Below are 113,069 nucleotides of genomic sequence, written 5' to 3'. Positions count from 1 at the left end.
GGCACACTTCCTCATGCCTGAGGATTTACAGCCGGTCTGCAGCCCTGCGCTGCTTCACGGCGGTGAGCCGCTTGATGCCGAAGCCCTGGCCAGGATGCCACTGCTGCAGCAGAGCACCCGGCCCTATGCCTGGCGGCAGTGGTTCGATTCGCTGGGGATGAAAGTCGCCCGCGACATGACCGGGCCGCGATTGGAGTTGTTCTCGATGCTGGCCCAGGCGGCGGAGCATGGGATGGGAGTGGCGCTGATTCCGCCGTTTCTGATCCAGCGGGAGTTGGCTGAAGGGCGGTTGGTGATGGCGCACCCGCATGCGTATCGCAGTGGGACGCAGGGGTATTACCTGATGATTCCGGAGCGGAAGGTGGAGGCGGCGGGGTTGGTGGCGTTTCGGGAGTGGTTGGTGGGTGAGGCGCGGGTTTGGGCCGGCGGCGCAAGGGGCTGATTTCGGAGCTAGCTGGGAATTGGGTTTCGCCCCGCTGGGCGAGTCACTTTTTCCAAACGCGGAAAAAGTAACCAAAAACGCTTGCCCCTGCATACGGCCCCGGCTACGCCGGGGTTCCCTCGCTTCATCGCTGCTCCGGGGGCCGGCGTACAAGGGCCATCCATGGCCCTTTACGCCTCTCGCGGCATCCATGCCGCTCGCTCCCCTACACAGCGACTCCACTCGGCCTCCTGAAAGGGGCGTTTGGTGTCGCCTGTTAGTTCGTGCAAAGAAAGAGCAAAAGAACAAAAGAGCAAATATGGCCTTTCACACGACTCGGACTCCCTTCCCCTTCAGGAGGCCGATCGCAGGCGTTGCGCAGGGGGTTGCGAGGCAAGACGCCGAGCGAGGAGTGATGGATGGCCCTTCGCGAGGGGCGCCTAGCTCGACCTCCGGAGCGACGCCGGCATGGGTCTTTGCGAAGCAAAACCAGGATGTAGGGGGGCGATTTCTTTTGCTTACTTTTCTTTGCGCCGGGCGGCGATCCGCAAACAAAGAAAAGTAAGACGCCGTGCGAGGCGCAATCTGTAGCCCGCACCGAAGAAAGCGCGACGTGTATGCAGGCAACCAAATGCCTAGTTCAGTCGCGGCAACGCCGTCCCTATGACTACTTCTTCTTGCGGGGTTTCAAATACTTGGTCAGCCCCTGAAACCACATCACCAACACTGGGTTGCCTTGGATCTGGATGTCTTTGTTCTGGATGCCCTGCATGAAGGCCAGCTGCTTGTTCTTGGCATTCATGGTGGCGAAGCCATAGGCACTGTCCTTGAAGCCGATGGCAAAAGCCGGCTCCGCGGCGGGAGCGCCCTTGCTGGTGATGCGCTGATCCTTGACGACATAATGCCGCGCTACCTTGCCGTCCAGTGTATGCAATTGGAAGGTCAGGTCCTTGTCGCCCAGCTGCTGCTGGAAATCGGGATTGGTACGGCTGGCCTTGGCCATCAGGCGGCCCAGCATCCAGAGAAGAAAACGAAATTTCATGAATTTGCCGACCGTTAGCGAAAGGTGTCGCATTGTAGCGACTGATCGGAGCAGCGGAAGTGCGGGAACAGCTGGGTCCGGAGCGGACCGGCGGGTCAGGCTGACCCGGAGCCGCTCGGGCCCCGGGCAGCGCGTATCAGTTGATCGCGTCTTTCAGCATCTTTCCCGGCTTGAACGCCACGGTATTGCTGGCCCTGATGGTGACGGGCTCGCCCGTTTGCGGGTTCTTGCCCGTACGGGCGCCTCGGTGGCGTTGCACAAAAGTACCGAAACCAACCAAGGTCACGCTGTCCTTGCGGTTGAGCGCGTTGGTGATTTCATCAAGTACGGCGTTGAGTACACGATTGGCCTGATCCTTGGTGAGATCGGCTTTATCTGCGATAGCGGCAGCGAGTTCCGGTTTACGCATGGGTAGCCTCTGACTTTTTTGTTTTTGTATTCGCTGTTTCCAAACAGCGTTCCGAGCACTGCAACAGCTCTACGCTGCGGCAGTGCCACTGGGAGCATGGCACGCTGCTAGCACTCGCGCCAGCCCCCGCCAGCGCTTTACCGAGTCATTCAGAAGACTTTAACGACAGAAGCTGAGGCACTTCCGCCAAGACCGGCGGCAGCTGCTTATTCAAGTCCAGACGCTCCCGCACGGCCGCCCCGGTCAGCGCGTAACCCAACAGATTGCCATCGATGCCGCGGAATAGAGCCTTGAGGTCGCTGCCCTCGCCTTCCACACTCCAATGCCCGTCGCTGCCAGCCGCCGGCGGTGATACCACCAGAGGACAAACCGGAGTTTTCACCGTAATCGGCATCGGTCCGTAAGCCACCGAGGTCGGCTTGCCGGAAAGCGTTTGTGCAAGCGCGCGCACGCCGCTCATCAAGGGCATCACGTACAGCAGATTGAGCCCGCCGACCTCAGCGCAATCCCCCAGCGCGTAGACGTGGTTGGTAGAGGTCTGCAGCATCCGGTCAACGGTAATACCGCGATTGACCTTGAGCCCTGCAGCAGCCGCGAGTTCGGTGCGTGGGCGCAGGCCAACGGCGCTCACCACCAGATCGCAGCTCAACCGCTGGCCGTCCGACAGCTGCGCTTCGAGGGCATCGCCACTCCGGTCCAGACGTTCCAGCACCGGGCCAAGGTGAAAGCGCGCGCCCAGCGACTCCAGCCCTCGCTGCACGGCCGCCGCAACGTCCACCGGAAGCAACGACGGCATGATCTGTTCGCAGGGTGCGACCAATTCCACCTCGTACCCACCGTGCAGCAGGTCATTGGCAAATTCACAGCCGATCAGCCCGGCGCCGACGATCAGTACACGTTGCTTGCCTCTGGCAGCCTCACGGAAGCGGCCGTAGTCGAGCAGATCGTTGATCGGGAAGATGGCGTCCTGTGCATCGCCTGCGATTGGCACCTGAATCGTCTGCGCGCCCCAGGCGAGTACCAAATCGCAATAGGGCACCGGCTCGTTGCCAATCCACACGCGGCGATTGTCCGGGTCGAGGCGTGTTACCCGCGTATGGGTGCGGATCTCGGCGTTGAGCTGGATGGCCATCTGCCCGGCGCTCAACATGCCGAGGGCATCGGCGTCCTTGTTCATGGCGAAACCGGTGGACAGCATTGGCTTGGAATAGGACCGACCGTCATCGGCGGTGATCAGCAGCAGCGGCGTCTCGCTGTCGTGCTTGCGGAACTCCCGCGCCAGGTTGTAGCCCGCCAGGCCGGTGCCGATGATGACCAGCGGCGCGTCCGGCATGCCTTTAGTGTTCGATTCGTTCATATCAGCCAATCGCGATCATTTCGAAATCCATCTTGCCCACGCCGCAATCGGGGCACAGCCAGTCTTCAGGCACATCTTCCCAGGCGGTCCCGGGTGCAATGCCTTCGTCCGGCCAGCCTTCGGCTTCGTCATAGATGAATCCGCATACCACGCATTGCCACTTTCTCATCGTTCACCTCGATCATTTTCGGTTGCGCTGCACGCTATACCAGAACGCTGCGATCCACCAAACCCTGGAGTCCCGTCGATAGACCATCGGCCGGCTAAGGATCTCAGCACGAAACAAAACGGGCGGCCTAAGCCGCCCGTTCGGGTCCCTGTACGCCTTTAACTGGCGCTAGCGATTCCCGACAGCGGATCGGTGATACCCATCACATAGAAGCCGATGAGACCGATGGTGCCGGCCAGGATGAGGTAATACAGGGTCGGCAGCATGGTCTTGCGCAGGGTCACGCCTTCGCGCCCCAGCAGGCCCACGGTTGCCGAAGCCGCTACCACGTTGTGGATGGCAATCATGTTGCCCGCCGCGGCGCCCACCGACTGCAGTGCCACCATCAGCGCACCGGAGAGGCCCAACAGGCCCGCGGTGTTGAACTGGAACTGCGACAGCATCAGGTTGGACACGGTATTGGAGCCGGCGATGAAGGCGCCCAGGGCGCCAACCGCTGGGGCGAAGAACGGATACACATCGCCCACACTGCTGGCCACCAGCTGCGCCATGGCCACTGGCATGGAAACCAGGTCCGAGCCGTTGACGCCGGAGTTGATCAGGATCCGCACCATGGGGATGGTGAAGATCAGCACGAAGCCAGCACCGAGCAGCGTCTTGCTCGATTCGGAAATCGCCGCGCCTAGTTCGCCGGCCTTCATCCGGTGCAGGAAGAAAGTGACCAGCACCACCATGCAGAGAATGCCGCCCGGCAGGAACAGCGGCTCCAAGGTGCCGGACACGCCGGTTTCACCGAGGATGTCCCTCCAGCCGAAGCTGACCGACATCAGCGCCGCCTTGACGTCTGGGAAGACTCGCGAGATCACCAGGAAGGCGGCGAGCAGCAGGTACGGGGCCCAGGCCATCGGCACGGAGATGGGCGTCTTGCCAGCCACATCCTCGATCTTCATCTCGATCTTGCCCATCCAGTCGGCAGGCCACTCGCTGGCCGGGGCGAAGTCCCAGGTTTCCTTCGGCAGCAGGAAGCCAGCCTTGGCAGCCGGCACAACGATGGCCAGACCCACCAGGGCGCCGATCATCGAGGGGAATTCCGGGCCGAGGAAGACGCCGGCGGCGGCATAGGGAATAACAAACGCCAAGCCCGTGAAGATCGCGAAAGGCGCCATCGCCAGCCCTTCGGACCAGGATTTTTTGCGCCCGAAATAGCGGGTCAGGATGCACAACATGATCAGCGGCATGAGGATGCCGCACAGCGCATGGATGATCGCGACGCGCGAGAATATCAGGTGGAAGAAGACCTCCCAGTTACTGCCCACCGCCGCCAGCTGCGCGCCGATACCAGTCTGATCGAGGCCGCCACCGACCCCGACAATGATCGGTGTACCGACAGCACCGAAGGAAACCGGCGTGGACTGCACCATCATGCCCATCACCACCGCGGCCAGTGCCGGGAAGCCCAGCGCAACCATCAGCGGCGCAGCCACCGCAGCTGGCGTACCGAAGCCCGAGGCGCCCTCGATGAAGCAACCGAACAGCCAGGCCACGATCAGCGCCTGTACGCGCCGGTCAGGGCTGATGTTGGAAAAGCCCCGGCGAATCGCGGCGATGCCACCGGAATGCTTGAGGGTGTTGAGGAGAAGGATGGCGCCGAAGATGATCCAGAGGATCGCGGCAGTGAGAATCAGGCCTTGCAGCGTGGAAGCCAAGACCCGGTTGAAGGTCATGTCCCAGGCCAGCAGGCCGATCAGCGCGGTAAGCACGAATACCAGCGGCATCGCGTACTTGGCCGGCCAGCGAAAGCCGATCAACAGTACGCCCGCCAACACCAGTGGCACGAAGGCCAGTATGGACAGCAGTGTCTGACTCATTGTTGGGTTCCTTGTTTTTTGTTGTGAACCACTTCTTTCTCCGGGAAACCCCGGCGCCCCGCATGGATGTCATAGCCTCATGTCATCCAAAGGTGCTGGCCGACCGGTAAGTCGACCCGCCCCCCATGCTCGAAAGCCCCGGATGCCTTTCAGCGTCCGGGGCTTACAAATTACGCCAATGGCCGGCTTAAGCCAGCCATCAGCAATCTCCTGAATATCCTCAAACTCAGCTCTGCTGCTTGAAGCGCTGGCGCCAGGCATGCAACAGCGGTTCGGTATAGCCGCTGGGCTGCTCGCGACCCTTGAAGACTAGGTCACAGGCCGCCTGGAATGCAGCGGATTGTGCATAGTCGGCAGCCATCGGACGGTAGAGCGGATCGCCTGCGTTCTGCTGATCGACCACCTTGGCCATGCGCTCCAGGGTTTCGCGAACCTGGGCCTCGCCGACCACTCCGTGGTGCAGCCAGTTGGCCAGGTGCTGGCTAGAGATACGCAGGGTGGCGCGGTCTTCCATCAGGCCGACATCGTGGATGTCCGGCACCTTGGAGCAACCGACGCCCTGCTCGACCCAGCGCACCACGTAGCCGAGGATGCCCTGGCAGTTATTGTCCAGTTCCTGCTGGATCGCCTCAGTGCTCCAGTTACGGTCCGTTGCCACCGGAATGGTCAGCAGATCATTGGTCAGCTGCTCGCGTTCGCTGGCCAGGTCGATCTTCTCCAGCTCGGCCTGTACCGCCTGCACGTCTACCTGGTGGTAGTGCAGTGCGTGCAGGGTGGCGCCGGTCGGCGACGGAACCCAGGCGGTGTTAGCGCCGGCCTTGGGATGGGCGATCTTCTGCTCCAGCATGGCGGCCATCAGGTCCGGCATGGCCCACATGCCCTTGCCGATCTGCGCCTTGCCACGCAGGCCGCAGTTCAGGCCGACCAGCACGTTGTTGCGCTCGTAGGCCTGGATCCAGGCGGTGCCCTTCATGTCGCCTTTGCGCAGTACGGCGCCGGCTTCCATGATGCTGTGCATCTCGTCGCCGGTGCGGTCGAGGAAGCCGGTGTTGATGAACGCCACGCGGTTCTGCGCAGCGCCGATGCAGGCCTTGAGGTTGACGCTGGTGCGGCGCTCCTCGTCCATGATGCCTACCTTGAGTGCATGGCGCGGCAGGCCGATCAGGTCTTCGACACGACCGAACAGCTCGTCGGCGAAGGCCACTTCGGCCGGGCCGTGCATTTTCGGTTTGACGATGTAGACGCTGCCGGTGCGCGAGTTACCCTTGCGCTGCAGGTCATGTTTGGCGATCAGACTGGTGACTACGCCGTCGAGGATGCCTTCCGGGATCTCGTGGCCTTCGCCGTCGATAATCGCCGGGTTGGTCATCAGGTGGCCGACGTTACGGATGAACAGCAGCGAGCGACCGTGCAGCTTCAGACTGGAACCATCGACGGCGGTGTATTCGCGATCAGCATTGAGCTGACGGGTCATCGCCCGGCCGCCCTTCTGGAAGGTATCGGTCAGATCACCCTTCATCAGGCCCAGCCAGTTGCGATAGACCAGCACCTTGTCGTCGGCATCGACGGCGGCGGTGGAGTCTTCGCAATCCATGATGGTGGTCACGGCGGCTTCGATCAGCAGGTCCTTGACGCCTGCAGGGTCGGTCTGGCCGATAGGGCTGTTCGGATCGATCTGGATCTCGATGTGCAGGCCGTTGTTCTTCAGCAGTACGGCGGTGGGCTCGACGGCCTCGCCCTGATAGCCGAGAAACTTCTCCGGCTGCTCGAGGCCGGTGACGCTGCCGTTTTCCAGGGTGACCTTGAGCTGGCCATCCTGCACACGGTAGTTGGTCGCATCGGCGTGGCTGCCTTCGGCCAGCGGTGCGGCCTGGTCGAGCACGTTGCGGGCGAAGGCGATGACCTTGGCGCCGCGAACTTCGTTGTAGCCCGGGCCTTTCTGCGCGCCGTTCTCTTCGCTGATGGCGTCGGTGCCGTAGAGCGCGTCATACAGCGAGCCCCAGCGGGCGTTAGCGGCGTTCAGCGCGTAGCGGGCGTTGCCGATGGGCACCACCAGCTGCGGGCCGGCCTGGGTGGCGATCTCGCTGTCGACGTTGCTGGTGCTGATCTTCACCTCGCCCGGCTCGGGCTGCAGGTAGCCAATGGATTCGAGGAAGGCGCGGTAAGCCGGCATGTCGTTGATCGGGCCGGGATTGGCCTTGTGCCAGTTGTCCAGCTCAACCTGCAGACGATCGCGCTCGGCGAGCAGCGCGCGGTTCTTCGGCGCCAGGTCATGGACCAGCTTATCGAAGCCGCTCCAGAAGGCGGAGGCTTCTACGCCAGTGCCGGCCAGCACTTCGTCTTCGATGAAACGCTGCAGGTTGGCCGCAACTTGCAGGCGGCCCAGGGTTACACGCTCGGTCATTAGATGTTCTCCTTTTCCCTGAATCAGTTGTTGACGGCGGCGACGCCCGCTTTAGCGACCTGCGCATCCTGCGTGGCGGTGACGCCGGAGACGCCGACCGAACCGATCACCTGACCATCGACGATCACCGGCACGCCGCCTTCCAGCGAGCAAACTACCGGGGCGGACAGGAAGGCGTTGCGGCCGCCGTTGACCATGTCCTCATAGCCCTTAGTTTCGCGACGACCGACCGCGGCGCTGCGCGCCTTCTCGGTGGCGATGTAGGCGGCGATCGGCGCACAACCATCGAGACGCTCCAGGGCCAGCGGGTGGCCGCCGTCATCGGCAACCACAATGGTCACGGCCCAGCCATTGTTCTGCGCTTCGCTACGCGCGGCGGCGAGGATGGCGGTTACTTCGGTCTGGGTCAGTACGGCTTTGGTTTTCATCTCGATTCTCCTGTCTTCGTAATTCGTTTATTCACTGCGCTATCCGGAAACCGGTCGGCGTAGGGTGGGCCTGCTTTAGCTCATCGCCTCTTCGACAATCTCGATCCAATGCCGCACCGGTGTGCGACCGGCACCGTCGAGGTGGGTCTGACAGCCGATATTGGCGGTGACGATCACTTCCGGTTTGCCACTTTCCAACGCGGTCAGCTTGTTGTCGCGCAACTGCTTGGATAGCTCAGGCTGGGTGATCGAGTAGCTGCCGGCCGAACCGCAGCACAGATGCGCATCTGGCACCGCGGTGAGCTGGAAGCCCAGCCGGGTGAGCACGTCTTCGACCGCGCCATTCAGCTTTTGTGCATGTTGCAAGGTGCAGGGGCAATGGAACGCCATGCGCTTGTCGGCCTTGACGTTCAGCCGCTCGAGTTCGGCGCTGCGCATGACCTCCACCAAGTCCTTAGCCAACGCACTGACTCGGGCAGCCTTGACCGCGTAAGCCGGGTCATCCCGCAGCAGATGGCCGTAATCCTTGATGAAGGCACCGCAGCCACTAGCCGTCTGCACGATGGCTTCGGCGCCGCCTTCGATGGCGGGCCACCAGGCGTCGATGTTGCGTCGGGCACGGTCTAGCCCGGCCTGCTGGGCGTTCAGGTGGTAATCCACGGCACCGCAGCAACCGGCTTCGCGTGCCGTGCTGACGCTGATACCGAGACGATCCAATACCCGCGCGGTAGCGGCATTGGTGTTCGGCGACAGGCTCGGCTGTACGCAGCCTTCGAGCATCAGCACGCGCCGTGCATGCATGACCTGCGGGCGCGGCTTGGCCGGAGTGACCTGGCGCGGCATGTGCGAGCGCAGCGTGGCTGGCATCAGCGGACGCAGCGCATTGCCGGCGCCAAGCAGCGCCTTGAAAAGCCCCGGACGCGGAATCACGTTGCGCAGACCGGTGCGTAGCAAGCGTTCACCCGTTGAGCGCTGCACCTGCTGCTCCATGAAGTCGCGGCCGATATCCAGCAGGTTGTGGTATTGCACGCCGGACGGGCAGGTGGTCTCGCAGTTGCGGCAGGTCAGGCAACGGTCCAGGTGGGTCTGGGTGCTTTCGGTGACTTCGCCGCCTTCGAACATCTGCTTCATCAGGTAGATGCGCCCGCGCGGGCCATCGAGCTCATCACCCAGCAGCTGGTAGGTTGGGCAAGTAGCGTTGCAGAAACCACAGTGCACGCAAGAACGCAGAATGCTCTCGGCTTCCTCGGCACGCGGCAGCTTCTTCGCGGCTTCGCTGAGATTGGTTTGCATATCAGACCTCGGAATACAGTCGGCCGGGGTTGAAGATCCCCTGCGGGTCAAGCGCCGTCTTGAGCTGGCGGTGGTAACGCAGCAACGGTTCGCCCAATGGTTGGAACGGGCTGGCGGTGGCACCGGCAGTGAAGCAGATGGCGTGACCGCCAACTTCGCCCGCGATTGCGCGGATAGTCTGCGCATCGGCATCGGATTTCAGCCAACGCTGAGCGCCCGCCCAGTCGATCAGCTGCTCGCCAGGGAGCGCCAATACAGGCGTATTGGTTGGCAGCGACAGGCGCCACAGCGACCGCGCATCGGCGAAAAAGCTCAGCCGTTGTTCGCGCAGATCGTTCCAGTAGCTGGCGTCCAGAGGCTCGCCACCGATACGATCGCAGGCGGCATTGACCGATCCTTCACCGCCTTCAAGGCGTAGATGCAGCGCTTGGCCGTCATAGCTCGCGGCGGTAATGGGCACCGGTTGCTGGCCCCATTCGGCAAGCTTGAGGAGCGCGTGGTCGGCCGACATCTCGACCCGCAGGTTGCGGCACAGGCGTGGCTTGGGCAGCACTTTCAGCGACACCTCGGTAAGCACGCCAAGGCAGCCAAAGCTGCCGGCCATCAGGCGCGACAGGTCATAGCCGGCGACGTTCTTCATCACCTCGCCGCCAAAGCGCAAATGCTTGCCGTGGCCGGTAATCACCCGCGAACCCAGCACGAAATCGCGCACCGAGCCGGACCAGGGCCGACGCGGACCTGACAGACCGGCAGCGATCATGCCGCCGACCGTGGCGCCGTCGGTGAAATGCGGCGGCTCGCAAGGCAGCATCTGCCCAGCTTCGTCCAGGGCCGCTTCCAGCTCCGCCAGCGGCGTGCCGGCACGAGCCGTGATCACCAGCTCGGTCGGGTCATAGCTGACAATGCCGCGGTGCGTGCGGGTATCAAGCAACTCGCCCTCGACGGGGCGACCGAGAAACGCTTTGCTACCGCCACCCTGAATACGCAGCGGAGTATTACTGGCCAACGCCTGGTTGACCTGATCGAGCAGCTGCTGGCTGTCGTCGAAGGAAACGGTCATCAGAAGCGCTCCAATTCGGGGAAGGGCAACTGCCCGCCGTGCACATGCATGCCGCCGAATTCGGCGCAGCGGTGCAGGGTCGGAATGTTCTTGCCGGGGTTGAGTAGGCCACTGGGATCGAATGCAGCTTTTACCGCGTGGAACAGGGTCAGCTCGTCGGCGTTGAACTGGGCGCACATCTGATTGATCTTCTCGCGGCCGACACCGTGCTCACCGGTGATCGAGCCGCCGACCTTGACGCAGAGTTCAAGGATTTTGCCGCCCAATGCTTCGGCGCGTTCCAGCTCGCCTTCGGTATTGGCATCGAAGAGGATCAGCGGGTGCATATTGCCGTCACCAGCGTGAAACACGTTGGCTACGCGCAGACCGTATTCGTCCGACAGATCGGAAATACCCTTAAGCACGCCCGGCAGCTCGCGACGTGGAATGGTGCCATCCATGCAGTAATAGTCCGGCGAGATACGCCCGACCGCCGGGAAGGCATTCTTGCGCCCGGCCCAGAACTTGACTCGCTCAGCTTCGTCCTTGGCCAGCCGCACTTCGGTGGCGCCGGCCAGTTTGAGGACTTCGCTGACGCGCGCGCAGTCGTCAACGACGTCAGCCTCTACACCGTCCAGTTCGCAGAGCAGGATCGCCTCGGCATCCACCGGGTAACCAGCGCGGATGAAGTCTTCGGCCGCGCGGATCGAGAGGTTGTCCATCATCTCCAAGCCGCCGGGGATGATGCCGGCAGCGATGATGTCGCCTACCGCACGCCCGGCCTTCTCCACCGAGTCGAACGCAGCCAGCAGGACCTTGGCCACTTGCGGCTTGGGCAGCAGCTTGACGGTCACCTCGGTAACGATCCCGAGCATGCCCTCGGAGCCGGTGAACAGCGCCAGCAGGTCGAAGCCGGGCGAATCCAGCGCATCGGAGCCGAGCACCATGCGCTCGCCCTCGACGGTGAGAATTTCCACCTTGAGCAGGTTGTGCACGGTCAAACCGTATTTCAGGCAGTGCACGCCACCCGCGTTCTCGGCAACGTTGCCGCCGATGGAGCAGGCGATCTGCGAGGACGGATCGGGCGCGTAATAAAGGTCGAAGGGCGCCGCAGCCTGGGAAATCGCCAGATTGCGCACACCGGGCTGGACGCGGGCGAAGCGACCGGCCGGGTCGACTTCAAGAATCTTGTTGAAACGCGCCATCACCAGCAGGATGCCCTGCTCCAACGGCAGCGCGCCGCCGGAAAGACCAGTACCGGCACCGCGGGCGACGACCGGTACGCCTCGCTTGTGGGCGATCTTCAGTAATGTCTCGACCTGCTCGATGCGCTCGGGCAACACCACCAGCATCGGCGTCGTGCGGTAGGCGGACAAGCCATCGCACTCGTAGGGCTTCAGGTCTTCGCCGCGATGGAGAATGTCCATGTCGGGCAGCTGCGCCTGCAACTCGGCGAGCAATGCCGCCTTGTCGACTTTGGGCAGTTCACCATCGACGCGTTCGTCGTAGAGAATATTCATGCAGTCGGTGCTCTTCATTGTTCACCGCCAGCACGGCCAGCTGCGGTGGTTTGCCGCATCATCGGCCCGCCCCGCTCCTTCGTCCATCGACAAAACCACTGGTCCTACCAGTTTCTTTCGATAGGCTCTCGATCTTTCTAGCCAAAACACCCGGATATCGGCGGCTTGCGCTTTTTTCCCGAGATCGGGGTTAGACTTTGGCCAAACTGGTCCTACCAGATGAGGAACTCCATGCTGATCGAAAATACTCAGGAACGTCGTCAACTGGCTGACGTGGTCGCCGAGCGGATCGAACGCTTGATCGTCGATGGCGTGCTCAAGGTCGGCCAGGCGCTGCCTTCCGAGCGCCGCCTGTGCGAAAAGCTCGGCATCTCGCGCTCGGCTCTGCGCGAAGGGCTACGCGTGCTGCGTGGCCGCGGCATCATCGAGACAGCACAGGGCCGTGGTTCGCACGTCGCCAAACTGTCCGGCGAACAGGATGCCAGCCCGCTGATGCACCTGTTCAACTCACAACCGCGAACGTTGTTCGACCTGCTCGAAGTACGCGCGCTGCTGGAAGGCGAGTCGGCACGGCTGGCGGCGCTGCGCGGCACCGACGCCGATTTCATCCTGCTACGCCGCCGTTACGAGGAAATGCTCGCCGCACACACCGAAGAGGCCGCCGATCCCCGCGAGCATGCGCGCCTCGATCACGCCTTCCATCTGGCGGTCAGCGAGGCCTCGCACAATCCGGTGCTGGTGCATACGCTGCAGTCGTTGACCGACCTGATGCTGTCCACCGTCTTCGCCTCGGTGAACAACCTCTACCATCGCCCCATGCAGAAGCGGCAGATCGACCGGCAGCATTCGCGGCTGTTTCATGCCATCACCGAACGTCTGCCGGACCAGGCCCAACGCGCCGCCCGCGACCACATCCACAGCATTCGCGACAACCTCAAGGAAATCGAGCAGGAAGAGCAGCGGCTGGTGCGGGCGACGATGCGGCTGGAGGGGTGGACCTAAAAAGCTTCAAGCCGCAAGAGAGTCCCTACCTTGCTTTGGCTTGCAGCTTGAGGCTCGTGGCTTGAAGCTGCTCTTCACCCCCCATGCTAGACTCCCCGCCTTTCTTGAACCGCACCCCACTAATGCCTGTGTCCGAATTTCACGACTGGCTGACCGCCGACCGACTCCCCGCACCGCTCGATCCGCTGCATCATGACTGGCTCTATGTCGACAAGGGTTCGCTGACCCGTCGCCTGACGTTGCTGGCCGAAGGCGCTTTCAGCGTGACGCCGCTGCGCGAGGGCTGGCAGGGCCTGCGCGATGACGAATGCGCGGCGCTGGGCGTGGCGCCGGGTAGTTCGGGTTGGGTGCGCGAGGTGTACCTGCGCGGGCACGGCGAGGCCTGGGTGTTTGCCCGCAGCGTGGCGGCGCGCAGTGCGCTGGAAGATTCCGGCTTCGATCTGCAGCGCCTAGGCAGCCGCTCATTGGGCGAACTGCTGTTCAGCGATCAGGCCTTCGCCCGAGGTCCGCTGGAAACCGTGCGCTATCCCGAGGCTTGGCTGCCCGAAGACTGTCGCCAACCACAACTCTGGGCCCGGCGGTCGAGTTTCAGCCGGGGCCAGCTGAGCGTGCTCGTCGCCGAAGTGTTTCTGCCTGCCCTGTGGCTGGTGGCGCAGCAAGATCGTTGAACAGCGGCAGCCAAAACCGCCATTTCGTTAGGAGACCGCCGATGTATCAAAAGCTTCTGCAATCGAGCAATCGCCTGCATCCGCGCGCCTGGGACTTCATCCAGCTGATGCGTCTGGAAAGGCCCATCGGCACCTACTTGTTGCTGTGGCCGACACTCTGGGCGCTGTGGATCGCCGGTGAAGGCTCGCCCGGCGTGAAGAACGTGGTGATCTTCGTGCTCGGCGTGATTCTCATGCGCGCCGCCGGCTGCGTGATCAACGACTTCGCCGATCGCAACTTCGACGGCCACGTCAGCCGCACCAAGGGCCGACCGTTGGCCACCGGCAAGGTCACACCGAAGGAAGCCTGGATCCTTTTCGCCATCCTCGTCGCCCTGAGCTTCGGCCTGGTGCTGCTGACCAACGCCGCCACCATCTGGCTGTCATTCGGCGCCCTCGGCGTCGCCGCGCTTTACCCCTTTATGAAGCGCTACACCTACTACCCGCAGGTGGTGCTGGGCGCTGCGTTTTCGTGGGGCATGCTGATGGCCTTCACCGCCGAGCGCGGCGAGCTGCCACCCGAAGCCTGGCTGCTGTTCATCGCCAACGTGGTCTGGACCGTGGGCTACGACACCTATTACGCCATGGCCGACCGCGAGGACGACCTGAAGATCGGCATTAAGTCCACCGCCATCCTCTTCGGCGAGGCTGACCGAATCATCATCGCCACCCTTCAGGGCCTCGCCCTGTTCTGCCTAGTCCTAGCCGGCGTGCGCTTCGAACTCGGCCAGTGGTTCCATCTCGGCCTGGTGATAGCCGCCTGCTGCTTCGTCTGGGAATTCTGGAAAACCCGCTCTCGAAAACCTCAGGTCTGCTTCAAGGCCTTTCTGCACAATCACTGGGCCGGGCTGGCCATCCTCGCGGGAATCATCCTCGACTACGCGACGCGCACATAAGAAAGCCCGTCGCGGCGCTGCCGGGACGGGCTTTTCACATCGCAGCACTCAGCCGTTCAGCACGCGCGCACCGGCCTCGGCGACCTGACCGTCCTGGCTTGGATGCATACCCGATACGCCAATGGCACCAACCACCCGACCGTCTTCGATCAACGGGATGCCGCCATCCATGAGGATGGCGTTATGCATCGACAGTAGACGCAACGTCGCCCCACCGCTGGCGAGCGTTTCCTCGAAACCCTTGGTGGCACGCTTGAAGGCCGCCGCGGTGGCCGCCTTGCGTTGGGCCACCTCGACGCTGCCATGCGTGGCGTGATCCATTCGCTGCAGCAGAACCAGATGACCACCGGCGTCGGTCACGGCGATAACCATTGCCCAGCCGTTGGCCTGCGCATGTGCACGTGCGGCTTCGACGACTCGGCTCGCCGTCTCCAGACTGATGGGCGGCCCGTAGGCCAGCGGGGGTATAGCAACCTGAGTATTCATTACGTGCTCCTCAAGGCATCGCCTGGCCGCCGTTCACGTCCAGCGTCTGGCCCGTGATATAGCCGCTGCAGGCGTGCGAGGCGAGGAACAGGTAAGCCGGGGCCATTTCCTCGGACGTACCGAATCGTCCGAGCGGGATGGTGGTATTCACCTGCGCGCGTGCGGAGTCATCTTTGTCGGCATGGAAAGCGGTGTCCACTGTACCCGGCGCAACCACGTTGAAACGGATGTTGTCACCGGCGAACTCGCGCACCCAGTTGCGCTGCACGTTATGCAGCCAAGCCTTGGAGGCGGCGTAGAGGCTCGCGCCGGGGCCGCCGCCGTTGTAGGCCGCAATGGAGCCGGTGGTGATCACCGATGTGCTCTGCCCGCCGGACTTGGCCGATTTACGCAGGTGCGGGATGGCTTCACGGGTTACCAGCAGCGCCGAGCGCAGGTTCACGTCAACCATGGCATCGAAGAAGGCATCGTCGATCTTCTCCAGCCCACGGCGCTCCAACAGCGCACCGGCATTGTTGATCAGCACATCCATGCCACCGAAACGCTCGACGAAGGCCGCAACGGTATCGATGCAGTCCTGACTGCGACTCAGGTCACCGACGAAGAATGCCGCCTCCCCGCCATGGGCGCAGAGTTCGGTCAGCAGCGCATCGAGATTTTCCGGCCGATTGCGTGCAGTGATACCGACCTTGGCACCGAGCGCAGCAAATGCCTTGGCGGTGGCCAGACCAATACCCATGGTGGCGCCGGTGATGAGGACGCGCTTGCCCTTGAGGTCGTTGAAATACATGGTTGCTCCTTAGTCAGTGAAAGCGGGACGGGGTGTGCGGTGCTCACGCCAAAGGCGCAAAAGCGGCGGCAGTAGCCAGACCGCGAGCGTGATCAGGGCCAAGGCAAGGGATACGGGACGCTCGAAAAAGGCCAGGAAGCTGCCGTTCGAACGCATCATCGAGGTGACGAAGGTTTCCTCCAGCAGCGGCCCGAGGACGATGCCAAGAATCATCGGCGCCAGCGGGAAGCCGTTTTCCTCAAGCAGAAAGCCGAGCACACCGAAGACCAAGATGGTCACCACCGCGAACAGGCTGTTTTCCACCGCGTAGGCGCCGACCATGGCGAACAACAGGATCGACGGCATCAGGATGCCCTGCGGAATCCGTAGCACCTGTTTGAACAGCCGCACCGACAGGAAGCCGAACGGAATCAGCATGAGGTTGGCCAGAAGAAAGGCGAGGAACACCGCGTTGATCATGCTGGCGTTGTCGGTAAAGATCGTCGGCCCCGGATTGAGTCCTTTCATCAGCAGCACACCGATGACGATGGCGGTCAGCGAGTCGCCCGGAATACCGAACACCGTGGCCGGGATGAAGCTGCCGCCGACCGCCGCGTTGTTCGCCGCGGTGGCCGGAGCGATCTGCGCTACCGCGTCTTCGTCGGGATGGTCAGCGGCACCGCGCTGACGGCGCCCCATCGCATAAGCGATATAGGCGGCGATGTCCGCCCCGGCGCCAGGTAAGGCGCCGATCAGCGTGCCCGTCACCGAGCCACGGAGAATCCCGAGCTTGTGCCGCAGCGCATCGCGCAGGGCTTGAAGGTAAAGCGGTTGCTGCGGCACGTGCGGCAATTCCCGCTCACTGGCGCTGCGGGTGCAAAAGCGCAGAATCTCGGCCACCGCGAACAACCCAATGATCACCGGGATGAAGCCGAAGCCACCGAGCAGCGCGTCGCTACCGAAGGTGAAACGGGTTTCGCCGGACACCGGGTCGATGCCGACACTGGCCACCAGCAGGCCGAGCAGCAAGGAAACCGCACTGCGGCTCACCTGCGTACCGCCGACCATGATCGCTGCGGTAAGCCCGAGCGTCGCCAGCCAGAAGTATTCGAACGAACTGAAGTTGAGCGCGAAGCGCGCCAGCAGCGGTGCGCCGAACATCAGCGCGAGCACGCCGATGCTACCGCCGATGGCCGAGGTACAGGCACTGATGCCGAGGATGTACTCGCCCCGCCCGGCCTGGGTGAAGCGGTAGGCCTGATCGGTGTAGGCCGCCGAGGCCGGCGTGCCGGGCATGCGCAGCAGTACAGCAGGCAGATCGCCAGCGAAGATCGCCATCGCAGCCATCGTCACGATTGCAGCGATGGCAGGTACTGGGTCCATGAAAAAGGTGATCGGCACCATCAGCGCCACCGCTAGCGTGGCGGTGAGGCCGGGAATGGCGCCAACCATTAGCCCGTAGAGCGCGCTCACCGCCATGATGCCGAGCACCTTGAAGGTGAATACCTGGCCGAGCGCGTCGAGGATGGCTTCCATTTACAGCCCTCCAAGGTGGGCCAGCAGGCCCTGGGGCAAAGGCACGCCCATTACCTGCTGGAAAAAGACGTAGAGAAAGCCGACCACGCCAACCGCGCAGACCATCGCGCGCAGCGGCCGCCCGGTGAAACGGGCACCGAGCCCGGCAATGAGCAGCCAGCCTGTGGGCATGAAGCCGAGCGGCTCGACCAATAACAGGAACGCGATCAGTCCACCAATCACCAGCCCGAGGCTGAGCCAGTGACCCGGCACGCGGCACCAGTCACACAGCCCCAGCCACATCGGTGCGCGGCCGGCACGCGCGGCCGCAACGCCCTTGCTACTAAGCACGAGGCCCACCATCATCAGCATCGCCCCAATGATCGACGGGTAGAAACCGGCGCCATACTGGAAGTACGGCGACGCTTCCATACCGCTGGCTACGACGAGCACGCCGAGACCAAGCGCCAGGCTGAGTATTCCCCAGGTCAGGTCGGACAGTTTCATGGCTATGACTCCGTGCCGGCTGCGATCACATGTCCATCTTGGCGAACAGCGCCTTGACGTCACCGGTGTGTTGCTCGAGGTAACGGGCAAAGGCCTCCGAATCGCGCCACTGCGGGTTGAAGCCGCGCGACTTCATCTCGGCCTGCCACTCAGGGTTGGCATAGATCTCCTTCATTGCGGCTTCGAGCTTGGCGCGGATGTCCGCAGGCAACCCCGTGGGTGCGACCAGACCGCGGAACGAGCCGAGCTCCAGTTCAAGCCCGGTAGCCTCTTTCAGCGAGGGCACTTCCGGAAAATTTTCCTGCCGCTCGGGACCGAACACCGCCAGGCTGCGCACCGTTCCGGTCCTGAGCATGGCGTCGGCCTCGGGCAGCGAGCTCGGTACGAAGTCAACGCCACCGGCGGCCAGATCCTGCATGGCGGCAGCCGCGCCCTGACCTGGGATCATGCGCACCTTGCTCATCTCGACACCCCAGCGGTCGAGCAGGGTTGCGACCGCGACCGGCCAGGAGCCGCCGCAGCCGCCGGCGCAAGCAATGGTGTATTTCGCCGGCTCAGCCTTGATCGCGTCCAATGCCTGGTTGACGGTCTTGAACGGCGAGTCGGTGCGAACCTGGAAGCCTGCCGGATCGAAGTTGTACTGAGCGATGGGCGTGAAGTCGTTCAGCTCGAAATCGGCCTGCCCCATCTCCTTGTAGTGCGCATAGTTGAACAGCACACCGAGGGTGTAGCCGTCCGGCTTGGCACTGACGATGCGATTGATGCCGACTACACCGCCGCCCTGGCCGAGGTTGAGCACGTTGAACTGCTCGCCGAACTCATCCTTGAGGTACTTGGCGAGAATACGTGCGGTGCCATCGGAACCACCGCCGGCGCCCGCCGGGACGACGATCGTGACCGGTCGGGTCGGCCACTCGGCGGCCATTGCTGGCAAAGCACTCAGCCCAAATAGCAGGGCCAGTGCGTGGCAGCCTTTGCGGACCCAGCGAGGGGATGAAGTCATGGACATATCAGCTCTCCTTTTATTGTTTTTGAGTACAGCTGCAGGCCCGTAAACGGGCGTTGGGATTACCTCATTCGGTTTTCAATCGCTCCCAGGCGGCAACGAAAGCAGCGGCGCTACGCGCCACATCCGAGGCGTTCTGGCCCGGCCTGTAGAGGGCGGATCCCAGGCCGAAACCAGCCGCGCCTGCATCGACGAAAGCGGCCATGTTTTCAGGCGTGATGCCACCGACCGGAAGTAGCGGGCAGTCCGGGGGGAATACAGCTCGCCAGGCTTTCACCACGGCAGGACCGCACTGTTCGGCGGGGAACAACTTGAGCACCTGGGCGCCCGCTTCCAGCGCGGCGAAGCCTTCGCTCGGCGTTGCCACTCCCGGTGCGCTGATCAGTCCGGCAGCACGCGTGGCGCGGATGACCTCCAAATTCGTGTTCGGGGATACGACCAGGCGTCCGCCGGCCGCAGCGACCGCTTTAACCTGGGCCACATCGAGCACAGTGCCGGCACCGACCAGGCAGTCGGCGCCCAAATCCGCGGCGAGCACTTCGATACTCACCAGTGCCTGCGGTGAATTCAGCGGGATCTCGATCAGGCGGAAGCCGCTCTCGTAGAGCGCCCGGCCCACTGGAAGAATCGACTCCGGCGTGATGCCGCGCAGGATCGCCACCAGTGGTAGCTGGGCCATGAATGGGTCAAGCACGTTGCACCTCCTCTTTGGCGATCAGCCCGGCTGCCTGTGCGACCTGCCAGAGGCCGGCGACGCCGGGGTTGTCCAGGCTCCGCACGCGGTCGAGGCCAAACAGTGCCAGCGCTTCGCGATAACGGGCGCACAGCGCCGGTTCGCCGAGCAGCACCGGGATCGGTACAGGTGACGATACGAAGCCACACAGCGCGCTACGCAGCTCTTCGCCGATCAGCAAGCCGGAGAAATAATCGAGGCTATGGACCGCCGGCAGCTCACCGCAAAGCACCAGGCTGCGGACGCTGAACAGTCGATCGGCGATGCCACCCGGACCGCTGTCGCGCGCCGCCTGAATCCCGCGCCGGTAGGCCTCAGTACTGGCGACCGGGCCCTCTTCCAGCGCCGGTCGGCCGAGAATCGAATGATCCCGCAGCACTGCGAATAGCTCGCCAGTCATATAGGTGGAGAATGTTCTCAGCGCGCCGTCGCGCACCTGGACCCACTTGCTGTGGGTGCCCGGCAGCAGCAACAGAGCCTGCTTCTCCAGGGCGGGTTCGAGGGCCAGCGCTCCCACTACCTGGGTTTCCTCGCCGCGTAATACGTTGGGGTGCTCACCGATCTGCCGTACACCCGGAATCAGGTGCAGCGCGCCAGCACCGGTTTCGATACTGACCAAACCGCCAGCGAGGGCCGACGCGTCGGCCGGACAGTCGACATAGGGCACTTCGCGCCAACCCTGACGGCTCCCGATCATGCCGGACGCGATGGCCGGCAAGCCGGGCCAGCGTGCAAGCCAGTCTTCCAGCAGAAGTCGATAGGCGCGGGCAAAATCGCGGTCGGGTGTGTGCTGAATTCCCCAAGGCTGCGACCGGCTATCCAGCAGCAAGCCGCCAGGGCCGAGTAAGTAAGCGCGCAGGGATGAGGTTCCCCAGTCGATACCGATCAGGCAGGGCTCGTTCATCGCCCCCTCCATCCCAGCTCAGCGGATACGTCTGCCGCGCACCGTATGACCACAGGTCGCAGTTCTTCCAGACGACTTTCCGGCATGTAGGGGATCGCGCTGGCGACGCTCAGCGCTGCAATGATCTCCCCGCCCGTGTCGCGAACCGGGGCCGCTACGCAGCGCACGCCGAGTTCGTTTTCCTCAAGATCGAAGCTGAAACCACCCGCCGCGTATTCCGCCATCTGTGCGTGATAGTCCTGCCAGGGCGTGAACTCCTCACGCAACCCGCTCTGCCCCGCTCGCCGCTGAAGTCCTTCTTCGTAGAGCGTCTGCCAGTCGACTGCGGGCAGGTCGAGCATCAGCGATTTGCCAATTCCGGTCAGAGCAAGGGGCATGCGCAAACCGATACGCGAGCGCATCTCCAAACCACGGGTGCTCGATAACTTATCTATATAGAGAACGTCGCCGCTTTCGCGAACGCCGAGGTGAATGGTGTCCTGCGTCAGGTCGGCCAGGCGCTGCAGATGAGGGCGCGCCAGTTTGATCAACGGCATTTCCGCGCGAGCCTTGTAACCCAGCTCGATCAGCCGCGGGCCGAGACGATAACCCTGCGCCTCGCTGCGCAGATAATCGGCCTGCACCAGCGCCGCGACCAAGCGGTGTGTCGTGCTGCGTGTACAGCCGATGGCGCCGCCGATCGCTGCAAGCGAATCCGCACCCTGCGACACCGCATCAATCACCGCCAATCCCCGAAACAGCGCCTGCGCGCCGAGGGGAGCTTCTTTGTTGTTGTCTTGAGTCATGAGCGTCTCCTACGAAGCGCACCTTAGTACCAAAAACAGGCAATCTCAATATGCGAGTTACACTCCCAAAATATGGGATCTGATGTAGCGGATAAATTTGTCATATCGCTGCAACATTTCCGTTATCTAATGCCGAGCGACAAGAAACGGACCGAGAGCGGACATGAACGGTAAATGCATACTGATCGTTGATGACGAAGCGCCGATTCGCGAGATGATCGTGGTGGCGCTGGAAATGGCCGGCTACGAATGCCTCGAGGCGGAAAACACGCAGCAGGCCCATGCGCTGATCATCGATCGCCAGCCTGACCTGATCCTGCTCGACTGGATGCTGCCGGGCACGTCGGGTATCGAGCTGGCGCGGCGTCTCAAGCGGGACGAGATGACCGCCAACACGCCCATCATCATGCTCACCGCCAAGGACGCCGAGGACAATAAGATCCAGGGTCTGGAAGTGGGCGCCGACGACTACATCACCAAGCCCTTCTCACCGCGCGAATTGGTGGCACGCCTGAAAGCCGTGCTGCGCCGCGCCGCGCCGAGCGACAACGAAACGCCGATCGAGATCGGCGGCCTGCTGCTCGATCCCATCAGCCACCGAGTCACCATCGACGGCACCCCGGCCGACATGGGCCCGACCGAGTACCGTCTGCTGCAGTTCTTCATGACCCACCAGGAGCGCGCCTACACGCGCGGGCAGTTGCTCGATCAGGTCTGGGGCGGCAATGTGTATGTCGAGGAGCGCACCGTGGACGTGCATATCCGACGCCTGCGCAAGGCGCTGGGCGAAACCTACGAAAACCTCGTGCAGACGGTGCGCGGTACGGGTTATCGCTTCTCCACCAAGAGCTGAACGAAACCGCATTCCGAGCGGGTGTGAAGGCTGCGCCAGTGCGCACTACCTTCACTCGACCCGAGCCGCCGAGCGTTCGGCGTGGCAAGATTTCCGACCGACCCCAGGCGGCTTCAAGGAGCATTAGCGTGAACCAAGATTGGCAAGGTGCACTGGTGCGCCAGCTGCTTGTGCTGTTGGTCGTATGCCTGCTGATCGGCCTGATCACCGGCGAGTATGCCTGGGCGCTGGTCATAGGCCTGGCCGGGTATCTCGGTTGGACGCTGCACCAGATGCGCCGCCTGCAGCAATGGCTCAAACGCAGCCAGCCTGACGATCCACCACCGGACGGCCACGGCCCGTGGGGGGATATCTTCGACAATCTCTATCAGATGCAGCGCAGGGACCAGCGGCTGCGCAGCCAGCTGCAATCGGTGATTGATCGCGTGCAGGGCTCCACCACGGCGCTCAAGGACGCCGTGATCATGCTCGACAGCGAAGGCAATCTGGAATGGTGGAACCCCGCCGCCGAGCGCCTGCTGGGTTTGAAGCGGCCGCAGGATGCCGGCCACCCGGTCAGCAACCTGGTGCGCCACCCGAGCTTCAAGGAATATTTCGACAGCGGCCGTCACGATGAGCCGCTGGAGCTGGCCTCCCCCGTCAATGACCGCCTCTGGCTGCAGATCACCATCACCCGCTACGGCAACAGCGAGCACTTGATGGTGGTGCGCGACATCACCCGCCTTCACCTGCTGGAACAGATGCGCAAGGACTTCGTCGCCAACGTTTCACATGAACTGCGCACGCCGTTGACGGTGATTGCCGGTTATCTGGAAACCATGCTCGAGCATACCGACGAGATGCCTTCGCGCTGGCCGCGGGCGCTGAACCAGATGAATCAGCAGGCTGGTCGCATGCAGCACCTGCTCAACGACCTGCTGCTGCTTGCCAAGCTGGAAGCCACCAACCCGCCGAACAACAGCCAGCCGGTCAATATCACCGCCCTGCTGCAGTCGATCAAAAGCGATGCACAAGCTCTATCAGCCGATCAGAACCATAACATCCACCTCGAAGCCGATCCCATCCTGCTGCTCAAGGGCAGCGAGTCCGAACTGCGCAGTGCGTTTTCCAATTTGATATTCAATGCGGTGAAGTACACCCCAAGCGAGGGTGAAGTCCGCATCCGCTGGTGGTGCAACGAGTACGGCGCGCATCTCGCCGTTCAGGATTCGGGAATCGGCATCGAAGCCAAGCACCTGCCGCGCCTGACCGAACGGTTCTACCGGGTCGACTCGAGCCGCGCCAGCAACACCGGCGGTACCGGATTGGGCCTGGCCATCGTCAAGCATGTGCTGCTGCGCCACCAAGGTCGTCTGGATGTAGACAGCACGCCAGGCAAAGGCAGTATTTTTACCTGTCACTTCCCGCTATCCCAGGTGACGGTTCGCTGAATACCAACCATCACCTGTCGAGGAAGGGTTCGGATGCGCTCCTTGAAATAACTGGTAACCGGCCCCATTCTTGTGCCGTCACCGACTACCCGAACCCCTCATGGACCCTTCCCCCAGCTACGTTGCACCTTCCTATTTCGCCGATTTCGGCCTGATCCTCTTTGCCCTGTTCCTGGTCTTGCTCAACGGCTTCTTCGTGGCCGCCGAGTTCGCCATGGTCAAGCTGCGCGCCACCAAGGTCGAAGCCATCGCCAAGCAGCATGGTTGGCGCGGCCATATCCTGCGCAAGGTCCACAACCAGCTGGATGCCTATCTGTCGGCCTGCCAGCTGGGTATCACCCTGGCCTCGCTCGGCCTCGGCTGGGTCGGCGAACCGGCGTTCGCTCATTTGCTCGAGCCGTTGCTGGCGTTAGTCGGCATCGACAACGAAGCGGTGATCCACGGGATTGCCTTCTTCACCGCGTTCTTCATCATTTCCTACCTGCACATCGTCGTCGGCGAGCTGGCACCCAAGTCATGGGCGATCCGCAAGCCCGAACTGTTGTCGCTGTGGACGGCCGCGCCGCTGTACTTGTTCTACTGGGCGATGTACCCGGCGATCTACCTGCTCAACGCCAGCGCCAACGCGATCCTGCGTGTCGCCGGGCAAGGTGAGCCGGGCGACCACCATGAACATCACTACAGCCGCGACGAGCTGAAACTGATCCTGCACTCCAACCGCGCGCTCGACCCGGCCAACCAGGACATCAAGGTGCTGGCTTCCGCCGTGGAGATGAGCGAGCTGGAAGTCGCCGACTGGTCCAACTCGCGCGAAGATCTGCTGCAACTGGAGCACGACGCATCGCTGCCGGACATCCTCGAGCTGATTCGTCGCCACAAGTACAGCCGTTACCCGGTCTTCGATACCGAGCAGGGCGATTACATCGGTCTGCTGCACATCAAGGATCTGCTCCTGGCGCTGGCCAGCGACGCCGAGCTGGCACAACACTTCGATCTCGCCGCGCTGCTGCGCCCGCTGGAACGGGTGCCCCGGCACCTGCCGCTGAATGCGCTGCTGGATCAGTTCCGCCAGGGCGGCGCGCATTTTGTGCTGGTGGAAGAGGGCGACCACAAGGTGGTGGGTTTCCTGACCATGGAGGACGTGCTCGAGGTTCTGGTGGGCGACATCCAGGACGAACATCGCAAGACCGAGCGCGGCATCCTCGCTTATCAGCCCGGCAAACTGTTGGTGCGTGGCGACACGCCGCTGTTCAAGGTCGAAAGGCTGCTGAACGTCGACCTCGACCACATCGAGGCGGATACCCTTGCCGGCCTGATCTACGAAACCCTGAAACGCGTTCCGGAAGAGAACGAAGTGCTGCTCATCGAAGACCTGCAAATCGTCATCAAAAAGATGCGCGGTCCGAAGATCGTGTTGGCTAAGGTGTTGAAGCAGGAATAAGCGGCTGCAAGCTGCAAGCGAATTAGGGTGGGGGCAGCGCCGAAACGCCGGCCGGCGTTTCGGCCGTTACTTGAAGCGTGTGGCTCGAAGCTTCCAGCTGCTTCTACTCCCCTCCCACCGCAAAATTCGGCAGGCTGTTGACCGGCTGGGAGAAGTCGAAGGGAATCGATTCGACCGCCAGCCCAACGTTGCGCTGAACCACGAAATGCAGGTGCGGGCCGGTGCTGTTACCGGTATTGCCGGAGCGGGCGATGAGCATTCCGGTATCGATCCGCTGGCCTTCCCGGACGCTCACCGAACCCTTCATCAGATGCAGGTAGACGCCCATGGTGCCATCGTCATGCATGATCCGCACGAAGTTGCCCGCGGGATTGTTACCGCGCCCGCTCTGGCCATTCTCGATCTTCACCACCATGCCGCCACGCGCCGCGATAATCGGCGTGCCTTCGGGCATGGCGATGTCCGCGGCGTAGCGGCCTTTGGGCGTGAAATGGCTGTATTTGCCATTGGCGCCCTGGGTCAGGCGAAACGGACCGCCGCGCCAGGGCAGCGGATAACGATAGGGTTTGGGTAGCAGGCGCGGATCGCCTAGCGCATGGCGCAGTTTGGGGGTGTATTTCAGGGGCTTTGAAGGGTCGAGCGGCGCCAGGGTCGCCAGACGGATCTGGCTGCGTGGCGGCAGCACCCAGCGAATCGGTTCATCCGGCACGCCGACGGCGTTCTGCACACCGGTCAGCTGGAGCTCGATATCCACTGGCGCGAAGAGGTCATTGCGCACTAGCAAGGTCTCCCCGGCGGCATGCTTGCGCGTCTCCAGCTTCACCTGGTTATCGAGCGTCTCGACCATGCGGTCGTTGAAGGTGAACACGCGCGCGCCAGGAGCGGCCTGGTCGCTGTAGGTGACCACGCCGTTGGCGTCTGTGTATTTGTAGATGGTCAGGGCCGATGCGGGCGATGCCAGCCAGCACGACACGAGACAGAAAAGGATGCGCCCCAACATAACGGCAGACTTCATAGGGTTATGTATTCAGAGCGCTGCAGACTAGCAGCGCAACGGGGCATGCGCGAGCCACCGACCGTCGGGCTGTGAAATCGTTCCAATGAACGCGAATGTTTCCAGACGAGCGGTTTCCAAAGGGCCGCCGCTGTGCCGGTTCAGGCGCCCGGTACGAAATGCCGCTGCGCGGTACCGCGGGCAATCAATCGCGACAGGTAATCGAGCTTCTGTGGGTCGCGATCGACAAAACGAAAGGTCAGTTGCAACCACTCGGTGTCGGGTTTCGGCTCCAGCGCCGCAACGGCGTGCAAATATCCATTCAGGCGCGCCACCTCGCCGCCCTCACCCTGCTCCAGGTCGAGCACAGCGCTTTCCAGCACCTGCGGCAGATTCTCGCTGCGCTTGATGACCAGCAAACCTTCCTTGAGGCTCAACGCCTTGATCACGCAGGCGAGCGTCCCGGATGCCAGGCGCAACTGGCCCTGACCGCGCCCACCGATCGACGCCGAGGGTTTGGGCGCGCTCGGCTGGATCAACGGCGAGGCGAATGCCGGCGAGCTGGCTGGCGCGGCCGCAGGCTTGACCACCTCGGCCTTGCCGCCGGTAAGCGCGGCCAGCGAGTCGTTGGCCATTCCGGTGTTCGTTGGCCGTACCGGCGCGCTGGCAGCCAACGCATCGAGTTTGCCGGCGCGGCCCAGCGCCTTGCGGACTTTGGTGGTCAGCTGTTCATTGGAAAAAGGCTTGCCGATGAAATCGGATACGCCGGACTGGATCGCCTGTACGACGTTCTCCTTGTCGCCACGGCTGGTGACCATGATGAACGGCGTGGTTTTGAGATTATCTTGAGCACGACACCAAGTGAGCAGTTCGAGCCCGGACATCTCGGGCATTTCCCAGTCGCAGAGAATCAGATCGAAGCGGTCGCGATCGAGCATCTGCTGGGCCTTGCGACCATTCACCGCTTCCTCGATGCGGATACCCGGAAACTGGCTGCGCAAGCCTTTCTTCACCAAATCCCTGATGAAGGGCGCGTCGTCCACTACCAGCACACTGACCTTGCTCATCAATCGCTCCTGCTTGAATGGTGGCCAGCATAGCGGCAGCCGGCTTTTGAAAAAAGCACAGCCGACCAGCGTCGAGCTTCGGCCGTGCTCGGCCGGGTTCGAATCAGCTCTGAAACGAGGCGAAGTGTCGCGGAACAGATGGACTCAAGGCATAACGCCAGCGTTGCGCCTGTTTATTTTTAATTCACCGAACCTTAACGCAAGCGTCAACCTCGCGCCTTGCGACGAAGGAGGCGGCTGCACCCAGCCGGTTCTTTCGCCGCGGCCAGTTGCGTCTGGTCGTTCCCCTGCTACGTTTAGCTCTAAACAATAAAAAACAAGAAGAGTCATATGCCGGACCGAGTGACCCTACCCCCTCGACCTCGCCGTTGCCTGCCAGGCACGGCGGCAGGTCACTACTTCCGGCGTTATTCCCGCCGCAACCCCATTCATTTTGTCATCGACACGCCCCATGGATCGCGCCCGTCACTGCGGCGCTCATCGGCGTCCGATCGTCGTGTTGATCGGCAGTCCCGACTGCCACCATCTGACTTACCGAACCGTCCAGTCGTGGCAGCCCAAACGGGCCGTCTGTAAGCGGTCAACCCTGCAAGGAGATAGGCGATGAAGCTTCTGGCAATTGCAACGGCAGCACTGAGCGCAGCGGCGGTGATTCCCGCATCGGCTGCGGAGATATCCGATGGCAAAGTGAAAATCGGCATCCTCAACGACCAATCCGGCGTCTACGCCGACTTCGGCGGCAAATGGTCCTACGAGGCGGCGAAGATGGCGGCCGAGGATTTCGGCGGAACGGTGCAAGGCGCCCCCATCGAAATCGTCACCGCCGATCATCAGAACAAACCCGACATCGCCTCGAACATTTCCCGCCAGTGGTACGACCGCGAACAGGTCGACTCCATCATGGAGCTGACCACCTCCTCCGTCGCACTCGCGGTGCAGGGCATTTCCAAGGAAAAGAAGAAGATCAACTTGGTGACAGGCGCCGCCACCGCCGAACTGACCGGCAAGCAATGCTCACCCTATGGTTTCCACTGGGCCTACGATACCCACGCATTGGCGGTCGGCACCGGTGGCGCGCTGGTATCCCAGGGCGGCGATAGCTGGTACTTCCTCACCGCTGACTACGCCTTCGGCTACTCGCTGGAAGAGCAAACCAGCGCATTCGTCAAAGCCAAAGGCGGCGAGATCAAGGGCGCGGTGCGGCACCCGCTGGCGACCAACGATTACTCGTCGTTCCTGCTGCAGGCGCAATCGTCCGGCGCCGAAGTCATCGGCCTGGCCAATGCCGGGATGGATACCGCCAACGCGATCAAGCAGGCGGCGGAGTTCGGCATCGTTGCCAGCGGCCAACGGCTGGCGGCGCTGCTCTTCACGCTTTCCGAAGTGCACGGGCTCGGCCTCGAAGCGGCACAAGGCCTGACCCTTACCGAAAGCTTCTACTGGGATCGTGACGACCAGTCCCGCGAATTTGGTAAGCGTTTTTTCGAACGCACCGGCCGCATGCCGAACATGGTCCACGCTGGCACCTACTCGGGCGTGCTGCAGTACCTCAAGGCAATCGACAAGGTCGGCACTGATGAAACCGAAGCGGTCGCCAAAGCCATGCACGAGATGCCGGTTAACGACCTCTTCGCCCGCGATGCCAAGGTCGGTGCCAACGGACGCCTGATCAGCGACGTCTATCTGATGGAAGTGAAGAAGCCGGACGAAAGCAAGGAGCCCTGGGATTACTACAAGGTCCTCGCCACGGTGCCGGGCGACGAGGCGTACATCAAACCAGCCGAGAGCGGCTGCGATCTGGTCAAGCAATAAGCATGGCGGCCAGCATGGGCAACGCAGCCGGGGAAGCCGTGGCTTCCCCGGACACTGACGGCCAACCGCGCGTCGTGCTGTCGGCGCGTGGATTGCGCCGCGATTTCGGTGGGTTCGTGGCAGTGAACAACGTCGATCTGGACGTCCATCACGCCCGGGTCCATGCGCTGATCGGCCCCAACGGCGCGGGCAAGACGACGGTATTCAATCTGTTGACCAAGTTCCTGCAGCCATCGAGCGGCAGCATTAGGCTGCTCGACCAGGACATTACTCGCACCGATCCGGCCAAGGTTGCACGTATGGGGCTGGTGCGGTCCTTTCAGATTTCCGCCGTTTTTCCACATCTGAGCGTGCTGGAGAACGTTCGCGTGGCGCTGCAACGGCCCGGCGGATTGGCCACTCAATTCTGGCTGCCGCTGCGTTCGCTGAACCGGCTGAATGAGCGCGCCATGGCGCTGATCGAGTCGGTCGGGCTACAAGATGCCTGCAACAGACCCGCCGCGGACCTTTCCTACGGGCGCAAGCGCGTGCTGGAAATCGCCACCACCCTCGCTCTGGAGCCGAAGGTGCTGCTGCTCGACGAACCCATGGCCGGCATGGGCCACGAGGACGTGCACACCGTGTCCGACCTGATCCGTGAGGTCGCCCGCAACCGCGCCGTACTGATGGTCGAACACAACTTGAAAGTCGTCGCCGATCTCTGCGATCAGGTCACCGTCCTGCAGCGCGGGGAAATTCTCACCTCGGGTGATTACCGCAGCGTGAGCCAGGACCCGCGCGTCCGCGAAGCCTATATGGGGACGGAAGATGAGTGAAGCGACCCCACTGCTGAGCGTTCGCGAACTGAATGCCTGGTATGGCGAAAGCCATGCCCTGCACGGCATCGACCTGGACGTGCGCCAGGGCGAGACCGTGACGCTGCTCGGCCGCAACGGCGTCGGCAAGACCACGGCGCTGCGCTCGATCATGGGCATCATCCGCAAGCGCAGCGGGACCATTACCTTCGATGGGCGCGACATGATGCGCGTGCCGCTGCACCGAACCGCGCATACCGGGATGGGCTTCGTGCCGGAAGAACGCGGCATCTTCGCCACGCTCACGGTCGAGGAAAATCTCACGCTTCCGCCGATCATCGCCCAGGGCGGCATGAGCGTCGGCGAAATCTACGAGCTGTTCCCCAATCTCAAGGAGCGTCGCCACAGCGCCGGGACCAAGCTTTCCGGCGGTGAACAGCAGATGCTGGCGATCGCGCGAATCCTGCGTACCGGAACCAAGTTGCTGCTGCTCGACGAACCCACCGAAGGCCTGGCGCCGGTGATCGTACAGCGCATCGGCGACGTCCTGCTGACCCTCAAGCAGCGCGGCATGACCATTCTGCTGGTCGAGCAGAACTTCCGTTTCGCCAGCAAAGTCGCCGACCGCTTCTATCTGGTCGATCACGGAAAGATCGTCGATGACTTCCATGTCAGCGAGCTACCGGATCGCATGACGATACTCAACGAAACCCTGGGGGTCTGATGACGGAGATCTTCGGTGTACCCATTCAGGCCTTTCTCGGGCAATTGCTGATCGGGCTGATCAACGGCTCCTTCTACGCCATGCTCAGCCTCGGCCTGGCGATCATTTTCGGCCTGATCAAGGTGATCAACTTCGCCCACGGCGCGCAGTACATGATGGGCGCGTTCGCCGGTTATCTGCTGCTGGCGGTACTGGGCATCGGATACTGGCCGGCGCTGATCCTGGCGCCGCTGATCGTCGGCCTGGTCGGCGCGGCGGTCGAACGGCTGGCGCTATCGCGTCTGTATAACCTCGATCATCTCTACGGCCTGCTGTTTACCTTTGGCCTGGCCCTCGCGCTGGAAGGTGCGTTCCGCTACTACTACGGCTCATCCGGCCAGCCCTACGCGGTGCCGAGCCTGCTGTCGGGCGGCTACAACCTCGGCTTCATGTTTCTGCCCAAGTACCGCGCCTGGGTCGTGCTAGCGTCGTTGCTTATCTGCCTGGGTACCTGGCTGCTGATCGAAAAGACCAAACTCGGCGCCTATCTGCGTGCGGCGACCGAGAACCCGACACTGGTGCGCACCTTCGGCATCAACGTGCCGCTGCTGCTGACCTTCACCTACGGACTGGGCGCCGGACTAGCGGGGCTGGCCGGGATTCTCGCGGCCCCGATCTACCAGGTCAGTCCGCTGATGGGCTCGAACCTCATCATCGTGGTGTTCGCCGTGGTGGTGGTGGGCGGCATGGGCTCGATCCTCGGCGCGATCATCACCGGCTATATGCTCGGCATCCTCGAGGGGCTGACGAAGGTGTTCTATCCCGAGGCGTCCAATATCGTGATCTTCGTGGTCATGGCGATCGTGTTGCTCGTGCGCCCTGCGGGCCTGATGGGAAGGGATGGCTGATATGCAAGCGACCGCAACGTCCGCAGCAAAGCGAAAGCATTGGAATGCCGAGAGGATTCTGATTCTTCTCGGCATCGTCGCGCTGGTACTGGCGCCCCTGTATTTCTACCCCGTATTCCTGATGAAGGTGATGTGCTTCGCGCTGTTCGCCTGCGCGTTCAACCTGCTGCTCGGCTACACCGGCATTCTCTCGTTCGGCCACGCCGCATTCTTCGGCGGCGCCGCCTATTTCACCGCCCACGCGGTCAAGGAATGGGGCCTGACGCCGGAACTGGGCATTCTGGTCGGCGTGGTCGGCGCCGCGTTTCTGGGCTTGGTGATCGGCTTTCTGGCGATCCGCAGGCAAGGCATCTACTCGACGATGATCACGCTGGCGCTGTCGCAGATGTTTTTCTTCTTTTGCCTGCAGGCGCCCTTCACCCACGGCGAAGATGGCATCCAGGGCGTTCCGCGCGGCCACCTGTTCGGGCTGATCGACCTGAAAGAACCGCTGAGCATGTACTTCTTCGTGCTGACGGTGTTTCTGCTCGGGTTGTTGGCGATCTGGCGCATCATCAACTCGCCCTACGGCATGATCCTCAAATCGATTCGTGAGAACGAAAACCGCGCCATTTCCCTCGGCTATTCGGTGTCCCGCTACAAGCTGGGCGCCTTCGTCATGTCGGCGGCGCTGGCGGGGCTGGCCGGCGGGTTGAAGGCGCTGGTGTTCCAGTTCGCCACCCTCACCGACGTCAGCTGGCAGATGTCTGGTGAAGTGGTGCTAATGACGCTGCTTGGCGGCATTGGCACGCTGGTCGGTCCGGTGTTCGGCGCTGCGCTGGTGACTACGCTGGGCAACTACTTCGCCACCTCCGAGCTGCCGGTCACGCTGGTGACCGGGATCATCTTCATGGTCTGCGTGCTGATCTTCCGCCGCGGCATCATCGGCGAGCTGTATGCCTCTCGATTGGGACGCAAGATCGAAGGCTCGCGCGACGAGTGAATCAGTGGCCTTCCAGATGCGCGTGCAGCGCGACGAACTGCTGGGTCAGCTTGTGCCGCGGATCGAAATGAATCAGCGGCACGCAGACCTGATGCGACTCACGCATCCGCACCGAACTCATCAGATGCACCGGTAGCACGGGCAAGCCGTCGGCCAACAGCTCGTCGATCATCTGCTGCGGCAGCGCCGCCCTCGGCTGAAACTGATTGACTACGATGCCCTCGACTTCCAGCCCTTCGTTATGGTCTTCCTGTAAATCCTCGATTTCGTCGAGCAGGCTGTACAGCGCCTGGCGAGAAAAGCTGTCGCAGTCGAACGGAATCAAGCAACGGTCCGCCGCAATCAATGCCGATACCGTGAAAAAATTGAGGGCCGGCGGCGTGTCGATATAGATCCGCTCGTATTCTTCGGAGAGGCTTTCGAGCAGCTTTCGCAGCTTGTTGATCTTGTGCTTGGCTTCGAGCTTCGGTTGCAGATCCGCCAGTTCGGCCGTGGCGCCGACCAGATGCAGATTATCGAAGCGGGTCTCGCTGATCGGCGGTCGCGCCTTCTTTCCCGCCGCGCCGCCGGCCAATATCTGTTTGAAGTAGTCGGCGATGCCGGTGGGCAGATCGTCCCCTGCCAATCCGCTAAGGTAATGACTGGAGTTGGCCTGGGCATCGAGGTCCACCAGCAAGGTGCGATAGCCCTCGGCCGCGCTCACCGCCGCGAGATTGCAGGCAATGCTGGACTTACCGACACCGCCTTTCTGATTGAACACTACCCTGCGCATGCCCGACCTCCCGAAACACAATCGGTCGAGTCTATAGCGCAAATGTGACAGTCAGGTTATCGCCCAGGAAGAACCCGACCAAAGTCCGATATCAAACCGCCACGGGCGCCTTGATGTGCGGATGCGCTTCATAGCCGACCAGCTCGAAATCCTCGAAACGGAAGGCGAACAGGTCTTTGACCTCGGGATTGAGCTTCATCGTCGGCAGCGGCAGCGGCTCACGCGTCAGCTGCAGATCGGCCTGCTCCAGATGATTGGCGTACAGATGGCAATCGCCGCCGCTCCAGATGAACTCGCCCGGCTGCAGATTGCAGACCTGCGCCACCATCAGCGTCAGCAGTGCGTAACTGGCGATGTTAAAGGGCACGCCGAGGAAGATGTCTGCCGAGCGCTGGTACAGCTGGCAGCTGAGCTTGCCGTCGGCGACATAGAACTGGAACAGCGCATGACACGGCGGCAGTGCCATTTGGTCGACCAGCGCCGGGTTCCAGGCCGATACGATCAGCCGGCGGGAGTCTGGATTGCTCTTGATCATGTCAATCAGCTTGGCGATCTGGTCGACCGACTCCCCATTGGGCGCCGGCCAGTTGCGCCACTGGTAACCGTAGACCGGACCGAGTTCGCCATTCTCGTCGGCCCATTCGTCCCAGATGCGCACGCCGTTTTCCTGCAGATAGCGCACGTTGGTATCACCCTGCAGGAACCACAGCAGCTCATGAATGATGGATTTGAGGTGGCATTTCTTGGTGGTCACCAGCGGGAAACCGTCGGCCAGGTCAAAGCGCATCTGATGGCCGAACACGCTGTAAGTGCCGGTGCCGGTGCGATCGCTCTTGAAAGTGCCGTTCTCGCGCACATGGCGCATCAGGTCGAGATACTGTTTCATCGATGGGCTCGAAGCGGGCGCCGAGGCGCGGTGAAAGGAAACCTGTGAATAGTAAGAGCCGGCGCCCGGCTTGTCTTGCGCTTGGCGACAAGCCGGGCGTATGGCGTCAGGCCGACGCCTTGGCCGGCTCGTGGCGGTAGCCCCAGGCGATCATGCCGAGGCCGATCAGCACCATCGGCACGCACAATACCTGCCCCATGGTCAGCCAGCCGAAGGCCAGGTAGCCGAGTTGGGCATCGGGCACCCGCACGAATTCGACGATGAAGCGGAAGATGCCGTAGCACACCGCGAACAGCCCGGACACCGCCATGGTTGGCCTCGGCTTGCTCGAATAAATCCAGAGAATGACGAACAGCGCCACGCCTTCCAGTACGAATTGGTAGAGCTGCGAGGGGTGCCGCGCGAGTTGCTGCGGATCGGTGGGGAACACCATCGCCCAGGGCACATCCGTCGCCTTGCCCCACAACTCGGCATTGATGAAGTTGCCGATGCGTCCGGCGCCCAGGCCGATGGGTACGAACGGCGCGATGAAATCCATCAGTTCGAAGAAGCTCTTGCCGTTACGCCGCGCGAAGATCCAAGTGCACAGCAACACGCCGATCAGGCCGCCATGGAACGACATGCCGCCCTTCCAGACCTGCAGGATCAAACTCGGGTCGTTGAGGTAGGCAGCCAGATCGTAGAACAGCACGTAGCCCAGCCGCCCGCCGACGATCACGCCCATGGCGACCCAGAAGACAAGATCGGAAAGCTTGTCCTTGTTCCAGCTGGGTTCGAAGCGGTGCAACCGGCGCGACGCGAGCAGCCAGGCGCCGCCAATGCCGATCAGGTACATCAGGCCGTACCAGTGAATCTGCAGCGGTCCGAGCGAGACAGCTACTGGGTCTATCTGCGGATAAGGCAACATCCGGGTTTCCTCAGATCAAGAAGTTGATACCAACGCAAAGCAGCAACAGCGCAAACAGGCGCCTGAGCATCGGCGCCGACAGCCGATGCGCCAGCTGCGCACCGATGCGGGCGAAGAACATGCTGGTTATCGCGATACCCACCATTGCCGGCAGATAGACGAAACCGAAGCTCCATTCCGGTAGATGCGCATCCTGCCAGCCGACCACTACAAAACTCAACGCGCCGACGAGGGCGATGGGTAAACCGCAGGCCGCGGACGTCGCGACGGCTTGCTGCATCGGCACGCTGCGCCAGCTGAGGAAGGGCACTGTCAGTGAGCCCCCGCCAATCCCGAAGATCGCCGAAGCCCAGCCAACCACCACCCCCGCCAGCGTCAGCCCAGGCTTGCCGGGCACGCCACCGCTGGCCTTGGGCTGCAACGAGAAGGCCATCTGGATCGCCATGGCTATGGCGAACACGCCGATGATTTTTTGCAATATCGGCCCTTGAATCGAGGCGGCAGTAACGCTGCCCAACGCAGCGCCGAGCAGGATGCCGAAGGTCATCCACAGCACCACCGGCCATTGCACCGCGCCCTTGCGGTGGTGGGCCAGGATCGAGTTCAGCGAAGTGAAGATGATCGTCGCCAGCGATGTGCCGACAGCGAGATGAGTGAGCACCAGCGGATCGAAACCTTGCAGGGTGAAGCTAAATACCAGCACCGGGACGATGATCATCCCGCCACCAACACCGAACAGCCCGGCCAGCACTCCAGCGAATCCGCCCAGCAGCAGATAAAGCACGAACTCCATCGGACCGTCCCAAAAAACAAAGCGGCATGGTAGCTGAAAAGCTGGAACAGGTTGCCGATCCGGGCTGCTTGGCTTCAAGCTTATGGCTTCAAGCTTTCAGCTGAGCAAGCCTATGTGCCTGATCGTATTCGCCTGGCGCCCGACCCATGCGCTACCGCTGATCGTCGCGGCTAACCGTGACGAGTTTCATGCGCGCCCCAGCCAGCCTCTGGGCTATTGGGACGACGCGCCGCACATCGTCGCGGGGCGAGATCTGCAGGCCGGCGGTACCTGGATGGGCGTAGGGCCTGCTGGTCGTTTCGCCGCGCTGACGAATATTCGGGCGCCTGGCTCACCTCTCGGAACACGTTCACGGGGCGAGTTGCCGGAGCGCTTTCTACTCGGCCAGCTGTCGCCTGAGGCGTATCTAATCGAGCTGGCCGGCAACCTGCAGCACTATTCCGGATTCAATCTGTTGGTAGGCGACGCGCATGAACTCTGGTATCTCAATTCGCACACCGGAATACCGGAACAGCTGTCCGCCGGCATCTACGGATTATCCAACGCGGCGCTGAACACACCCTGGCCGAAACTGATGCGGGCCCGCTCGGCACTACATGAATGCCTGGGGGCACCGAAAGCGGATGATCTGCTCCGGCTGTTGAGCGACGCGCAGCTTGCCGCAGACGCCGACCTGCCCAACACCGGCGTGCCGTACGAATGGGAAAAGAGGCTGTCCAGCGTGTTCATCGCCAGCGCCGATTACGGAACCCGCGCAAGCACCGCACTGCTTCGCCGCGCCGATGGCTCGGCGGAGATCATCGAGCGCCGCTTCGGCCCAGCCGGTGCGCTAGGCGAGAGCCACATCAGTCTCCCGTCATTGCTGGGCTAGGGTCTGAAGTTCGTTCAAGAGCTGGCGAATGAATTTCGTACAAGGGCCAGGCGCCGAGACGAGTCATAGCAGGACTAAGGCGAGGCTCGGTTACGCAATCCGGCGGTAAAAGCGCCGGCAGATTGAACAGCCAAGCCCCTGATTCAGGACCTAGATCGCCGCCGACGGGTTGACCATGCGATCCAGGCCAAGGTTACGCAGGGTCAGCTGCACCGTGGCGTGAATCACCTGCGGGCTGTCCATCACCATCACCTTGGCCAGCAGCTCGCGAGCCATGGATGAACTGATCTGGCGCAGCAGCCACTTCACTTTCGGCAGGTTGGTGGCGTTCATCGATAGGCTGTCGAAACCCATCGCCAGCAGCAGGATGGCAGCACCGGGGTCACCGGCCATCTCGCCACAGATGCTCACCGGCTTGCCCTCGTCGTGAGCCTCGCGAACGATGCGCTGCAACGCCTCGAGTACCGCCGGATGCAGATAATCGTAGAGATCGGCGACGCGCGGATTGTTGCGGTCGACCGCCAGCAGATACTGCGTCAGGTCATTCGAACCCACCGAAAGGAAGTCCACCTGGCGCGCCAGCTCGCGCGTCAGATAGACCGCCGCCGGCACTTCGATCATCACGCCTATTGGCGGCATCTCGACGTCCGTGCCTTCATCCCGCACCTCGCCCCAGGCACGGTGGATCAGGTGCAGGGCTTCTTCCAGCTCGTGAGTGCCGGAAATCATCGGCAGCAGAATGCGCAGGTTGTTCAACCCGGCGCTGGCCTTGAGCATCGCGCGGGTCTGCAGCAAGAAGATCTCGGGGTGATCCAACGTGACGCGGATGCCGCGCCAGCCGAGGAAAGGATTCTCTTCTTTGATCGGGAAATACGGCAGGCTTTTGTCGCCCCCGATATCCAGGGTGCGCATGGTGACCGGCAGCGGATGGAAGGCCTCCAGCTGCTCGCGATAGATCGCCATCTGCTCCTTTTCGCTGGGGAAGCGCTCCTTGATCATGAAGGGCACTTCGGTGCGATACAGACCGACGCCTTCGGCGCCGCGTTCCTGCGCACGCACCACGTCGGCCAGCAGACCGGTATTGACCCACAGCGGAATGCGCACGCCATCGGTGGTTTCGCAGGGCAACTCGCGCAGAATGTCCAGGCCTTCGGAGAGCTGACGCTCCTGCTCGGCGAGGACGAGGTATTGCTCGCGCAGCACCTTGGCCGGGTTGGTGATGATTTCGCCGCGCGTACCGTCGATGATCAGCTCGATGCCATCGACCTTCGAATACGGCAGGTCCACCGCCCCCATCACCGTGGGAATGCCCATGGCACGCGCCAGGATGGCGACATGGGAGTTGCTCGAACCCAGCACCGACACCATGCCCGCCAGCTTGCCTTCCGGCACTTCGCCGAGCATGGCCGGGGACAGCTCCTCGCTGACCAGAATCGTTTTGTCCGGGTAGGTCAGGGTCTGCTGGCGTGCCTGCTGCAGATAGCTGAGCAGACGCCGGCCGATATCCTTGACGTCCGAGGCACGCTCGCGCAGATAGGCATCGTCCATCATCTCGAAACGTGTGACGTGATCACCGACCACCTGGCGCAAGGCCCCCTGAGCCCATTGGCCGGTGCGGATGACCTTGGTTACCTCGCCGCCGAGAGCGGAGTCGTCGAGCATCATCAGGTAAACGTCGAACAGCGCGCGCTCTTCTTTGCGCATCTGCGTGGCGAGTTTCTCCGACAGCGCACGCATATCGGCGCGCACCGCCTCGAGCGCGGTTTCGAACAGTTCGAGCTCGGCCGGAATGTTATTGATCGTCTTGTCCGGCACCACGTCCAGATCGGCCGGTGGCAGCACCACCACCGCTGTTCCCACGGCAGCGCCCGGCGCACCTGGAATGCCGATGAAGCGGGTTTCCTGAATGCCCTTGCCCTGCCGACCGAGGCCACGAATCGAGCCGGTCGCCTCGGCATGGGCGATGACGCCCGCAAGCTGCGCGCTCATGGTCACGAGGAAGGCTTCTTCGCCCTCGTCGAACAGGCGCCGTTCCTTCTGCTGAATGACCAGCACGCCCATCACCCGCCGATGGTGGATGATCGGCGCACCGAGGAACGAGGCGTAGCGCTCCTCTCCGGTTTCGGCGAAATAGCGGTAGCGGGGATGCTCGGAGGCGTGCTCGAGATTGAGCGGTTCCTCACGGGTACCGACCAGACCGACCAGGCCCTCGTTCGGGGCCATGCTGACCTTGCCGATGGCTTTCTTGTTCAGGCCCTCGGTGGCCATCAGGACGAAACGGCCAGACTCGGGGTCAAGCAGATAGACCGAGCAGACTTGGCTGCCCATAGCCTCACGAACTCTCAGCACGATAATGCCCAATGCCGCCTTGAGGTCCTTGGCGGCATTCACTTCCTGGACAATCTTGCGCAGCGTGCCGAGCATGCTCAGAGGCTTTCTCCCGTCAGTCCCGCGCCATCAGGCGCGGGGCGAGTTCTTTTAAGGCGCGACGATAAACCTCGCGCTTGAAGGTAACCACCTGGCCCAGCGGATACCAGTAGCTGACCCAGCGCCAACCGTCGAATTCGGGCTTGCCGGTTAGATCCATGCGCACCCGGTCCTCGGCGCCGGTCAAACGCAGCAGAAACCACTTCTGCTTTTGTCCTATGCACAGCGGCTGGCTATGAGTACGCACCAGGCGTTGCGGCAGACGATAACGCAGCCAGCCCCGCGTGCAGGCGAGGATCTTCACGTCCTGCTGTTCCAGCCCGACTTCTTCGTTGAGTTCGCGGTAAAGCGCCTCTTCCGGCGTCTCACGCGGATTGATACCGCCCTGCGGAAATTGCCAGGCGTCCTGATTAATCCGCCGGGCCCACAACACCTGCCCGTCATCATTGGTCAGGATGATGCCGACATTGGGGCGAAAACCATCGGAGTCGATCACGGCATACAACCTCGCAAACGCATGTGGCGGCATTGTTCCACAAAAAGACGATAAGCAGAAAGCGCGCTGAGCATGCCGATCATCAACCGTCTCCGGGGTCCGTTCGACGCCTTGCAGGTGCCATGCGCCGGGCAATCCCGCTATGCTTCGCGTCCCTTCATCGCTCCGAGGAACGCAGCGTGCGCCTGGCTCTATTCGATCTCGACAACACCCTGCTGGCCGGTGACAGCGACCATGCCTGGGGCGAATTCCTCTGCCAGCGCAACCTGGTCGACGCTACCGATTACCGGGCGCGCAACGATGCCTTCTATCAGGATTATCTGGCCGGCGAGCTGGACGTACTGGCGTATCAGAACTTCTGCCAGGAGCTGCTGGGGCGCAGCGAGATGGCGCAGCTGGAGCAGTGGCACGGCGAGTTCATGCGCGACCATATCGAACCCATCGTGCTGGCCAAGGGCGAGGCGCTGGTGCGCCAACATCACGAGGCTGGCGATCGGGTGGTGATCATCACCGCCACCAACCGCTTCATCACCGGGCCGATCGCCAAGCGCCTGGGCGTCGATACGCTACTGGCCACCGAATGCGAGATGGCCGACGGTCGCTATACCGGTCGCCTCACCGATGTGCCCTGTTTTCAGGAAGGCAAGGTCACGCGGATCGAGCGCTGGCTGGAGGAAAACGACCAGAGCCTGGATGACGCTTACTTCTATAGCGACTCGCGCAACGACCTGCCGCTGCTCGAGCGGGTCAGCCATCCGGTTGCGGTCGATCCCGACCCGACCCTGCGTGAGATCGCGCAGCAGCGCGGCTGGGGCATTATCAGCCTGCGCTAGGCACCCTTGCCCACCATCAGGTAGAAGATCACGACGAACGAGATGAACGCCGGCCAGCCGAGGGCGAACCACCAGCGCATGTAACGGAACGCCTCGGCTGGCAACGGCGTGCCGTCGCGCAGTGCCTGCTCAGCCAGCTTGTGCACGCGGATCTGCAGCCACACCACCGGCAGCCAGCAGGCACCGGCCAGTAAATAGAGCGCAATGCTCCACATCAGCCAGGGCTGGCTCAGGTCGAAGCCTGCCAGATGCACCAATGCCAATCCGCTGACCGGCTGGATGACCGCCGTAGTCGCGGTGAATGCCCAGTCGGCGAACACCAGATGGCGAAAGGTCACCGCGATCACCTCGACCTTCCCACTACGCCAGGCGCGCCAACTGTAGTAAGCCGACCCCAGCCCGGTGCCGAACAGCACCGTCGAGGACAAGATGTGCAGCGTCTTCAGCAACAGATACAGGCTCATCGTCGTTTCTCCGATACTGGCTCGGTCCACAGCAGCCACAAGGTAGCGACCAGCAGCACCATATTCTTGGCCACCGCGCCGAACGGATCGAACCAGTAATGTGGCAGCCATAGGCTGATGATCAGCATGTAACCAAGCATCAATGCCAGCTGCGCACGCAGGGCGTGACGGCGCCAGCACCGCAGCAACAGACCAACCCCGAGCGCGGCGTCTGCCAGCGCACCAGCGATCACCGCGGCGGCGGCCTGCCAGCCCTGCACGCCGATCTCGGCCATGATGCGCAGTCCCCAGTCGTAGCCCGGGCCGAGGCAGACCAGCGCGGTGCCCAGCCAGATCAGCACTAGCGTCGCGAGCAGCAACGGACGCAACGCCATGGCCACGCTCTGTTCGCGTCGAGGCCAGTCGATCAGCCGGCTCGCCAACGGCGCCGCTGCGCAGCCACAGATAGTTTTCATCGCATCCAACGGAGCGAGGTTGTCGCGTTGAGCCAGTATCAACGTCTGGGAATTGAGCGCGCGCCAACCCAGCCGATTACCGAGCCGTGCACCCAAGCCGACAAGCACTGCCGGGGCCTGGACGTAGCGCGCCGGATGCCAGCCCTGGGCGGCACGCAGCCGATCGATCAACTGCGGCAGGGTCATCGTTTCAGGGCCCACCAGCGACACGATGCAAGGCTGCTCCGGCCACTGGCGCAGCAATCCAAGTACCGCCGCGACAAGATCATCTATATGTAGCGGCTGCGCCCGCGCCTGGGTATCGAGCAACGGAATCAGCGGCCAGGGCGAAAGACGACTCAGCCAGCTGCTGCTCGCCCCGCCCTCGCCAAGCACCAGCGATGGACGCAGCACCACGGCGGGCACTCGCAATGAAAGAAGGTAGTCGTCGGCAGCGGCCTTGCTGGCCAGAAAAGGCACATCCCACTGCTCTCCCGCACCCAGCGCGGACAGCTGAAGAATGCGCGCGCCGTTACGTACCGCAAGATCGAACAGCGCACGTACGCCACGATCCTGCACTTCGCTAAGGTGATGCGCGTCAGCGCTGAGTACGCCGCTGGCGTTGATGAGCAGGTCAATACCGCCCGGCCAGTCGAAATGGTCAGGCTGGCTGGACAGATTGGCGAGCTCCAGCGGCAGCCAGCGCACCCCGGGGAGTTCGGTGCCCTGCCCCAAACGCGAAGTCGCGAACAGCTGATGGCCTTCGGCATGCAACGCCCGCAGCAGATGCCGACCAATGAAGCCCCCGGCACCCACCAGCAGGATGCGCATCAGACCGGCTTGGCCCCCATCAGGCCCATGATGGCGATCAGAATTAGCAGGATCAGGCCGGCATAGACCAGCGCAAAACGCGGAAGCGACGAAGGCGCCGGAGTGTCACCCAGCCCCTGCCAGGCCCGCAGACGACCGCTGAGCAACAACCCGAGCGGCACCAGCAGCAAAAACAGCACCGAGCTGGCGAGCAACCACAGCTGACCGAGCGGAAAGCCGGCCAAATGCGCCAGCCACCAGCCGGTCACAGGCAACGACAACGCCATTACTGCAAGCAGCGGCAGCGACATCAGGCGCGTTCTTCGCAGCTTCTGCTGCAGCACGGCCGAGTCGGCACGCCGCCAGGCCTTCCACAGCATTGCGATGTGGGCAATCAGACCGAGCGTCAGGATGATCGCCAGCGCGGCGTGCACGATATTCAGCAGTTGATAATGTTCCATGGATCCTCACGGTACGGCTGGTCAGCCGAGAAATAGCTGATAGGCCGGGTTGTCCGTCTCGTCCCAGTAGCGATAGCCGATCTTGTCCAGCGCGGCCGGCAGCAGGTGGCGCTCGTCGGCCGGCACTTGCATACCCGCCACCACGCGACCATCCGCCGCGCCGTGGTTGCGGTAATGGAACATCGAAATATTCCAGCGCCCACCCAGGTTATTGAGGAAGTTGAACAGCGCACCCGGCCGCTCCGGAAATTCGAAGCGAAACACCACCTCGTCGCTGACGCCGGACGCATGCCCACCCACCATGTGACGCGTGTGCAGCTTGGCCAGTTCATTGTCGGTGAGATCGAGCACCGGAAAGCCCTTGGCCCGCAGCCCTTCAACCAGCGCCGCGCGCGGATCGTGTTCCGGATGCGTCTGCACGCCAACGAAAATGTGCGCCTCGCGATCCTGGTGATAGCGGTAATTGAATTCGGTGATCTGACGCTTGCCGAGGGCCTCGCAGAACGCCTTGAAGCTGCCCGGCTGCTCGGGGATGGTCACGGCGATGATCGCCTCGCGCTTCTCGCCCAGCTCGGCGCGTTCGGCGACGTGCCGCAAGCGGTCGAAGTTGACATTGGCACCCGAATCGACACCTACCAGCACCTGCTTGGTCACGCCATCGCGCTCGACGTACTTTTTGATCCCAGCCACCGCGAGAGCGCCCGCCGGCTCGGTGATCGAGCGGGTGTCATCGTAGATGTCCTTGATCGCCGCGCAAATCTCATCGGTGCTGACGGTAATCACCTCGTCGACATAATCTTTGCAAACCTCGAAGCAGTGCTCGCCGATCTGGGCCACCGCGACACCATCGGCGAACAGCCCCACCTGCGACAGCACCACGCGCTCGCCCGCCGCCATCGCCTGTTGCAAGCAATTGGAATCGTCCGGTTCGACACCGATGACCTTGGTTTCCGGTCGCAGGTATTTGATGTAAGCCGCCACGCCGGCGATCAGACCGCCGCCACCCACCGGCACGAACACCGCATCGAGCGGGCCCTGATGCTGGCGGAGAATTTCCATCGCCACGGTGCCCTGTCCGGCGATCACGTGCGGATCGTCATAGGGATGGATATAGACGTAGCCCTTCTCTTCAACCAGCTTCAGCGAGTAGGCCAGCGCCTCGGGAAACGCATCGCCATGCAGCACCACTTTGCCGCCACGGGCGCGCACGCCCTGTACCTTGAGCTCCGGCGTAGTGCGCGGCATGACGATGGTCGCCTTGATCCCCAGTTCACGCGCGGCCAGCGCTAGCCCCTGGGCATGGTTGCCGGCCGAGGCGGTGACCACGCCACGCGCCAACTCCTCGGGCGAGAGCTGCGCCAGCTTGTTATAGGCGCCGCGAATCTTGAAGGAAAACACCGGCTGCAGATCCTCGCGCTTGAGCAGAATCTGATTACCGAGCCGCTCGGAAAGCTGACGAGCGGGCTGCAACGGAGTTTCGACGGCGACGTCATAGACGCGCGAGGTGAGGATCTTTTTGACGTACTGTTCGAGCATGATGAGCATCTTGGCGGGCATTGCGGGGCCAACGAGTCTACCCCGCACAAAACCCGCCGACCACCGACAATCGGCACGCAAAACGCCATTACAACCCCACCGAACAAGACCCGCCGTCACGGCCTCGCTATACTTTTGCGCCTCGCCCCTCCCGACCGGACGCATACGTCATGAACCAGGATCAACTCAAGCAGGCCGTCGCCCAGGCCGCCGTCGACCTCATCGTTCCGCAGCTCAACGACCGCAGCATCATTGGTGTCGGCACCGGCTCGACCGCCAACTTCTTCATCGACCTGCTGGCCAAACACAAGGGTTTCTTCGATGGTGCCGTGGCCAGCTCGCAGGCAACTGCCGAACGCCTGAAAGGCCACGGCATCCCGGTCTACGACCTCAACTCGGTCGCCGAGCTGGAGTTCTATGTCGACGGCGCCGACGAGGCCAACGACCACCTGGAATTGATCAAGGGCGGCGGTGCGGCCCTGACTCGCGAGAAAATCGTCGCGGCGGTGGCGCGGACCTTCATCTGCATCGCCGATGGCAGCAAGCGGGTCGAGCGCCTCGGCGAGTTCCCGCTGCCGGTGGAAGTCATCCCCATGGCGCGCAGCCATGTGGCACGCGAACTCGTAAAGCTGGGCGGTGACCCGGTCTATCGTGATGGCGTCGTGACCGACAACGGCAACGTCATCCTCGACGTGCACAACCTGATGATCGGCTTCGCGCCGGATGTCGAAGCGCAGATCAACAACATCGTCGGCGTGGTAACCAACGGCCTGTTCGCCGCGCGCCCGGCGGACGTTCTGTTGCTGGGAACCAAGGATGGGGTGAAGACGCTGAAGCGCTGAAGCCCAAGGCCGGATGATGGTTCCTCACGCTCCTGCGTGGGAACCGCGAACCGAGGACGCTCTGCGTCCCTGCGACGCGGAGCGTCGCGAACTGCGCTCCCACGCAGCGCATGGGAGCGATCGAGCGTTAGCTTCAGGCTCCGGCGCCCTTACCGCCCCTTGCGCTTGAACACATAAAACCGATTCGGCTCGCCCACCACGTAGATGGTGCCTTGCGCATCCATGGCCACGCCTTCGGCCTGACCGATGCCATCAACCAGGCCGTTGAGCCCGCTGAACAGGCTGATGAAGCTGCGTGGTCGACCCAGCAGATCCAGCTCGACCAGCAAGCGCGATTCATCGGAAAGCATCAGGGTATGGCCTGTGCGCGGGTCAATGGCCACCGACGAAATGTCGCGTACCAGCAAATCCTGCCCCGGTAGGGCTTCGAGCGCACCGGCAGCGCCGTCTTCGCCGGGAAATGGCAGCTCGAACAAGCCTTGCGGGTCACGCTCCTTGGCTAAGAGCATTCGCCGGGTATGCGGATTCCAGGCCAGCCCCTCGAAGCCCTTGTTGCCCGCGTCATCGAAGCCCAGGTCATAGACGGCAAGATTCTCGAGGTCCAGGCTCTCCACACCTGGGGCAAGCTGAAACACCGCTACCAGCCGGCGGCGCTCGTCGACGATGCCCAGGCGCCCGTCGTCCAACGCTTCGACCGCTTCGGGATCGGAGAAGCCAGTCAGCGGCACGCGCCGGAGCACCACCCCGCCCGCAGTGAATTCGACCAGCTGCGGGTTCTGCCCAGTGACGGTAAACAGGGTGCCGGTTGCGGGATTCCAGGTCAGGCCCGAGGTTTCGTCCTCTTCCAGGCCGGTCAGGGTGGTTTCCAGCACCAGCTCGTAATCAGGCAGCCAGATGCTCGCCGCGCGTTGCTCGGCATCCGTAGTTTGTTCCTGCCAGTAGAGTTTCAGCTGATCGTCCCAATGCAGCAGCAAACCAGCGACGGCTATCGTGGCAACGGTGAAACCCAGCAGAACATAAAGGAACAGGCGCAGACGGGAACGGCGTGAGGATTTGGCTGGCATGAACGGACCGACACAAGAACGAGGCGCCGGATTACAGCACGAGCCAGGAAGATGGCGATATGGAAAATGTGGCCGGACGTTGTGCACGCATCCGGCCGGACTGGATCAGAGCACGTGGCTCTCGAAGCGAGACAACCCGACGAGCTCGAGCACCAGTTGATCGCCCTGGTTCAGCGGGCCGACGCCCGCCGGTGTGCCGGTCAGCACCACGTCGCCCGGTTGCAGGCTGAAATGCCCGGCGATGTGTTGCAGCAGCGGCAGGACGGCATTGAGCATCTGGCTGCTGCTACCGTTCTGGCGCACTTCGCCGTTGATGCTCAGGCGAATACCAATGTCGGTCAGATCCTGCACCGCATCGCCCGGCACGAACGGCGCTAATACGCAGGCACCGTCGAAGCTCTTGGCGATCTCCCACGGGTGGCCCTTTTCCTTGAGCTTCGCCTGCACGTCGCGCAGGGTCAGGTCCAGCGCCGGAGCGAAGCCGGAGATAGCATCGCGGACCTCTTCCTCGTTCGGCTTGCGCGACAGCGGCTTGCCGATCAGCACGGCGATTTCCGCTTCGTAATGCACCGCGCCGCGGTCGCTCGGGATGCTGAAACCGCTGTCCAGCGGCACCGTGCAACTGCCGGCCTTGATGAACAGCAGTGGCTCGGTGGGCACCGGATTGTTCAGTTCCTTGGCATGCTCGGCGTAATTGCGGCCGATGCAGACCACCTTGCCCAGGGGGTAATGGATCGGCGTGCCATCGGTGTACTGGTGTTTGTAGGTCATGGGAGATCCTTTTTGATCCGTAGGGCGGGTGCTACCCGCCGATGCCCTTGGCGGGTTACACCCGCCCTACTTCATACCGCGAATATCTTGCCGGGGTTCATGATGCCGTTCGGATCGAACGCCGCCTTGATCGCCTTCATATAAGCGATTTCTGCCGGCGAACGGCTGTATTCCAGGTAGTCGCGCTTGGTCATGCCGACGCCATGTTCGGCGGAAATCGAACCGTTGTACTTCTCGACCGTCTCGAATACCCACTTGTTGACCGAAGCGCACTTGTCGAAAAACTCGTCCTTGGACAGCGCTTCGGGCTTGAGGATGTTCAGGTGCAGGTTGCCGTCGCCGATGTGACCGTACCAGAGCACTTCGAAATCCGGGTAGTTGCCGGTAACGATGGCATCGATGTCGGCAAGGAAGGCCGGCACTTTCGAGACGGTGACCGAGATGTCGTTCTTGTACGGCGTCCAGTGGCTGATGGTCTCGGAGATGTATTCGCGCAGCTTCCAAAGGTTCTGCAGCTGCTGCTCGCTCTGGCTCATCACGCCGTCGAGCACCCAGCCCTCATTGACGCAATGCTCGAAAGTCGCCAGCGCCTGCTCGGCGCGCGCTTCGGTGGTGGCCTCGAACTCCAGCAGCGCATAGAAGGGCGCGCGGGTCTCGAAGGGAGCCGGGATATCGCCGCGGCCGAGAATCTTGTCCAGGCACTTGTCGGAGAAGAACTCGAAGGCCGTCAGGTCCAGCTTGTCCTGGAAGGCATGCAGCACCGGCATGATCGAATCGAAGTCCGGCGTGCCCAGCACCATGGCGGTGAGGTTGGTCGGCTGGCGCTCCAGGCGCATGGTCGCCTCGACCACGAAGCCCAGCGTACCCTCGGCGCCGATGAACAGCTGACGCAGGTCATAGCCGGTGGCGTTCTTGATCAGGTCCTTGTTCAGTTCCAGCAGGTCGCCCTTGCCGGTAACGACCTTGAGCCCGGCCACCCAGTTGCGGGTCATACCGTAGCGGATCACCTTGATGCCGCCGGCGTTGGTGCCGATGTTGCCGCCGATCTGGCTGGAGCCGGCCGAAGCGAAATCCACCGGGTAGTACAGGCCCTTGTCCTCGGCAAACTGCTGCAGCTGCGCGGTGATCACGCCCGGCTGGCAGACCACGGTGCGGTCCATTTCGTCGAACGACAGGATCTGGTTCATGTAATCGAAGGAGACCACCACCTCGCCGTTGGCCGCCACGGCCGCTGCGGATAGCCCGGTTCGCCCCCCCGACGGCACCAGCGCGACCTTGCGCTCATTGGCCCAGCGTACGATGGCTTGCACCTGCTCGACGGTCTTCGGAAAAACGATGGCCGAGGGCGCCGGGGCGAAGTGCTTGGTCCAATCCTTGCCATAGGTACTAAGCGAATCGGCATCGATCAGTACCTTGCCGGGCTCGACCAGGGTCTTCAGCTCATCGATCAGGACAGCATCGGTCATCATGTGAACTCTCATTCGATTCATGGTCACCCTGAGTACGCTTCAGCTCAGGATATGGGTGTTTCGAGGGGGCCGTATGCTAGCATACGAGCCCCTTTAAGACGTGCCTCGGCAGACTTCCGACACCGCCAATACCGGGTCGGCCAGCCCTCGCTGGACACTTCAGTTATCCCTCGGCCTTAAGGTTTTAACGCAGATGAGCCAGACCTCTCTCGACAAGAGCAAGATCAAGTTCCTTCTCCTCGAAGGCGTGCACCAGAACGCTGTCGACACTCTCAAGGCCGCAGGCTACTCCAATATCGAGTACCTCAAGACCGCGCTGTCCGAGAGCGAGCTGAAGGAAAAGATCGCGGACGCCCACTTCATCGGTATCCGCTCGCGCACCCAGCTCACCGAAGAGGTCTTCGACTGCGCCAAGAAGCTGATCGCCGTTGGCTGCTTCTGCATCGGCACCAACCAGGTCGATCTCAATGCCGCCCGCGAGCGCGGTATCGCGGTGTTCAACGCACCTTATTCCAACACCCGCTCGGTGGCCGAACTGGTACTGGCCCAGGCCATCCTGCTGCTGCGCGGCATTCCCGAGAAGAACGCCTCCTGCCATCGTGGTGGTTGGATCAAGTCGGCGGCCAACTCCTTCGAAATCCGCGGCAAGAAGCTGGGCATCATCGGCTACGGCTCGATCGGCACGCAGCTGTCGGTACTCGCCGAAAGCCTGGGCATGCAGGTGTACTTCTATGACGTCGTGACCAAGCTGCCGCTGGGCAATGCGACCCAGATCGGCTCGCTGTACGAGCTATTGGGCATGTGCGACATCGTCTCGCTGCACGTGCCGGAACTGCCCTCCACCCAGTGGATGATCGGCGAGAAGGAAATCCGCGCCATGAAGAAGGGCGGCATCCTGATCAATGCCGCGCGCGGTACCGTGGTCGAACTGGATCACCTGGCCGCTGCGATCAAGGACGAGCATCTGATCGGCGCTGCGATCGACGTGTTCCCGGTCGAACCCAAGTCCAATGACGAAGTGTTCGAAAGCCCGCTACGTGGCTTGGATCGCGTCATCCTCACGCCGCACATCGGTGGTTCCACTGCCGAAGCCCAGGCGAATATCGGCCTGGAAGTGTCGGAGAAGCTGGTCAAGTACAGCGACAACGGTACATCCGTGTCTTCGGTCAACTTCCCTGAGGTGGCGCTGCCGTCGCACCCGGGCAAGCATCGCCTGCTGCACATCCACCGGAACATTCCGGGCGTGATGAGCGAGATCAACAAGGTCTTCGCCGACAACGGCATCAATATCTGCGGTCAGTTCCTGCAGACCAACGAGAAGGTCGGCTACGTGGTGATCGACGTGGACAAGGAATATTCCGACCTGGCCCTGGAAAAACTCCAGCACGTCAACGGCACCATCCGCAGCCGCGTACTGTTCTAAGCGAACAGCGAGTGAATAATCAGGGAGGCTGCGGCCTCCCTTTTTTGTGTGCAGCGTTCAGCTCGTCGGTGTGGAGCCGGTGTCGGCTCCGCGGCGCTCGGGATCCGATTGGGGCCGCTGTTCGATCGGCTCGACCGGCTGTATTTGCGGCGGCGCTTCGAGCGTCGGCGGTCGCGGCAGGGATTCACTTTCATCTTGCCGCTCGATGACATCCTGCCGAGGTTCGCGATTATCCAACGGGTGTTCGCGGCTTTTCTCCGGCAGCGTCGGACCGGTGCCGGTCGCCACAGCTGTGGACGCCAACCCCAGGGTTGCTAGAAACAATGGAATACGCAGGTCCATGGCTCGCTCCTGAAAATGGCAGCTCGGCGCCTCGCGCGACAGCGGTTCAACGAAACATAGGCGTCAGCGCTGCTCAAACAAAAAAGCCCCAGCCGGAGGCCGGGGCTTTCATCTGGTTGCGGCCAAATCAGTTACCCGCACCGCCGGTACCACCTGTGCCTGTGCCTGTGCCGGTTCCAGTTCCAGCACCGCCACCGGTGCCTGTGGTATCACCGACGCCGGTACCAGTGCCAGCGCCGGCTCCTCCGTCAGTGCCCATTCCGGTGCCGGTACCCGTACCGGTGGTCATTCCAGGACGGGTGTCATCAGTCATTGTTCCATCCATCGATTCATTCATGCTTTCGCCGCGGGTGGTGCCGTCATGATCAGCATTACCTGCTGCGAAAACAGCCGTGGACATCAAACCGGCCAGGGTCAAGGCCGCTAATTTTTTCGTTTGCATGTGCACTCTCCTTTTTTGAGGCGTTACCTCTATTCGGGCACCCGCTAGGCACAGGGGTTGCGCCGGGCGCATTACAAATTCTTTCCTGCGGCGCAAAGGTGCGAGCTAGCGCTCTCGCTGCTGGCAACCGTTCGTCAGTCACTCAATGGCGTCACCGTTGATCGACGCTGCGATAACACCATCATCAGCAAACGCAGCTCCGCGTCAGCTCAGCAATTGCGCCAAGGAGATGCCGATTCCGGCCATGCTCTCGCCCGCCACCAGTCCGGCTGCCGCGACGATGACAAACCGTTCGGCGAGACGCCCCCAGCGTGCCGCGAACAGCCAGGCCAGCAGCGCGCCAAGCGTCATCATCAGCGAAATAGAAGCCGGGATGATGAATGCCAGACCCAGCGCCGCGGAACTCGGCAGCCAGCGCAGACGCCAGGCCGGCAGCGATCCTTCCAGCGTGCCCAGCAGCACGCCGGCAAGCGCACCGCATAAAATCGCCCAGCGAATGTCGCTGCCGATTGAGCTCAATCCCGCCGTCAGCGCCTCGGCTACCGCCTTCCAGGTGGCGACGGCCGGTGCGGGCCATTCAGCCGTGATCAGCATCGTCTGCGGATCGGGGATCAGCACCTGATAGACCAACACCCCCACCAGGCTGCCCATCAGGATTCCCAGGCACTGCGCGATCGCCTGCCGCGACGGCGCCGCACCGATGGCATGGCCCACCTTGAAGTCGTTGAGCAGGTCAGTGCATTGCCCCGCCGCGCCGCCGGCGGTGTTGGCGCTCATCAGATTGATCGCCACCTGGCCGGGCGCAATCACAGCGAAGCTCAGCTGCGACAGCTGCCCGATGGCGCCGATCGGCGGGATGCCGGTGGCGCCGACTACCCGCGCCGCCACCATTGCCAGCAACAACGCCAGGGGAATCGACAATGCAGCCATGAGCACATGGATACCGAACAGAGATATCTGCAGCGCGACGACCAACCCCGCCGCCACTACCAGCCCGATCAGCGGCAGCGCAGCCGGCCGACGTAGCCGCAGACGGCGCTCCGAATCCCGGCGCGCGCGCAGCAGACGCAGCCCGAGCGAGGTCAGCGTGGCGCAGACCATCAGGCTGACCCCCGGCCACAACAGCCACTCGATCAGCAACGCGAATTGCGGCCCGCTGGCATCCGCAGGCATCGCCACCAAGCCTTCCGCGACCAACCACGGCGCGAGCATTCCCCAAGCAATCACCGCGCCGAGCAGCAACGACAGGCCGACGCGCAACCCTATGATTCCGCCGAACCCCACCAGCAACAGCGATGGTTCCAGACTGAAGGTCAGGCGCTCCAGCTGTCCACTCGGCGCCCAGCGCGGCAAGGTCCACAACAGGCTGTCCAGCAGCTTGACCGCGGCCGCCAGCGCTGCCGCCGAACCCAGCACCAGCAGACGCCGAGCCGCTTCGGCTCCATGGCTGTAGATCTGCTGCATGGTCGCCAGCGTCGCCATGCCTTCGGGAAAGCGCAGCTGTGCCTCGACTATCAGAGACGGTCGCAGATACCAGGCGACCCAGATACCGAGAAAGCTGACCGAGAACACCCAGGCCATCAGCGGCAGAGTTTCGAATTGCTGGCCGGTCATCAGGGTATAAGCCGGGATCGGCGCCACCAGGCCACTGGAGATGATCGAGGCCGCGGACGACGCGGTGGTCTGGTTGATATTGCTCTCGTGCAATGTCCAGGCGGGCCGACCCAGCATCCTCGACAGGCTCTGCCAGAAGGCGAAGCCAACCAGCAACGCGATGATCGACATGTTGAACGACCAGCCGATCTTCAATCCCGAATATATATTCGAAGGCGTCAGCACGGCGCCTAGCAGCAAGCCGGTGAGCAATGCGCGGAATGTGAGTTCACGTGTGGGTCCGCTCATGCCGACTCCATCCTATGGGTGATTGACTCACCTTAGTCAATTCAACCCATTGGCCGTTTCCTTAACCGTCCGTCGGGTTGTCGTCATCCGGACGCAGATGCCAGCCTAATCCCCACCTGAACGCTGAACTTCGGCATTTTCGGCCGGTCGTTTAGTAACTTTTCATCGGCAGCATAACGGCCCATACCAAGGATCGAACATGGACGACGCGGACCTCACCCACCTGGAAGCCCATCAGCCTACCGTCACCCTGCTTACCGGCAATGAGCTTTTGGGATTGTTTTTCAAGCATTTTCTCGGTGAGCAGGCCCAGCTGGACGTATCGCTTAACCGGCTCGAAGAGGTTTCCAGAGGCGCCAGCGATCTCTATCTGGTCGACGCGGGCAACAGCCAGACCGAACAACTTTCGACACTCATCGATCAGCTCGACGAGCAAACCCCCGTTGCGCTGGTGAACATCGCTGCGGAACAGGCCGAACAGCTCGTCGACAAGCACCCCGGCATTCGTGGCGTGTTCTACAGCCACGCCACGCGAGAGCACCTGCTCGATGGCATCCAGGTATTGCTCGATGGCGGCGACTGGCTACCGCGGGTCCTGACCGAGCGCCTGCTCAGCCAGTGGCGACGCATGCGCCAGATGGCCGGTAGCAAACCGTCATTGACCTTGCGCGAGCGCGAGATTCTCAGCCTGGCGGGCAAAGGGCTGTCCAATGCCGAGATAGCCGAACAGCTGTGCCTGAGCCCACATACCATCAAGAGCCATATTCACAACCTGTTGCGCAAGATTGGCGCCTCCAACCGTGCCGAGGCGGCATTCCTATTACGTGGCCGGCTGGACTGGTCCGAGTCATGTCACGCCTGACACTCGGCCTGCTGCTGTGCTGCCTGCTCGGCCCGTTGCAGGCAGAGGAGCAGCAAGCGGCCCAAGCTAGGAGCGAGGCGGAACTGAGCGGGTTGATCATCGACAACACCATCTCCCGCTTCGGCCATGACTTTCACCGGTATCTGAGTTTCCAGCTGCAGGACGCCGAAGAGCTGGAAAACGACCTGGTCGTTCGGGAGCGCCCCTCGGCGCGCTGGGGCAGCCTGGTCTGGGTGGAATATGGGCCGCGTACCGTCTATCGCCGGTTTCTACAACCGAACATGACCGAAATCGAGGCGATTGCAGAGGACGCTGCGCGGGTAATCCTCGAGGACATCAGCCGCAGCAAGCTGCAAAACCTGCTTCAGGACACCTTCGACATGGATCGGGACGAACTATGAAAGGGATTAATCCGCACCGCACGTCGCCGCTGACCCTTTTTGCACCGTTCGATGGATGTTCAGCCCCGCTCCGCCAATCAAGAATCCGAGCACTATTTCGAGGTGCCTGCATGGAACGTCTAGCGCTTGTTCGTCGCGGCTTGTTCGCCGCCCTCCTGCTGACTGCCAACATCCCCCTTCACGCCGCCGATCTGATGGACAACGCCGACTTGGCCGTCGGTTCGTTGGGCCTGAGCAATCCGACGGCGCTTGCTCCACAGCTGATCGATGGCCAGACCGCGCACGTGCTGCAGCAAGGTAGCGACAACCTGGCCGATCTCAACCAGCTCGGCGAGAGCCAGCTGTCCAGCATCGTTCAGCAAGGCAGCGACCAGCAGGCCTTCATTCTCCAGCAGGGCGAAAACCAGCTGGCCACCATCCTTCAGATCGGCCAAGGCAACATGGCTGACATCAGCCAGATCGGCAGCGACAACCAGGCCGCGATCGCCCAGGTGGGCTCCGACAACAATGCCAGCATCGAACAGCTCGGCAGCGGCCTGAGCAGTAGCGTCATTCAATACGGAAGCGGGCAGCGCGTTCAGATCGTCCAACACTAATAACAATTGAAAGGAAGCAACATGCGCTACTTGCACCCCATCGCGCTTGCCGTGCTGCTTGCGGCCGCCAGCGATCTCTACGCGGACAACAGCGCCGAGCTCGAACAGATCGGCGATACCAACAGCGCCGCTGTCGATCAGACCGGGCTGCTCAACCAGGCCGTCATCAGCCAGCACGGCAACGTCAACGACGCCAGCATCTACCAGGGTGATATCGCCGAGTCGAACCAGGCGGGTATCGAACAGCTCGGCGACGGCAACAGCGCCTCGATCTACCAGGCACTCGAAAGCCATTTCTCCACCGCGAGCGTCTATCAGCAGGGCAACGGCAACCGCGCCGAAGTCGAGCAGACCTGGCGAGTCAACGAGCTGCAGATCAGCAGCATCGGCAACGACAACTACGTCTCCGCCACCCAGACCGGCTTCGCCAATGCGCAGGCCAGCCAGATCGGCAATGGCAACTCGCTCAGCTTCGTTCAGAACGGCTCGTTCCACGGCTCGTCGCTGGCCGTCTATCAAGTCGGCGATGAGAACCTCGCCAACATCCAGCAGGACGATGGTAACGGCCTGCAGCTGATACAGACCGGCACATTCAACGTCGCACAAGTCCAGCAGCTGGGCTACTTCAACGAACTCGACTTCAGCCAGAGCGGCGATGACAACCTGCTCACCGTCGAGCAGAGCGGCCGCGGGCAGAGCATCCAGGGCTCATCAGCGGGCAGCGGTAACCGCATCGACATCGCTCAGGCCTACGAAGGCAACGAAGCCGCGGTACTGCAGAACGGCACAGACAACCTCGCTTCGATCAACCAGATCACTGCCTACAGCCAGGCGGCGATTTCGCAGCTGGGCGCGTCGAACCAGGCCTTCATCATGCAGAGCGCCGAAGGCGTGAGCGCGATTATCCAGCAGACCGGCGGCGGCAACATGGCGACAATCAACCAGCAGTAGTCATCGGGCGGCAAAAACAGATAGGGCATCGTTATGTTGAGCGCCGCGCTGGCGACCTGGATATTGGCAGCCGCACCCTCCCCGGTCGACGCACAACTTGAGCTGACCCCCGATGACAGCGGCAGCGTCAGCTTGCGGCTGTGCTTCACCAGCCAACAGCCCCACCAGCTGCGCTATCAATTGGAAGTGACGTCCACCGGTACCGCCGGGACCAACCGTTCGCGACAGGCAGGCGAACTGGTCAGCGGCAGCAACCGTCAGTGCCCGCTGAGCAATCGAGTCAGCGTTTCCGAAAATGGCCAACTGGAGGCGGTGTTGAACTGGTCGATCGATGGCCAGCCGCAAGCGCCGATACAGCGCAGCTACCCGACGATGGCACCTGCCAGCCCGCTACCGCAATCCACGCCGCCCGGTACCCCTCCGGGCCAAACCGAAGCACAAGTGGCATCCGCTCGTCCGATGGACGACCGTTCAGATCTGCAATAGCCGCAGCGACAAGCACGTCCCATTCGGCTTCCATTGCGGCGCACTTCGATTTCACTCTGGCAATCGTCTGCTGGCATCCATCAGCTGGGATGACTCGAATAATCTCGACTGACAGACATCGCCGGGCGCTGCCATCCATCGCCTCTCTGGAACCGCAAGCGGGCCCGTGGCTTCTACCGAGCCAATCCACTATCGCCGGCGCCGCCGGCACCAGGAGGTCCGGTGCGAATTTCCCTGAAACCCTTGCATGACCAGGTCATCGTAATCACGGGCGCGTCGAGTGGCATCGGCCTGGCCACGGCCCGCATGGCCGTCGAAAAAGGCGCTCGCGTGGTGCTGGTGGCACGCAACGAACTCGCCCTGGCGGATATCCAGCGCGACCTGAACGCGGGCGACCGGGTCCTGCATGTGATGGCCGATGTCGGTGAACGCGAGCAGCTCGAACATGTTGCCCGCCAGACCATTGAACATTTCGGCGGCTTCGATACTTGGATCAACAACGCCGGTAGCTCCGTCTGGGGGCGCTTCGACGAGGTCAGCGACGAAGACCACTATCAGGTCATGCAGACCAATTTCTGGGGCACACACTACGGGTCGTCCATCGCCGTGAAACATCTGCGCGAAAAAGGCGGAGCGTTGATAAACATCGGCAGCGTGGAGTCCGCCAATGCCCTGCCGTTTCATGCCAGCTACAGCGCTAGCAAGCATGCAATAAAGGCTATGACCGACGTGCTGCGGGTCGAGCTGCAGAAGTCGCGCACGCCAGTGTCGGTCACTCTGGTTCGTCCTTCTTCGACAGACACCCAGTTCATGGACCACTCGAAGAACTACCTGCCCAGCGCGCCGGTGTTTCCGCCGCCGGTCTACTCGCCGGAGGTGGTCGCGCAGGCGATTCTGCATGCCGCCGAGCACCCGCAGCGCGACGTCTACATCGGTAACGCCAAGCTGCTTTCCAAGCTTGCGCAGAACGCGCCACGGCTGGCCGACTGGATCAACCGCACCTTTGTCTACGATGCCATCCAGAGCGGACGCCCGGACCGACACCCGCACGGCGCGCTCTACGCCGGTGACGTCGGCAGCGCCGGCGACGGCAAGGCCAGCGGCGATTATCCGGGGATGGTGCTAACGCGCAGCCTCTACACCCGCGCCACGCAACATCCTGTCGCCACAACGGTGGCCGTGGCGGTGGGCGCAGCGGTGCTGGCCGCAATGCTAGGACGTCGCGGACGCTAGCATGTGGCGGCGCGGCCCCATGCTGCGCCGTCTTGACAGTCGTTCAGCTCAGGTTCAGCCAGGGTTCAGGCGCGGTTCAGCGGCCGGCATGCAGGATGCAGGCGTCACTTTCCCACGCCTGCAAAGGAGCGACACATGAACACGCTGCATACCTTGGCCATCGCCACCAGCCTGAGCTTCTTCACCCTGGGCGCCCATGCCGCAGAGAACTTCGCCGGCCTCACCTGGGGCAAGAGCACGGTCAACATTGACCGCTCCAGCACCCTGAAGCAGAACATGGGTCAAGACCGCTTCGATGACATCATCAAGAACAGCGGCACCTGGGGTATCCGTGCCGGTCAGATGACCGACGAGGCGCGCTACTATGCCACCTACGAAAACGTCTCCGACGACTACGGCAGCGCACTCAAGCTGCGCCAGCAGAACCTGATCGGCAGCTACGACATGTTTCTGCCGATCGGTGATACCACCCGCCTGTTCGGCGGTGCCAGCGCCGGTCTGACCAAGCTTGAAAACGAGTCCAGCGGCTACAGCCGTGACAGCGACATCGGTTACCTGGTCGGCTTGCAGGCCGGCGTCATCCAGGAGGTCGGCAACAACGCGTCGATTGAAGCCGGCTACCGTTATCTGCGCAGTAACGCCGGTACCGAGGTGTCCGAGCGCGGCGTCGGCAAGGTCGGCTCGATCGACCTGCACAGCAGCAAGCAGGCCTATCTCGGCGTGAATTATCACTTCTAAGCTTGCTTCAACAGGACCACGGCCGGGATCGTCCCGGCCGTTTGCATGACAGGAGCCGCAAATGAAAGTGCTGGTGGTGGAAGACGAGGCGCTGCTGCGCCACCACCTACTGACTCGCCTGAGCGAAAGCGGTCACGTGGTCGATGCGGTGGCCAATGCCGAGGAGGCGCTCTACCAGTCTCGCGAATTTAATCATGACCTGGCGGTGGTCGACCTCGGCCTGCCGGGTATCAGTGGGCTGGACCTGATCCGGCAGCTGCGCAGCAATGGCGAACGTTTTCCCATCCTCATCCTGACTGCGCGCGGCAACTGGCAGGACAAGGTCGAGGGACTCGCGGCCGGCGCCGACGATTACGTCGTCAAGCCGTTCCAGTTCGAAGAGTTGGAGGCGCGGCTCAATGCGTTATTGCGTCGTTCGTCCGGCTTCACCCAGGCCAGCATCGAGGCTGGGCCGCTGAAGCTTGACCTCAACCGCAAGCAGGCCCTGGTCAATGACGAACCACTCGCATTGACCGCCTTCGAATACCGCATTCTTGAATACCTGATGCGCCATCAGCAGCAGGTGGTGGCCAAGGAACGCCTGATGGAGCAGCTGTACCCGGACGACAACGAGCGCGATGCCAATGTCATCGAAGTGTTGGTCGGGCGTTTGCGGCGCAAGCTCGAAGCTCAGGGCGGGCTGAAGCCCATCGATACCGTTCGTGGCCTGGGATATCTCTTCACCGAGCGCTGCCGATGAGCCGGCGCTGGCGCCGCTGGCTGGTAGAGCTCCGAGCCTCGCGCAACGGTAGCTTGTCGCTGCGCCTGCGCCTCATGCTGGGCGCAACCTGCCTGGCAGTCCTGTTCATGCTGGCCCTGCTGCCGGTGCTGCAGGCCGCGTTCAGCCTCGCCTTCGAGCGCGTCATCGAAGAACGCCTGGCCGCTGACGCCAACACGCTGATCACCGCTTCGCGCATCGAAGAAGGACAGCTGATCATGCCGGATCGGCTACCGGACGAGGAGTTCGATCTGCCGGATGCCAAGCTGCTCGGCTATATCTACGACCCGCAGGGCAACCGGCTATGGCAGTCGCGTTCGGCCGAAGATGAAAGCATCGACTACCGGCCGCGCCTGCACGGCGACGTCACAGAATTCCAGCGAGTACGTGACATCGAGGGCGTTGAATACTTCGTCTACGACGTCGAGCTGCGCTTGACCAACGATGATCAGCGCCAGGCGTTCAGCTTCGTCACCATGCAACCTACCAGCGAATACCGCAGCCTTTTCGAGGAATTCCGTCAACAGCTCTACCTCTGGCTTGGTGGAGGTTTGCTGGTACTACTGACGCTGCTTTGGCTGGGCCTGACCTGGGGCTTTCGCTCGCTGAAACGCCTAAGCCATGAATTGGACCAGGTCGAGATTGGACGGCTGGATCGACTCAGCGATCAGCATCCAATGGAACTGCTGCGCCTGACCCGCTCGCTGAACCGACTGCTCGACGGCGAACGCCGTCAGCGTGAGCAGTACCGCAATTCCCTGGGCGATCTGGCCCACAGCCTGAAAACGCCATTGACCGTGCTGCAAAGCGTGGGCGAGGTGATCAATGCGCAGCCGGACAACCGCGAGCAGGCCCGCGTCATGCACGCGCAGATCGAACGCATGAGCCAGCAGATCGGCTATCAACTCCAACGCGCGAGCCTGGGTCAGAGCGGCCTGGTGCGTCACCGGGTTGCGTTGCAGCCGCTGCTGGTGCGCCTGTGCAGCACCCTGGACAAGGTTTATCAGGACAAGCGCGTGCGGGTCGACATCCAGATTCCACCGAACGCCACCCTGCCGCTGGAACAAGGCGCCCTAATGGAGCTGCTCGGCAATCTGCTGGAAAACGCCTACCGGCTCTGCCTGCATCAGGTGCGCATCAGCCTGCAAGAAGACGGCGATCGACTGTTGCTCAGCATCGAAGACGACGGCCCCGGTGTGCCCGTCGACCAGCGCGCTCGCATCGTCCGCCGCGGCGAGCGGCTGGACGTCCAGCACCCCGGCCAGGGCATCGGTCTGGCGGTGGTCAAGGACATTCTCGACAGCTACGGCGGCGAGCTCAGGCTCGATGATTCCAGCCTTGGCGGCGCTGCGTTCCGGCTGCGGTTGCCACTCGAATAAGCCGATGAAGGACATCCCGATGGCTGCCCGCTTGCCGTGGCTGCTGCTAAAGTTCGGCTTCGCCATCTACCGGACGCTTCACATGTCACCGGACGACAGCAAGAAACTGGTTCGCAAGCACATAGACCTGACCTGGAACCGCGGCCACATGGCCCTGGCCGAGCAGCTGCACAGCAAGGATTTTCTCTACAAAAGCTCCTTCGTTGGCCACCCCATGGCCAGCGCCGAGTTCGCGAATATGGTCACCCAGATTCGCGCAGCCATGCCCGATCTCGAAGTGGTGATCGAGGAATGCGTCGCAGAGGGCGACAAGGTCGTTACCTGGAGCACGCTGATCGGCACCATCGAGAATCCGGCGCTCGGCTATCCGCCGAGCGACAGGGTTCTGAGCATCTCGGCCATGGCGTTCTGGACCCTGACCCCTAGCGGGCAGATTCGCAGTATCTGCACTATGTTCGACATGGAGAGCTTTCGCTCTCAGCTGGGTCTGCCGACTCGCACCTATGCTGAGAAAGCCTTGCCATGAAGAATCGCCGAAACGAGCAGCAGCCTTAAACGGAAGTTGCGATTCTTACTGTAAGTGGTTGGCAAGCACTTCCGTACTTAGCGTGACTCACCACAACCAACCCAACCACAGCAAAGCCACCAGCAGCCAAGTGCTTACGGCGAGCGTGCCGGTACTCCAGATACGGTTATAGCGTCTTTCCCGCTGCCGCCAACGGGGTTGGTCAGGGTCGACAGTTGGCACCCTCAGCGGTGGCCGCTGCAGCAGTCGCTTGAGCCAAAGCGAAATAACCAGCGCCGGATTCGGCAGCGCGGTCAGCCGGGCCGGCACCTTCCAACCGAATTTCAGCGCCACCCCGGCCAAGGCCAGTGCCAGCAGCAACGGCCATGACGCAGCCCAGATGCCACTCGAATACAAGCCGTGCAGCATGGGTTCGCGCAAGGCAGGCCAGAGCCAGGGCAGCAGCAGCGCCAGACTGCTTAGCAAGGTCCAAGGCAGAAGTTGCGGCAAAGGGGGTCGTGAGGCCGGCGCATCACGCGCATCACGCGCATCACGGCGCAGCAGCCACAGCGCGTGGATCAGCAACAGAGCGGTGGTCAGGCTGCCAAGGCTCAGCCAGACCAGCCAGGACTCGAACGCCCCGCCGTGCCAGACCTCCTTCAGCGTCGTCTTGACCGCGCCACCGCTGGTCAATGGCAAGCCGATGATCGCCAGCGCCGGTAATGTCAGCAGCAGCCAGCCGATACGCGGCAGGCGTCCGGCGTGGATCAAGCCTGCAGAAAGAAACAGCGCACCCTTTGCCAACCCGTGATGCACGCCGTAGAGCATCAGGACGACCGTCAGCGCCTGCGTTTGCTGCGGATGCCGCCAGGCCAGTGCCAGAATCATCAGCAGGTAACCCATCTGACTGACCGAAGAATAAGCCAGCACCGCCTTGGCCTTGTCGCTGGTCAGCCCCAGCAGCGCTGGATAGAGAGCGCCGAAGATGCCAATGGCAAGCAGCACATCCGCCCAGTTCGACAGCAGCTGATCACCCTCCGGCAGGCAGCGCCACAGGCCGAGAAAGCCCGCCTTGAGCATCGCCCCGGAAAGCACCGCGCTGGCGGGCGCCGGTGCCGCCGGATGCGCCAGCGGCAGCCATACGTGCAGCGGCCAGAACCCGGCTTTCAGGCCGAGGCCGATCAGCAATAGCAGCAGCGTCAGGCCGTCGATGGGCAACGCTCGCCAGGCGGCAAAGGCGAAATCGCCGCCGGCGGCATGGCTGCGCAGCATCAGCGCAGCCAGCAGGGCCATCTCGCCACAGATCGCCAGTTGCAGATACAGGCGCCCAGCGCGGCGTGGGCCTGGGCCGCGCCGATGCACGATCAGCCCGTAGGCGGAAAGACTCATGACGCTGAAGCCAAGGTAGAAACTCAACGCATCGGTGGCGATGATCAGCAACAGATTGCCGGACAGTGCCAGCGACCAGAACGTCCAGAAGTGCCGGCGTTTGGGATCGTCCCGCTGGCTGCTGCTGGCGAACACCCCGGCGCAACCCCAAAGCAATGCGGTGAAGCCCAGCCAGGCGCGGGTCAATTCGTCATCCGCACCCCAGCGCACGCCCTCCCAGAGCATCGGCAGATCCAGTGCCGGCATCGGCCAGAGGACCATCGCCAACGCCGGCAAGCAACCGAGCCAAAGCCAGCCGGCTGCACGCTCGCGGAACAGCGGCAGCGCGCCGACCAGCAAGGGTGCCAGCGGGACGAGCAGCCACAGCCCACTCATATTTCGAATTCTCTATCGACGATCAGCTGCGCCCAGCCTAGTGGGCTCAACGCGGTGCCGGCCAGCAAACCGACCAGCAACGCCAGCAGCGCGGTGAACAACGCCGGCAGCAGCAACATCCAGTGCGTCTCCCAACGCTCCTCGCGCCAGTTGTCTTCATGCCAGTCGGCCGGTTCGGCGAACCAGCCGCGCCACAACAACGGCAGAAAATAACCGGCGTTGAGCAGCGCCGAACCCATCAGCACCAGCAATACCCAGTCCTGGCCGACTTCCAGCGCGCCCATGCCCAGCGTCCATTTGCTGACGAAACCGGCAATCGGCGGGATCCCTATCATCCCCAGCGCTCCGATGCTAAATGCAGTCATGGTCAAGGGCATGCGTCGACCAACGCCGTTCATCTCGCGGATGCGATGAATGCCCAAGGTTTCGGCAAAGTTGCCAGCGCAATAGAACAACGTGACCTTCATCAGGCCTTGGTGCACCAGATGCGCCAGCCCACCGACCGCCGCGATCGGCCCGAGCAGCGCCACGCCAAGGGTCACGTAAGACACCTGACTGATGGTCGAGTAGGCCAGGCGCTTCTTCAGTTCCTGTTGCTGCAGCGCACGCAGCGAGCCGTAGAGAATGGTCGCCGCGGCAAGCCACAGCAGCGGCCCGGCCATGTCCAGCCGGGACAGCGCCTCGGCGCCGAACACGTCGTAGACCACCCGAATGATGCCGAAGGCACCGGCCTTGACCACTGCCACCGCATGCAGCAGCGCACTGACCGGCGCCGGCGCCACCATCGCCTTCGGCAACCAGCCGTGCAGTGGAATCAGCGCCGCCTTGACTCCGAGCCCGGCGATGAGCAGGACGAAAGCCACACGCAGCGCCAGGTCCTGCTCGCCGACCTGTTCCAGTAGATACCCGCCAGGCTGGAAATCCGGCCCGCCCGCCAGGCCGTGCAGCAGCGCCACGCCCATCAGCACCAGTGCTCCGCCGCCCACGGTATAGGCCAGATAGACACGCCCGGCACGCAGCGCCTCGGGCGTGCCGCGATGCACCACCAGCGGAAAGGTCGCCAGGGTCAGCATTTCGTAGAACAGCAGGAAGCTGACCAGATTGCCCGCCAGCGCCAATCCAACGGTAGCGCTGACACAAAGACTGAAATAGCCGAAAAAGCGCGAACGAAGCGGCGAGTTTTCCAGATAGCCGATGGCATAAACGGTCGTCGCCATCCACAGTACCGAAGACAGCGCGACGAACAGCAGCGACAGCGCATCGCCCTGCAGCACCAAGGGCGCGCCGGGCAGGAACGGCAGGCTGAAGCGGAACTCCAGGCCGCGGCTGACGCCGTAGATCATTGCTCCTACCAACAGCAGCTTGACGCCCACGCCCAGCAAGTTGAGCGCCACACGGGTGCGCTGCTGATCCTCGCGCAACGTGAAGATGATCAGCCCCGGTAGCAATGAGCTGAGTACGATGGCCAACGGCAGCCAGCTGGTCCAGGTCATCGGCCCACCCCGCCAAGCCAGAGCAGCAGGGGTTCGCTGATCAACGCCAGGCTCAGGGCCAGCAGCGCCGGCAGCATGGCCAGCCACTGCGCGAGGCGGTCCGGCACGACGCTGGGCGGATTCGGCCGGGCACGATCGAAGCCCAGCGCCACCACACGAAATACGTAGGCAGCGGACATCAGCGTGCCCAGCAGCACGCCGAATGCCCAAGGCCAGTGCTGCGGCTGCTCGAACAGCGGCTGCAGCAACAGCCACTTGGCGAGAAAGCCACCGCTGGGCGGCAAACCGATCAGGCTGCCACCGGCCACCGCGAAGGCCGCCATCGCCACCGGCATGTTCTGGCTGGCGCCTTTCAACGCACGCACCCGACGCGTGCCGAGTACCCGCTGCAATTCGCCAGCGGCGAGAAACATCGACACCTTGGCCAGGCCATGGGCGATGACGAACAGCCACAGCGCGGCGGTCATGCGCGGTTCCTGCCAGTGCAGCAGCAGACCCAGCGCCAACAAGGCGTAACCCAGTTGCGCGACCGTCGAATAGGCCACCAGCACCTTCAAGCGCGGCGCGCGCAGAGCCGACCAGCCGCCAGACAGCAACGCCAGGATGCCCGCCGCGGCAAACAGCACGCCGGCCTGGCGACCCAGTTCGGGCGGCGCGATCTGGGTCCAGACCAGCCAGAGAATGTAGATCGGCCCCTTGACCACCAGCGCCGAGAGCAACGCGCTGACCGCCGTCGGCGCGCCGGAATGCGCCGGCGGCAGCCACAGGTGCAGCGGCCACAGCGCCGCTTTCAACATCAACCCAACACTCATCAACAGCAGCGCCAGCCGGGTGCTGGCATCCACTTCGGCCAGTTCCGCCAGCAGCAGAATGTCGAGCACACCGTAGCGGCCATACAACAGCGCGACGCCGAACAGATAGGCAAGCGATCCGGCCAGCGACAGCATCAGGTAGTTGAACGCCGGGCGGTAAGCCTTGCGCCCGGCCAGCGCCACCAGCGCAACCGCCGTGAGGCTGAGCAGTTCGAGGGTGACGTAGAGGTTGAACAGATCGGCCGACAGCCACAGCGCGACCAGCGCGGCGTGCAGCAGGCAGGATAAGGGCCAGTAATCCTCATTGCCGGTGGCGTGCGGGCTGCGCGCGGCGTAAAGCGCTACCAGCAAGTGCAGCCCAGCAGTGAAGAGCATCAGCAAGGCGGTCAGCGGCGTGAGCTGGAAGCGGATCGCCAGCGGCGTGTCCCAGCCGCCAATGTTCAGCAGCTGCGGTCCCACCTGCATGACGTGGTGCAGGGCTGCAGCCGCGGCGAGCAGGCTGGTGAAGGTGATCGCAATCACCCACAAACCCTTACGCCGCGGCTGTATCCCTAGCAGAAACAGACCACCCAGCAGCGGCAGAGTCAGGCTCACCAGTGCAAGCGTCAGTGCCGGCGTCATCGGCGCTGCTCCCGGTCGTCCTGCACCGCGCCCGCCAACCGCAAGGCAAGGGCCGTGGCGCTGACCGCCACCACCAGGCCGGTAACCACCAGCGCCACCAGCACCGGATCGCTCGGCTGGCTGCGTGTCGCCAGGGAGATCATCACCAGAAACACACCGCTACCCATCAGATTGAACGCGATGATCCGCCTCAACGCCTGGCGCAGGGTCAGCAGGCCGTGTAGCCCGAGCAACCAGAGCGCGGCGCCGACACCCATCCAGAACAGTGCGCTGCTCATGACGACTCCTCGCCTTCGCCGATGACCAACAGGCTCAGACTGGCGGCGATCGACAAGGTCGCCACGGCTTCGATCAGCAGGATGATGAGCTTGGCCGAATCGTCCGGGTAGTTCAGCCAGCCCTCACCCAGCCAGGCGGTGGTGATGGCTACGCCGATGAACAGCAACAGTCCGCCCAGTACCAGCAGCCGCAGCGGTGCGAACGACCAGCGCAACCTCGGCAGCAGAGCCGACAGGCGCAGCAGCACCACGCCCGCGGCGAGCAACGAACCCGCCTGGAAGGCCCCACCTGGCGAGCTGGCGCCGCGCCAGAGGATGTAGCCCGCCGCCAGCACCAGCAACGGTGCCAGCACCCGTGCCCAGGCACGCAAAAGCGGCCAGGGTTCAGCCAGATCGAGGCGGCGCGGGCCGAGCTGTCGTGCACCGAGCAGCGCCAGCAGCAGCACGGCCAGTTCGAGAAGCGTGTCCCAGGCCCGCACGTTCAGCAGCACCGCCGTCACCGGATGGCTGACACCGGTGCGCGGCATCACCCGGTCAAGCTCATCGGGCAGCGTTGGCGTGCCATCGGCCAGCGGAGCGAGGCCTTGCAGCAGCATGAACAGCAAAGGCAACACCACCAACGCTGCCGCCAGCCGCTGACGGGTCGGGGGAATGTCCGGCAATTCTTGGCGACCCGGCTGACGTGCCAGCGCGGCAAACAGCAACACGCCGGACAGCCCGGCGCCGATGGCAGCCTCCGCCAGCGCGAGATCCGCCGCGCCCAGGCGTGCCCAGATCACCGCCATCACCATGCCGAAGGCAACGAACAGCAGCACGCTGGCATAGAGGCTGCGCCCGTACAGCGCGCCCAGGGCGAGCGCGAGCAACAGCAGACCCAGCGTGCCGTCGAACAGCCAGTCAGTCATCGTCCGGATCCTCGCTGGCCTGGCGTGCCAGCAACTGGCAGGCGGTGGCGCTGGAAGCCATCAACAGCAGCCAGATCAGCAGCATCTGCCCCACTTCGAGCAGACTCTCGGCGCGGACCGACAAGCCGGCGACCACCAGCCCGAGACCGAGGGTATCGGCCTTGGTGAGGGCGTGCAGCCGGCTGACCGCGTCGGGAAAGCGCAGCAGGCCGATGCTGCCGGCGGCAAAGAACAGCAGACCGCCGAGCAATAGCGCCCAGCTCAAGACGTCGAGCAAAAGATCAATCATGGTGGCTTTGCCGCAACAGTTGCACCAGCGCGGCACTGGCGACCGCCGCCAGCAAACCCAGCAGCAGCGCCACGTCACGCAGCGCGGGCTGTTCCTGCCACTGCGCCATGACCAGCAGCAACGCCGTGCCGGCAGTGCCGAACAGCTGGATCGCCAGCAGCCGGTCCACCCGTTTCGGCCCCAGCACGACGCGCACCAGTCCGACCGCGATGGTCAGCAGCAACAGCGCCGAATAAACCGCCATCAATGCTCGCCCCGCGCCGGGAGCAGCCGGGTCAGCCGCGCCTCCAGCTCGATCAGCGTCGCTTCCCACGGCTGTCGCTCATCCAGCACGTGTATGCGCATGCAGTCGGCATCGATTCGCGACGCCAGCGTGCCCGGCAGCAATCCGACCAGCGCCGACAGCAGCAGCCGTATCCGCGGCGATTCGCAGCGCAGGCGATAATCGACCCACGCCGGCTGCAGCGACCGCCCTGGATGCAGCGCGCGCAGCGCCACGTCCCAGGCACCCAGCGTCATGTGTTTGAGGACGAACCAGACAAAGCCCGGCAGGCTTACCAGCGAGGGTTGCCATGACCGCAGACCCAGCCAGAGCGACAGCCCAACGGCGAGCAGCACGCTCGGCACGCCGATGGCCCAACCGTTGCCGTCAGCGAACAGCGCCCAGATCGCAGTATAGAGCAGCGTCCAACCCAGCCCATCGATCCAGCGGCGGCGCGATCCAGTTTCTCTGCTCACAAGGTCTCCTTTCGGCTGATCGAAGTGTCGATCCGAAATCCTCCATGGCGTTCCGTCGCGCTGGCGATGGGCTTGTTTCCTGGCATTGCACGGTGAATGAGCGCTCGAGCGCCGGGCGCTCACTCCGCTGCCCGACACGGCATTCGCAGTGACTGGCCCGTTTCGAGCTGCTCGCGACCCGCCGCGTGATGCACGGTTACCGACCGGTCGTTGGCGCTGTCAGCCGTCACCGTCAGCCAGCCATCGTCCAGCTGCAGATGCAGGCGCGCCTGACGGTAGACCAGCGACAGCGCCACGTGCCGCAGCTCAGCTGGAGGCATGGGGAAAACATGCAGGCCATCGAGCTCTGGCCGCACGCCAAGGTAACGGCGCTGCAGCACATCCAGCGACCCGGACATGGCGCCCAGATGCACGCCTTCCTGCGTACCTTCATCGCCCGGCGTACACAGGTCGACATCCAGGGTTTGCTGAAAATAGGCCCATGACGCCTCGCTATCGACCTCGGCCAAAGCGCCGGCGCAACTGACGTTCGACAGGCTAGATTCGTGTGTCAGGCGCGCCAGGTGGTAGGCCAGCGTGCGATGCAGGGCGTCCTCGTCGTGCCGATAGCCGAGCCATTGAAACAGCGCCTGATATTGGTGTTGCGGCAACAAATGATGCGCCATCAGCACATCCGCCTGCTTGGTCAGCTGGTAGCGATCACAGCTGTCGTGTCGCGCTTCGAGCATCCAGTCCAGCCGCGGACGATCACCGTGCAGCCACTCCTGCGGAGGCGGTTCGAGCTTTTCGAACCCCTCGAACTGGCTGAGCACGTCGTCCTCCACGAAGGGGAGATAGATGCGCCGGCTGATCTGCTCCCAGCCTTCCACCTCATCCGCTTCGAGTTGCAGCCTGTTACGCAGCGCATCGGCCTTGTCATTGGGGAGCAATTCGAGCACCTGTCGTGCGCGACACAGCGTCCAGACCGCCATGAGATTGGTATAGGCGTTGTCATCCAAGCCGGGCTGCGCCGCGCCGGGATAGCCGTTGTGATACTCGTCTGGGCCGATGACGCCACAGATCAGATAGCGCTGCCGAGACTCGTCGAAGCGCGCCAGGCTGGCCCAAAAGCGCGCCACTTCGATGATCAGCTCGCCCACTTGCCCAGCCAGCAGCGCCTCGTCACCGGTTGCGAGATAAAGCTGCCATGCATCGAACGCAACCGCCGAGCCGATATGGCGTTGCAGGTGGGTGTGATCGGGCATCCAGCGACCCGACATTGGGTTGAATTGCCAAGGAGGGGTTTCCTCCTCGCCACTGTCGGCACTGCGCCAGGGAAACATAGCACCGCGCAAACCGGCGCGCCGCGCCCGTTCACGGGCCTTATCCAGGCGTCGATGGCGATAGTCGACCAGGTTGCGCGCCAGCTCGGGGAAATGCGTGACGAGAAACGGAAAGGCGAACAACTCGTCCCAGAACACCTGACCGTAGTAACCCTCCATCCAGCCACGCGGGGGAAAGCCGAGATCCTTGCCGACACTGTTCGCCGACACCGTTTGCAGCAGATGAAAGGCATGAAAGCGCAGCGCCAACTGCAGCTGGGCGTCATCCGACGCGACCGGCATGCGCCGCCAGAGCTGTGCCCAGGCATCGCAGTGTGCGCGTTGCAGGTCGTCGAAATCAGCCTGCGGCAGTTGCTGGAGCACCTGCGCGCGCGCGTGGTCATCGTCGGCTGGCCGCTCGTCATCGACCTGCACCAACACCCGCTTTTCGATGACCAGCCGCCCATCCGCCGGCACCCTACATTCAGCCTGTTGAATGAGCCGCTGCTCGACCTGTTGGCCACGCCAGTGCAGACCCAGCCCCGGCGTCCGGATGCCCACGGCCATCGCCAGGCGGCGACGATCATTGTTAACCCTGGCGCTCAGCGCCGCGCGCCCCTGCTCGTCGTGCTGGATTTCCAGCGCGCCGAGACGTTGCCCTTCGTAGGCGTCGTTGCGGGGAATCGCAGCATTGGTCACGCCGCCATCGAGGGTCGCGCGAAGCCGGATGCGAGCGACGTCTCGCGGTACCTTGAGCTCCCAACGCAGCACCGCCAGCTGTGGGGAGGCCATGCTGACGAAGCGCGTCTCGTGCAGCTGCAGCGCATGGCCCGCGATAACGAAATCCAGCTCGCGCTCCAGCAGGCCGTTTTCCAGCGTCAGGCACTGACGGTACCCGCGCAGCTCGACCCCGTCGAGGCTGTACCAGTCGCCGCCGTCGTCCAGCGCGAAGCTCAGACCGAACGGGTCGGGCAGATTGACCAGCGCGGCCATCCGCACCGCGCTGCCATTGACCTCACGCGGGGCATCGTCGTACCAGCCGGCACGGTACAGGCCGGCGTAATGGTCACCGCCGCCAGCCGAATGCAGGGCAGCTGCCTCCGGCGCACAGACACGGCAGGCCAACAGGCCATTGCCCAGTGCTAGCAGCGCCTCCCGCCGGCGCTCGTCATCCGGGTCGTAGCTATCGAAAACCACTTGGCTCGGAACGTTCGACTCAGTCATGCAACACCCTCGCAGCACTCAAAAGCTGCTGCCCATCGCGGCGACCTGTTCACGATCGGGATACGCCGGCTGCGAGCCATAGGCGGTGACGGCCAAGTTGGCCGCAGCCACGCCCCAGGCAGCGGCTTCGCGTGGCGCCCGACCTTCCAGCAGCGCGATGGCGAAGACGCCGGTAAAGGCATCGCCGGCGCCTGTGGTATCGACCGGCTCCACCTGCCCCGGCGGAACATGTGAAACGTCCTCACCGCAGGCCAGGACACAACCGCCATCACTCAGTTTGATGCAGACGATCTCCGTACCGGCCCGCTGCAACTCACGCGCGGCATCGGCAGCGGCCTCGATGTTGTCGATCGGATGCCCGACCAGCGCTTCGGCCTCGTCGGCGTTCGGCGTGATCGCGTGCAGCATGGGCAGCATGTCGCGCTCCAGGCGATCCGGAAACGAGGGGTCGAGCACCACCGGGATGCCTCGGCGCGCCGCGGTCTCGACAGCGCGGCGTACGACCCAAGCGGGAATTTCGTAATCGAGCACCAGAACGGCCGGGGTTTGGCATTCCTCGATACGTGTACAGGTGGCGTCGGCGGCCGCCTGGTCCCAGCAGTCGTTGGCATTGGATGCCAGCACGATGTGCTTCTTTGCATCCGGCGGGACCATGATCATCGAAACGCCAGTTGCCTGACCCGCCACGCGACCGACGCCGTCGACCTCTACCCCAGACTCGCGCAACGGCCCGAGCGCCTGCTCGGCCAGATCGTCGTCACCCACCTGCCCAAGCAAGATACTGCGATGGCCGAAGCGTGCCGCGAGGTAGGCGGTATTGCTGGCCTTGCCGCCGGACAGGCGACACAGATCATTGGCCAACAGGGTCTCGCGACCGCCGGGCGGTTCGTCGACCCGCACCTGAAAATCGGCATTGATGCTGCCCAGGGACAACAGCGTTAGGCGCTCCATGAACATGCTCCGGTGGTTCAAGCTCGTCTTTTAACGGACCTGAACGGCTGGCCAGGGTTCGCGTTTCGCTACCTCATCGGTCAGCTCTGACCCATCGTGGGAAGCGCCCGCCCCGCTTCTTTCGCACTTCAATGCGCAGGCGGCTCCTGCCGATGCGGGGCAATCGGCGGGAACCCATTGGCGCCGCGGCCGCTCGAACCTCAATCGCCAACACTGGCGCAGCGCCAAGGCATCCATGCCGGGGCTTGCTGGCGATACCGAACACCGCACCCGTCAGGGTGTTCAAGTTACTGTCGGGCAACAGCCCAAGCCTGCGTGATGCCTGTATCGGCACGCGTGCGAGGAGCCTTCGAATGAGTGCGATTGCGTTGATGATTGTGGGGCTGGCGGCGATGTCGCTGGGGTATCTGTTCTACTCGAAGTTCATCGCCGAGAAAATCTACCGCCTCGATCCGAACTACCGCACCCCGGCCCATACCATGCGCGACGGTGTGGATTATGTGCCGACCAACCGGTTCGTCCTCTGGGGGCACCACTTCACCTCGGTGGCGGGCGCGGCGCCCATTGTCGGCCCGGCCATTGCAGTGATCTGGGGCTGGGTTCCGGCGTTCCTCTGGGTGGTGCTGGGCACCATCTTCTTCGCCGGCATCCATGACTTCGGCGCGCTCTGGGCCAGCGCCCGCAACCGGGGCCAATCGGTGGGCATGCTCAGTGGGCGGCTGATCGGTTCGCGCGGCCGCAGTCTGTTTCTGGTCGTGATCTTCCTTGTCTTGCTGATGGTCAACGGCGCCTTTGCCGCGGTGATCTCCAACCTGCTGGTGTCGACGCCGACTTCGGTAATTCCGGTGTGGGGCGCCATCCTCGTCGCGCTGGTAATCGGCCAGCTCATCTACCGCTACAACGTCAAATTGCTGTGGCCCTCCCTGGGCGGCGTGATCGTGCTTTACCTGCTGATCCTGCTGGGCAACGCCTACCCGATCAGCCTGCCGGATACGGTACTGGGCCTGAGTGCCAAGTCGTTCTGGATTCTGCTGCTGTTCGCCTACGCGGCCATCGCCTCGCTGCTACCGGTGTGGGTGCTGCTGCAACCGCGTGATTACATCAACGGCCTGCAACTGTTCGTCGGTCTCGGCTTGCTCTACATGGCCGTGCTGTTCGGTGCACCGGAGCTGGTCGCACCGGCGTACAACACCGAGCTACCGGCTAACAGCCCGAGCATCGTGCCGCTGCTGTTCGTGACCATCGCCTGCGGGGCGATCTCTGGCTTCCACGGGCTGGTGGCGTCCGGCACCACCTCCAAGCAGCTGGACAAGGAAACCGACGCCCGCTTCGTCGGCTATTTCGGCGCGGTGGGTGAAGGCATGCTCTCGCTGGCGGCGATCATCTGCTGCACTGCCGGTTTCGCTACGCTGCTCGACTGGCAACAGGTCTACACCGCCTTCGGCCAGGGCGGCGTGAATGCCTTCGTCCAGGGCGGCGGCACGCTGCTCGCCAACGGCCTCGGTCTGCCGGCGGACCTCGGCGCCACTATTCTTGCGGTAATGGCGATTCTCTTCGCCGGCACCACCATGGACACCGGCCTGCGCCTGCAACGCTTCGTGATTCAGGAAGCCGGCGAGCTGGCCGGCATGAAGGTGAACACTCTGGTCGGCACGCTGATCGCAGTCGGTGTGTGCATGGCCCTGGCCTTTGGCGCTGGCTCCGAGGGCAGCGGCGGCATGGCGATCTGGCCGCTGTTCGGCACCACCAATCAGCTGCTGGCGGGATTGACGCTGTCGATCATCACCGTGCTGCTGATCAAGCAAGGTCGTCCGGCGATGTACACCCTGGTGCCGCTGGTGTTCCTGCTGGCGATGTCGATCTACGCGCTGCTGGTGCAGATGGGCCAGTTCTACCGCGCCGAGAACTGGTTGCTGCTGGGCATGGACGTGGTGATCCTGATCGCCGCGCTGTGGGTCACCCTTGAAGCGATCATCGCCATGCGCAAGGGCCGCGATCCGGCTGCCGAGATGACCACCGACGAGCCGCTGCCGTGACGCAGCGACCTTTCTTCCAGCGATTGTCGGACGGGCTGCAGGAGTTCTACGTCGCGCCCTACCGGCGCACCTTCGCCCGCGCCCGGCGCGACGAGGACGACCTGTTCATGCTGCTGGTGTTTTCCGAGGCGCTGGGCGTACCCAACCCCGCCGCCTGGTACACCCTGGAGCTGATGCCGGAACTCTATGAACGCTTCCATGACTGGCATCGCCGCATGGGCATGGAGCACTCACCGCTGGATCACATCGGATGCTGCTAGCACTGGCCGCACGGAGCCGGGTGCTGTTCATCGGCGGCAAAGGCGGCGTCGGCAAGACCACCGTCGCCGCCGCCACGGCATTGCAACAGGCGCGTGCCGGACGCGGTGTGCTGCTGGTCTCCACCGATCCGGCGCACAACCTCGGTCATCTCTGGAACCGATCGATCGGCTCGAATACCGTGCGTCTGGCGGCCGGCCTCGATGGCCTGGAGCTCGACCCTGAGCAAACGGTGCGGCAACACCTGGACGAGGTCGGCAGCGCCTTGCGCCGGTTGATGCCACCGCACCTGGCCGGCGAAGTCGACAAGCACATGTCGCTCTCTCGCGATGCACCCGGCATGCACGAAGCGGCGCTGCTCGAACGTATCGCAGACACCATTATCCAGGGCATGGACGACTACGACCTACTGGTCTTCGACACCGCGCCATCCGGCCATACCTCGCGGCTCATGGCGCTGCCGGAAATGATGACGGCCTGGACCGAAGGGTTGCTGCAACGTCAGGAGCGCAGCAAGCGCTTCGGCGATGTGTTGCGAAATCTTGGCAAGGACGACGGTGGTTTAGGCGAAAGCATCCTCGGCCGCGAAACCAGCGACGGCAACGACCGCCAGCAACGCGTGCGACAGCTGCTCTACCGACGCCGCGAGCGCTTCAGCCAACTGCGTGACGTGATACAGGACCGCCAGCGTTGCGCGTTCGTCATCGTCCTTGCCGCCGAGCGGCTGCCGGTACTGGAAACCATCGAATTGCAGGCCCAGCTGCAGCGCAGCGGCATAGAAGTGGCCGGGCTGGTGGTGAATAAACGATCACCTGTCGAGGCCGGCGCCTTTCTCGCCGAGCGACACGCGCAAGAACAGCGTCATTTGGACACGCTGCAACGGGCCCTACCGAACCTTCCGCTGCAGCAACTGCCCCTACTGGCCGAAGACGTGGTCGGCGAAACCGCGCTCGAGGCGTTTGGCAAGAAGCTGAACGAGGTCTGAAGCGCCCCAAGGGCCCTTCCACACCAGCTTCGTGCACGCTCTCGCCTAACGGGGGCGACGTGTTACCCGCCGGCGCAACCGAGCAGCAAACTAAAGCTGGAGCTTCTCTAGGAACGGAATAGAATTCGCATCCCCCAAGGCGCAGCCCACCACCCCGGCGCTGCGTTTGCCGAATGCCCTATCCGGGTGGCCGGCCTGATACTGGAGATACACGATGTCTACCGAACCCGTCACCTTGATGGTGGCCCGCCGCGTGCGCGATGGCCGCTACCACGACCTTCTCGCCTGGTTGCACGAGGGCGAACAACTGGCCGCGGACTTTCCCGGCTACCTCGGCTCCGGTGTGCTGGCGCCGCCGCCTGACGATGATGAGTTCCAGATCGTCTTCCGTTTCGCCAACGAGCAGACCCTCGATTCCTGGGAACATTCGGCCTCGCGCCGAGCCTGGCTGCAACGTGGCGGCGAACTCTTCGCTCAGCCCCATGAGCGCCGCGCTCGAGGCATCGACGCCTGGTTCGGTAGCAATGACAGCGCCCTACCACCGCGCTGGAAGCAAAGCGTGGCGATCTGGCTGGCGTTCTTTCCCGTCTCACTGCTGTTCAATATGCTGTTCGGCGGGATGCTCAGCGAACTCAATCTGGTCATGCGGATATTGCTCAGCACTCTGGCATTGACGCCTTTGATGACCTATCTCTTCATTCCTCTGTCCACGCGCTTGCTTGCGCCCTGGCTGCGCGCTTCGCCGCGCCCCGTGGTGCGCTCTGCAAAACAGCCGGTCCCAGTCCGCTGATCGGCATGATCTGAAGATTGTTATAAAAATATTGCTGCCGTTTGTCTGGCGCCATTAAAGTGCCACCTTGGCGCGCCGCTAACTCGCTATGCCCGGCGAACACATGTTCGTTGCGATCGAGAACGCCGGAACGCGGATAGAACCCTAGCTGCGAAGCCTGCCAAACCCTAGCCGAACGCTGCAGCGTGCAGTCCCGGCCTGCATAGCGGATGAGCGAAGAATGAATAACAAGACTCTGGTGTCGGCGTCACATCTGCGGCGGCTCTGCGGCGCGACTCTGGTTGCGACGAGCCTTCTGTTTCCTTCCACCGCGCTGCAAGCCGCGCAAACCTTGAATCTGCTGAACTGGGAGGATTTTCTCAGCGAGGCGGTGATCGAGCGCTGGCAGGCCGAGACCGGCGTGCAGATCCATCAGGTCTACTTCGACAGCGGCGACAAGCGCGACCAAGTGCTCGCCGAGCCGGATCACCGGATCGACATCGCGCTGACCGAGCTGATCAGCGCCAACCGCTTCGGCGAACGCGGGCTGCTAGAGCCGATCGATGAGAAGGCGCTGCCCAATCTGAAGCACACGCCGCAACGCTGGCGCGACCACTGCGGACCCCACGCGATCCCCTATCTCTGGGGCACGCTCGGCATTGCCTATCGTTCCGACCGCCTGCCCGTCGCGCCCCGCTCCTGGGCCGACTTGCTGCAACCGGCCGAACGCGACGCGCCGCACATCATCATGATGGAGGACCACGAAGACATCCTCGCCGGCCCGCTGCTTTACCAGCAGCGCTCGATCAACACCTCAAGCATCGACGAATTGAAAGCCGCCTACGAGCTGCTGATGGCGCAGTCCCACGCCGTGCTGACCTATGAATACGTAATCACATCGCTACGCAGCCAGCGCTACCTCGACAAGGCCGACATGGCGCTGACCTACAGCGGCGATCAGCAGGTGCTCAACGCCATCGAAGGCGTCGAAGGCGAACCCTGGCACTACGTGGTTCCAGAGGAAGGCACACTGCTTTGGGTCGATTGCCTGTCTGTGCCGGTCAACAGCCAGCAGAAGGCGCTGGCCTACCGCTTCCTGAGTTTTATCAATACCCCCGAAATCGCGGCCCTGAATGCCGCCGAGCTGGGTGTCGCCACGGCCAACACTGCGGCCATCGCGCTGCTGCCGGATGAGATCCGCCAGGATCGAAGCATCTACCCACCCGAGGCGGTGCTGCAGAACAGCCAGGTCTATGAGCCACGTCCGCTGGATGCGACGCAGACACGGCGGCGCATCATCAACGCACTGATCAACGCCCATGACGCTCGGTAAACGCACGCTGCTGGTGATCTTCCCGGTCATCCTGATCATCCAGCTGCTGGCTGCAACGACCGCTTACCTGACCCAGCGCGCTTCGCTGGTGGGCCTCGAACAGGCGCGTCTGGCGCAGCAGCTGCTAGCGCTCAAATCCGCTTATCTGGACTACGAGGCGTTCAACCGCAGCATGCTCCACTCGATCGCCAACAGCGAAGCGTTGCTGCTGTTCCTGCGTGAGTCGAACACCGCCTACCGTAACGAAACGCTGGGGCTGCGCATCCAGCAGAGCATTCGCTCTCTATCGACGACCCGCATGTCGTTCGTGTCCTTCGCCATCGTCCAGCCTGGCGGTGAGGTGGCCTACTATCACGAAAGCAGCCTGTCGCCGTTCGCGACCATGAGCGCCACGCAGCAACAGGTCGTCCGCGAGGCCAAGCAGACTCCGCATACCGGCCAGATGACCTATATAGATACAGCCGAGGGCGGCCTGCTGCTGGATACCGACTTCATCCTGCCGGCTGCGGGTAGCCGCCCTTTGCCTAGCCAGCGAGCGGAAGCCTTCGCCCTGCAACTGGCGGTGCGCCCTGAAAGCTTCATCAGCCTCAAGCGCAGCCTGGAGGCCGAATACGGTGCGGCGGTGGAGATTGCACCCAAGCTCAAACCGGCGCCACGGGGGCTATCGGCCGATATCGAGCTATCACGCTCGCTGTCCGCACGCCTGACGCCGTCACCTGACTACATTGCCGCGCGCCTGCAAACGCTGGGATTGGCATTTCTGTTTGGCGTCGTGCTGATCTGCCTGATCTCCGTCGGCCTGTTGCTGGTGTTGATCCATCACTATGTCACCGGTCCGATCAGCTGGCTCGACCAGCAGCTCACCGAGCTGCTGCAGGGCAAGCGCCACGCGTTGGACGAACCCAGCGATGGCGGCGAGATCGGTCGCCTGACGCTGAATATGAAAACCCTGCACGAGCGCAACACGGCCGCGCTGCAGCGTATTCAGGAAATCTCCTGGACCGACAGCCTGACCCATATCAGCAACCGCGCCCATTTCGGCCTGCTGGCCACAGCCATGTATGACCAGTGCGCACGCGGCGGACGACAACTGGCGCTGCTGTTTCTCGATCTGGACAACTTCAAACAGGTGAACGACCAGCACGGCCACGATGCCGGCGATACGCTGCTGCGCGTCTTCGCCAAACGCATGCAAGGCGTGCTCGAGCGCCATCGCCAGGCCCACCCTGACGCCGAGACCGCGCTCGCCCGGCTCTCCGGCGACGAGTTCGCCATCCTGCTGCTGACCGGTACCGAGTACGACAGCTTGCCGGCGCTTACCGATGCCTTGTTGGACCTGTGCCGCAGCGGCTTCCGTTTCGAGGACCGTCTCTACCCAGTCGGTGTCAGCATCGGCACGGCCCGCTACCCCGCCGACGCCGATTCCATCACGCAACTGCTGACCCGCGCCGACACGGCGATGTATCAGGCCAAGGCCGAAGGCAAGAATGTCGCGGTGGCCTTCTCGGCCCAGTTGGAGCAACGCAACCAGCGTATCCGGCTGGTCGAGGAACAGCTGCGCCTGCTCGATGGCGATGAACAGTTGCGCCTGGTTTACATGCCGGCGGTGGATCGCGACGGCAGCGTGGTCAGCTGTGAGGTGCTGCTGCGCTGGCATTCGCCCTTGCTCGGCACGGTTTCACCGGGCGAGTTCATTCCCATCGCCGAGCGCGCCGGGCTGTTCCCGAAGATCGACAGCTGGGTGATCGATAGAGCCCTGGCCGGCTATCCGGAGCTGGTCCGGCTGTTCGGCGAAGGCATGATTCTGGCGATCAATGTCTCGTCGGCGCAGCTGACCGACGATCACATCTGCCGCTACCTGATCGAACGCGCCGCGCATCATGGCGTCGCGCCCGGCAACATCGAGATCGAGCTGACCGAAACCTACGCCGCCGAACTGAGCAGCAACACCATGGAAGTGGTGCGGGCCATCCGCGCGGCGGGCTTCCGCGTGGCCATCGACGATTTCGGCGTCGGCTACACCTCGATCCAGCAGTTGCTCGAGTACCCGGCCGACACCATCAAGCTGGACATGGCCATCGTGCAGCGCCTGACGCAACCGGAACTGCGGGAAAGCCTGACCGCACTCATCGCCTTCTGCCAAGCGCAGGGCAAGCGGGTCAATGCCGAGGGCGTGGACACCATGGAAAAGCAGTCCGCACTGCTGCAGGCCGGCTGCGATCTGTTCCAGGGCTATCTGATATCGCCGCCACGTTCGGTAGCCGCGCTGGAGGAATGGGTGGCGATACGCAACCGTTCGCAGCATGAGCTGCGCATCGAACAGTTGCACGGCCAGGCGATGCCGCAAGACGCTGAACAGGTCGTAGCAAATCGGAACTGATACGCCACGACGGCTAAGGTTAAACGCCTTGCTCCAAGCGCGTACTGGCGCTGGTGCCCGGACGGCACCGGCCGTATGGTGTTTTTCAGGAGCGTGGCTCACATTGCGCGCTACTTGCCAACTCACAGGGCTTTAGCGAATGCGTTGTGATTCATTGCGGGCCTTTGCCCTTTTCGTTCTGCTGGCAGGCTGCTGTGGCTTGGCTGCGGCTGATGTCAGGCCAACGCAAGTCGCCCAGAACGTTCATGAATTGCAGGTAGGTGCCGTCGAATATGTCGTCGGCCACAGCGAGGCGGACTTCGAAACCGCCCATGTTGCGGCCTGGGACTGGCAGCCGCTGCAACGACCCAACCTGAAAAAGCAGCCACAGGGCGTATGGCTGCGCTTCATGCTGCACAACACGACCGCACCGCCCGGTACCTGGTATCTCAGCCTGAAATGGCCGGTGCTGGACGAGGTGCGCGTGCGCCTGTTCTATCCGACCCGTAACCAGTGGGGGCCGCCGATGCGGGCCGGGGACACCGTGCCGATGCGCGAGCGGCCCCAGGCCGACCACAACTTCGTCTACCCATTCGAACTGCGCGCCGAAGAAACGGCCGTGGTTTATCTGCATGTGCGGGCAGGCGAACTGATCGTCCTGCCGTTGGCCATCGCCGATGAGACGGGCTTCATTGCCGCGAAGATCGCCGACGTTGCGATGACCAGTCTGTTCTTCGGCGGCATGTTAGTGATCCTGCTCTACAACTGCAGCCTGTTCCTATTCACCCGGGACATCAGCTACCTGCTCTACGTCACCTATCTGCTCAGCGCGCTGTTCTACGTGCTGAGCATCACGGGCTTCGGCCAGCTCTTTCTGTGGCCGAACACGTCGGCGTTTTCTAACCGGTTCTATGGCCTTTCAGCGGCGTTGAGTTTCTTCACGCCGCTGCTTTTCGCCACTCGCTTTCTCGACATCAGGCGCTACGGCGGCTGGGTCTGGCACGTAACGCTATTCCTCATCGGCTATTGGGCCGTAGTACTGCTGGCCATAGTCTTCGCCCCGGCGCTGACACACTATCTAGCGATCGGGACGATGGCGCTGGTCCACTGCACGCTCAGCATGGCGGTGACCATCACGCTGTGGATCCGCGGGAATGCCTCGGCCCGTCAGTTCACCATCGCCTGGTCGACCCTGTTGTTCTTCACCGTCGCCCATCTACTGGCCCTGGAAGGCGTACTGCCGCTGAACGCCCTGACCCTCAACGGTCAGCTGATCGGCATGTTCACCGAGTTCGTGTTGCTCTCGATGGCGCTGGCCGAGCGCATCAATCACGAGCGCGAACATCGAATCGAGGCGCAGAAGAGCGCGCTGCGTTCCTCCGAGGCCCTGGCCCAGGAACGCGAGTCCCGCTTGCGCGCGCAGCAACAGACGCTGGACCTGCAAATGCGCGCCAACGAGGCATTGGAAGCCCGCGTACTCGAACGGACCCAAGCGCTGGAAGAGGCCAAGCGTGGACTGGAGCAGGTAAACGCACAACTGACCCGCATGAGCGTTACCGACGCGCTGACGCAGCTGTCCAACCGCGGCCACTTCGATCTGATGTTCGAACAGGAGATTCGGCGCGCGCAGCGCATCGACGCGCCACTGTCCGTGCTACTGCTGGACATCGACCACTTCAAACAGATCAATGACACCTATGGCCACCCCTTCGGCGACGAGTGCCTGCGCCTGGTGGCCGCCATTCTCAAACAGCACGGACAGCGCGCCGGCGATGTGGTGGCGCGCTACGGCGGCGAGGAGTTCGTCATTGCACTACCGGGTGTCAACAGCTGCCAGGCCCGCGAGCAGGCCGAGCGCATCCGCGCGGCGGTGGCGGAGCTGCACCCGACCTACGGCGATACTCGCATCGATCTGACGATCAGCATCGGCGTGGCCACGCTGAATCCACGGGCGCCTTGCTCGACGGTCCAGCTGCTGGCCGAAGCCGATGCCGCGCTCTACCGAGCCAAACGCAATGGCCGTAACCAGGTGACGGTCGCCGACGCGCGCGAGCCGAGCTGACTCAGTCGAGCGTCGACGCAAAGCGCAGCCTGACCAGCAGGCCGCCCAGCGTGCCCTGACCCAACTCGATGGTGGCGCGATGGGCGCGGCTGATCTCGCCGACGATGGCCAGCCCGAGCCCGGCGCCCTGACCCTTTTGCTGCACACGGTAGAAGCGCGCGAAGACCTTCTCGCGCTCCTCGGGCGCGATTCCCGGACCATCGTCTTCGACTTCCAGCACGCCATCTTCCTTCACCCGCAGCACCACGTTGCCGCCAACGGGCGTATGTGCCAGCGCATTGTCCAGCAGGTTGCTCAGCAGCTCGCTGAGCAGCGTCGGCTCGCCGTGAATCCACACCGGGCGATCCGCTTCGAGGGCGATGGCGACGCCACGCTTGTGCGCCAGCGCGGCCATCGCCAGCCCGAGCTCGCGGGCCAGCTGGCTCAAGTCGAGGCGTTGCGCGCCACCCTCGGCAATCGACTGCGCGCCGCTTTCGATGCGCGCCAGAGACAGCAGCTGGTTGGCCAGATGAATGACCCGGTCGGTATGCGCCTCGGCTTCTTCGAGGGTTTCCAGCCAGCGCTGCGGTTGCTGTTCGCGCAGACCCAGCTCGATGCGCGCCTTGAGAGCCGCCAGCGGCGTGCGTAGCTCGTGCGAGGCATCGGCAATGAACTGCGCCTGGCGTTCGAACTGGCCGCGCAGGCGTTCGGTGAAATGATTGAGCGCGGCCACCAGAGGCTTGAGTTCGCGCTGCACCGTCACCAGCGGCAACGGACGCAAATCGTCCGGCTGGCGCAGTTCGACCGCCTCGCTGAGCTTGCCCAGCGGACGCAACGCGGCGCTCACCGCCAGCCACACCAGCAGCAGCGCCGTGATCGCCAGCAAGCCGACCCGCCACAGGGTGTCGGTGAGCAGACTGCGCGCCATGCGTTCACGGGCACCGAGGGTTTCGGCCACGCGAATTTCGGCGATGCCGTTGAGCTCCGGCTCGCTGACCGGCTGCAACAGACTGACCAGACGCACACCCTCGCCCTTGAACTCGCCGTCATAGAACCGGGCCAACGCAGGATAGTCGTCGGTGCGCCGAATATCGGCGCCTGGTGCTGGAAGATCTTCGTAACCGCTGACCAGGCGGCCGCTGATATCTAGCACTTGGTAGTAGATACGCCCGGCGCTGTCATAGGCAAAAGTATCCAGCGCCACATAAGGCACGTTGGCGCGCAGCTTGCCGTCATTGGTGACCAGCCCGTCGGCGATGGCGCGGGCCGAAGCCAGCAGCGTGCGGTCATAGGCGGTATCGGCGGCGGCGCGGCCATTCCAGTAAGCGCTCCAGCCGCTGAACAGCAGTAACAGCGCCAGCAGCACCGCCAGCCGGCGCAGCAGTCGTCCGCGCAGGCTGCCGACCTCAGCCATCGGTGGCCTCGAGCAGATAGCCGAGACCGCGGAAGGTGACGATGCGCACCGGCTGACCCTCGAGCTTCTTGCGCAGACGGTGAATGTATATCTCGATGGCGTCAGCGCTGGCGTCCTCATCCAGACCGAAGACCTGCGCGGCGAGCTGATCCTTGCTCATCACCCGCCCAGGACGGGCGATCAACGCCTCGAGCACACCCTGCTCGCGCGAGGTCAGCGCCAGCGGCTCGCCAGCCAGGGTGAAGCGCCGGGCATCCAGATCATGAGCCAGCACGCCGCAACGCTGCTGGCGTTCGCCGCCACCGACGCTGCGCCGCAACAGCGCTTTGACCCGCGCTTCGAGTTCGGACAGCTCGAACGGCTTGGCCAGATAGTCATCGGCGCCGAGGTTGAGCCCGTGCACGCGATCAGTGACCTCGCCGCGCGCGGTGAGCATGAGGACGGGTAGCGTCTTGCCGCGTTCACGCAGCCTCGCCAGCACCTGAAAGCCGTCGAGCCGAGGCAGCCCGACGTCAAGAATCGCCAGCGCATAATCCTCGGTCGCCAGGGCCAGATCGGCCGCCACGCCATCATTGAGCAGGTCCACCGTCCATCCGCCGGCGCGTAGCGCCTGGGCGACGCTTTCAGCCAGTTGGGGATGGTCCTCGACCAGAAGAATCCGCATTGCCTGTCCTCTGCCACACACGGAAAGGAGCGCAAGTGTAGCGACAAGGCACGCTGCACGCTGCTTTCACTGAAAGCCTGGCGAAAGTTTCGCCGCCTAGGATCGCCTGCAGGTGGCTCGAACCACCTGCTACGGCACATCGCCGTCACAACAAAAACAAGAATGGAGATACAGGATGCTGACTGCCGTCAGAACTAAACCCGCATACGCTCGCCTTACCCTCGCCGTCGCGGCCGCCTCGCTGTCGCCCCTGGTGCAGGCCGATTTCCTCGAAGACAGCAGCGCCACGCTGCAGACTCACAACATCTACCTGAATCGTGATTTTCGCGAAGGGGATGGTCAGTCCAAACGTGAGGAATGGTCGCAGGGCTTTCTGCTCAATATCGAATCCGGTTTCACCGAAGGCACCGTGGGCTTCGGCCTCGATGCCATGGGCATGCTCGGCATCAAGCTGGACTCCGGCGGCGGCCGCACCGGCACCGATCTGCTCCCGGTGCATGACGATGGCAGCACCCCGGATGAATTCAGCCGCCTCGGGCTGACGGCCAAGGCGAAGATTTCCGAGACGGAGCTGCGCTACGGCAGCCATATCCCCGAAACGCCGGTGGTGATGGCCAGCGACAGCCGCACCCTGCCCCAGGTGTTCGAAGGCACGATGCTGGTGTCTCAGGACGTGACCGGCCTGACCCTGAGCGGTGGACGTCTGGACAAGGTCATCGATCGCGCCTCGACCAACTCCCAGGATCTGCAGCTGAACAACAAGAATGGTCGTTTCGACAGCTCCGCCGAAGCCGATCATCTGACCTTCGCCGGAGCCAAGTACGAATTCAGCGATCGGTTCACCGGCACCTATTACGCGGCGGAGCTGGACGACATCTACCGTCAGCACTTCTTCAATCTGCAAATGGTTCAGCCGCTGGGCGAGGCCTCCGCGCTGACCGCCGACCTGCGGCTGATGATCAGCGACGACACCGGCGCGGCCAATGCCGGCAAGATCGACAACCAGGCCTGGAACGGGATGGTCGGTTACAGCCTGGGCGGCCACAAGGTCAGCCTCGCCTATCAGCAAATGAACGGTGACACCGGCTACGCCTACATTGATGGCGGCGACCCGTACCTGGTCAACTTCGTCCAGATCAACGACTTCGCCAATGCCGAAGAACGCTCCTGGCAAGCCCGTTACGATTACAACTTCGCCTCCATCGGCATCCCTGGGCTCACCTTCCTGACCCGCTACATCTCCGGCGACAACGCCGAGTACACCGGCGGCAGCAACGGCAGCGAGTGGGAGCGCGACATCGAACTCAAGTACGTGGTGCAGAGCGGGCCGCTGAAGAATGTCGCGGTGCGCATGCGTAACGCCATGTTCCGCTCCGATTTCGCCCGCGATGCCGATGAAAACCGTCTGATCGTCAGCTACAGCCTGCCGATCTGGTAAAGCGCCCACAATAAGAATCAAAAGGAGACACTATGAAAACCGCTATCCGCCGTATCGCCCTGCTCTCGTCCTGCCTGGTCCTGTCCAGCCAGTTGTTCGCCGAGCCCAAGCGCCCCGAATGCATCGCCCCGGCCAAACCCGGCGGCGCCTTCGACCTGACCTGCAAACTGGCCCAGAGCGGTCTGAAGGATGAACGCCTGCTCGAGGCGCCGATGCGCGTTACCTACATGCCCGGCGGTGTCGGTGCCGTGGCCTACAACGCGGTGATCGCCCAGCGCGCCGACGATCCGGCGACCATCACGGCGTTCTCCAGCGGCTCGCTGTTGAACCTGGCGCAGGGCAAGTTCGGTCGCTATGATGAAACCAACGTGCGCTGGCTGGCCGGCATCGGCACCGACTACGGCGCCATTTCGGTACGCGCCGACGCGCCTTACCAGAACCTCGACGACCTGATTGCCGCAGTCAAGAAAGATCCCAGCAGTGTGGTCTTCGGTGCCGGCGCCACCATTGGTGGCCAGGACTGGATGCAGACCGCGCTGATCGCCCGCGCCGCTGGCGTCGATCCGAAGAAACTGCGCTATGTCGCCTTCGAGGGCGGCGGCGAAACTCTCACCGCCATGCTCGGCGGTCATGTCCAGATCACCAGCAGCGGTTTGGCCGAGGTCGCGCCACAGCTCGAAGCCGGCAAGATTCGCATCCTCGCGGTGCTTTCCGATGACCGTCTGCCAGGCAAGATGTCGGACATTCCGACCGCCAAGGAACAGGGCTACGACATCAGCTGGCCGGTAATTCGCGGCTTCTACATGGGCCCGGAAGTCAGCGATGAAGACTTCAACTGGTGGAAGACGCAGTTCGACAGCCTGCTCGCCACTGAAGGGTTCGCCAGGCTGCGCGAGCAACGTGACCTGTTCCCGCTGTCGATGACCGGGGATGAGCTCACCGCCCTGGTCAACAAGCAGGTGACTGATTACAAGGCTCTCGCCGCCGAGTTCGGCCTGGTCAAGTAACACCCCGCTTGCAGTGGCCTCCGGATGGGAGCCGCTGCCGGCTCCTCTCGAGGTAACCCCCATGTACGTTCGTGTCTTCGCCGCGGCGTGGCTGCTCGCCTGCGCCGGTCTAGCGCTGCTCGCCTGGAGTTTCGAGGCGCCTTTCGCCTACGACCCGGTCGGCCCGCGCGCCTACCCGCTTCTGCTGCTGTTTCTGATGGGCTGCGGCGCGCTCTGGCTGCTCTGCAAACCACACGGGGAACCGACGCCTCCGTTCGATTGGATGATGGCCCGGCGAGCCCTGTTTTGCGTGTTGGTCCTGCTGGGCTACGCGCTGCTGTTCGAGACGCTCGGCTTCGTCATTACCACGGCACTGGCCACCTTCGCCCTGGGCCTGCTGTTCAACGGACGCCTGTGGCCCTGCCTGATCAGTGGCGTACTGATGGGCGTGCTGCTCTTCGGCCTGTTCGACCTGTTGCTTGATGTGCCGCTGCCGCTGGGCGTGCTGCGCTTGCTGGAGAGCTGAAAATGGAAACCTTGAACTTCTTGATGCAGGGCTTCGATGTCGCCACGCGGCCGACGAACCTGCTGGTGGCGCTGTTCGGCGCCTTCGTCGGCACCGTTGTCGGTCTGCTGCCGGGGCTGGGTCCGATCAATGGCGTGGCCTTGCTGCTACCCCTGGCCTTTGCCCTGGGCCTGCCGCCGGAAACCGCGCTGATCCTGCTGGCTGCGGTGTACCTGGGCTGCGAATACGGCGGCCGTATCTCGGCGATCCTGCTCAACGTCCCCGGCGACGCCGCGGCAGTGATGACCACCCTCGACGGCTATCCGCTGGCACGTCAGGGCAAAGCTGGTATCGCGCTGTCGCTGTCGGCAGTCAGTTCGTTCATCGGCAGCACCATCGCCACCTGTGGCGTGGTGCTGTTCGCGCCGCTGCTGGCGAAATGGGCGGTGGCCTTCGGCCCGGCGGAATACTTCGTGCTGATGATCTTCGCCATCGCCTGTCTTGGCGGCATGGTCGGTGACAAGCCGGTGAAAACCCTGATGGCGGCGCTGATCGGCCTGGGCCTGGCCACCGTCGGCGTGGACTCGACCACCGGTGTCTACCGCTTTACTTTCGGCAGCGTCAGCCTGTCGGATGGCATTCAGTTCGTCATCGTGGTGATCGGCTTCTTCAGCGTCAGCGAAGTGCTGCTGATGCTGGAAAAGACCCACAGCGGGCAGAAAGCGGTAAAGGCCAGCGGACGCCTGCTGTTCAACTTCAAGGAGTTCTGCCTGACGTTCTGGACCATGGTGCGCAGCGCCCTGGCCGGCTTCGTCATCGGCACCCTGCCCGGCGCCGGCGCCACTATCGCCAGTGCCATGACCTACATGAGCGAGAAGCGCATGGCCGGTGAAAAGGGCCGGTTCGGTGATGGCGACTTGCGTGGTCTGGCCGCCCCGGAAGCCGCCAATAACGCTTCCGCCTGCGGATCGCTGATTCCGATGCTCACCCTGGGCGTGCCCGGCTCGGGTACCACGGCGGTGATGATCGGCGCGTTGACGCTGTACAACATCACGCCTGGCCCGCTGCTATTCGAACAGCAGCCCGACGTGGTCTGGGGTCTGATCGCCTCGCTGTTCATCGGCAACGTCATTCTACTGGTCATGAACATTCCGCTGGTCGGGCTGTTCTCCAAGATGCTCAGCGTCCCCAACTGGGTGCTGGTGCCGGCAATCACCGCCATCAGCGTGGTCGGCGTCTATTCGGTGCACAGCACGACGTTCGACCTGGTACTGATGGTCGGCCTCGGGGTATTTGGTTATCTGCTGCGCAAGCTGGAGTTCCCGCTGTCGGCACTGATCCTCGGTTTCGTCCTCGGCGAGATGATGGAAGACAACCTGCGCCGCGCACTGTCGATCTCCGCAGGCGATCTGGGCATCCTCTGGGGCAGCCCGATCACCCTCGTGCTGTGGGCGATGGCCGCGCTGATGCTGGCAATGCCCGGCCTGCGCTGGTGGCGTCAACGCAGCCGCGCCAAATTGAACGAGGCGCACGCCTGACATGCCGCAGCGCAGGCTTCCAGCCTGGTGGGCGACGCCTCTGGTCGGCGCCATCGGCGGCTGGCTGGCAAGCCTGGCGAACTGGCCGTTGCCCTGGATGGTCGGTTCGCTGTTGGCAGTCATCGCGGTGCGCTGCAGTGGCTGGCTGGTAAAGGAAGTCCCCTATGGACGGCAAACCGGGCAATGGTTGATCGCCAGCGCCATCGGCCTGCATTTCACCAGTGAGGTCATGCAGCAGGTCATCGAGCACTTCGGCGTGATCCTCGCCGGCGCGCTGGGCACCCTGCTGCTGAGCCTGATCGGCCTCGCCATTCTCCTGCGCAGCGGCACCGACCGCGCCACCGCGTTCTTCTCCAGCATGCCGGGCGGCGCCAGCGAGATGGTCAATCTGGCCGGACGCCATGCCGCACAGCCGGCAATGGTCGCCGCCGCCCACAGCCTGCGCTTGCTGCTGGTGGTGCTGATCGTCCCAGCGCTGTTCACCTGGAGCCTGCCGCCAGTGGATGCCCCACCACCAGCGCCTGTGAGCTGGCCGTGGCTGGCGGTGTTGCTGCCAGCTGGCGCGCTGCTGGCTCTGCTATGGAAGAAGTTCGGTCAACCCAACCCCTGGATGCTTGGGCCTCTGACCGCTTGCGCTGCAGCCAGCGTTGGCTTCGATCTGCATTTAGGCCTGCCGGATGGGGTAGGCCAGTTCGGCCAATGGCTGATCGGATGCTCGCTGGGTTGTCACTTCGACCGACCGTTCTTTCGCAGCGCGCCTCGATTCCTGCTGCGTATCCTGTTGTTCACGCTGCTGGCGATGCTCGCCGCAGCGGGTCTAGCCGAGGCGCTGGGCTGGGCGGCGACGCTGAACCAGACGTCGCTGATGCTGGGGATGATGCCGGGCGGCATCACCGAGCTCTGCCTGACGGCCGAAGCGTTGCAATTATCAGTGGCGCTGGTGACGGCGCTACAGGTGCTGAGATTGTTTCTGGTGATGTTTCTAGCCGAGCCGCTGTTTCGGCTTTGGCAGCGGACCACGCTTTAACCCGCCGATCGCGGGTTCTTTTTATCGATTGGCACTTGGTATCTGCCGTGCGCGCAATGGCGCGCTGCGCCGCTTTACCCAAAGAACCAGTAGCAGACCAGGATCGCCGCCGTAATCCCGGCGAAGTCCGCCACCAACGCGCACCCCACCGCATGCCGCGCACGCTGGATGCCGACCGCACCGAAATACACGGCAAGCACATAGAAGGTGGTCTCGGTGCTGCCTTGCACCGTCGCCGCGATCAGCGCCGGGAAGCTGTCGACGCCGTGGTTCTGCATGGTCTCGATCAGCATCGCCCGCGCCGCGCTGCCGGAGAAGGGTTTGACCAGCGCCGTGGGCAGCGCATCGACGAAACGGGTATCCCAGCCCAGTGCTTCGATCAGCCAGCGAATGCCATCCAGTCCGTAATCCAGCGCGCCGGAAGCGCGCAGCACGCCGATGGCACAGAGCATGGCGATGAGATAGGGCAGCAGATTTTTGGAAACCTCAAAACCTTCCTGGGCGCCCTCGATGAAGCTCTCGTAGACCGGCACCTTACGCAGCGCCCCGACGACCAGAAAGCCGATGATCAGCCCGAACAGCGTGAGATTGCCCAGCAGCGATGACAACGATGCCAGCGCGGTGGCCGAGAGCCCGGCGAGCAGCGCCATGAAGCCGCCAAGCAGCAGCGCACCAGGAATGAAATAGGCGAGCACCACCGGGTCCCAGATGCGCAGTCGCTGTACCAACGCCACCGCCAGCAGACCCGCCAGGGAGGAGGCGGTGGTTGCCAGCAGGATCGGCAGAAACACCAGAGTCGGATCTTCGGCGCCCTGCTGCACGCGGTACATGAAGATCGAAACCGGCAGCAACGTCAGCGATGAGGTGTTAAGTACGAGAAAAAGGATCTGCGCGTTGCTTGCGACCGTCTTGCTGGGATTAAGCTCCTGCAGTGCACGCATGGCGCGCAGGCCGATGGGCGTCGCGGCGTTGTCCAGGCCAAGACCATTGGCGGCGAAGTTGAGCGTGATCAGCCCCAAGGCCGGGTGCCCGGCCGGCACCTCGGGCATCAGCCGGCGAAACAGCGGCCCCAGCATGCGCGCCAGCACGTCGATCAAACCCGCCTTTTCGGCAATGCGCAGGAACCCCAGCCAGAGCGTCAGGGTGCCGAACAGCACAATCATGATTTCCACGGCCAGCTTGGCCATGGCAAACAGGCTCTCGACCAGTGCGGCGAATACCGCCGGATCGCCGCCCAGCAGCCAGCGTCCAAGCGCGGCAACGGTGGCGATCAGAAAAAAGCCCAGCCAGAGGCCGTTGAGCATGTGAGTCTCCGATTTTGACTGCACGCGATGATAGCGGTGCGGCTGATGAACAGCCATGCGCACACGTCTGAGACGTTCGGAGGAACGAGGAGGAAGCTGCGGCACAGCCCAAGGGAGATGACAATAACTACGCTGCGCCCGAACAATCTGCTGGCATGAGCGCCGGTCGATCCTGAACCGATATGATCCTGAACCAACATCTCGAAAGGGAGTGCGAACGCTGAAGCGATCGCAAGCCGAAGGTGGTGACTCCACCTTCGGTTGCCTTTTGCTGAGCCTGGTCCCTGAAGAGGGCACTCCATGTACCCTTAGGTCACTCCGTCGAACAGAGCGTCCCGACCCCTTGGCTTCCCCGCTACGCGGGCTGACTGGTGTTCGCTGGGCGAATCACCTCAGTCTTTGTAGGCCCGCGCAACCACCATGCGAAGGCACTGAATTCTGGCATCCCGCCTTTACTACATCCGTTGGCGTTGCAGCCGCCCTCGCGGGCGGCATCACTGCATCAGACACGCGGACCGCGACCTCGGCCGAAGATCAGCGAAGCGACGAACAGCACCAGGAAAACCACGAACAGGATCTTGGCGATACCCGTTGCAGTGCCAGCGATACCACCGAAGCCCAGTACCGCGGCGATGATGGCGATGATCAGAAATGTAATAGCCCAGCTCAGCATGGTGTTACCTCTCTTCGGTTCAAGACATCTTTTGCGGGACCGATATCAGCAATGGATCAGCTCGCGGTTTACCACTAAAAAACCCAGCGTTGCTCCGACCGCACCTGCATGTAATCAATCGTCTTCGGTGCAGGGCCGGTTTGCACGATCCCTACTGGTTGAGCGTCATACATCCGGATTCGTTCCGCTGACTCATGCTGTGCCTGGCTGAGCGGTTGCGACATCGGACGCTCGGCACCAACGATGAGAGTAACTACAGCTGCGGTTAGAAAACCTTTGCCAACCAGTGAGAAACGCGCCTGACGATTCATCCTCAAACTCCTTCTAAGCATGCGGGGCATGTCTGTCTTACCCTCTGTCTTGCTTATTACAGTGCAGACGTCATGCCAGCCTTAAAAGATCTTATTTTTGCTTTGTTTTCAATTAGTTAGATTGCCTATTAGTCCGATCGTCAACTTATATTGCACGATGCCTGCTTCGTTCACCGTGCGATTTGCACGACGGACTAATCCCGCCCTCACGCTCAATGGGCCGAGCCGTGGTTGAGCCTGTGAATCTTCTCGTGGCAGGCGCGTATTTTCGGCAGTTCGATCGCTAGCAACGCCCTCACATCCGGTTCGGCGATTTTCAGGGCATCCTCGAACGCGGCTAGGATGCGTTCCTCCGTCTGATCCAGCTGATCGATGTACACGGCATCGGCATCACCGAGGCGCGCTTTGGTGTCGGCATACATCTCGCGTAATTTGCCGGCGGTGGTGCCGCCCTGGGCCGGTTGCTCCTGGTTGGCAGCGACTTTCACCGACAGCGCCTGAATGATGTGGGTCTTGGCCTGCGCGAGGTCACGGAACAGATGCTGCAACTCGACGTCCTTTACGACCTCAAGCGCGTGTTGGTAGAAATGCTGGCCGTCGCGGGTGATCTCGATAAGCTCGTTGAGCTGACTCATGTTCTGGTTCATATGGCCTCCGGGATGACTGCTACGATGCGCGAACCGAAGCCGGTCGAGCGCGTTCCGAAGGTTTGGCCGCAAGCTGCGTGCCAGACGAACGCAAAGCCCGGTGCCTTCATAATCAAACACTTGCGCGAGCGTTCCGCTTGATGATTGATTGCAGGGTGCAGGAAAGGCCCAATGACACCGTGCAACTTGCAAGCCTTTTCGTAGACTAAAGCAGGCGCCAACATAGGCTCGGCGATCCGAGCACTCGACAAGACACGACTATCCACCCGATTCGCCAGCAAAGACCGCCTTTGCCTGACTGGAGCATCCATGGACCAAACGACCGACAGCGGTGGGCGCATTCTCCTGGTAGATGACGAAGCCGCGATCCTGCGTACTTTCCGCTACTGCCTCGAGGATCGGGGCTACACGGTGGTCACGGCCGCCAGCGCCTCGCAGGCCGAAGCGATTCTGCAACGTCAGGTGTTCGACCTGTGCTTCCTCGATTTACGCCTTGGCGAAGACAACGGCCTCGACGTCCTTCAACAGATGCGTGTACTCGCGCCCTGGATGCGCGTCGTGATCGTCACCGCTCATTCCGCCGTGGATACCGCGGTGGACGCCATGCAGGCCGGCGCTGCGGACTATCTGGTCAAGCCGTGCAGCCCCGAGCAATTGCGCCTGTCAGCCGCCAAGCAGTTGGAGGTCCGCCAGATGGCGGCGCGGCTGGAAGCGCTGGAAGGCGAGGTGCAGAAGCGCAGTGACGCGCTGGGATCTTATAGCCCGGCGATGATGAGCGTCCTGGAGACCGGCCGACAGGTGGCCGACACCGATGCGAACATCCTGATTCTCGGCGAATCCGGTACCGGCAAGGGGGAACTGGCGCGGGCGATCCACAACTGGAGCCGCCGTGCAAAGAAAGCCTTCATCACCATCAACTGTCCATCGCTGTCGGCGGACCTGATGGAAAGCGAGCTGTTCGGGCACAACCGCGGCGCCTTCACCGGCGCGACCGAAAGCACTCTCGGGCGCGTCAACCAGGCTGACGGCGGCACGCTGTTCCTCGACGAAATCGGCGACTTTCCTCTGGCCCTGCAACCCAAGCTGCTCAGGTTCATTCAGGACAAGGAATACGAACGCGTCGGTGATCCGGTCACGCGGCGTGCCGATGTGCGCATCCTCGCCGCGACCAACCTGAATCTTGAGGAAATGGTGCGTGAAGGGCGCTTCCGCGAGGATCTGCTCTATCGCCTGAACGTCATCACCTTGAACCTGCCGCCGATGCGCGAGCGTCCGGAAGACGTTATTGCGCTGGCCGAGCGCTTCCTCGCGTTCTTCGTCAAGAACTACGGTCGCCCAGCCCGTGGCTTCAGCGACAGTGCCATCGCGGCACTGCGAACCTATCGCTGGCCCGGCAACGTGCGCGAACTGCGCAACGTGGTCGAGCGCGCCAGCATCATTTGCCCGCAGGAGATGATCGAAGTCAGCCATCTCGGGCTGGCTGATCAGAACATCAACAACGCACCGCGCATCGGTGAGCCGCTCAGCCTGGAAGATCTGGAGAAAGCGCATATCTCTGGCGTGTTGAGCACCAGCGACACCCTTGAACAGGCCGCCCGAATTCTCGGCATCGACGCCTCGACGCTCTACCGAAAGCGCAAGCAATACGGCTTATGAAAATCCAGATGAAGCTGAGAACCCGTCTCTTCCTGGGCTTCTCGGCATTGATGACCGTCGCACTACTAGGGCTGGTGCTGGCACTGGTCAGCGTGGTGCAGATGGCCCAGAGCCAGGAAAAGCTCATCCGCGACAACTTCGGCGTGATCGAGGTCAACCAGCAATTACGCCAGGCCCTGAGCAATCATCTGCTGCTGTTGGTACGCGAGGAGCGTGACGGCGCCGCGTTCGCAGAATCACGCGAGGTGTTCCAGACGGCATTGTCACGCGGGTTATCCCAGGCAACGAAGGCGACCGACCAACAGGCGTATCGGGCGATCGGAGAGGCATACGCCAGCTTCATCAACGAACTGGAGACGTCCGCGAGCCTGAACTGGACGCTGCTGGAAGACAATGCCCTGAGCCAGTCCTTCAATCGCGTACGTGAACTGATGGTCGAGATGCAGCACAGTGCATACGCCCAGATTCGCGACACCGAGATTCGCAGCCGTGAACGGGCGCAACTGCTGGCCGGGCTGCTCGGTCTGACCGGGATTGCGGTATTGCTGATCGGCTTCATCACTGCGCACAGCTTCGCCCGCCGCTTTGGCGATCCGATCGAACAGCTGTCCGGTGTGGCCGACCAGATCGGTCGCGGCGATTTCAGCATCGACCTGCCCTCCTCGCCCATTGCCGAACTGTCCTCGCTGATCCGCCGCTTCGGTCTGATGGCGCAGGCACTGCACCAATTCAAGCAAACCAATGTCGAAGCGCTGGTCAATGGCCAACAGCGCCTGCAAGCCTTGCTCGATAGCATCGATGACGGCCTGCTGATCGTTGATCGCCAGGGCCGGCTGGAGCATGCCAATCCGGTCGCACAACGGCAGCTGGCGTGGGAAAACGAGCACCTGGGTTCGACACTCGGTCAGGCCCTCGGTTATCCGGAGTTGGACGAGGCCGCGCAACAGGTGCTGGATGACAAGCCATTATCCGGCCCGCCGGAAGATCTGGTGATCGAGGCGGACGGCGAGCGCAGGCTGTTGTCGTGGCGTCTGAGTCCGGTGAATCATCACGACGGACGCATCAGCGGTGCTGTGATGGTCCTCCACGATGTCACCGACCAGCGCACCTTCGAGCGCGTACGCAACGAGTTCGTCCTGCGCGCTTCGCACGAGCTGCGTACTCCGGTTACCGGCATGCAGATGGCATTCAGCCTGCTGCGCGAGCGGACGCACTATCCGGACAGTAGCCGCGAGGCCGACCTGTTCAGCACCGTGCATGAAGAAATGCAGCGTCTGGTCACGCTGATCAACGATCTGCTGAATTTCTCGCGTTACCAGAGCGGCCAACAAAAACTCGAGCGCGAGCCATGCAACCCGACCGAGCTTCTCGAGCAAGCGCGCCAGCGTTTCCAGGCCGCAGCGGCGCAGAGCGATATCGATATCGAGCTGGAACTGCAGGAGCCGCTGCCCAACCTGCTGCTGGACCGACAACAGATGGAGCGGGTGCTCGACAATCTTCTCAGCAACGCACTGCGGCACACCCCCGAGGGTGGCGAAATCCGCCTGCTGGCGCGGCACCACGGCGAGCGGGTCATCCTCAGCGTCGAAGACAATGGCGAAGGGATTCCCTACAGCCAGCAGGCGAGGATTTTCGAGCCGTTCGTGCAGATTGGTCGCCGCCGCGGTGGTGCCGGACTAGGGCTGGCCTTATGCAAGGAAATTGCCCAACTGCATGGTGGTCGTATCGGCGTGCATTCGCGAATCGGTCACGGCACCATCTTCTACATCGCCCTGCCGATCTGAGCCAAGCAGGGCCTAGAAGAACAATCAGGAGCCGCGCATGCCCAGCCTCAATCCCAGCGTCGAACAACTGAAGCGCTTCGCCGAGCAGATGCCGGCCGGCGAGCCGATCCTCATGCTCAATCTGCTGCGCTTCAACCACGAGGCGGCCTATCCCGTCGACAGCGAACAAGCACCATGCAGCGGCACGGAGGCCTATGCACGCTACAGCCGCACTGCGCTATGCAAGGTGCGGGCGGCCGGGGGTGAGGTACAGGTAGCCGCCAGAGCTCAGTTCGCGTTGATAGCCCCGGACCAAGAGCGCTGGGATCAAATGCTGCTGGTGCGATATCCCTCGCCGGAGGCCTTCTTGGCAATGCTGGCGGATGAGGAATACCAGGCGGCAGCCATCCATCGCACCGCTGCGCTGGCCGACTCGCGGCTAATCGGGCACTCCAAGCGCCTGAGTGCAGCTCAACGCTGAGAACCTAGCGCGGCGAGAATCGCGGCGGTTTCGGCATCCGGTTCGCCGTCAAAGCGTGTCGGGCGATACTTCATCTGAAAGGCCGCGATCACGTTGCGCGTTTCAAGATCGAGATGGCCGTGCTTCGGCACTTGATAACCCTGCCCGACGAGCTGCTCCTGGAACCAGGCCACATCCGGCAATTGCATGGCGAACAGGCTGCGCTGACGTGCGACTTCGGCGGCGTCCGGCCAAGGCACCAGTCCGGCGTCGGCCAGGCGCTTCCAGGGAAATAACGGGCCGGGATCGACCTTTCGCTGCGGGGCAATATCGCTGTGGCCGACGATGGCGCCCGGCTTCAGGCCATGGCGCAGCATCATGTCCTTAAGCAGCACGATCAGCGCGTCGATCTGTTGCTCGGAATAGGGATACCAAAGCCGCCCCCTCTCGCTTTCGATATAACCGCGGTTGACCAACTCGATGCCAATGGAACTGGAGTTGAGCCAGGTGCGGCCATTCCATTGGCTGTCGCCGGCATGCCAGGCGCGGCGATCCTCGTCGACCAACTGGTAAATAGTCGCTGGCGCCTCTGCGATCAGGTAATGACTGCTGACGCCGTCACCCTTGAGGATATCGAGCGAGTGCTGAAGATCGGTTGATGTGTAATGCAGGACGATGAACTGCACCCTGCTGTCCTGGCCAATGGACGTATGGCTGGTATCGATACGCGGGCCACTGGCGCAGCCTGCGAGCAGCAAGGCAAACGCGGCAAAAATCAAGGCTTTCATCGGTACCTCTGGTCTACAGCGAAATGACACAGACATCGGCCGCTGGACGGACAGTACGCAGCGGCTCGGCGCAGCACCGCGAGTTGGTGCTGGAATAAGGGAAAGGGATTATACCGAGGCGCCCGAACCGCTCCCAGAGCGGCTGGTCAGCCCGCTTCGATACGGTTGCGCCCGGCATCCTTGGCCCGATAGAGCGCGCGGTCGGCGCGCTCGAACACCTGCTCGGGCTGATCGGCGTCTGCGAAACTTGCGAACCCGCCCGATAGCGTTACCTGGATGCGCTCTCCCTTGAAGTGGAACGGGCAGTTCTGAATGCCCGTACGCAGACTTTCAAGCAAATTCAGGCCCGCCTCTGCCGGTGTCTCAGGCAGCAGTAGCGCAAACTCTTCTCCACCGAAACGAGCGATGAAATCAGTCTTGCGCAGCCGTTTGCGCAGCTCACCGGCGACGATCTTGAGCACACGATCGCCAGCGAGATGGCCAAAACTGTCATTGATGCGCTTGAAATGGTCGACGTCCAGCACGGCCAGCAGCAGCTGGCCGCCGTAGCGTTGCTGACGCGCCACTTCCAACTCCAGGCGCTCATCCCATGCGGCGCGGTTGGGAAGTTCGGTCAGCGGGTCACGCAAGGCGATTTGCCGCTGTTCTTCGAGACGATCTCGCATGGTGCTGGCAGCCTGCTCAAGGCTTGCAACCCGCCCGACCAGGGAGTTAAGCCGTTCGCTCACCGTCTGCTCATGCTCGCCGCGCTGTTGCTCATAGGTGTCGACGGTCTCGAGCAAGCGGTCGATTCGGGCCTGAACGGCCTGTTTCAGGGTCGGAAGATCCTTGGCGCTGAGCATGCTGTACTGTAAGCCGTCGACCTGGTAACGCAGTTGCTCATTCAGCGCTTGCGCGGTTTCCCTGCTCTGCGCGTGGCCCTCATGAGCGGCGCGAAGGTTGTCCTGCATGGTCGCCAAGCGCTCATTGAGCAGTTTCAGGTAACTCTCGAACTCGCGTTGCCCCTGATCAGCCGCCGCAACTATCAGCTGCGCCAGATCGTCCAGAAGCGGCACCAATTCATACCAATTCAGCCCTTGCTCGATTCGCTCTCGAAGTGCCACCGACTGCGGCTGCTGGTGTTCTGGCAATTGCAGGCCATCGAGCAGGTTATACAACGCAGACTCCACCCGCTCGGCTATGGCGCTGTAGGCTTGCTCGGGCGAGGCAGGAAGGACGTGAACCTCGGCCGCCGAAGCAGCAGAAGTCACCGGCGCGATGGCCGCCTCCAAACAGAGCGCCTCATTTAGATCACCGCGATCAGCCTCGACCGACAATTGGTGACGTTTATCGGTCAACGGCTCGATTCGCCGTGTCGCCGCTGTCTCGTCGGGTTCCGGCAGATCTGTTCGAGCGGTTTCGATCGTGCCCGAAGAAACCACAGCGCTAGGATGCGGGAGTCGTTCCGCACCTCGGGTCCGCTGGCCGAACAGTCTGCCGAGTAACCCCACCGAGCCCCCTGTCTCGGCTAGCTGCAGGGTCAACGCTCGATCCTGGAACTCACCCAGCTCACCGAGCAAAGCCGGCAACTCGAACGGCTGTGCGGCCCGATCATCGAGCTGTCGCGCAAAACGCTTCAATGGCTGGCGAACCTCGCGGGGCAACGGCAATGCCAGCAACTGCGCTACCAGACGGTGCAACGACCGGCTCAGATACTCCAGACGCTCCTTCTTGCGCCGCTCGGTGTCCAGCACGGCGCGTTCGAGACGCGGCACCAGCGCCGCCAGGCGATCTTCAGGCACATCGTCGCGCAGAACTTCGCGAAGCTCATGCATGCACTGCTCGACGACCGGGTCGGTGCCATCCACGGCATAGCTGCTGCGCACCAGGCTGCGCCGCAGCAAATCGAGATGCGAGCGCCAACGCTCTTCGAGCTGTTCCTGCTGCTCCACCAATTGCAGGTACTTTTCCTTCCAGCGCTGCGTGTCGCCGCTCATGTCGGCGTGCCTACCGGCATTGGCAGGGCATCCCCATGCAGCGAGTCGGGCAAGCGAATCTCCACGGCTACGGGCAGATGATCCGAACTGATTTTCGCCAGCACGTCGACGCGCTCCAGTGTCAGGCTCGGACTCAGCAATATGTGGTCGAGGCAGCGCTGCGGACGCCAGCTGGGAAAGGTCGCCTCGATCTGCGGGGCCTGCAGCCCAAGGTCACGCAACGGCGAGTTTTCGAGCAGATCGCTGGCATGGGTATTCATGTCGCCCATCAATACCTGATGACGGTAGCTCCCGACCAGGTCTCGTATATAGGCCAGCTGGCGCGTTCTGGTGCTACCGCCGAGCGCCAGATGCATGATGACCACCGCCAGCGCATCCTCGCCTTCACCAAACCGCAGCAAGATAGCGCCGCGGCCGGACGGACCGGGTAACGGGTGATCTTCCAGCCCCTGCGGCTCCAGACGGCTGAGTACGCCGTTACTGTGCTGAGCAAAACGACCCAGGTTGCGGTTCAGCTGCTGATACCAGTAAGGAAAGGACCCGAGCTGCGCGAGGTGTTCCACCTGATTGATATAGCCGGAGCGCATGCTGCCACCGTCTGCTTCCTGCAACGCCACCAGATCGTAGTTGCCGAGCAATTCGCCGATGCGCTGTAGATTTCCGGTTCGCCCCGGATGCGGCAGCAGGTGCTGCCAGCTGCGAGTCAGATAATGATGGTAGCGCTCGGTACTGATGCCGACCTGGATGTTGAAGCTGAGCAGGCGCAACCGGCCATTGCACGGTAGCCCACTGGAGTCCAGGCAGAGTGGGTTGACCCGCGCCTGACCGGGTCCGGCCAGGCGTGGTGAACTCCAACGGCGCAACATTTGGCGCTTACCGAGCTGCCCGTTCTTTTTCGATCAGGAAGTCGGCGACCTTCAGCGCGCGCTCCGGGCCGCCTGCGGAGCCGATATCGAAACGGTACTTACCGTTGACGATCATGACCGGTACGCCAGTGATCTGATAAGCCATGGCCTGCTTTTTGGCCTGCTCGGCGCGGCTTTTCACACCGAAGGAGTTATAGGCCTTGAGGAACGCCTCCTGATCGACGCCTTCCCCGGCAAGGAATTCGGCCATCTTTTCCGGCGTGTCCAGCTTCTTGCCGTCGCGGTGATAGGCATTGAATACCGCGTCGTGAATCTTCTGCTCGACGTTCATGGATTCCAGCGCCAGGAACATCTGGCCATGGACGTTCCAAACCCCACCGAACATGGCCGGAATGCGCTTGAAATCCACGTCATCCGGCAGCTCTGCGACCCACGGGTTGATGATCGGCTCGAACTGGTAGCAATGCGGGCAGCCGTACCAGAACAGCTCGACGACCTCGATCTTGTCCGGTTCGGCTACCGGTACCGGAGTCTTGAGTTCGACATATTCCTTGCCCGCCTGGAATTCCGCCGCGTGGGCCGGCAAGCCGAACAGGCTGGCGGTTACGAGAACGGCACTGAGAACGAGTTTACGCATGGTGACTCCCTTGGCTTGGACGGCTGACCGATAGCGCCACAGGCTGCAGCAAATCATTCGTGCTCGCCAGCGCTTTTCGCCGCTTTTCAATATCTTGACAATCATTGTAGCGGCGCAAAACAAAAAGGGCGCTCAGGCTCTCACCTGAACGCCCTCCGTATCGGTTGCGCCGATGCTATCAGTGCAGACCCTGGATGTAGCTGGACAGCGCTTCGATGTCCTTGTTGCTCAGCTTGGCAGCGATGGTCCGCATGATCATGGTGTCACCGTCATTGGTGCGGTTGCCTTCGCGGAAATCGGTCAGCTGCTTGGCCGTGTAGGCAGCATGCTGACCACCCAGCTGCGGGAAGCCCGCCAGGTCGTTACCAACCCCGTTCGGCGCGTGACAACCAGTGCAGGCCGGCATGCCCAGGTCCAGTTTGCCACCGCGGAACAGTTGTTCACCTTGCTCAACCAGCGCCGGATCGGCCATGCCAACGGTCATCTTCTGGCTGGCGAAATAAGCGGCGATGTCGGCAAGATCCTGATCGTTGTAGGGGTCGAGCATGCCGGTCATTTCCAGCACCTTGCGCCCCACACTTGGCTCGGCGGTAGGGCTGCTGCCGGCCTTGATGTCGTGTAGCTGCTTGAGCAGATAACTCTCGCCCTGGCCTGCAAGTTTGGGGAAGTTCGGTGCGGGACTGTTGCCATCGGCACCGTGGCAGGCGCCACAGACGGCAATCTTTTCCTGACCGGCTTCGGCATTTCCAGCCGCGTGGGCGATACCGGTGATGCCAAGGGTCAACAGCAGACTCACGAGTACTTTGTTCATCAGCTCATCCAACTACGGCTAAGGGTTAAAAAAAATCTTATTCGGCAGGCCAGCTATTGAGCCATGGCATGCTCGTTTGAAGGTGGCATCCGGTCTCGCACCGAGCGCGTTAGCGATAACTCCCGCCACAGCCAGCGAGCCGTTGTATAGGCTCTTTCGAGACCAAAGCGCACACAAAATCTGCGGCATTATATACTGGCGGTCCTGAAACGGAAATGAACCATTGCCGCACCCCGCGCGCCCACCGGAAAGCCCATGCTCCCCAAAAACCCGATTCTCGGCCTCTGCCAGCAAGCCACGTTCATGACCAGCGCCGCCAAGGTCGACCAATGCCCGGCTGACGAGGGCCTTGAAGTCGCTTTCGCCGGCCGGTCGAATGCGGGTAAGTCCAGTGCGCTGAACACCCTCACCCACGCCAGCCTCGCCCGTACGTCGAAGACGCCGGGCCGCACCCAGCTGCTCAATTTCTTCCGCCTCGATGACGATCGCCGACTGGTCGATCTCCCTGGCTACGGTTACGCCAAGGTGCCGATTCCATTGAAGCAGCACTGGCAGCGCCATCTGGAAGCCTATCTGAGCAGTCGCGAGAGTCTCGCTGGCGTGTTTCTGATGATGGACATCCGCCATCCGTTGACTGAGTTCGACCGAATGATGCTCGACTGGTCCACCGCCAGCGAAATGCCGCTGCATATCCTGCTGACCAAGTCCGACAAGCTGGCCTTCGGTGCGGCGAAGAATGCCCTGCTGGCAATCCAGCGGGACATTCGCAAGGGTTGGGGAGACGGCGTCAGCGTGCAGCTTTTCTCAGCGCCGAAACGTCAGGGCGTAGAAGAAGCACAGCTCAAACTGGCCGAGCTGCTGGGCATGCTCGAAGCGGAATAGGCCCCAGGCTGGAAACACACTCTACCGATCCGCGGGTGAGCCACGGTAGACGTGAATAGCGACATCCACCGCTACGCCGCGGCGCCTCGACAGCGCCGATCTACCTGGCGCTGTCGAGGCAGGCCGCCGACGCGCCGTAGGGTGCGCTCCGCGCACGGCAGGCCTCGTATACGCCCATTGGTGCGCGGAGCGCACCCTACGCTTGTGCTGGTATCAGCCCTGCCTCATTCCCGATAGTCATCCACCGGCACGCACGCGCAGAACAGGTTGCGATCGCCGAAGACGTTGTCGACACGATTCACCGCTGGCCAATACTTGTGCGCCTGAGCGTGGGCGCTCGGCGTCACGCCTTCGGCGATGCTGTAGGGACGATCCCAGACGCCAGTCACATCCGCCAGGGTATGCGGCGCATGCACCAGCGGGTTGTTCTCGGCGGACCAGTCACCGCTCTCGACCTTGGCAATTTCCGCACGAATACTCAGCATCGCCTCGACGAAGCGATCCAGCTCCACCTTCGATTCGCTCTCGGTAGGCTCGATCATCAAGGTGCCGGGCACGGGGAAGGACATGGTCGGTGCGTGGAAGCCATAGTCGATGAGGCGCTTGGCGACATCTTCTTCGGTAATGCCGGTTTGCGTTTTCAACGGCCGCAAATCGATGATGCACTCATGCGCCACGCGACCGTTACGTCCGCTGTAAAGCACCGGGAATGCCTCATCGAGACGCGCCGCTAGATAGTTCGCGCTGAGGATCGCAATTTCCGTGGCGTCACGCAGCTGCGGGCCCATCATCGCGATGTACATCCAACTGATCGGCAAAATGCTCGCGCTGCCCCATGGCGCCGCGCTGACCGCGCCATTCTCCGGATTCGGCCCTTGCAGTTCGATCACCGGATGGTTGGAAACGAAGGGCAGCAGATGCGCCTTGATGCCGATCGGTCCCATGCCCGGGCCACCGCCGCCATGCGGAATGCAGAAGGTCTTGTGCAGGTTCATGTGCGAGACGTCGGCACCGATGTCCGCCGGCCGCGCCAGTCCGACCTGGGCGTTGAGGTTGGCGCCATCCATGTAGACCTGGCCGCCCTGGGCATGGATCGCCTCGCAGATCTCGCGAATGCCCTCCTCGTAAACGCCGTGGGTCGACGGATAAGTGATCATCAGGCAGGAGAGCTTGTCACCCGCTTCGGCCGCCTTGCGCTTGAGGTCTTCGAGATCGACGTTGCCCGCCCTGTCACACTCGACGATGACGACGCGCATGCTGACCATCTGCGCCGAGGCCGGGTTGGTGCCGTGAGCGGAGGATGGGATCAGGCAGATATCGCGCTGCCCTTCACCGCGGCTCTCGTGGTATTTGCGGATCGCCACCAGTCCGGCGTACTCGCCCTGCGCACCGGAGTTCGGCTGCATCGAGATCGCATCGAAGCCGGTAATAACGCAGAGCCAGGCTTCCAGCTCGTCGATCATCAACTTGTAACCCTGCGCCTGCTCGCGTGGCGCGAAGGGGTGCAGGTTGGCGAACTCCGGCCAGGTGATGGGGATCATCTCGCTGGTGGCGTTCAACTTCATGGTGCAGGAACCGAGCGGGATCATCGCCTGGTTCAGCGCCAGGTCCTTGTTCTCCAGCTGCTTGAGATAGCGCAGCATCTCGGTTTCGCTGTGATGGGTATTGAAGACCGGGTGCGTCAGGTAGGCGCTGCTGCGCTGCAGCTCGGACGGAATGCCGCTGGGGATGTCACGCTCATCCAGCTTGGCGATTTCCAGCCCGTGATCGGCGCCGAGAAAGACAGCGAGCAACTGCTCGACCGTCGCCTCGCTGCAGGTCTCGTCAAGACTGACGCCGAGCTTGCCACGCCCAAGAATGCGCAGGTTGATCCGTGCCGCTCGCGCGCTTTCGAGAATCGCCGTCTGCGCGCCGCCGACTTCCAGGGTCAGGGTGTCGAAGAAATGCTGATTGACGCGCTTGATGCCGTTCTTCTCCAGCGCGCTGGCCAGAATCGAGGTCAGCCGATGGGTACGCTGGGCGATGCGTTTGAGCCCCTCGGGCCCGTGATACACGGCGTAGCAGCTGGCGATATTGGCCAGCAGTACCTGCGCGGTACAGATGTTAGAGTTGGCCTTCTCACGCCGAATGTGCTGTTCGCGCGTCTGCAGCGCCATGCGCAGCGCCGTGTTGCCGCGGGCATCCTTGGACACACCGATGATCCGCCCCGGCATCGCCCGCTTGAACGCATCACGCGTGGCGAAGTAGGCCGCATGCGGACCGCCATAACCCATCGGCACACCGAAGCGCTGAGTCGAGCCGAGCACCACGTCTGCGCCAAGCTCACCCGGCGGGGTCAACAACAACAGGCTGAGCAGATCGGCCGCGACACAGGCCAGCGCCTCCTTGGCGTGCAGTTGCTCGATGGCCGGACGCAGATCGCGAATCTCGCCGTGGGTATCCGGATACTGCAGCAGCCCGCCGAACAGATCCTGCCCGTCGATTTCTTCGACCGCGCCGATTACCAGCTCGAAGCCGAAAGCCTCGGCGCGAGTCTGCATGACCGATAGCGTTTGCGGATGGCAATTCTCGTCGACGAAGAAGCGGTTGCTCTTGCTCTTGGCCATGCGCCGCGCCAAGGTCATCGCCTCGGCCGCGGCAGTCGCCTCATCGAGCAGCGATGCGTTGGCCAAGTCCAGCCCAGTAAGGTCGATGGTCAGCTGCTGGAAATTCAGCAGGGCCTCCAAGCGGCCCTGGGCGATTTCCGGCTGATAAGGCGTATAGGCGGTGTACCAGCCCGGATTCTCAAGCACGTTACGCAGAATGACCGGCGGCGTGATGGTGCCGTGGTAGCCCATACCGATCAGGCTGGTCCAGAGCTCGTTCTGTTCGGCATAGCTATGCAGCCGTGCCAGCGCGCCCTGCTCGTCCAGCGCCGGCGGCAGCGCCAGCTCGCCCTTCAAACGAATCGCCGGCGGCACTGTCTGCTCGACCAACTGCTCACGGCTGGACAGCCCGAGCAGGTCGAGCATGGCTTGCTGCTCAGCCGCATCGGGACCGAGATGACGACGCAGAAAGGCGTCAGGTTGCTGGAGTTGGGAAAGGCGCGGCATTTGCGACATGACAGCTACTCTCGAAAAAAGGAAAGCCCCGACATAGCGGGGCTTCGTGATAGGGAACGCTTAAGCGTCAGCGTCGCAGGAGGCCTTGTAACCTTCTGCATCGAACAACTTGTCCAGCTCTGCGGCATCGTTCGGCTTGAGCCTGAAGAACCAGCTACCGTAGGGTTCGCTGTTGACCATTTCAGGCGAGTCGGTGAGCTGGTCGTTGACGGCCACTACTTCCCCGGAAACCGGAGCGTAGATATCGGAAGCGGCCTTCACCGATTCCACCACGCCCGCCTGCTGGCCGGCTGCGAGCTGCTGGCCGACTTCCGGCAGTTCCACAAACACGACGTCGCCCAGCGCTTCCTGGGCGTGATCGGAGATTCCGACAGTCACACTGCCGTCGGCTTCATGGCGGGCCCACTCGTGGCTGGCGGCGTAACGCAGATCGCTGGGGATGTCGCTCATTCTTATGTCCTCGAGAAACTGTCGGTTTGCGGGCACGAAGCAGGTTCTAACGGCCCGCTGCAATGAAGCAGTCGGCCGAATTTACACCAGTACTTTGCCGTGACGCACGAAAGTCGGCTGCACCACGCGCACGGGATACCATTTACCGCGAATTTCTACCTCGGCGCGGTCGCCAGCTGCGGCAGGGACACGCGCCAGCGCGATGGCTTTGCCAAGCGTAGGCGAAAAACTGCCGCTGGTAATCTCGCCTTCGCCAGAGCCATTGACCCGCACGGTCTGGTGCGCACGCAGCACGCCGCGCTCCTCGAGCACCAGTCCCACCAGCTTCTGCAGGTCGCTTTGGGTCTTCTGCGCCTCCAGCGCTGCGCGCCCGACGAATTCGCGCTCGGCTGGCTCCCAGGCTACGGTCCAACCCATGTTGGCCTGTAGCGGCGACACGTCTTCGGTCATGTCCTGGCCGTAGAGGTTCAGCCCGGCCTCCAGACGCAGCGTGTCACGCGCGCCCAGGCCAATCGGGGAAATGCCAGCTCCGACCAGTTCACTCAGGAAATCCGGAGCCTGTTCGGCCGGCAGGATGATTTCCAGACCGTCCTCACCGGTATAGCCGGTGCGACCGATGAACCATTCACCAACGGCCCGGCCGTGGAAAGGTTTGAGTTCGTTAATCAGCGCAGCGCGAGGTTGGCTGACCAGCTCGGCTGTTTTGGCTCGCGCATTGGGCCCCTGAATGGCCAGCATCGCCAGCTCCGGGCGTTCGCTTACCTCGACCGAGTAGCCTTCGGCCTGCGCCTGCATCCAGCCCAGATCCTTGTCGCGAGTGCTGGCGTTGACGACCAGGCGATAGCCCCAATCGGTTAGGTAGACGATCAGATCGTCGATCACCCCGCCGCGCTCATTGAGCATCGCCGTATACAGCGCTTTGCCCACCTGCCCCAGGCGGTTCACATCGTTGGCCAGCAGATGCTGGAGATAGGCCTTGGCGTCGGTACCAGCGACATCGACGACCGTCATGTGGGAGACGTCGAACACTCCACAATCACGCCGCACCTGATGATGCTCTTCCACTTGGGAGCCGTAATGCAGCGGCATATCCCAGCCGCCGAAATCAACCATTTTGGCGCCAAGTGCGAGGTGCTGATCGTAGAGGGGAGTACGCTGACCCATGGGTTTCTCCTTCCGGGCAGGTCGCCGAAGCGGCGTGGGTGAAGCTCATTAGAGCCGGACAGACAAGCCCGACGATTTTTGGATGGCGCATTGTAGCTTCAAGGTTGGGACAGGTCACGGTGAGGCGATGGAACGAACTCAACCGATCCGGCGGGCCGAACGGCGAATCAACAGGATCACCGGCAGCAGCCCGACCAACACCAGCGTCAATGCCGGCAGCGCAGCACGCGCCCATTCACCCTCGCTGGTCATCTCGAAGATCCTTACCGACAGCGTGTCCCAGCCGAACGGCCGCATCAACAGCGTAGCCGGCATTTCTTTCAGTACGTCGACGAACACCAGCAACGCGGCACTCAGCGTGCCGGGCAGCAACAACGGCAGATAAACCCGGAAAAACAGCCCCGCCCCACCCACGCCTAGGCTGCGCGATGCCTGCGGCAGCGAAGGTCGAATCCGTGCCAACGCGCTTTCCAGCGGCCCGAACGCCACCGCCATGAAGCGGATCAGATAGGCCAGCAGCAAGGCGCCGAGACTGCCGAGCAGAATCGGTTTTCCAGCACCGCCAAGCCAACCGGATAGCGGGATGACCAGCTCACGGTCGAGATAGCTGAACGCGAGCATGATCGAAACGGCCAGCACCGACCCCGGCAGCGCATAGCCGAGATTCGCCAGGCCGACCGCTGCTTTAACCGAGCGCACCGGCGCCTGGCGCCTGGCGAAAGCCAGCAGCAGCGCCACCGCGACAGTGATGAACGCGGCCAACGCGCCTAGGTAGAGCGTGTGCAGAATCAGCGCGGTATAACGCTCATCGAAGTCGAAACGCCCGCGCTGCCAGAGCCAGACCAGCAATTGCAGCACCGGAATGACGAACGCGCAGAGGAACACCAGGCCACACCAGGCGCAGGCTGCAAAGGCCTTGAAACCGCGAAGGCGATACAGCACGGCAGACCGGGCCCGGTCGTTGGCAGGCCGGGCTGCGCCGCGCGCGCGGCGTTCGCCATAGAGCACCAGCATCACCGCCAACAACAAAAGGCTGGCCAGCTGAGTCGCGCTGGTGAGGCTGAAAAAGCCATACCAGGTCTTGTAGATGGCGGTGGTGAAAGTGTCGAAGTTGAACACCGCGACAGCGCCGAAATCGGCCAGCGTCTCCATCAGCGCCAGTGCCAAGCCGGCGCCGATCGCCGGTCGCGCCATGGGCAACGCGACACTCCAGAACGCTTTCCAGGGCGACTGCCCGAGCACCCGCGCCGCCTCCATCAATCCTTTGCCTTGGGCGAGGAATGCCGAACGGGCGAGCAGATAGACGTAAGGGTAGAACACCAGCACCAGCACGATGATCACACCGCCCGTGGAACGGACCCGAGGAAACCGCACCCCGGTGCCGAACCATTCGCGGGCCAGCGTCTGCACCGGGCCGGAGAAATCCAGCAAGCCGATGAAGACAAATGCCAGCACGTAGGCGGGAATCGCGAAAGGCAGCATCAACGCCCAATCCAACCAGCGCCGCCCCGGGAACTCACACAACGATGTCAACCAGGCCAGACTGACCCCGAGCACCGTCACCCCGATTCCGACGCCCAGCACCAGCGTCAGCGTGTTGCTCAACAGCCGCGGTATCTGGGTCTCCCAGAGATGCGACCAGATACTGGTGTCGATATCGCCCCAACTGAACAGCAGCACACTCAGCGGCAACAGCACCAGTGCCGCGACTGCAAAGGAAATGGGATACCAACGGCGCTCGACGGGGTGGGACACGCAGACCTCGGAAGCAGAAAAACAACGCCCCCGGCAAGCGGGGGCGTCGAGTATATCGGGACTGCAAGCTGCAAGCTGCAAGCTGCAAGCTGCAAGCTGCAAGCTGCAAGCGAATCAGGCTAGCGGCTGGTGCCGAAAGCCAGAGGCTCTTCTACTTGCAGCCTGTAGCTTATGGCTGCTTATCTCCAGCCCGCACGATCCATCAGCATGATGGCTTCAGCCTGACGCTTGCCAGCGACTTCGACCGGGATGGTGTCTGCCTTGAAATCGCCCCACGCGGCCACTTCCGCCGACGGCTCTACATTCGGGTTGGCCGGGAATTCCATGTTAGTGCCGGCAAAGATGCTCTGCGCCTCGGGGGTCGTCATCCACTCCACCAGCTTTTGCGCGGCTTCCGGGTTAGGCGCGTGCTTGGTCAGCCCGATGCCGGAGAGATTGACGTGAACGCCACGGCCCTCCTGATTCGGCCAGAACAGCTTGGCTTTCAGATTCGGATCCTGCGCATGCAGCCGGCCGTAATAGTAGCTATTGACGATACCCACATCGCACTGCCCCGCGTCGACCGCTTGAATCACAGCGTTGTCATCGGCAAAGACGTCGGTTGCGAGATTGTTCACCCAACCCTTGATGATCTCTTCGGTCTTCTCGGCACCGTGGGTTTCGATCAGGGTAGCCGTCAACGACTGGTTGTAGACCTTCTTGCTCGTGCGCAGGCACAGACGGCCTTCCCAGCGCTCGTCCGCCAGCGCTTCGTAGGTGGTCAGCTCGCCCTCTTCGACCCGCTCCGGCGAATAGACGATGGTCCGCGCGCGCAGCGACAGGCCTGTCCAGGCATCGGTAGAGGAGCGGTACTGGGCGGGAATATTGTCTTTAATAACCTGCGAATCGAGCGGTTGCAGGATGCCCATTTCTTCGGCCTGCCACAGGTTGCCGCCGTCCACCGTCAGCAGCAGATCTGCCGGAGTATTCTCGCCTTCGGCCTTGATACGGGCCATCAGCGGAGCTTCCTTGTCGGTGATGAATTTGACGTTGACGCCTGTTTTCGCCGTGTACGCATCGAAAACAGGCTTGATCAGCTCGTCGATCCGCGAGGAGTAAACCACTACTTCATCGGCAGCTTGCACAGCGCCTGACAGCGCGGTGAGCGTCAGAGCGGCGAGTAAACCTTTGCTTGCCTGCATGGGTCATGCCTCTTGTATCCGTGAAAGAGGCCAAATAGTAGTGAATGTCATTTACTTTCTCAACGCGACAATTCGCGTCATTCACTTGGGATCAGGCGATCCGTCGATCACAACCGCGCCAGGTCCGGCAGATCACCGCTCAAACCCAGGGCCTGGCGCACGAACATCGCCTTCGCTTCAGGAAGCGCCTCAATGCCTTTCAACCCCGCGTTGCGTAACCAGCGCAGCGGCAGATTGTCGGCTTGGAAGAGTCGTTCGAATCCCTCCATCGCCGCCATCATGCTCAGGTTGTGCGGCATCCGGCGCCGCTCGAAACGGGCCAACACGCGCGGGTCGCCCAGCGGCGCGCCACGTCCGATGGCCGCGAGCAGGACTTCAGCCAGCACCGCAGCATCAAGCAGACCGAGATTGACGCCCTGCCCCGCCAACGGGTGGATGGTGTGCGCGGCGTCGCCGATCAGTGCCAGACCAGGCTGTGCATAGCGCTTAGCGTGCCGCTGACGCAGCGGAATGCACAACCGTGGATCGACTTCCAGCACTTCGCCCAGGCGATATTCGAAAGCCCGCCCGAGCGCCTGACGGAACCCTTCGTCATCTAGCGCCATCAGGCGCTGCGCCTCACCTTCGGTGACCGACCAGACGATCGAGCACCAATGCTCGTCGCCTTCACGCTGCAGCGGCAGGAATGCCAGCGGGCCGTCGTCGGTGAAACGCTGCCAGGCGGTCTGCTGATTCGGCTCGGCACAGCGCACGCTGGTCACGATGGCGTGATGCAGGTAATCCCATTCACGGGTTTCGCAGCCAGCCAGACGGCGAACCGCTGAATTGGCGCCATCGGCCGCAACCACGAGGCCGGCGCTGAGTTGCTGTCCGTCGTCGAGAGTCAGGGACCAGCCGCTTTCGGCCTGGCGCAGCTGATCCAGACGCGCGGAAATCAGTTCGACCGAATCGCAGCCTTTCAACGCTTCCAGCAGCGCATCCTGGACCACACGATTCTCGACGATGTGGCCGAGTACCTCGGCATGCACCGACGCCGCGGAAAAGTGGATCTTTCCAGTGCCGGAACCATCCCAGACATGCATGTCGCGGTAGGGGCTGACGCGGCGCTCGACAATTCCGGGCCAGGCACCGACGCGTTCGAGGATCCGCTGGCTCGCGGCAGACAGCGCACTGACACGCGGCTCGAAGGGATCGGTTGGAGTGAACGGCTGAACGTCCAGCGGACCGGCATCGACCAGCTTGATAGTGAGACCAGTGTCTTGCAGTGCCAGCGCCAGGGTGCTGCCGACCATCCCAGCGCCAACGATGATGATGTCCGTTTGCATTACTGCTCTCCTGCGCGCCGAGCCTGTGGCTTGCGGCATGTCTAATGGGTCTGCTTGCCGGTTCGCGCGCATCGCTGGCGTCTGGTTCGCAAGGGTCCGTCTTGCCGACGTTGGCGGCTTCGCCAAGTCTCAGCGTTCGCGCACGCCCAATCCCATTGCCTGCCGCGCGAACCACGTCTTGGCCGGCGGCAGCAGATCCAGCCCCAGCAGACCAAGATTGCGCCCGGCAACGGATAAATTTCCCGAATCACCGAACAACTGGGTCACCCGATCGGAGAAGCCCACGGTCAGCCACTGATCCGAACGCTGCTGCCGGTGATAAGCCTGCAGCACGGCCAAATCGCCCAGACGTGCCGGGCTAGCCAACAACACGGCCGCCAACGCTTCGGTGTCCCGCAGCGAGAGGTTGTAACCCTGCCCGGCGATCGGGTGCAAGCTGTGAGCGGCGTTACCTAACACAACCAAACTGGAGCGAACCTGCTCCTCGGCCTCGATCAATTCCAGTGGGTAGAGATGCCGCGCTCCAACCTGCTGAAAGCCGCCCAGACGATAGCCGAACGCCTGCTGCAGTTCGCCAAGAAATTCCGCTTCGGAGAGCGCGACCAGACGCGCCGCATCCTGTTCCGGACGCGTCCAGACTAGGGCGCAGCGACTGTCCGGCAGCGGTAACAGCGCCATCGGACCTTCGTCGGTAAAGCGCTCGAATGCATTTCCGCCGTGGGGTTTGCCCGGCGTCACGTTGGCGATCAGCGCGGTCTGGCCATAGGGCGTGCGCTTGATATCGATACCGAGCTGTTCGCGCAACGCCGAGCGGCCGCCATCGGCCAACACGGCCAAGTTGCAATCGAGCTGCTTGCCGTCGGTCAGAGTCAGGCGAAAACCATCGACTACCGCTTGCATGCGCTCGACCTCGGCCGGGCAGCGGCGAACCACGACCTCGTCGTCCAGCGCCTGCCACAGGCAATGGCCGATCCAAGCGTTTTCCACTACGTATCCCAGCGCCGGTACATGCTCCGTTTTGGCATCGAGCCGGGCAGCGCCAGCGCGGCCGCGATCGGAAACCTGGATTTGGGTGATGGGCTCGGCCCGCTGGGCAATCTGCTCCCAGACGCCCAGACGCTGGTAGATCAGCCGGGTGCCATAGGACAGCGCAGTCGAGCGCGCATCGTAGCTCGGCTGATATTCGCTGCCCGGCTCGAACGGCTCGATCAACTCGATCGACCAGCCACGCGCCTTCGCTACTTTTTGCAGCGCCAACGCCAAGCTGGCACCGACAAGTCCGCCACCGATGATCGCCAGCGCGCTCATGGCTAAGCGACCTCGGCGGCAGCCGCCATCAATTGCTCGATCTTGGCGACGGCCTTGGGCACGCCGCCGGTGAGGATTTCGCAACCGGTGCGAGTCACCACCACGTCGTCTTCGATGCGCACACCGATGCCGCGCCATTTCTTCGCAACGTCCTGATTGTCGGCTGCGATATAGATGCCGGGCTCGACGGTCATCGCCATGCCGGGCTCGAGCACGCGCCACTCGCCACCGACCTTGTAGTCGCCGACATCGTGTACGTCCATGCCCAGCCAGTGGCCGGCGCGGTGCATGTAGAACGGCTTGTAGGCTTCTGCGGCGATCAACTCGTCGACATCACCTTTCAGCAACCCCAACTCGACCAGCCCGGCGGTGATAACTTGAACGGTCGCCTCGTGCGCCTCGTTCCAGTGCTTGCCGGGCGCGATGTGCTTGAAGGCTTCTTCGTTGGCGGCCAGTACCAGCTCATAAATAGCCTTCTGTTCGGGCGAGAAGCGGCCATTGACTGGAAACGTCCGGGTGATATCGCTGGCGTAACAATCGATTTCGCAGCCGGCATCGATCAGCACCAGATCACCATCCTTGAGCGCGGCATCGTTCTCGCGATAATGCAGGATGCAGGCGTTCTTGCCGGCCGCGACGATCGAGCCGTACGCCGGCATCTTCGCCCCGCCCTTGCGGAACTCGTAATCCAGCTCCGCTTCCAGGTGGTATTCGTAGAGGCCGGCACGGCTGGCCTGCATGGCGCGGATATGGGCACGGGCGGAGATTTCAGCGGCGTGCTTCATCACTTTCACTTCGTTGGCCGACTTGTACAGACGCAAGTCGTGCAACAGATGATCGAGGGCGACGAACTCGTTCGGCGGCTGTGCGCCCTGGCGAGCCTTGGAACGGATGGTGTTGATCCACTCCATCAAGCGGTGATCGAACTCCTGGTTGCTGCCAATGGCGTAATAGACGCGCGAACGACCCTCAATCAGGCCCGGCAGAATCTCGTCGATATCGCCGATGGGGAAGGCATCGTCCGCGCCGTATTCGGCGATGGCGCCATCCTGGCCGGCCCGCAAACCGTCCCACAACTCGCGAGCCGGGTCGCGCTCGCGACAGAACAACACGTACTCGCCATGCTCGCGACCGGGAATCAGCGCAATCACCGCTTCCGGCTCGGGAAAGCCGGAAAGGTACTGAAAATCGCTGTCCTGGCGGTAGATGTGCTCGACATCGCGGTTGCGGATGTACATCGGCGCGGCCGGCAGGATCGCGATGCTGTTGGGTTCCATCTCCGCCATCAGCACCTTGCGCCGGCGGGCGTATTCCGATTTCGGGATGCGGGTCATGGGCGGACGGTCCTTAATGCAGGGAAGGCTTGGGTGCCGGCGGCACTGGCTTGGCGCACTCGGTGAACAACAGCAACGGCGCGACGCGCAGGTATTCCATGACCTCCATGTAATCGCTCTCACCATCTTCGGACTCGTCCAGCGAATCCTGGATCTGCGCGATAGCGGCCAGATCCTGCAGGACTTCCATGGCCTCGCCGCTCAGCGCGCGATCACTGGCGACCAGGCCAAAGCCAACCAGGAAACTCTGGCACCACTGGCCCAGGGCAAGCGCGCGCTCGGCGAGCGGCGCATCGTCCGACGGCAACAGCAAAACGATAGCGATGTCATCACCGGCGAGCTCGCCCTTGACCATCTCCTGCAGGCCGATGAGCGCTTGGCGCACCGATTCTTCGGGAGCGGAGCCGAGCAACTCGGCGGCATCGGCCAGCCAGGATTCGGAATCGAAACCAGCCCCGGCGCAGCTGCGCCCGAGCAGAAAGCCGTGCAGTTCGGCAGGTGTGACAGATTGAGCACTACTGGCCAGCAAAGTGGCGAAAGCAGCGTACGGCGAGTTCTGAATGGGCATGGCGGCTAGGCGCGCGGCGGCGCTAATGTCTAGAATGAAGGCCTCGTATCCTAGCATCGGCACGCGAGCCAAGACCATCGAAGCCGGACTGCCAACGCTCGCGCCACTTACCCCGGGAATCCCATGGAAGACGCCGACCTGAAATTGCTGACCGCCAAATTGGAACAGCTGATTCAGCACATCGAGCAACTCAAGGCGCAGAATCGCTTGCTGCTTCACAGCGAGCAGACATGGCGCGAAGAGCGCGCTCATCTGATCGAGAAGAACGAAATGGCGCGGGTGA

At 62.8% G+C, this 113,069-nt stretch carries 109 protein-coding genes (2 of these 109 running past the window's edge); 43 read left to right on the top strand and 66 right to left on the bottom strand.

Translation table 11 applies throughout. The annotated features are described in order from the left end of the window. Window positions 1-442 carry the 3' end of a LysR family transcriptional regulator gene (locus E0D86_RS18030; protein WP_131651417.1) on the top strand. It extends 467 nt beyond the left edge of the window, so only the last 442 of its 909 coding nucleotides appear in the window; the start codon falls outside the window, past its left edge; it ends in the stop codon at window positions 440-442. A gap of 646 nt (window positions 443-1,088) precedes the next feature. On the opposite strand, the gene E0D86_RS18025 is transcribed toward E0D86_RS18030, so the two are convergent. From E0D86_RS18025 to glcD, 10 genes are all read right to left on the bottom strand, one after another. Further along, the gene (locus E0D86_RS18025) at window positions 1,089-1,463 is read right to left on the bottom strand and encodes a helicase (protein WP_131651416.1); all 375 of its coding nucleotides are present in this window, start codon (window positions 1,461-1,463) and stop codon (window positions 1,089-1,091) included. A 136-nt stretch (window positions 1,464-1,599) separates the two neighbouring features. Further along, the gene (locus E0D86_RS18020) at window positions 1,600-1,872 is read right to left on the bottom strand and encodes an HU family DNA-binding protein (RefSeq protein ID WP_131651415.1); all 273 of its coding nucleotides are present in this window, start codon (window positions 1,870-1,872) and stop codon (window positions 1,600-1,602) included. Window positions 1,873-2,017: 145 nt separating this feature from the next. Next, window positions 2,018-3,205: an NAD(P)/FAD-dependent oxidoreductase gene (locus E0D86_RS18015; protein ID WP_131651500.1), complete on the bottom strand. Its 1,188-nt coding sequence runs from the start codon at window positions 3,203-3,205 to the stop codon at window positions 2,018-2,020. Between the two features lie 25 nt (window positions 3,206-3,230). Beyond that, entirely contained in the window at window positions 3,231-3,398 is a 168-nt protein-coding gene (locus E0D86_RS18010) for a rubredoxin (RefSeq protein WP_131651414.1), read from the bottom strand. Window positions 3,399-3,556: 158 nt separating this feature from the next. After that, a complete protein-coding gene (locus E0D86_RS18005) occupies window positions 3,557-5,266 on the bottom strand; it encodes an L-lactate permease (protein WP_131651413.1) in 1,710 nt (569 codons plus the stop codon). A 226-nt stretch (window positions 5,267-5,492) separates the two neighbouring features. Then, window positions 5,493-7,670, bottom strand: coding sequence for a malate synthase G (locus E0D86_RS18000; protein WP_131651412.1), 2,178 nt, complete (start codon window positions 7,668-7,670; stop codon window positions 5,493-5,495). Between the two features lie 23 nt (window positions 7,671-7,693). Further along, a complete protein-coding gene (locus E0D86_RS17995) occupies window positions 7,694-8,098 on the bottom strand; it encodes a heme-binding protein (protein WP_131651411.1) in 405 nt (134 codons plus the stop codon). A 75-nt stretch (window positions 8,099-8,173) separates the two neighbouring features. Beyond that, window positions 8,174-9,391, bottom strand: a complete 1,218-nt coding sequence (gene glcF, locus E0D86_RS17990) for a glycolate oxidase subunit GlcF (RefSeq protein WP_131651410.1) — start codon at window positions 9,389-9,391, stop codon at window positions 8,174-8,176. Window position 9,392: 1 nt separating this feature from the next. Next, window positions 9,393-10,451, bottom strand: a complete 1,059-nt coding sequence (gene glcE, locus E0D86_RS17985) for a glycolate oxidase subunit GlcE (protein ID WP_131651409.1) — start codon at window positions 10,449-10,451, stop codon at window positions 9,393-9,395. Then, window positions 10,451-11,950 carry a glycolate oxidase subunit GlcD gene (gene glcD, locus E0D86_RS17980; RefSeq protein ID WP_131651499.1) on the bottom strand — a complete coding sequence of 500 codons (1,500 nt, stop codon included), beginning with the start codon at window positions 11,948-11,950 and terminating at the stop codon, window positions 10,451-10,453. Before glcD ends, glcE begins: the two co-directional genes overlap by 1 nt. A gap of 231 nt (window positions 11,951-12,181) precedes the next feature. Here glcD and glcC point away from each other — a divergent pair, with 231 nt between their 5' ends. The 3 genes from glcC to ubiA all read left to right on the top strand — a co-directional run bounded on the left by glcC (window position 12,182) and on the right by ubiA (window position 14,555). Then, window positions 12,182-12,952: a transcriptional regulator GlcC gene (gene glcC, locus E0D86_RS17975; protein ID WP_131651408.1), complete on the top strand. Its 771-nt coding sequence runs from the start codon at window positions 12,182-12,184 to the stop codon at window positions 12,950-12,952. Between the two features lie 122 nt (window positions 12,953-13,074). Continuing rightward, window positions 13,075-13,620, top strand: coding sequence for a chorismate lyase (locus E0D86_RS17970; RefSeq protein WP_131651407.1), 546 nt, complete (start codon window positions 13,075-13,077; stop codon window positions 13,618-13,620). 41 nt (window positions 13,621-13,661) lie between these two features. Further along, window positions 13,662-14,555 (top strand): 4-hydroxybenzoate octaprenyltransferase, encoded by an 894-nt coding sequence (ubiA, locus tag E0D86_RS17965; RefSeq protein ID WP_131651406.1) that lies wholly within the window; start codon window positions 13,662-13,664, stop codon window positions 14,553-14,555. A 48-nt stretch (window positions 14,556-14,603) separates the two neighbouring features. Here the strand turns inward: ubiA and E0D86_RS17960 are convergent, their stop codons facing one another. The 8 genes from E0D86_RS17960 to E0D86_RS17925 all read right to left on the bottom strand — a co-directional run bounded on the left by E0D86_RS17960 (window position 14,604) and on the right by E0D86_RS17925 (window position 21,260). Next, a complete protein-coding gene (locus tag E0D86_RS17960) occupies window positions 14,604-15,041 on the bottom strand; it encodes a heme-binding protein (RefSeq protein WP_131651405.1) in 438 nt (145 codons plus the stop codon). A 10-nt stretch (window positions 15,042-15,051) separates the two neighbouring features. After that, complete coding sequence (locus tag E0D86_RS17955; protein WP_131651404.1) at window positions 15,052-15,831, bottom strand: SDR family NAD(P)-dependent oxidoreductase; 780 nt, start codon at window positions 15,829-15,831, stop codon at window positions 15,052-15,054. Between the two features lie 9 nt (window positions 15,832-15,840). Then, window positions 15,841-17,346, bottom strand: a complete 1,506-nt coding sequence (locus E0D86_RS17950; protein WP_131651403.1) for a tripartite tricarboxylate transporter permease — start codon at window positions 17,344-17,346, stop codon at window positions 15,841-15,843. Next, window positions 17,347-17,832 carry a tripartite tricarboxylate transporter TctB family protein gene (locus tag E0D86_RS17945; protein WP_131651402.1) on the bottom strand — a complete coding sequence of 162 codons (486 nt, stop codon included), beginning with the start codon at window positions 17,830-17,832 and terminating at the stop codon, window positions 17,347-17,349. It abuts the gene before it with no gap. A 25-nt stretch (window positions 17,833-17,857) separates the two neighbouring features. After that, window positions 17,858-18,841 carry a tripartite tricarboxylate transporter substrate binding protein gene (locus E0D86_RS17940; protein ID WP_131651401.1) on the bottom strand — a complete coding sequence of 328 codons (984 nt, stop codon included), beginning with the start codon at window positions 18,839-18,841 and terminating at the stop codon, window positions 17,858-17,860. 64 nt (window positions 18,842-18,905) lie between these two features. Beyond that, the gene (locus tag E0D86_RS17935) at window positions 18,906-19,532 is read right to left on the bottom strand and encodes a 2-dehydro-3-deoxy-6-phosphogalactonate aldolase (protein WP_131651400.1); all 627 of its coding nucleotides are present in this window, start codon (window positions 19,530-19,532) and stop codon (window positions 18,906-18,908) included. Then, on the bottom strand, window positions 19,525-20,475 hold the full coding sequence (locus E0D86_RS17930) for a 2-dehydro-3-deoxygalactonokinase (RefSeq protein ID WP_131651399.1): 951 nt from the start codon (window positions 20,473-20,475) through the stop codon (window positions 19,525-19,527). Before E0D86_RS17930 ends, E0D86_RS17935 begins: the two co-directional genes overlap by 8 nt. Continuing rightward, window positions 20,472-21,260 (bottom strand): IclR family transcriptional regulator, encoded by a 789-nt coding sequence (locus tag E0D86_RS17925; protein ID WP_131651398.1) that lies wholly within the window; start codon window positions 21,258-21,260, stop codon window positions 20,472-20,474. The genes E0D86_RS17930 and E0D86_RS17925 overlap by 4 nt, the downstream gene beginning before the upstream one ends. Before the next feature lie 163 nt (window positions 21,261-21,423). On the opposite strand from E0D86_RS17925, the gene phoB reads away from it, so the two are divergent. From phoB to E0D86_RS17910, 3 genes are all read left to right on the top strand, one after another. Next, window positions 21,424-22,113, top strand: coding sequence for a phosphate regulon transcriptional regulator PhoB (phoB, locus tag E0D86_RS17920; RefSeq protein WP_021207221.1), 690 nt, complete (start codon window positions 21,424-21,426; stop codon window positions 22,111-22,113). Window positions 22,114-22,241: 128 nt separating this feature from the next. Further along, a complete protein-coding gene (phoR, locus tag E0D86_RS17915; protein WP_131651397.1) occupies window positions 22,242-23,543 on the top strand; it encodes a phosphate regulon sensor histidine kinase PhoR in 1,302 nt (433 codons plus the stop codon). Window positions 23,544-23,643: 100 nt separating this feature from the next. Next, entirely contained in the window at window positions 23,644-24,984 is a 1,341-nt protein-coding gene (locus E0D86_RS17910) for a hemolysin family protein (RefSeq protein ID WP_131651396.1), read from the top strand. A gap of 103 nt (window positions 24,985-25,087) precedes the next feature. On the opposite strand, the gene E0D86_RS17905 is transcribed toward E0D86_RS17910, so the two are convergent. Both E0D86_RS17905 and E0D86_RS17900 read right to left on the bottom strand, forming a co-directional pair. Continuing rightward, window positions 25,088-25,984 carry a peptidoglycan DD-metalloendopeptidase family protein gene (locus E0D86_RS17905; RefSeq protein WP_131651498.1) on the bottom strand — a complete coding sequence of 299 codons (897 nt, stop codon included), beginning with the start codon at window positions 25,982-25,984 and terminating at the stop codon, window positions 25,088-25,090. A 155-nt stretch (window positions 25,985-26,139) separates the two neighbouring features. Then, window positions 26,140-27,045: a response regulator gene (locus E0D86_RS17900; RefSeq protein ID WP_131651395.1), complete on the bottom strand. Its 906-nt coding sequence runs from the start codon at window positions 27,043-27,045 to the stop codon at window positions 26,140-26,142. A 603-nt stretch (window positions 27,046-27,648) separates the two neighbouring features. Between E0D86_RS17900 and E0D86_RS17895 the strand changes: the two genes are divergently transcribed. Genes E0D86_RS17895 through E0D86_RS17875 form a run of 5 tightly spaced genes read left to right on the top strand, consistent with a single transcriptional unit; the run spans window position 27,649 to window position 32,244 of the window. Beyond that, on the top strand, window positions 27,649-28,857 hold the full coding sequence (locus tag E0D86_RS17895; protein WP_131651394.1) for an ABC transporter substrate-binding protein: 1,209 nt from the start codon (window positions 27,649-27,651) through the stop codon (window positions 28,855-28,857). Between the two features lie 14 nt (window positions 28,858-28,871). Then, window positions 28,872-29,672 carry an ABC transporter ATP-binding protein gene (locus E0D86_RS17890; RefSeq protein ID WP_131651393.1) on the top strand — a complete coding sequence of 267 codons (801 nt, stop codon included), beginning with the start codon at window positions 28,872-28,874 and terminating at the stop codon, window positions 29,670-29,672. Beyond that, on the top strand, window positions 29,665-30,375 hold the full coding sequence (locus tag E0D86_RS17885; protein WP_131651392.1) for an ABC transporter ATP-binding protein: 711 nt from the start codon (window positions 29,665-29,667) through the stop codon (window positions 30,373-30,375). The genes E0D86_RS17890 and E0D86_RS17885 overlap by 8 nt, the downstream gene beginning before the upstream one ends. Further along, window positions 30,375-31,262 carry a branched-chain amino acid ABC transporter permease gene (locus tag E0D86_RS17880; RefSeq protein WP_131651391.1) on the top strand — a complete coding sequence of 296 codons (888 nt, stop codon included), beginning with the start codon at window positions 30,375-30,377 and terminating at the stop codon, window positions 31,260-31,262. Before E0D86_RS17885 ends, E0D86_RS17880 begins: the two co-directional genes overlap by 1 nt. Before the next feature lies 1 nt (window position 31,263). After that, on the top strand, window positions 31,264-32,244 hold the full coding sequence (locus tag E0D86_RS17875; RefSeq protein WP_131651390.1) for a branched-chain amino acid ABC transporter permease: 981 nt from the start codon (window positions 31,264-31,266) through the stop codon (window positions 32,242-32,244). 1 nt (window position 32,245) lies between these two features. Here the strand turns inward: E0D86_RS17875 and E0D86_RS17870 are convergent, their stop codons facing one another. From E0D86_RS17870 to E0D86_RS17855, 4 genes are all read right to left on the bottom strand, one after another. Continuing rightward, a complete protein-coding gene (locus E0D86_RS17870; RefSeq protein ID WP_131651389.1) occupies window positions 32,246-33,016 on the bottom strand; it encodes a ParA family protein in 771 nt (256 codons plus the stop codon). A gap of 91 nt (window positions 33,017-33,107) precedes the next feature. After that, window positions 33,108-33,902 (bottom strand): thymidylate synthase, encoded by a 795-nt coding sequence (locus tag E0D86_RS17865; protein WP_131651388.1) that lies wholly within the window; start codon window positions 33,900-33,902, stop codon window positions 33,108-33,110. Window positions 33,903-34,008: 106 nt separating this feature from the next. After that, window positions 34,009-34,809, bottom strand: a complete 801-nt coding sequence (lgt, locus tag E0D86_RS17860) for a prolipoprotein diacylglyceryl transferase (RefSeq protein WP_131651387.1) — start codon at window positions 34,807-34,809, stop codon at window positions 34,009-34,011. Between the two features lie 10 nt (window positions 34,810-34,819). Further along, entirely contained in the window at window positions 34,820-35,602 is a 783-nt protein-coding gene (locus E0D86_RS17855; protein WP_131651386.1) for a sulfite exporter TauE/SafE family protein, read from the bottom strand. A gap of 112 nt (window positions 35,603-35,714) precedes the next feature. Between E0D86_RS17855 and E0D86_RS17850 the strand changes: the two genes are divergently transcribed. Further along, complete coding sequence (locus E0D86_RS17850) at window positions 35,715-36,473, top strand: NRDE family protein (RefSeq protein WP_131651385.1); 759 nt, start codon at window positions 35,715-35,717, stop codon at window positions 36,471-36,473. A gap of 150 nt (window positions 36,474-36,623) precedes the next feature. Here E0D86_RS17850 and ptsP read toward each other — a convergent pair whose 3' ends face one another. Continuing rightward, window positions 36,624-38,897 (bottom strand): phosphoenolpyruvate--protein phosphotransferase, encoded by a 2,274-nt coding sequence (gene ptsP / locus E0D86_RS17845; RefSeq protein ID WP_131651384.1) that lies wholly within the window; start codon window positions 38,895-38,897, stop codon window positions 36,624-36,626. Window positions 38,898-38,916: 19 nt separating this feature from the next. Then, window positions 38,917-39,396 (bottom strand): RNA pyrophosphohydrolase, encoded by a 480-nt coding sequence (locus E0D86_RS17840; protein ID WP_131651383.1) that lies wholly within the window; start codon window positions 39,394-39,396, stop codon window positions 38,917-38,919. Between the two features lie 179 nt (window positions 39,397-39,575). Here E0D86_RS17840 and E0D86_RS17835 point away from each other — a divergent pair, with 179 nt between their 5' ends. Next, window positions 39,576-40,229: an HAD family phosphatase gene (locus E0D86_RS17835; RefSeq protein ID WP_131651382.1), complete on the top strand. Its 654-nt coding sequence runs from the start codon at window positions 39,576-39,578 to the stop codon at window positions 40,227-40,229. Here E0D86_RS17835 and E0D86_RS17830 read toward each other — a convergent pair. From E0D86_RS17830 to ilvA, 4 genes are read right to left on the bottom strand one after another with little or no spacing between them, the layout of a single operon-like run. Next, window positions 40,226-40,693 (bottom strand): DUF2269 domain-containing protein, encoded by a 468-nt coding sequence (locus tag E0D86_RS17830; protein WP_131651381.1) that lies wholly within the window; start codon window positions 40,691-40,693, stop codon window positions 40,226-40,228. The genes E0D86_RS17835 and E0D86_RS17830 overlap by 4 nt on opposite strands. Next, window positions 40,690-41,958: an SDR family oxidoreductase gene (locus E0D86_RS17825; RefSeq protein WP_131651380.1), complete on the bottom strand. Its 1,269-nt coding sequence runs from the start codon at window positions 41,956-41,958 to the stop codon at window positions 40,690-40,692. The genes E0D86_RS17830 and E0D86_RS17825 overlap by 4 nt, the downstream gene beginning before the upstream one ends. Then, window positions 41,958-42,398, bottom strand: a complete 441-nt coding sequence (locus E0D86_RS17820; RefSeq protein WP_131651379.1) for a DUF2269 family protein — start codon at window positions 42,396-42,398, stop codon at window positions 41,958-41,960. Before E0D86_RS17820 ends, E0D86_RS17825 begins: the two co-directional genes overlap by 1 nt. 21 nt (window positions 42,399-42,419) lie before the next feature. Then, the gene (gene ilvA, locus E0D86_RS17815) at window positions 42,420-43,934 is read right to left on the bottom strand and encodes a threonine ammonia-lyase, biosynthetic (protein WP_371924090.1); all 1,515 of its coding nucleotides are present in this window, start codon (window positions 43,932-43,934) and stop codon (window positions 42,420-42,422) included. Window positions 43,935-44,104: 170 nt separating this feature from the next. Between ilvA and rpiA the strand changes: the two genes are divergently transcribed. Further along, window positions 44,105-44,776, top strand: a complete 672-nt coding sequence (rpiA, locus tag E0D86_RS17810) for a ribose-5-phosphate isomerase RpiA (protein WP_131651377.1) — start codon at window positions 44,105-44,107, stop codon at window positions 44,774-44,776. 149 nt (window positions 44,777-44,925) lie between these two features. Here the strand turns inward: rpiA and E0D86_RS17805 are convergent, their stop codons facing one another. The 3 genes from E0D86_RS17805 to E0D86_RS17795 form a co-directional block, all read right to left on the bottom strand. Next, window positions 44,926-45,840: an SdiA-regulated domain-containing protein gene (locus tag E0D86_RS17805; protein ID WP_131651376.1), complete on the bottom strand. Its 915-nt coding sequence runs from the start codon at window positions 45,838-45,840 to the stop codon at window positions 44,926-44,928. A gap of 105 nt (window positions 45,841-45,945) precedes the next feature. Then, window positions 45,946-46,611, bottom strand: coding sequence for a fumarylacetoacetate hydrolase family protein (locus E0D86_RS17800; protein WP_131651375.1), 666 nt, complete (start codon window positions 46,609-46,611; stop codon window positions 45,946-45,948). Window positions 46,612-46,682: 71 nt separating this feature from the next. Continuing rightward, complete coding sequence (locus E0D86_RS17795) at window positions 46,683-48,077, bottom strand: FAD-binding oxidoreductase (RefSeq protein WP_131651497.1); 1,395 nt, start codon at window positions 48,075-48,077, stop codon at window positions 46,683-46,685. Window positions 48,078-48,273: 196 nt separating this feature from the next. On the opposite strand from E0D86_RS17795, the gene serA reads away from it, so the two are divergent. After that, window positions 48,274-49,503, top strand: a complete 1,230-nt coding sequence (gene serA / locus E0D86_RS17790; protein ID WP_131651374.1) for a phosphoglycerate dehydrogenase — start codon at window positions 48,274-48,276, stop codon at window positions 49,501-49,503. 57 nt (window positions 49,504-49,560) lie between these two features. On the opposite strand, the gene E0D86_RS17785 is transcribed toward serA, so the two are convergent. The 3 genes from E0D86_RS17785 to E0D86_RS17775 form a co-directional block, all read right to left on the bottom strand. Further along, window positions 49,561-49,845, bottom strand: coding sequence for a hypothetical protein (locus E0D86_RS17785; protein WP_131651373.1), 285 nt, complete (start codon window positions 49,843-49,845; stop codon window positions 49,561-49,563). 127 nt (window positions 49,846-49,972) lie between these two features. Then, on the bottom strand, window positions 49,973-50,287 hold the full coding sequence (locus tag E0D86_RS21465) for a hypothetical protein (RefSeq protein WP_177493066.1): 315 nt from the start codon (window positions 50,285-50,287) through the stop codon (window positions 49,973-49,975). 204 nt (window positions 50,288-50,491) lie between these two features. Continuing rightward, window positions 50,492-52,189 carry an OPT family oligopeptide transporter gene (locus E0D86_RS17775; RefSeq protein WP_131651372.1) on the bottom strand — a complete coding sequence of 566 codons (1,698 nt, stop codon included), beginning with the start codon at window positions 52,187-52,189 and terminating at the stop codon, window positions 50,492-50,494. 277 nt (window positions 52,190-52,466) lie between these two features. Between E0D86_RS17775 and E0D86_RS17770 the strand changes: the two genes are divergently transcribed. The 10 genes from E0D86_RS17770 to E0D86_RS17725 all read left to right on the top strand — a co-directional run bounded on the left by E0D86_RS17770 (window position 52,467) and on the right by E0D86_RS17725 (window position 60,118). Then, window positions 52,467-53,051, top strand: coding sequence for a response regulator transcription factor (locus E0D86_RS17770; RefSeq protein ID WP_131651496.1), 585 nt, complete (start codon window positions 52,467-52,469; stop codon window positions 53,049-53,051). Then, window positions 53,039-53,452 carry a CsgE family curli-type amyloid fiber assembly protein gene (locus E0D86_RS17765; protein ID WP_131651371.1) on the top strand — a complete coding sequence of 138 codons (414 nt, stop codon included), beginning with the start codon at window positions 53,039-53,041 and terminating at the stop codon, window positions 53,450-53,452. Before E0D86_RS17770 ends, E0D86_RS17765 begins: the two co-directional genes overlap by 13 nt. Before the next feature lie 110 nt (window positions 53,453-53,562). Further along, window positions 53,563-54,048, top strand: a complete 486-nt coding sequence (locus tag E0D86_RS17760; protein WP_131651370.1) for a curli production assembly protein CsgB — start codon at window positions 53,563-53,565, stop codon at window positions 54,046-54,048. A gap of 21 nt (window positions 54,049-54,069) precedes the next feature. Beyond that, window positions 54,070-54,999 carry a hypothetical protein gene (locus E0D86_RS17755; RefSeq protein WP_131651369.1) on the top strand — a complete coding sequence of 310 codons (930 nt, stop codon included), beginning with the start codon at window positions 54,070-54,072 and terminating at the stop codon, window positions 54,997-54,999. A gap of 33 nt (window positions 55,000-55,032) precedes the next feature. Further along, on the top strand, window positions 55,033-55,485 hold the full coding sequence (csgH, locus tag E0D86_RS17750) for a curli-like amyloid fiber formation chaperone CsgH (RefSeq protein ID WP_131651368.1): 453 nt from the start codon (window positions 55,033-55,035) through the stop codon (window positions 55,483-55,485). 222 nt (window positions 55,486-55,707) lie between these two features. After that, window positions 55,708-56,718: an SDR family oxidoreductase gene (locus E0D86_RS17745; protein ID WP_131651367.1), complete on the top strand. Its 1,011-nt coding sequence runs from the start codon at window positions 55,708-55,710 to the stop codon at window positions 56,716-56,718. 135 nt (window positions 56,719-56,853) lie between these two features. Continuing rightward, a complete protein-coding gene (locus E0D86_RS17740; RefSeq protein ID WP_131651366.1) occupies window positions 56,854-57,456 on the top strand; it encodes an outer membrane protein in 603 nt (200 codons plus the stop codon). Window positions 57,457-57,517: 61 nt separating this feature from the next. Continuing rightward, window positions 57,518-58,195, top strand: a complete 678-nt coding sequence (locus E0D86_RS17735; RefSeq protein WP_131651365.1) for a response regulator — start codon at window positions 57,518-57,520, stop codon at window positions 58,193-58,195. Continuing rightward, window positions 58,192-59,592 carry an ATP-binding protein gene (locus tag E0D86_RS17730; RefSeq protein ID WP_131651364.1) on the top strand — a complete coding sequence of 467 codons (1,401 nt, stop codon included), beginning with the start codon at window positions 58,192-58,194 and terminating at the stop codon, window positions 59,590-59,592. The genes E0D86_RS17735 and E0D86_RS17730 overlap by 4 nt, the downstream gene beginning before the upstream one ends. A gap of 82 nt (window positions 59,593-59,674) precedes the next feature. Next, window positions 59,675-60,118 (top strand): ketosteroid isomerase-related protein, encoded by a 444-nt coding sequence (locus E0D86_RS17725; protein ID WP_131651495.1) that lies wholly within the window; start codon window positions 59,675-59,677, stop codon window positions 60,116-60,118. Window positions 60,119-60,205: 87 nt separating this feature from the next. Here the strand turns inward: E0D86_RS17725 and E0D86_RS17720 are convergent, their stop codons facing one another. The 10 genes from E0D86_RS17720 to E0D86_RS17675 form a co-directional block, all read right to left on the bottom strand. Then, window positions 60,206-61,861 carry a complex I subunit 5 family protein gene (locus tag E0D86_RS17720; protein WP_131651363.1) on the bottom strand — a complete coding sequence of 552 codons (1,656 nt, stop codon included), beginning with the start codon at window positions 61,859-61,861 and terminating at the stop codon, window positions 60,206-60,208. Beyond that, window positions 61,858-63,354: a complex I subunit 5 family protein gene (locus tag E0D86_RS17715; RefSeq protein ID WP_131651362.1), complete on the bottom strand. Its 1,497-nt coding sequence runs from the start codon at window positions 63,352-63,354 to the stop codon at window positions 61,858-61,860. The genes E0D86_RS17720 and E0D86_RS17715 overlap by 4 nt, the downstream gene beginning before the upstream one ends. After that, window positions 63,351-64,787, bottom strand: a complete 1,437-nt coding sequence (locus E0D86_RS17710) for a complex I subunit 5 family protein (protein WP_256681262.1) — start codon at window positions 64,785-64,787, stop codon at window positions 63,351-63,353. The genes E0D86_RS17715 and E0D86_RS17710 overlap by 4 nt, the downstream gene beginning before the upstream one ends. Then, a complete protein-coding gene (locus E0D86_RS17705) occupies window positions 64,784-65,065 on the bottom strand; it encodes an NADH-quinone oxidoreductase subunit K (RefSeq protein ID WP_131651361.1) in 282 nt (93 codons plus the stop codon). Before E0D86_RS17705 ends, E0D86_RS17710 begins: the two co-directional genes overlap by 4 nt. Continuing rightward, on the bottom strand, window positions 65,062-65,970 hold the full coding sequence (locus E0D86_RS17700) for a hydrogenase subunit MbhD domain-containing protein (protein WP_131651360.1): 909 nt from the start codon (window positions 65,968-65,970) through the stop codon (window positions 65,062-65,064). The genes E0D86_RS17705 and E0D86_RS17700 overlap by 4 nt, the downstream gene beginning before the upstream one ends. Further along, window positions 65,963-66,256 (bottom strand): monovalent cation/H(+) antiporter subunit G, encoded by a 294-nt coding sequence (locus E0D86_RS17695; RefSeq protein ID WP_131651493.1) that lies wholly within the window; start codon window positions 66,254-66,256, stop codon window positions 65,963-65,965. The genes E0D86_RS17700 and E0D86_RS17695 overlap by 8 nt, the downstream gene beginning before the upstream one ends. After that, on the bottom strand, window positions 66,252-66,503 hold the full coding sequence (locus E0D86_RS17690) for a monovalent cation/H+ antiporter complex subunit F (protein WP_131651359.1): 252 nt from the start codon (window positions 66,501-66,503) through the stop codon (window positions 66,252-66,254). The genes E0D86_RS17695 and E0D86_RS17690 overlap by 5 nt, the downstream gene beginning before the upstream one ends. Continuing rightward, window positions 66,503-66,997, bottom strand: coding sequence for a Na+/H+ antiporter subunit E (locus E0D86_RS17685; protein ID WP_231752190.1), 495 nt, complete (start codon window positions 66,995-66,997; stop codon window positions 66,503-66,505). Before E0D86_RS17685 ends, E0D86_RS17690 begins: the two co-directional genes overlap by 1 nt. A 119-nt stretch (window positions 66,998-67,116) precedes the next feature. Continuing rightward, on the bottom strand, window positions 67,117-69,522 hold the full coding sequence (locus tag E0D86_RS17680) for a glycosyl hydrolase family 65 protein (RefSeq protein ID WP_131651358.1): 2,406 nt from the start codon (window positions 69,520-69,522) through the stop codon (window positions 67,117-67,119). 18 nt (window positions 69,523-69,540) lie between these two features. Then, entirely contained in the window at window positions 69,541-70,473 is a 933-nt protein-coding gene (locus E0D86_RS17675) for a ribokinase (protein ID WP_131651357.1), read from the bottom strand. A gap of 353 nt (window positions 70,474-70,826) precedes the next feature. On the opposite strand from E0D86_RS17675, the gene E0D86_RS17670 reads away from it, so the two are divergent. From E0D86_RS17670 to E0D86_RS17640, 7 genes are all read left to right on the top strand, one after another. Continuing rightward, the gene (locus tag E0D86_RS17670; protein WP_131651356.1) at window positions 70,827-72,509 is read left to right on the top strand and encodes a carbon starvation protein A; all 1,683 of its coding nucleotides are present in this window, start codon (window positions 70,827-70,829) and stop codon (window positions 72,507-72,509) included. Then, on the top strand, window positions 72,506-72,769 hold the full coding sequence (locus E0D86_RS17665; protein ID WP_131651355.1) for a cory-CC-star protein: 264 nt from the start codon (window positions 72,506-72,508) through the stop codon (window positions 72,767-72,769). The genes E0D86_RS17670 and E0D86_RS17665 overlap by 4 nt, the downstream gene beginning before the upstream one ends. Continuing rightward, a complete protein-coding gene (locus tag E0D86_RS17660; protein WP_131651354.1) occupies window positions 72,760-73,752 on the top strand; it encodes an ArsA family ATPase in 993 nt (330 codons plus the stop codon). The genes E0D86_RS17665 and E0D86_RS17660 overlap by 10 nt, the downstream gene beginning before the upstream one ends. A 214-nt stretch (window positions 73,753-73,966) precedes the next feature. Then, window positions 73,967-74,542, top strand: a complete 576-nt coding sequence (locus E0D86_RS17655; RefSeq protein WP_131651353.1) for an antibiotic biosynthesis monooxygenase — start codon at window positions 73,967-73,969, stop codon at window positions 74,540-74,542. A gap of 220 nt (window positions 74,543-74,762) precedes the next feature. Next, window positions 74,763-75,854: a PotD/PotF family extracellular solute-binding protein gene (locus E0D86_RS17650; RefSeq protein ID WP_131651352.1), complete on the top strand. Its 1,092-nt coding sequence runs from the start codon at window positions 74,763-74,765 to the stop codon at window positions 75,852-75,854. Continuing rightward, entirely contained in the window at window positions 75,841-78,234 is a 2,394-nt protein-coding gene (locus tag E0D86_RS17645; RefSeq protein ID WP_131651351.1) for a bifunctional diguanylate cyclase/phosphodiesterase, read from the top strand. Before E0D86_RS17650 ends, E0D86_RS17645 begins: the two co-directional genes overlap by 14 nt. A gap of 139 nt (window positions 78,235-78,373) precedes the next feature. Then, window positions 78,374-80,275 (top strand): diguanylate cyclase, encoded by a 1,902-nt coding sequence (locus E0D86_RS17640; RefSeq protein ID WP_131651350.1) that lies wholly within the window; start codon window positions 78,374-78,376, stop codon window positions 80,273-80,275. A gap of 1 nt (window position 80,276) precedes the next feature. On the opposite strand, the gene E0D86_RS17635 is transcribed toward E0D86_RS17640, so the two are convergent. Both E0D86_RS17635 and E0D86_RS17630 read right to left on the bottom strand, forming a co-directional pair. Next, window positions 80,277-81,668: a sensor histidine kinase gene (locus E0D86_RS17635; RefSeq protein ID WP_131651349.1), complete on the bottom strand. Its 1,392-nt coding sequence runs from the start codon at window positions 81,666-81,668 to the stop codon at window positions 80,277-80,279. Next, window positions 81,661-82,332 (bottom strand): response regulator, encoded by a 672-nt coding sequence (locus tag E0D86_RS17630; protein ID WP_131651348.1) that lies wholly within the window; start codon window positions 82,330-82,332, stop codon window positions 81,661-81,663. The genes E0D86_RS17635 and E0D86_RS17630 overlap by 8 nt, the downstream gene beginning before the upstream one ends. A 175-nt stretch (window positions 82,333-82,507) precedes the next feature. Here E0D86_RS17630 and E0D86_RS17625 point away from each other — a divergent pair, with 175 nt between their 5' ends. The 5 genes from E0D86_RS17625 (at window position 82,508) to E0D86_RS17605 (ending at window position 87,826) form a co-directional block, all read left to right on the top strand. Beyond that, the gene (locus tag E0D86_RS17625) at window positions 82,508-83,770 is read left to right on the top strand and encodes an OprD family porin (protein ID WP_131651347.1); all 1,263 of its coding nucleotides are present in this window, start codon (window positions 82,508-82,510) and stop codon (window positions 83,768-83,770) included. Window positions 83,771-83,802: 32 nt separating this feature from the next. Continuing rightward, window positions 83,803-84,777 carry a tripartite tricarboxylate transporter substrate binding protein gene (locus E0D86_RS17620; protein ID WP_131651346.1) on the top strand — a complete coding sequence of 325 codons (975 nt, stop codon included), beginning with the start codon at window positions 83,803-83,805 and terminating at the stop codon, window positions 84,775-84,777. Window positions 84,778-84,838: 61 nt separating this feature from the next. Continuing rightward, window positions 84,839-85,282, top strand: coding sequence for a tripartite tricarboxylate transporter TctB family protein (locus tag E0D86_RS17615; RefSeq protein ID WP_131651345.1), 444 nt, complete (start codon window positions 84,839-84,841; stop codon window positions 85,280-85,282). A 2-nt stretch (window positions 85,283-85,284) separates the two neighbouring features. Continuing rightward, entirely contained in the window at window positions 85,285-86,799 is a 1,515-nt protein-coding gene (locus tag E0D86_RS17610) for a tripartite tricarboxylate transporter permease (RefSeq protein ID WP_131651344.1), read from the top strand. Window position 86,800: 1 nt separating this feature from the next. Continuing rightward, window positions 86,801-87,826, top strand: coding sequence for an AbrB family transcriptional regulator (locus tag E0D86_RS17605; protein WP_131651343.1), 1,026 nt, complete (start codon window positions 86,801-86,803; stop codon window positions 87,824-87,826). 74 nt (window positions 87,827-87,900) lie between these two features. Here the strand turns inward: E0D86_RS17605 and E0D86_RS17600 are convergent, their stop codons facing one another. The 4 genes from E0D86_RS17600 to E0D86_RS17585 all read right to left on the bottom strand — a co-directional run bounded on the left by E0D86_RS17600 (window position 87,901) and on the right by E0D86_RS17585 (window position 90,761). Continuing rightward, window positions 87,901-89,130 (bottom strand): nucleoside recognition domain-containing protein, encoded by a 1,230-nt coding sequence (locus tag E0D86_RS17600; RefSeq protein WP_131651342.1) that lies wholly within the window; start codon window positions 89,128-89,130, stop codon window positions 87,901-87,903. A 502-nt stretch (window positions 89,131-89,632) separates the two neighbouring features. Then, on the bottom strand, window positions 89,633-89,803 hold the full coding sequence (locus E0D86_RS17595) for a DUF1328 domain-containing protein (protein WP_003282841.1): 171 nt from the start codon (window positions 89,801-89,803) through the stop codon (window positions 89,633-89,635). A 74-nt stretch (window positions 89,804-89,877) separates the two neighbouring features. Next, a complete protein-coding gene (locus E0D86_RS17590; protein WP_131651341.1) occupies window positions 89,878-90,114 on the bottom strand; it encodes a hypothetical protein in 237 nt (78 codons plus the stop codon). A gap of 212 nt (window positions 90,115-90,326) precedes the next feature. Further along, entirely contained in the window at window positions 90,327-90,761 is a 435-nt protein-coding gene (locus E0D86_RS17585) for a PA2169 family four-helix-bundle protein (protein ID WP_131651340.1), read from the bottom strand. A gap of 309 nt (window positions 90,762-91,070) precedes the next feature. Between E0D86_RS17585 and algB the strand changes: the two genes are divergently transcribed. The 3 genes from algB to E0D86_RS17570 are packed head-to-tail and all read left to right on the top strand — an operon-like array spanning window position 91,071 to window position 94,661. Further along, window positions 91,071-92,417, top strand: coding sequence for a sigma-54-dependent response regulator transcription factor AlgB (gene algB, locus E0D86_RS17580; RefSeq protein ID WP_131651339.1), 1,347 nt, complete (start codon window positions 91,071-91,073; stop codon window positions 92,415-92,417). After that, window positions 92,414-94,201, top strand: a complete 1,788-nt coding sequence (locus E0D86_RS17575) for a KinB sensor domain-containing domain (protein ID WP_131651338.1) — start codon at window positions 92,414-92,416, stop codon at window positions 94,199-94,201. Before algB ends, E0D86_RS17575 begins: the two co-directional genes overlap by 4 nt. 37 nt (window positions 94,202-94,238) lie before the next feature. Continuing rightward, a complete protein-coding gene (locus E0D86_RS17570) occupies window positions 94,239-94,661 on the top strand; it encodes a DUF1330 domain-containing protein (protein ID WP_131651337.1) in 423 nt (140 codons plus the stop codon). On the opposite strand, the gene E0D86_RS17565 is transcribed toward E0D86_RS17570, so the two are convergent. The 5 genes from E0D86_RS17565 to E0D86_RS17545 form a co-directional block, all read right to left on the bottom strand. Next, entirely contained in the window at window positions 94,652-95,428 is a 777-nt protein-coding gene (locus E0D86_RS17565; protein ID WP_131651336.1) for an N-acetylmuramoyl-L-alanine amidase, read from the bottom strand. The two genes, E0D86_RS17570 and E0D86_RS17565, sit on opposite strands and share 10 nt — an antisense overlap. A 146-nt stretch (window positions 95,429-95,574) precedes the next feature. Continuing rightward, a complete protein-coding gene (locus E0D86_RS17560; RefSeq protein ID WP_131651335.1) occupies window positions 95,575-97,404 on the bottom strand; it encodes a GGDEF domain-containing protein in 1,830 nt (609 codons plus the stop codon). Then, window positions 97,401-98,270, bottom strand: coding sequence for an endonuclease/exonuclease/phosphatase family protein (locus E0D86_RS17555; RefSeq protein ID WP_131651334.1), 870 nt, complete (start codon window positions 98,268-98,270; stop codon window positions 97,401-97,403). The genes E0D86_RS17560 and E0D86_RS17555 overlap by 4 nt, the downstream gene beginning before the upstream one ends. A gap of 7 nt (window positions 98,271-98,277) precedes the next feature. Further along, complete coding sequence (locus E0D86_RS17550) at window positions 98,278-98,907, bottom strand: thiol:disulfide interchange protein DsbA/DsbL (protein ID WP_131651333.1); 630 nt, start codon at window positions 98,905-98,907, stop codon at window positions 98,278-98,280. A 178-nt stretch (window positions 98,908-99,085) separates the two neighbouring features. Next, window positions 99,086-99,718: a cytochrome c gene (locus E0D86_RS17545; RefSeq protein ID WP_131651332.1), complete on the bottom strand. Its 633-nt coding sequence runs from the start codon at window positions 99,716-99,718 to the stop codon at window positions 99,086-99,088. Between the two features lie 255 nt (window positions 99,719-99,973). Between E0D86_RS17545 and yihA the strand changes: the two genes are divergently transcribed. Further along, window positions 99,974-100,600 (top strand): ribosome biogenesis GTP-binding protein YihA/YsxC, encoded by a 627-nt coding sequence (gene yihA, locus E0D86_RS17540; RefSeq protein ID WP_131651331.1) that lies wholly within the window; start codon window positions 99,974-99,976, stop codon window positions 100,598-100,600. A gap of 224 nt (window positions 100,601-100,824) precedes the next feature. On the opposite strand, the gene gcvP is transcribed toward yihA, so the two are convergent. The 9 genes from gcvP to E0D86_RS17495 all read right to left on the bottom strand — a co-directional run bounded on the left by gcvP (window position 100,825) and on the right by E0D86_RS17495 (window position 112,786). Then, window positions 100,825-103,701: an aminomethyl-transferring glycine dehydrogenase gene (gene gcvP, locus E0D86_RS17535; RefSeq protein WP_131651330.1), complete on the bottom strand. Its 2,877-nt coding sequence runs from the start codon at window positions 103,699-103,701 to the stop codon at window positions 100,825-100,827. Window positions 103,702-103,761: 60 nt separating this feature from the next. Then, on the bottom strand, window positions 103,762-104,151 hold the full coding sequence (gcvH, locus tag E0D86_RS17530; RefSeq protein WP_131651329.1) for a glycine cleavage system protein GcvH: 390 nt from the start codon (window positions 104,149-104,151) through the stop codon (window positions 103,762-103,764). Between the two features lie 81 nt (window positions 104,152-104,232). Continuing rightward, window positions 104,233-105,315: a glycine cleavage system aminomethyltransferase GcvT gene (gene gcvT, locus E0D86_RS17525; RefSeq protein ID WP_131651328.1), complete on the bottom strand. Its 1,083-nt coding sequence runs from the start codon at window positions 105,313-105,315 to the stop codon at window positions 104,233-104,235. A gap of 138 nt (window positions 105,316-105,453) precedes the next feature. Beyond that, window positions 105,454-107,070, bottom strand: a complete 1,617-nt coding sequence (locus E0D86_RS17520; RefSeq protein WP_131651327.1) for an iron ABC transporter permease — start codon at window positions 107,068-107,070, stop codon at window positions 105,454-105,456. 179 nt (window positions 107,071-107,249) lie between these two features. Beyond that, window positions 107,250-108,251: an extracellular solute-binding protein gene (locus E0D86_RS17515; protein WP_131651326.1), complete on the bottom strand. Its 1,002-nt coding sequence runs from the start codon at window positions 108,249-108,251 to the stop codon at window positions 107,250-107,252. Between the two features lie 107 nt (window positions 108,252-108,358). Then, window positions 108,359-109,576, bottom strand: coding sequence for a 2-octaprenyl-3-methyl-6-methoxy-1,4-benzoquinol hydroxylase (locus E0D86_RS17510; RefSeq protein ID WP_131651325.1), 1,218 nt, complete (start codon window positions 109,574-109,576; stop codon window positions 108,359-108,361). 129 nt (window positions 109,577-109,705) lie between these two features. After that, on the bottom strand, window positions 109,706-110,884 hold the full coding sequence (gene ubiH, locus E0D86_RS17505) for a 2-octaprenyl-6-methoxyphenyl hydroxylase (RefSeq protein WP_131651324.1): 1,179 nt from the start codon (window positions 110,882-110,884) through the stop codon (window positions 109,706-109,708). A gap of 2 nt (window positions 110,885-110,886) precedes the next feature. Next, a complete protein-coding gene (gene pepP / locus E0D86_RS17500) occupies window positions 110,887-112,218 on the bottom strand; it encodes a Xaa-Pro aminopeptidase (protein ID WP_131651323.1) in 1,332 nt (443 codons plus the stop codon). A gap of 13 nt (window positions 112,219-112,231) precedes the next feature. Next, window positions 112,232-112,786, bottom strand: coding sequence for a YecA family protein (locus E0D86_RS17495; RefSeq protein ID WP_131651322.1), 555 nt, complete (start codon window positions 112,784-112,786; stop codon window positions 112,232-112,234). Between the two features lie 123 nt (window positions 112,787-112,909). Between E0D86_RS17495 and E0D86_RS17490 the strand changes: the two genes are divergently transcribed. Next, on the top strand, window positions 112,910-113,069 hold the 5' portion of the coding sequence (locus E0D86_RS17490) for a TIGR02449 family protein (RefSeq protein WP_131651321.1). It continues 50 nt past the right edge of the window; 160 of the gene's 210 nt are visible here — the first part of the coding sequence; it begins with the start codon at window positions 112,910-112,912; the stop codon falls past the right edge of the window.

It is taken from the genome of Pseudomonas sp. IC_126 (genome assembly GCF_004331835.1).
In the GTDB taxonomy this organism is placed as follows: domain Bacteria; phylum Pseudomonadota; class Gammaproteobacteria; order Pseudomonadales; family Pseudomonadaceae; genus Stutzerimonas.
This window is presented reverse-complemented; position numbering and strand designations above follow the sequence as displayed.

Coding starts and splice junctions, on each gene's coding strand:
- E0D86_RS17615 (WP_131651345.1), top strand. CDS start 84,839: ATGTACGTTCGTGTCTTCGCCGCGGCGTGGCTGCTCGCCTGCGCCGGT.
- E0D86_RS17970 (WP_131651407.1), top strand. CDS start 13,075: ATGCCTGTGTCCGAATTTCACGACTGGCTGACCGCCGACCGACTCCCC.
- E0D86_RS17645 (WP_131651351.1), top strand. CDS start 75,841: ATGACGCTCGGTAAACGCACGCTGCTGGTGATCTTCCCGGTCATCCTG.
- E0D86_RS17785 (WP_131651373.1), bottom strand. CDS start 49,845: ATGGACCTGCGTATTCCATTGTTTCTAGCAACCCTGGGGTTGGCGTCC.
- E0D86_RS17690 (WP_131651359.1), bottom strand. CDS start 66,503: ATGGCGGTTTATTCGGCGCTGTTGCTGCTGACCATCGCGGTCGGACTG.
- E0D86_RS18010 (WP_131651414.1), bottom strand. CDS start 3,398: ATGAGAAAGTGGCAATGCGTGGTATGCGGATTCATCTATGACGAAGCC.
- ubiA (WP_131651406.1), top strand. CDS start 13,662: ATGTATCAAAAGCTTCTGCAATCGAGCAATCGCCTGCATCCGCGCGCC.
- E0D86_RS17620 (WP_131651346.1), top strand. CDS start 83,803: ATGAAAACCGCTATCCGCCGTATCGCCCTGCTCTCGTCCTGCCTGGTC.
- glcE (WP_131651409.1), bottom strand. CDS start 10,451: ATGACCGTTTCCTTCGACGACAGCCAGCAGCTGCTCGATCAGGTCAAC.
- E0D86_RS17710 (WP_256681262.1), bottom strand. CDS start 64,787: ATGACGCCGGCACTGACGCTTGCACTGGTGAGCCTGACTCTGCCGCTG.
- E0D86_RS17675 (WP_131651357.1), bottom strand. CDS start 70,473: ATGGAGCGCCTAACGCTGTTGTCCCTGGGCAGCATCAATGCCGATTTT.
- rpiA (WP_131651377.1), top strand. CDS start 44,105: ATGAACCAGGATCAACTCAAGCAGGCCGTCGCCCAGGCCGCCGTCGAC.
- E0D86_RS17870 (WP_131651389.1), bottom strand. CDS start 33,016: ATGCGCAGGGTAGTGTTCAATCAGAAAGGCGGTGTCGGTAAGTCCAGC.
- E0D86_RS17900 (WP_131651395.1), bottom strand. CDS start 27,045: ATGAGCAAGGTCAGTGTGCTGGTAGTGGACGACGCGCCCTTCATCAGG.
- gcvT (WP_131651328.1), bottom strand. CDS start 105,315: ATGGGTCAGCGTACTCCCCTCTACGATCAGCACCTCGCACTTGGCGCC.
- E0D86_RS18000 (WP_131651412.1), bottom strand. CDS start 7,670: ATGACCGAGCGTGTAACCCTGGGCCGCCTGCAAGTTGCGGCCAACCTG.
- E0D86_RS17925 (WP_131651398.1), bottom strand. CDS start 21,260: ATGACTCAAGACAACAACAAAGAAGCTCCCCTCGGCGCGCAGGCGCTG.
- E0D86_RS17630 (WP_131651348.1), bottom strand. CDS start 82,332: ATGCGGATTCTTCTGGTCGAGGACCATCCCCAACTGGCTGAAAGCGTC.
- E0D86_RS17995 (WP_131651411.1), bottom strand. CDS start 8,098: ATGAAAACCAAAGCCGTACTGACCCAGACCGAAGTAACCGCCATCCTC.
- E0D86_RS17865 (WP_131651388.1), bottom strand. CDS start 33,902: ATGAAACAGTATCTCGACCTGATGCGCCATGTGCGCGAGAACGGCACT.
- E0D86_RS17885 (WP_131651392.1), top strand. CDS start 29,665: ATGAGTGAAGCGACCCCACTGCTGAGCGTTCGCGAACTGAATGCCTGG.
- serA (WP_131651374.1), top strand. CDS start 48,274: ATGAGCCAGACCTCTCTCGACAAGAGCAAGATCAAGTTCCTTCTCCTC.
- E0D86_RS17765 (WP_131651371.1), top strand. CDS start 53,039: ATGTCACGCCTGACACTCGGCCTGCTGCTGTGCTGCCTGCTCGGCCCG.
- E0D86_RS17585 (WP_131651340.1), bottom strand. CDS start 90,761: ATGAACCAGAACATGAGTCAGCTCAACGAGCTTATCGAGATCACCCGC.
- E0D86_RS18005 (WP_131651413.1), bottom strand. CDS start 5,266: ATGAGTCAGACACTGCTGTCCATACTGGCCTTCGTGCCACTGGTGTTG.
- E0D86_RS17880 (WP_131651391.1), top strand. CDS start 30,375: ATGACGGAGATCTTCGGTGTACCCATTCAGGCCTTTCTCGGGCAATTG.
- E0D86_RS17740 (WP_131651366.1), top strand. CDS start 56,854: ATGAACACGCTGCATACCTTGGCCATCGCCACCAGCCTGAGCTTCTTC.
- yihA (WP_131651331.1), top strand. CDS start 99,974: ATGCTCCCCAAAAACCCGATTCTCGGCCTCTGCCAGCAAGCCACGTTC.
- E0D86_RS17650 (WP_131651352.1), top strand. CDS start 74,763: ATGAATAACAAGACTCTGGTGTCGGCGTCACATCTGCGGCGGCTCTGC.
- algB (WP_131651339.1), top strand. CDS start 91,071: ATGGACCAAACGACCGACAGCGGTGGGCGCATTCTCCTGGTAGATGAC.
- E0D86_RS17600 (WP_131651342.1), bottom strand. CDS start 89,130: ATGCTCAACGGCCTCTGGCTGGGCTTTTTTCTGATCGCCACCGTTGCC.
- E0D86_RS18015 (WP_131651500.1), bottom strand. CDS start 3,205: ATGCCGGACGCGCCGCTGGTCATCATCGGCACCGGCCTGGCGGGCTAC.
- ilvA (WP_371924090.1), bottom strand. CDS start 43,934: ATGCTCGAACAGTACGTCAAAAAGATCCTCACCTCGCGCGTCTATGAC.
- E0D86_RS17930 (WP_131651399.1), bottom strand. CDS start 20,475: ATGAACGAGCCCTGCCTGATCGGTATCGACTGGGGAACCTCATCCCTG.
- E0D86_RS17560 (WP_131651335.1), bottom strand. CDS start 97,404: ATGAGCGGCGACACGCAGCGCTGGAAGGAAAAGTACCTGCAATTGGTG.
- E0D86_RS17570 (WP_131651337.1), top strand. CDS start 94,239: ATGCCCAGCCTCAATCCCAGCGTCGAACAACTGAAGCGCTTCGCCGAG.
- E0D86_RS17610 (WP_131651344.1), top strand. CDS start 85,285: ATGGAAACCTTGAACTTCTTGATGCAGGGCTTCGATGTCGCCACGCGG.
- E0D86_RS17720 (WP_131651363.1), bottom strand. CDS start 61,861: ATGAGTGGGCTGTGGCTGCTCGTCCCGCTGGCACCCTTGCTGGTCGGC.
- E0D86_RS17725 (WP_131651495.1), top strand. CDS start 59,675: ATGTCACCGGACGACAGCAAGAAACTGGTTCGCAAGCACATAGACCTG.
- E0D86_RS17555 (WP_131651334.1), bottom strand. CDS start 98,270: ATGTTGCGCCGTTGGAGTTCACCACGCCTGGCCGGACCCGGTCAGGCG.
- E0D86_RS17595 (WP_003282841.1), bottom strand. CDS start 89,803: ATGCTGAGCTGGGCTATTACATTTCTGATCATCGCCATCATCGCCGCG.
- E0D86_RS17680 (WP_131651358.1), bottom strand. CDS start 69,522: ATGACTGAGTCGAACGTTCCGAGCCAAGTGGTTTTCGATAGCTACGAC.
- E0D86_RS17895 (WP_131651394.1), top strand. CDS start 27,649: ATGAAGCTTCTGGCAATTGCAACGGCAGCACTGAGCGCAGCGGCGGTG.
- E0D86_RS17625 (WP_131651347.1), top strand. CDS start 82,508: ATGCTGACTGCCGTCAGAACTAAACCCGCATACGCTCGCCTTACCCTC.
- E0D86_RS17805 (WP_131651376.1), bottom strand. CDS start 45,840: ATGCCAGCCAAATCCTCACGCCGTTCCCGTCTGCGCCTGTTCCTTTAT.
- pepP (WP_131651323.1), bottom strand. CDS start 112,218: ATGACCCGCATCCCGAAATCGGAATACGCCCGCCGGCGCAAGGTGCTG.
- E0D86_RS17515 (WP_131651326.1), bottom strand. CDS start 108,251: ATGCAGGCAAGCAAAGGTTTACTCGCCGCTCTGACGCTCACCGCGCTG.
- ubiH (WP_131651324.1), bottom strand. CDS start 110,884: ATGAGCGCGCTGGCGATCATCGGTGGCGGACTTGTCGGTGCCAGCTTG.
- E0D86_RS17760 (WP_131651370.1), top strand. CDS start 53,563: ATGGAACGTCTAGCGCTTGTTCGTCGCGGCTTGTTCGCCGCCCTCCTG.
- E0D86_RS17905 (WP_131651498.1), bottom strand. CDS start 25,984: ATGTTGGGGCGCATCCTTTTCTGTCTCGTGTCGTGCTGGCTGGCATCG.
- E0D86_RS17635 (WP_131651349.1), bottom strand. CDS start 81,668: ATGGCTGAGGTCGGCAGCCTGCGCGGACGACTGCTGCGCCGGCTGGCG.
- E0D86_RS17735 (WP_131651365.1), top strand. CDS start 57,518: ATGAAAGTGCTGGTGGTGGAAGACGAGGCGCTGCTGCGCCACCACCTA.
- glcF (WP_131651410.1), bottom strand. CDS start 9,391: ATGCAAACCAATCTCAGCGAAGCCGCGAAGAAGCTGCCGCGTGCCGAG.
- E0D86_RS17910 (WP_131651396.1), top strand. CDS start 23,644: ATGGACCCTTCCCCCAGCTACGTTGCACCTTCCTATTTCGCCGATTTC.
- E0D86_RS17640 (WP_131651350.1), top strand. CDS start 78,374: ATGCGTTGTGATTCATTGCGGGCCTTTGCCCTTTTCGTTCTGCTGGCA.
- E0D86_RS17495 (WP_131651322.1), bottom strand. CDS start 112,786: ATGCCCATTCAGAACTCGCCGTACGCTGCTTTCGCCACTTTGCTGGCC.
- ptsP (WP_131651384.1), bottom strand. CDS start 38,897: ATGCTCGGCACGCTGCGCAAGATTGTCCAGGAAGTGAATGCCGCCAAG.
- E0D86_RS17850 (WP_131651385.1), top strand. CDS start 35,715: ATGTGCCTGATCGTATTCGCCTGGCGCCCGACCCATGCGCTACCGCTG.
- phoB (WP_021207221.1), top strand. CDS start 21,424: ATGAACGGTAAATGCATACTGATCGTTGATGACGAAGCGCCGATTCGC.
- E0D86_RS17730 (WP_131651364.1), top strand. CDS start 58,192: ATGAGCCGGCGCTGGCGCCGCTGGCTGGTAGAGCTCCGAGCCTCGCGC.
- E0D86_RS17670 (WP_131651356.1), top strand. CDS start 70,827: ATGAGTGCGATTGCGTTGATGATTGTGGGGCTGGCGGCGATGTCGCTG.
- E0D86_RS17590 (WP_131651341.1), bottom strand. CDS start 90,114: ATGAATCGTCAGGCGCGTTTCTCACTGGTTGGCAAAGGTTTTCTAACC.
- E0D86_RS17945 (WP_131651402.1), bottom strand. CDS start 17,832: ATGAAACTGTCCGACCTGACCTGGGGAATACTCAGCCTGGCGCTTGGT.
- glcC (WP_131651408.1), top strand. CDS start 12,182: ATGCTGATCGAAAATACTCAGGAACGTCGTCAACTGGCTGACGTGGTC.
- E0D86_RS17950 (WP_131651403.1), bottom strand. CDS start 17,346: ATGGAAGCCATCCTCGACGCGCTCGGCCAGGTATTCACCTTCAAGGTG.
- E0D86_RS17820 (WP_131651379.1), bottom strand. CDS start 42,398: ATGGAACATTATCAACTGCTGAATATCGTGCACGCCGCGCTGGCGATC.
- E0D86_RS17655 (WP_131651353.1), top strand. CDS start 73,967: ATGTCTACCGAACCCGTCACCTTGATGGTGGCCCGCCGCGTGCGCGAT.
- E0D86_RS17800 (WP_131651375.1), bottom strand. CDS start 46,611: ATGACCTACAAACACCAGTACACCGATGGCACGCCGATCCATTACCCC.
- csgH (WP_131651368.1), top strand. CDS start 55,033: ATGTTGAGCGCCGCGCTGGCGACCTGGATATTGGCAGCCGCACCCTCC.
- E0D86_RS17875 (WP_131651390.1), top strand. CDS start 31,264: ATGCAAGCGACCGCAACGTCCGCAGCAAAGCGAAAGCATTGGAATGCC.
- E0D86_RS17960 (WP_131651405.1), bottom strand. CDS start 15,041: ATGAATACTCAGGTTGCTATACCCCCGCTGGCCTACGGGCCGCCCATC.
- lgt (WP_131651387.1), bottom strand. CDS start 34,809: ATGTTGCCTTATCCGCAGATAGACCCAGTAGCTGTCTCGCTCGGACCG.
- gcvH (WP_131651329.1), bottom strand. CDS start 104,151: ATGAGCGACATCCCCAGCGATCTGCGTTACGCCGCCAGCCACGAGTGG.
- E0D86_RS17565 (WP_131651336.1), bottom strand. CDS start 95,428: ATGAAAGCCTTGATTTTTGCCGCGTTTGCCTTGCTGCTCGCAGGCTGC.
- E0D86_RS17855 (WP_131651386.1), bottom strand. CDS start 35,602: ATGGAGTTCGTGCTTTATCTGCTGCTGGGCGGATTCGCTGGAGTGCTG.
- E0D86_RS17715 (WP_131651362.1), bottom strand. CDS start 63,354: ATGACCTGGACCAGCTGGCTGCCGTTGGCCATCGTACTCAGCTCATTG.
- E0D86_RS17825 (WP_131651380.1), bottom strand. CDS start 41,958: ATGCGCATCCTGCTGGTGGGTGCCGGGGGCTTCATTGGTCGGCATCTG.
- E0D86_RS17660 (WP_131651354.1), top strand. CDS start 72,760: ATGCTGCTAGCACTGGCCGCACGGAGCCGGGTGCTGTTCATCGGCGGC.
- E0D86_RS17830 (WP_131651381.1), bottom strand. CDS start 40,693: ATGAGCCTGTATCTGTTGCTGAAGACGCTGCACATCTTGTCCTCGACG.
- E0D86_RS17605 (WP_131651343.1), top strand. CDS start 86,801: ATGCCGCAGCGCAGGCTTCCAGCCTGGTGGGCGACGCCTCTGGTCGGC.
- E0D86_RS17575 (WP_131651338.1), top strand. CDS start 92,414: ATGAAAATCCAGATGAAGCTGAGAACCCGTCTCTTCCTGGGCTTCTCG.
- E0D86_RS18020 (WP_131651415.1), bottom strand. CDS start 1,872: ATGCGTAAACCGGAACTCGCTGCCGCTATCGCAGATAAAGCCGATCTC.
- E0D86_RS17795 (WP_131651497.1), bottom strand. CDS start 48,077: ATGACCGATGCTGTCCTGATCGATGAGCTGAAGACCCTGGTCGAGCCC.
- gcvP (WP_131651330.1), bottom strand. CDS start 103,701: ATGTCGCAAATGCCGCGCCTTTCCCAACTCCAGCAACCTGACGCCTTT.
- E0D86_RS17705 (WP_131651361.1), bottom strand. CDS start 65,065: ATGAGCAGCGCACTGTTCTGGATGGGTGTCGGCGCCGCGCTCTGGTTG.
- E0D86_RS17955 (WP_131651404.1), bottom strand. CDS start 15,831: ATGTATTTCAACGACCTCAAGGGCAAGCGCGTCCTCATCACCGGCGCC.
- E0D86_RS21465 (WP_177493066.1), bottom strand. CDS start 50,287: ATGCAAACGAAAAAATTAGCGGCCTTGACCCTGGCCGGTTTGATGTCC.
- E0D86_RS17700 (WP_131651360.1), bottom strand. CDS start 65,970: ATGACTGACTGGCTGTTCGACGGCACGCTGGGTCTGCTGTTGCTCGCG.
- E0D86_RS17775 (WP_131651372.1), bottom strand. CDS start 52,189: ATGAGCGGACCCACACGTGAACTCACATTCCGCGCATTGCTCACCGGC.
- E0D86_RS18025 (WP_131651416.1), bottom strand. CDS start 1,463: ATGAAATTTCGTTTTCTTCTCTGGATGCTGGGCCGCCTGATGGCCAAG.
- E0D86_RS17545 (WP_131651332.1), bottom strand. CDS start 99,718: ATGAACAAAGTACTCGTGAGTCTGCTGTTGACCCTTGGCATCACCGGT.
- glcD (WP_131651499.1), bottom strand. CDS start 11,950: ATGAATATTCTCTACGACGAACGCGTCGATGGTGAACTGCCCAAAGTC.
- E0D86_RS17550 (WP_131651333.1), bottom strand. CDS start 98,907: ATGCGTAAACTCGTTCTCAGTGCCGTTCTCGTAACCGCCAGCCTGTTC.
- E0D86_RS17510 (WP_131651325.1), bottom strand. CDS start 109,576: ATGCAAACGGACATCATCATCGTTGGCGCTGGGATGGTCGGCAGCACC.
- E0D86_RS17890 (WP_131651393.1), top strand. CDS start 28,872: ATGGGCAACGCAGCCGGGGAAGCCGTGGCTTCCCCGGACACTGACGGC.
- E0D86_RS17755 (WP_131651369.1), top strand. CDS start 54,070: ATGCGCTACTTGCACCCCATCGCGCTTGCCGTGCTGCTTGCGGCCGCC.
- E0D86_RS17940 (WP_131651401.1), bottom strand. CDS start 18,841: ATGTCCATGACTTCATCCCCTCGCTGGGTCCGCAAAGGCTGCCACGCA.